The 91,163-nt window shown below is 68.1% G+C and carries 89 protein-coding genes, 4 tRNA genes and 1 other RNA gene; 57 read left to right on the top strand and 37 right to left on the bottom strand.

Annotated elements, in window-relative coordinates; translation table 11 throughout:
* Window positions 1-244 precede the first annotated feature (244 nt).
* The 4 genes from GKO32_RS18875 (at window position 245) to GKO32_RS18860 (ending at window position 907) form a co-directional block, all read left to right on the top strand.
* The gene (locus GKO32_RS18875; protein WP_154758190.1) at window positions 245-490 is read left to right on the top strand and encodes a hypothetical protein; all 246 of its coding nucleotides are present in this window, start codon (window positions 245-247) and stop codon (window positions 488-490) included.
* Between the two features lie 151 nt (window positions 491-641).
* Window positions 642-714: transfer RNA gene (locus GKO32_RS18870), tRNA-Glu, on the top strand.
* A gap of 14 nt (window positions 715-728) precedes the next feature.
* Window positions 729-802: transfer RNA gene (locus GKO32_RS18865), tRNA-Asp, on the top strand.
* Between the two features lie 31 nt (window positions 803-833).
* Window positions 834-907 (top strand) — tRNA-Phe (locus GKO32_RS18860).
* Between the two features lie 223 nt (window positions 908-1,130).
* On the opposite strand, the gene GKO32_RS18855 is transcribed toward GKO32_RS18860, so the two are convergent.
* The 3 genes from GKO32_RS18855 to GKO32_RS18845 all read right to left on the bottom strand — a co-directional run bounded on the left by GKO32_RS18855 (window position 1,131) and on the right by GKO32_RS18845 (window position 3,413).
* The gene (locus tag GKO32_RS18855; protein WP_154758189.1) at window positions 1,131-1,913 is read right to left on the bottom strand and encodes an SDR family NAD(P)-dependent oxidoreductase; all 783 of its coding nucleotides are present in this window, start codon (window positions 1,911-1,913) and stop codon (window positions 1,131-1,133) included.
* Between the two features lie 64 nt (window positions 1,914-1,977).
* Window positions 1,978-2,583, bottom strand: a complete 606-nt coding sequence (locus tag GKO32_RS18850) for a TetR/AcrR family transcriptional regulator (protein ID WP_208024455.1) — start codon at window positions 2,581-2,583, stop codon at window positions 1,978-1,980.
* A 59-nt stretch (window positions 2,584-2,642) separates the two neighbouring features.
* Complete coding sequence (locus GKO32_RS18845) at window positions 2,643-3,413, bottom strand: NAD(P)H-dependent oxidoreductase (protein WP_154758188.1); 771 nt, start codon at window positions 3,411-3,413, stop codon at window positions 2,643-2,645.
* A 70-nt stretch (window positions 3,414-3,483) separates the two neighbouring features.
* Between GKO32_RS18845 and GKO32_RS18840 the strand changes: the two genes are divergently transcribed.
* Entirely contained in the window at window positions 3,484-4,443 is a 960-nt protein-coding gene (locus tag GKO32_RS18840) for a GlxA family transcriptional regulator (RefSeq protein WP_208024454.1), read from the top strand.
* Between the two features lie 45 nt (window positions 4,444-4,488).
* Window positions 4,489-5,106 (top strand): TetR/AcrR family transcriptional regulator, encoded by a 618-nt coding sequence (locus GKO32_RS18835; RefSeq protein WP_154758186.1) that lies wholly within the window; start codon window positions 4,489-4,491, stop codon window positions 5,104-5,106.
* 15 nt (window positions 5,107-5,121) lie between these two features.
* Here GKO32_RS18835 and GKO32_RS18830 read toward each other — a convergent pair whose 3' ends face one another.
* Window positions 5,122-7,854, bottom strand: coding sequence for a sensor domain-containing protein (locus GKO32_RS18830; RefSeq protein ID WP_154758185.1), 2,733 nt, complete (start codon window positions 7,852-7,854; stop codon window positions 5,122-5,124).
* Window positions 7,855-8,045: 191 nt separating this feature from the next.
* Here GKO32_RS18830 and GKO32_RS18825 point away from each other — a divergent pair, with 191 nt between their 5' ends.
* From GKO32_RS18825 to GKO32_RS18810, 4 genes are all read left to right on the top strand, one after another.
* On the top strand, window positions 8,046-9,203 hold the full coding sequence (locus tag GKO32_RS18825) for a beta-ketoacyl synthase N-terminal-like domain-containing protein (RefSeq protein ID WP_154758184.1): 1,158 nt from the start codon (window positions 8,046-8,048) through the stop codon (window positions 9,201-9,203).
* Between the two features lie 105 nt (window positions 9,204-9,308).
* Entirely contained in the window at window positions 9,309-10,430 is a 1,122-nt protein-coding gene (locus GKO32_RS18820) for a 5-methyltetrahydropteroyltriglutamate--homocysteine S-methyltransferase (RefSeq protein WP_154758183.1), read from the top strand.
* Window positions 10,431-10,460: 30 nt separating this feature from the next.
* Window positions 10,461-11,231, top strand: coding sequence for an IclR family transcriptional regulator (locus GKO32_RS18815; RefSeq protein WP_154758182.1), 771 nt, complete (start codon window positions 10,461-10,463; stop codon window positions 11,229-11,231).
* 11 nt (window positions 11,232-11,242) lie between these two features.
* Window positions 11,243-12,415, top strand: coding sequence for a 4-hydroxybenzoate 3-monooxygenase (locus GKO32_RS18810; RefSeq protein WP_312868104.1), 1,173 nt, complete (start codon window positions 11,243-11,245; stop codon window positions 12,413-12,415).
* On the opposite strand, the gene GKO32_RS18805 is transcribed toward GKO32_RS18810, so the two are convergent.
* Window positions 12,391-12,969, bottom strand: a complete 579-nt coding sequence (locus GKO32_RS18805; protein WP_312868103.1) for a TetR/AcrR family transcriptional regulator — start codon at window positions 12,967-12,969, stop codon at window positions 12,391-12,393. The two genes, GKO32_RS18810 and GKO32_RS18805, sit on opposite strands and share 25 nt — an antisense overlap.
* Before the next feature lie 90 nt (window positions 12,970-13,059).
* Here GKO32_RS18805 and GKO32_RS18800 point away from each other — a divergent pair, with 90 nt between their 5' ends.
* Together GKO32_RS18800 and GKO32_RS18795 are read left to right on the top strand one after the other, a co-directional pair.
* Entirely contained in the window at window positions 13,060-13,518 is a 459-nt protein-coding gene (locus GKO32_RS18800) for a nuclear transport factor 2 family protein (RefSeq protein ID WP_154758180.1), read from the top strand.
* A gap of 54 nt (window positions 13,519-13,572) precedes the next feature.
* Window positions 13,573-14,292, top strand: coding sequence for a Clp protease N-terminal domain-containing protein (locus tag GKO32_RS18795; RefSeq protein WP_154758179.1), 720 nt, complete (start codon window positions 13,573-13,575; stop codon window positions 14,290-14,292).
* Here GKO32_RS18795 and gnd read toward each other — a convergent pair whose 3' ends face one another.
* Entirely contained in the window at window positions 14,293-15,732 is a 1,440-nt protein-coding gene (gnd, locus tag GKO32_RS18790; protein ID WP_154758178.1) for an NADP-dependent phosphogluconate dehydrogenase, read from the bottom strand. It abuts the gene before it with no gap.
* Between the two features lie 186 nt (window positions 15,733-15,918).
* Between gnd and GKO32_RS18785 the strand changes: the two genes are divergently transcribed.
* Window positions 15,919-16,782: a helix-turn-helix domain-containing protein gene (locus GKO32_RS18785; protein WP_154758177.1), complete on the top strand. Its 864-nt coding sequence runs from the start codon at window positions 15,919-15,921 to the stop codon at window positions 16,780-16,782.
* Between the two features lie 24 nt (window positions 16,783-16,806).
* Here GKO32_RS18785 and GKO32_RS18780 read toward each other — a convergent pair whose 3' ends face one another.
* On the bottom strand, window positions 16,807-16,971 hold the full coding sequence (locus GKO32_RS18780) for a hypothetical protein (RefSeq protein ID WP_154758176.1): 165 nt from the start codon (window positions 16,969-16,971) through the stop codon (window positions 16,807-16,809).
* A 4-nt stretch (window positions 16,972-16,975) separates the two neighbouring features.
* Window positions 16,976-17,446, bottom strand: coding sequence for a hypothetical protein (locus GKO32_RS18775; RefSeq protein ID WP_312868102.1), 471 nt, complete (start codon window positions 17,444-17,446; stop codon window positions 16,976-16,978).
* A gap of 164 nt (window positions 17,447-17,610) precedes the next feature.
* On the opposite strand from GKO32_RS18775, the gene GKO32_RS18770 reads away from it, so the two are divergent.
* Entirely contained in the window at window positions 17,611-17,862 is a 252-nt protein-coding gene (locus GKO32_RS18770; RefSeq protein ID WP_154758175.1) for a DUF397 domain-containing protein, read from the top strand.
* Window positions 17,863-17,987: 125 nt separating this feature from the next.
* On the opposite strand, the gene GKO32_RS18765 is transcribed toward GKO32_RS18770, so the two are convergent.
* Window positions 17,988-18,539: a hypothetical protein gene (locus GKO32_RS18765; protein ID WP_154758174.1), complete on the bottom strand. Its 552-nt coding sequence runs from the start codon at window positions 18,537-18,539 to the stop codon at window positions 17,988-17,990.
* A 132-nt stretch (window positions 18,540-18,671) separates the two neighbouring features.
* Here GKO32_RS18765 and GKO32_RS18760 point away from each other — a divergent pair, with 132 nt between their 5' ends.
* A complete protein-coding gene (locus GKO32_RS18760; RefSeq protein ID WP_154758173.1) occupies window positions 18,672-19,421 on the top strand; it encodes a response regulator transcription factor in 750 nt (249 codons plus the stop codon).
* Window positions 19,399-20,901 (top strand): sensor histidine kinase, encoded by a 1,503-nt coding sequence (locus GKO32_RS18755; RefSeq protein ID WP_154758172.1) that lies wholly within the window; start codon window positions 19,399-19,401, stop codon window positions 20,899-20,901. The genes GKO32_RS18760 and GKO32_RS18755 overlap by 23 nt, the downstream gene beginning before the upstream one ends.
* Before the next feature lie 15 nt (window positions 20,902-20,916).
* On the opposite strand, the gene GKO32_RS18750 is transcribed toward GKO32_RS18755, so the two are convergent.
* Window positions 20,917-21,471 (bottom strand): TetR/AcrR family transcriptional regulator, encoded by a 555-nt coding sequence (locus tag GKO32_RS18750; RefSeq protein ID WP_376765976.1) that lies wholly within the window; start codon window positions 21,469-21,471, stop codon window positions 20,917-20,919.
* 101 nt (window positions 21,472-21,572) lie between these two features.
* Between GKO32_RS18750 and GKO32_RS18745 the strand changes: the two genes are divergently transcribed.
* The 5 genes from GKO32_RS18745 to GKO32_RS18725 all read left to right on the top strand — a co-directional run bounded on the left by GKO32_RS18745 (window position 21,573) and on the right by GKO32_RS18725 (window position 28,160).
* Window positions 21,573-22,511: an NADP-dependent oxidoreductase gene (locus tag GKO32_RS18745; RefSeq protein ID WP_154758170.1), complete on the top strand. Its 939-nt coding sequence runs from the start codon at window positions 21,573-21,575 to the stop codon at window positions 22,509-22,511.
* A gap of 120 nt (window positions 22,512-22,631) precedes the next feature.
* Window positions 22,632-23,858, top strand: a complete 1,227-nt coding sequence (locus tag GKO32_RS18740; RefSeq protein ID WP_154758169.1) for a bifunctional glycosyltransferase family 2/GtrA family protein — start codon at window positions 22,632-22,634, stop codon at window positions 23,856-23,858.
* A gap of 13 nt (window positions 23,859-23,871) precedes the next feature.
* Entirely contained in the window at window positions 23,872-25,719 is a 1,848-nt protein-coding gene (locus GKO32_RS18735; protein ID WP_154758168.1) for an ArnT family glycosyltransferase, read from the top strand.
* A gap of 10 nt (window positions 25,720-25,729) precedes the next feature.
* Window positions 25,730-25,828, top strand: an RNA gene (ffs, locus tag GKO32_RS18730) — signal recognition particle sRNA small type.
* 235 nt (window positions 25,829-26,063) lie between these two features.
* Window positions 26,064-28,160 carry a DNA polymerase III subunit gamma and tau gene (locus tag GKO32_RS18725; RefSeq protein ID WP_312868101.1) on the top strand — a complete coding sequence of 699 codons (2,097 nt, stop codon included), beginning with the start codon at window positions 26,064-26,066 and terminating at the stop codon, window positions 28,158-28,160.
* A 105-nt stretch (window positions 28,161-28,265) separates the two neighbouring features.
* On the opposite strand, the gene GKO32_RS18720 is transcribed toward GKO32_RS18725, so the two are convergent.
* Complete coding sequence (locus tag GKO32_RS18720) at window positions 28,266-29,105, bottom strand: N-acetylmuramoyl-L-alanine amidase (protein ID WP_312868100.1); 840 nt, start codon at window positions 29,103-29,105, stop codon at window positions 28,266-28,268.
* 111 nt (window positions 29,106-29,216) lie between these two features.
* On the opposite strand from GKO32_RS18720, the gene GKO32_RS18715 reads away from it, so the two are divergent.
* From GKO32_RS18715 to GKO32_RS18675, 9 genes are all read left to right on the top strand, one after another.
* Window positions 29,217-29,570, top strand: a complete 354-nt coding sequence (locus GKO32_RS18715) for a YbaB/EbfC family nucleoid-associated protein (RefSeq protein WP_154758167.1) — start codon at window positions 29,217-29,219, stop codon at window positions 29,568-29,570.
* A 12-nt stretch (window positions 29,571-29,582) separates the two neighbouring features.
* Window positions 29,583-30,179: a recombination mediator RecR gene (recR, locus tag GKO32_RS18710; protein WP_154758166.1), complete on the top strand. Its 597-nt coding sequence runs from the start codon at window positions 29,583-29,585 to the stop codon at window positions 30,177-30,179.
* On the top strand, window positions 30,145-30,792 hold the full coding sequence (locus tag GKO32_RS18705; protein ID WP_246244067.1) for a uridine kinase family protein: 648 nt from the start codon (window positions 30,145-30,147) through the stop codon (window positions 30,790-30,792). Before recR ends, GKO32_RS18705 begins: the two co-directional genes overlap by 35 nt.
* Window positions 30,793-30,868: 76 nt before the next feature.
* Window positions 30,869-32,533 carry an ABC transporter substrate-binding protein gene (locus GKO32_RS18700; RefSeq protein WP_166459639.1) on the top strand — a complete coding sequence of 555 codons (1,665 nt, stop codon included), beginning with the start codon at window positions 30,869-30,871 and terminating at the stop codon, window positions 32,531-32,533.
* A gap of 88 nt (window positions 32,534-32,621) precedes the next feature.
* Window positions 32,622-33,626, top strand: a complete 1,005-nt coding sequence (locus tag GKO32_RS18695; RefSeq protein WP_154758165.1) for an ABC transporter permease — start codon at window positions 32,622-32,624, stop codon at window positions 33,624-33,626.
* Entirely contained in the window at window positions 33,623-34,555 is a 933-nt protein-coding gene (locus GKO32_RS18690; protein ID WP_154758164.1) for an ABC transporter permease, read from the top strand. Before GKO32_RS18695 ends, GKO32_RS18690 begins: the two co-directional genes overlap by 4 nt.
* A gap of 6 nt (window positions 34,556-34,561) precedes the next feature.
* A complete protein-coding gene (locus tag GKO32_RS18685; protein WP_154758163.1) occupies window positions 34,562-35,548 on the top strand; it encodes an ABC transporter ATP-binding protein in 987 nt (328 codons plus the stop codon).
* A complete protein-coding gene (locus GKO32_RS18680) occupies window positions 35,545-36,645 on the top strand; it encodes an ABC transporter ATP-binding protein (RefSeq protein WP_154758162.1) in 1,101 nt (366 codons plus the stop codon). Before GKO32_RS18685 ends, GKO32_RS18680 begins: the two co-directional genes overlap by 4 nt.
* 50 nt (window positions 36,646-36,695) lie before the next feature.
* A complete protein-coding gene (locus tag GKO32_RS18675) occupies window positions 36,696-37,352 on the top strand; it encodes a DedA family protein (protein ID WP_312868099.1) in 657 nt (218 codons plus the stop codon).
* Here GKO32_RS18675 and GKO32_RS18670 read toward each other — a convergent pair.
* Window positions 37,298-38,215, bottom strand: a complete 918-nt coding sequence (locus tag GKO32_RS18670; RefSeq protein ID WP_154758161.1) for an EamA family transporter — start codon at window positions 38,213-38,215, stop codon at window positions 37,298-37,300. The two genes, GKO32_RS18675 and GKO32_RS18670, sit on opposite strands and share 55 nt — an antisense overlap.
* A 77-nt stretch (window positions 38,216-38,292) precedes the next feature.
* Here GKO32_RS18670 and GKO32_RS18665 point away from each other — a divergent pair, with 77 nt between their 5' ends.
* Window positions 38,293-39,231: a LysR family transcriptional regulator gene (locus GKO32_RS18665; RefSeq protein ID WP_154758160.1), complete on the top strand. Its 939-nt coding sequence runs from the start codon at window positions 38,293-38,295 to the stop codon at window positions 39,229-39,231.
* Between the two features lies 1 nt (window position 39,232).
* Here GKO32_RS18665 and leuA read toward each other — a convergent pair whose 3' ends face one another.
* Window positions 39,233-41,011, bottom strand: coding sequence for a 2-isopropylmalate synthase (gene leuA, locus GKO32_RS18660; protein WP_154758159.1), 1,779 nt, complete (start codon window positions 41,009-41,011; stop codon window positions 39,233-39,235).
* Window positions 41,012-41,233: 222 nt separating this feature from the next.
* Between leuA and GKO32_RS18655 the strand changes: the two genes are divergently transcribed.
* Window positions 41,234-41,608, top strand: coding sequence for a hypothetical protein (locus GKO32_RS18655; RefSeq protein ID WP_154758158.1), 375 nt, complete (start codon window positions 41,234-41,236; stop codon window positions 41,606-41,608).
* Window positions 41,609-41,688: 80 nt separating this feature from the next.
* On the opposite strand, the gene GKO32_RS18650 is transcribed toward GKO32_RS18655, so the two are convergent.
* Window positions 41,689-42,285, bottom strand: a complete 597-nt coding sequence (locus GKO32_RS18650; RefSeq protein ID WP_166459638.1) for a DUF4232 domain-containing protein — start codon at window positions 42,283-42,285, stop codon at window positions 41,689-41,691.
* A 177-nt stretch (window positions 42,286-42,462) separates the two neighbouring features.
* Window positions 42,463-43,053 carry a nitroreductase family protein gene (locus GKO32_RS18645; RefSeq protein WP_154758156.1) on the bottom strand — a complete coding sequence of 197 codons (591 nt, stop codon included), beginning with the start codon at window positions 43,051-43,053 and terminating at the stop codon, window positions 42,463-42,465.
* Between the two features lie 160 nt (window positions 43,054-43,213).
* Here GKO32_RS18645 and GKO32_RS18640 point away from each other — a divergent pair, with 160 nt between their 5' ends.
* From GKO32_RS18640 to GKO32_RS18630, 3 genes are all read left to right on the top strand, one after another.
* Window positions 43,214-44,476, top strand: a complete 1,263-nt coding sequence (locus tag GKO32_RS18640) for an aspartate kinase (RefSeq protein WP_312868098.1) — start codon at window positions 43,214-43,216, stop codon at window positions 44,474-44,476.
* On the top strand, window positions 44,476-45,513 hold the full coding sequence (locus GKO32_RS18635; RefSeq protein ID WP_154758154.1) for an aspartate-semialdehyde dehydrogenase: 1,038 nt from the start codon (window positions 44,476-44,478) through the stop codon (window positions 45,511-45,513). The genes GKO32_RS18640 and GKO32_RS18635 overlap by 1 nt, the downstream gene beginning before the upstream one ends.
* Before the next feature lie 116 nt (window positions 45,514-45,629).
* Entirely contained in the window at window positions 45,630-47,966 is a 2,337-nt protein-coding gene (locus tag GKO32_RS18630) for an SdrD B-like domain-containing protein (protein WP_312868096.1), read from the top strand.
* Window positions 47,967-47,970: 4 nt separating this feature from the next.
* On the opposite strand, the gene GKO32_RS18625 is transcribed toward GKO32_RS18630, so the two are convergent.
* Complete coding sequence (locus tag GKO32_RS18625) at window positions 47,971-48,318, bottom strand: DUF8711 family protein (RefSeq protein ID WP_246244065.1); 348 nt, start codon at window positions 48,316-48,318, stop codon at window positions 47,971-47,973.
* Window positions 48,319-48,459: 141 nt separating this feature from the next.
* Between GKO32_RS18625 and GKO32_RS18620 the strand changes: the two genes are divergently transcribed.
* Window positions 48,460-48,918 carry a Fur family transcriptional regulator gene (locus tag GKO32_RS18620; protein WP_154758153.1) on the top strand — a complete coding sequence of 153 codons (459 nt, stop codon included), beginning with the start codon at window positions 48,460-48,462 and terminating at the stop codon, window positions 48,916-48,918.
* A 467-nt stretch (window positions 48,919-49,385) separates the two neighbouring features.
* Window positions 49,386-49,958, top strand: coding sequence for a hypothetical protein (locus tag GKO32_RS18615; protein WP_154758152.1), 573 nt, complete (start codon window positions 49,386-49,388; stop codon window positions 49,956-49,958).
* 57 nt (window positions 49,959-50,015) lie between these two features.
* Here the strand turns inward: GKO32_RS18615 and GKO32_RS18610 are convergent, their stop codons facing one another.
* Window positions 50,016-51,068, bottom strand: a complete 1,053-nt coding sequence (locus GKO32_RS18610; RefSeq protein WP_312868095.1) for an alpha/beta hydrolase — start codon at window positions 51,066-51,068, stop codon at window positions 50,016-50,018.
* Window positions 51,069-51,172: 104 nt separating this feature from the next.
* On the opposite strand from GKO32_RS18610, the gene GKO32_RS18605 reads away from it, so the two are divergent.
* From GKO32_RS18605 to gad, 4 genes are all read left to right on the top strand, one after another.
* A complete protein-coding gene (locus GKO32_RS18605) occupies window positions 51,173-51,745 on the top strand; it encodes an NADPH-dependent FMN reductase (RefSeq protein WP_312868094.1) in 573 nt (190 codons plus the stop codon).
* A 129-nt stretch (window positions 51,746-51,874) separates the two neighbouring features.
* Complete coding sequence (locus GKO32_RS18600; protein WP_312868093.1) at window positions 51,875-52,297, top strand: organic hydroperoxide resistance protein; 423 nt, start codon at window positions 51,875-51,877, stop codon at window positions 52,295-52,297.
* Window positions 52,298-52,314: 17 nt separating this feature from the next.
* Window positions 52,315-52,791, top strand: a complete 477-nt coding sequence (locus tag GKO32_RS18595; RefSeq protein WP_154758149.1) for a Dps family protein — start codon at window positions 52,315-52,317, stop codon at window positions 52,789-52,791.
* Between the two features lie 83 nt (window positions 52,792-52,874).
* Window positions 52,875-54,266 carry a glutamate decarboxylase gene (gene gad, locus GKO32_RS18590; protein ID WP_154758148.1) on the top strand — a complete coding sequence of 464 codons (1,392 nt, stop codon included), beginning with the start codon at window positions 52,875-52,877 and terminating at the stop codon, window positions 54,264-54,266.
* A gap of 4 nt (window positions 54,267-54,270) precedes the next feature.
* Here gad and GKO32_RS18585 read toward each other — a convergent pair whose 3' ends face one another.
* Complete coding sequence (locus GKO32_RS18585; RefSeq protein WP_312868091.1) at window positions 54,271-56,097, bottom strand: S9 family peptidase; 1,827 nt, start codon at window positions 56,095-56,097, stop codon at window positions 54,271-54,273.
* Between the two features lie 38 nt (window positions 56,098-56,135).
* Here GKO32_RS18585 and GKO32_RS18580 point away from each other — a divergent pair, with 38 nt between their 5' ends.
* On the top strand, window positions 56,136-56,882 hold the full coding sequence (locus GKO32_RS18580; RefSeq protein WP_312868090.1) for a class I SAM-dependent methyltransferase: 747 nt from the start codon (window positions 56,136-56,138) through the stop codon (window positions 56,880-56,882).
* 182 nt (window positions 56,883-57,064) lie between these two features.
* Here the strand turns inward: GKO32_RS18580 and GKO32_RS18575 are convergent.
* From GKO32_RS18575 to GKO32_RS18565, 3 genes are all read right to left on the bottom strand, one after another.
* Window positions 57,065-57,138: transfer RNA gene (locus GKO32_RS18575), tRNA-Pro, on the bottom strand.
* 29 nt (window positions 57,139-57,167) lie between these two features.
* Window positions 57,168-58,136 (bottom strand): metallophosphoesterase, encoded by a 969-nt coding sequence (locus GKO32_RS18570; protein WP_376765975.1) that lies wholly within the window; start codon window positions 58,134-58,136, stop codon window positions 57,168-57,170.
* Between the two features lie 17 nt (window positions 58,137-58,153).
* The gene (locus tag GKO32_RS18565; protein WP_312868089.1) at window positions 58,154-60,301 is read right to left on the bottom strand and encodes a transglycosylase domain-containing protein; all 2,148 of its coding nucleotides are present in this window, start codon (window positions 60,299-60,301) and stop codon (window positions 58,154-58,156) included.
* A gap of 214 nt (window positions 60,302-60,515) precedes the next feature.
* Between GKO32_RS18565 and GKO32_RS18560 the strand changes: the two genes are divergently transcribed.
* A complete protein-coding gene (locus GKO32_RS18560; RefSeq protein WP_154758147.1) occupies window positions 60,516-60,800 on the top strand; it encodes a WhiB family transcriptional regulator in 285 nt (94 codons plus the stop codon).
* Window positions 60,801-60,813: 13 nt separating this feature from the next.
* Here GKO32_RS18560 and bagB read toward each other — a convergent pair whose 3' ends face one another.
* Together bagB and bagA are read right to left on the bottom strand one after the other, a co-directional pair.
* Entirely contained in the window at window positions 60,814-61,926 is a 1,113-nt protein-coding gene (bagB, locus tag GKO32_RS18555) for an ATPase BagB (RefSeq protein ID WP_154758146.1), read from the bottom strand.
* The gene (gene bagA / locus GKO32_RS18550; protein ID WP_312868088.1) at window positions 61,926-62,930 is read right to left on the bottom strand and encodes an ATPase BagA; all 1,005 of its coding nucleotides are present in this window, start codon (window positions 62,928-62,930) and stop codon (window positions 61,926-61,928) included. The genes bagB and bagA overlap by 1 nt, the downstream gene beginning before the upstream one ends.
* Before the next feature lie 109 nt (window positions 62,931-63,039).
* Between bagA and sp36 the strand changes: the two genes are divergently transcribed.
* The 6 genes from sp36 to GKO32_RS18520 are packed head-to-tail and all read left to right on the top strand — an operon-like array spanning window position 63,040 to window position 67,010.
* Complete coding sequence (gene sp36, locus GKO32_RS18545) at window positions 63,040-63,201, top strand: Sp36 family protein (protein ID WP_154758145.1); 162 nt, start codon at window positions 63,040-63,042, stop codon at window positions 63,199-63,201.
* Window positions 63,198-63,650 (top strand): RidA family protein, encoded by a 453-nt coding sequence (locus GKO32_RS18540; protein ID WP_154758144.1) that lies wholly within the window; start codon window positions 63,198-63,200, stop codon window positions 63,648-63,650. Before sp36 ends, GKO32_RS18540 begins: the two co-directional genes overlap by 4 nt.
* Before the next feature lies 1 nt (window position 63,651).
* A complete protein-coding gene (locus GKO32_RS18535; RefSeq protein WP_154758143.1) occupies window positions 63,652-64,272 on the top strand; it encodes a hypothetical protein in 621 nt (206 codons plus the stop codon).
* A gap of 37 nt (window positions 64,273-64,309) precedes the next feature.
* Window positions 64,310-65,425 (top strand): hypothetical protein, encoded by a 1,116-nt coding sequence (locus tag GKO32_RS18530; protein ID WP_312868087.1) that lies wholly within the window; start codon window positions 64,310-64,312, stop codon window positions 65,423-65,425.
* A 20-nt stretch (window positions 65,426-65,445) separates the two neighbouring features.
* The gene (locus GKO32_RS18525; protein ID WP_376765974.1) at window positions 65,446-66,249 is read left to right on the top strand and encodes an NUDIX hydrolase; all 804 of its coding nucleotides are present in this window, start codon (window positions 65,446-65,448) and stop codon (window positions 66,247-66,249) included.
* The gene (locus tag GKO32_RS18520) at window positions 66,246-67,010 is read left to right on the top strand and encodes an MBL fold metallo-hydrolase (protein WP_154758141.1); all 765 of its coding nucleotides are present in this window, start codon (window positions 66,246-66,248) and stop codon (window positions 67,008-67,010) included. Before GKO32_RS18525 ends, GKO32_RS18520 begins: the two co-directional genes overlap by 4 nt.
* On the opposite strand, the gene GKO32_RS18515 is transcribed toward GKO32_RS18520, so the two are convergent.
* The 3 genes from GKO32_RS18515 to GKO32_RS18505 all read right to left on the bottom strand — a co-directional run bounded on the left by GKO32_RS18515 (window position 67,005) and on the right by GKO32_RS18505 (window position 69,927).
* Window positions 67,005-68,234: an MFS transporter gene (locus tag GKO32_RS18515; RefSeq protein ID WP_154758140.1), complete on the bottom strand. Its 1,230-nt coding sequence runs from the start codon at window positions 68,232-68,234 to the stop codon at window positions 67,005-67,007. The two genes, GKO32_RS18520 and GKO32_RS18515, sit on opposite strands and share 6 nt — an antisense overlap.
* Before the next feature lie 533 nt (window positions 68,235-68,767).
* Window positions 68,768-69,442: a Crp/Fnr family transcriptional regulator gene (locus GKO32_RS18510; RefSeq protein ID WP_091508361.1), complete on the bottom strand. Its 675-nt coding sequence runs from the start codon at window positions 69,440-69,442 to the stop codon at window positions 68,768-68,770.
* Window positions 69,443-69,663: 221 nt separating this feature from the next.
* Window positions 69,664-69,927 carry a hypothetical protein gene (locus GKO32_RS18505; protein ID WP_154758139.1) on the bottom strand — a complete coding sequence of 88 codons (264 nt, stop codon included), beginning with the start codon at window positions 69,925-69,927 and terminating at the stop codon, window positions 69,664-69,666.
* Window positions 69,928-70,099: 172 nt separating this feature from the next.
* Between GKO32_RS18505 and nth the strand changes: the two genes are divergently transcribed.
* From nth to GKO32_RS18485, 4 genes are read left to right on the top strand one after another with little or no spacing between them, the layout of a single operon-like run.
* On the top strand, window positions 70,100-70,783 hold the full coding sequence (nth, locus tag GKO32_RS18500) for an endonuclease III (RefSeq protein ID WP_154758197.1): 684 nt from the start codon (window positions 70,100-70,102) through the stop codon (window positions 70,781-70,783).
* A complete protein-coding gene (locus tag GKO32_RS18495; protein ID WP_166459636.1) occupies window positions 70,780-71,370 on the top strand; it encodes a TlpA family protein disulfide reductase in 591 nt (196 codons plus the stop codon). Before nth ends, GKO32_RS18495 begins: the two co-directional genes overlap by 4 nt.
* Window positions 71,367-72,029, top strand: a complete 663-nt coding sequence (locus GKO32_RS18490; RefSeq protein ID WP_312868086.1) for an NUDIX hydrolase — start codon at window positions 71,367-71,369, stop codon at window positions 72,027-72,029. Before GKO32_RS18495 ends, GKO32_RS18490 begins: the two co-directional genes overlap by 4 nt.
* Entirely contained in the window at window positions 72,026-73,222 is a 1,197-nt protein-coding gene (locus GKO32_RS18485) for a MarP family serine protease (protein WP_154758137.1), read from the top strand. The genes GKO32_RS18490 and GKO32_RS18485 overlap by 4 nt, the downstream gene beginning before the upstream one ends.
* 28 nt (window positions 73,223-73,250) lie before the next feature.
* Here GKO32_RS18485 and GKO32_RS18480 read toward each other — a convergent pair whose 3' ends face one another.
* Genes GKO32_RS18480 through nhaA form a run of 3 tightly spaced genes read right to left on the bottom strand, consistent with a single transcriptional unit; the run spans window position 73,251 to window position 75,921 of the window.
* Entirely contained in the window at window positions 73,251-74,207 is a 957-nt protein-coding gene (locus GKO32_RS18480) for an alpha/beta fold hydrolase (RefSeq protein ID WP_312868085.1), read from the bottom strand.
* Between the two features lie 5 nt (window positions 74,208-74,212).
* Window positions 74,213-74,695 carry a phage holin family protein gene (locus GKO32_RS18475; RefSeq protein ID WP_376765973.1) on the bottom strand — a complete coding sequence of 161 codons (483 nt, stop codon included), beginning with the start codon at window positions 74,693-74,695 and terminating at the stop codon, window positions 74,213-74,215.
* Window positions 74,696-74,733: 38 nt separating this feature from the next.
* Window positions 74,734-75,921, bottom strand: a complete 1,188-nt coding sequence (gene nhaA / locus GKO32_RS18470) for a Na+/H+ antiporter NhaA (protein ID WP_312868084.1) — start codon at window positions 75,919-75,921, stop codon at window positions 74,734-74,736.
* A 151-nt stretch (window positions 75,922-76,072) separates the two neighbouring features.
* Here nhaA and GKO32_RS18465 point away from each other — a divergent pair, with 151 nt between their 5' ends.
* The gene (locus GKO32_RS18465; protein WP_154758135.1) at window positions 76,073-77,530 is read left to right on the top strand and encodes a peptide MFS transporter; all 1,458 of its coding nucleotides are present in this window, start codon (window positions 76,073-76,075) and stop codon (window positions 77,528-77,530) included.
* Here GKO32_RS18465 and GKO32_RS18460 read toward each other — a convergent pair.
* Together GKO32_RS18460 and GKO32_RS18455 are read right to left on the bottom strand one after the other, a co-directional pair.
* Window positions 77,527-78,273 (bottom strand): VIT1/CCC1 transporter family protein, encoded by a 747-nt coding sequence (locus GKO32_RS18460; RefSeq protein WP_154758134.1) that lies wholly within the window; start codon window positions 78,271-78,273, stop codon window positions 77,527-77,529. The two genes, GKO32_RS18465 and GKO32_RS18460, sit on opposite strands and share 4 nt — an antisense overlap.
* 185 nt (window positions 78,274-78,458) lie before the next feature.
* Complete coding sequence (locus GKO32_RS18455) at window positions 78,459-78,884, bottom strand: DUF6319 family protein (RefSeq protein ID WP_154758133.1); 426 nt, start codon at window positions 78,882-78,884, stop codon at window positions 78,459-78,461.
* Between the two features lie 431 nt (window positions 78,885-79,315).
* Between GKO32_RS18455 and GKO32_RS18450 the strand changes: the two genes are divergently transcribed.
* Window positions 79,316-80,116, top strand: coding sequence for a protein-sorting L,D-transpeptidase LdtCP (locus tag GKO32_RS18450; protein ID WP_154758132.1), 801 nt, complete (start codon window positions 79,316-79,318; stop codon window positions 80,114-80,116).
* Between the two features lie 46 nt (window positions 80,117-80,162).
* Window positions 80,163-80,951, top strand: a complete 789-nt coding sequence (locus tag GKO32_RS18445) for a choice-of-anchor P domain-containing protein (protein ID WP_154758131.1) — start codon at window positions 80,163-80,165, stop codon at window positions 80,949-80,951.
* A gap of 66 nt (window positions 80,952-81,017) precedes the next feature.
* Here the strand turns inward: GKO32_RS18445 and acs are convergent, their stop codons facing one another.
* Window positions 81,018-82,991, bottom strand: coding sequence for an acetate--CoA ligase (gene acs, locus GKO32_RS18440; protein WP_154758130.1), 1,974 nt, complete (start codon window positions 82,989-82,991; stop codon window positions 81,018-81,020).
* A 248-nt stretch (window positions 82,992-83,239) separates the two neighbouring features.
* Here acs and GKO32_RS18435 point away from each other — a divergent pair, with 248 nt between their 5' ends.
* Window positions 83,240-83,965, top strand: coding sequence for a Fic family protein (locus tag GKO32_RS18435; protein WP_312868083.1), 726 nt, complete (start codon window positions 83,240-83,242; stop codon window positions 83,963-83,965).
* A gap of 49 nt (window positions 83,966-84,014) precedes the next feature.
* Here GKO32_RS18435 and murQ read toward each other — a convergent pair whose 3' ends face one another.
* The 5 genes from murQ to GKO32_RS18410 all read right to left on the bottom strand — a co-directional run bounded on the left by murQ (window position 84,015) and on the right by GKO32_RS18410 (window position 90,921).
* On the bottom strand, window positions 84,015-84,962 hold the full coding sequence (gene murQ / locus GKO32_RS18430) for an N-acetylmuramic acid 6-phosphate etherase (protein WP_154758129.1): 948 nt from the start codon (window positions 84,960-84,962) through the stop codon (window positions 84,015-84,017).
* Window positions 84,963-84,973: 11 nt separating this feature from the next.
* A complete protein-coding gene (locus GKO32_RS18425; protein ID WP_166459637.1) occupies window positions 84,974-85,966 on the bottom strand; it encodes a MurR/RpiR family transcriptional regulator in 993 nt (330 codons plus the stop codon).
* 251 nt (window positions 85,967-86,217) lie between these two features.
* Complete coding sequence (locus GKO32_RS18420; RefSeq protein WP_154758128.1) at window positions 86,218-87,957, bottom strand: serine hydrolase domain-containing protein; 1,740 nt, start codon at window positions 87,955-87,957, stop codon at window positions 86,218-86,220.
* 7 nt (window positions 87,958-87,964) lie between these two features.
* Window positions 87,965-89,203 carry an exo-beta-N-acetylmuramidase NamZ family protein gene (locus GKO32_RS18415; protein ID WP_312868082.1) on the bottom strand — a complete coding sequence of 413 codons (1,239 nt, stop codon included), beginning with the start codon at window positions 89,201-89,203 and terminating at the stop codon, window positions 87,965-87,967.
* Window positions 89,200-90,921: a glycoside hydrolase family 3 protein gene (locus tag GKO32_RS18410; RefSeq protein WP_154758191.1), complete on the bottom strand. Its 1,722-nt coding sequence runs from the start codon at window positions 90,919-90,921 to the stop codon at window positions 89,200-89,202. The genes GKO32_RS18415 and GKO32_RS18410 overlap by 4 nt, the downstream gene beginning before the upstream one ends.
* Window positions 90,922-91,163: the final 242 nt, after the last annotated feature.

Below are 91,163 nucleotides of genomic sequence, written 5' to 3'. Positions count from 1 at the left end.
CCACAGGCGCTGACCGGGGGTGTGTCAGCACTGTGATTGTTACATGAGTCCGGCTCCGTTCGCGAGTGGTGAACGTGAAAAAGTCGGCCGGATTGTCATCTTGTCGTCGCTGTGCGTTCACCCGCGTTCGTGGCTCTGAGTGGGCATCGGGGTGGGCCAGGTTCACTCGGCGGGGGGCTGTGGTGCCGTTATTTCTCTGGCTAGCCTCGCGGCAAGTTGCTAGTACGAAGCTTTTGGAGGAGCTATGAGCGGGTCTGTGGAAGTGCGACAGTTCCTCCTTCGGTACGAAGGCGGCGACGCGAGCGCGTTGGGTGGGGTGCCGTCACAGCGCGCGGGTCAGCCGGATTCGCCGCGAGTGTCGGACGATCAGGTGCGGCGGGCCCGGCTCGCGGTCGCGACGGGCGCGACGGATGCCGAGGACTGCGCGTTGCTGTTGGACATGCTGGGCTTGGTTCCGGATGAGGACGGTCAGTTGCCGGCGCAGCGCTAGGAGCGGGGCGCGGCCCGGTTTTCCCAGCTAGACAAGCGTTTGCGGCGTTTAGGGATACCGGGTTGGAGGCCGTTTGGGGCGTGTCCTATGCTTGTAATCGCTCCCGGGGGGACCTGAGAGCGCGGTCGGTCGGTTCGCCGAAACCGGTCGAGCTCCCATCGTCCAGCGGCCTAGGACTCCGCCCTTTCAAGGCGGCAACGCGGGTTCGAATCCCGTTGGGAGTACGCAGTACAAGCAAGGCCCTGTGGCGCAGTTGGTTAGCGCGTCGCCCTGTCACGGCGAAGGTCGCGGGTTCGAGTCCCGTCAGGGTCGCAATAGCGTCTGGCACGCAGCCGGCGTTTCCGGCCAGGTAGCTCAGTTGGTATGAGCGTCCGCCTGAAAAGCGGAAGGTCGCCGGTTCGACCCCGGCCCTGGCCACCCTTCAAGAAGCCGCTCCGACCCAGGTCAGGGCGGTTTTTTCGATGACCAACGGGACACCAGTATTGGCCTGGACAAAGAGGTCCTGTTCGGGGCCGGGGTGGCGACAACGATGACTTTCGTCCGGGCGGCCGACCATCCGGACCGCGACGGGCCCCTGGGCACGGGATCCCGCCTGGGACGTCAGTCTCGTGAGGTCCGGGATGGTCGGCGTGACACACCGCTAGCGCAGCAGGATGCCGCCGTTGATGTCCAGGATTGTGCCGGTTACGTAGGCCGCTTGGGGGGACGTCAGGTAGGCCATCGCGTCCGCGATTTCGCGTGAGGTGGCTTGGCGGCCGAGGGGTATGGCGCCGTCCCGGCGCGCACGCGCTTCTTCGACGGTGATCCCGAATTCAGCCGCCGCGGCACGGAGTGCGTCGTCGTTCATCGGGGCGTCGACGAACATCGGGGCGACCCCGTTGACCGTGATCCGGTCGGGTGCGAGTTCGAGGGCGAGGCTCTTGATCATCGCGCCGAGCGCTCCCTTGGACGCGCTGTACACCGCCCGCCCTGGCGCGCCGGTCTGCGCGGTCGCCGAGTAGACGTACACGATGCTGCCACCCGGTGCGGTCAGCGCCGGCACCGCGCTGCGCGACAACAGGAACGGTCCCTTCGCGTTGACGGCCATCACCCGATCCCACTCGGCTGGATCAAGATCCTTGAGTGGCGACTTCGGCGTCACCACAGCGGTCGCGACCGCCAGCACGTCGAGCCGCCCGTGCCGGTCGACGGCGGCCGCGACCAGCGCGTCACAGGCCGCCGGGTCGGTGACGTCGGTCTGGATCCCGATGGCGCCCGAGCCGGGATGAGCCGCAGCGATCTTCGCCGCCACATCGGCGGCGCCGGGGCCCAGATCGGACAGCACGACTTTTGCGCCGTCCTCGGCGAAACGCCACGCGACGGCAGCACCGATTCCCGCCGCGGCGCCGGTGACGATCACGACGCGTGTTGTTGTATCAGGCATGGCCCAACCCCCCTGAGATTTTCCAACCTTATGGTTGGTGATGTCAGGCTATAGGGTCACCAACTCAATCTGCAACCGTAGGGTTGGTCCGGGGTAGGGCGATGCGTTCCGCGGCACGGACGACGGCGGCCCGGCGTCTGGCGCGCTCCGCGGGATTGTCCGCGCTGGCACCGGTCAACATCCGCGCGAGCTGGGGTACCGCGACCCACCACGCCGCGAGCGCGATGAGCATGAAAAGGGCGTAGTCGGCGTCGATTTCGTCGTCAAGGACGTCGTCGCGCTGGGCGTTGGCGTAGCGCTCGACCTTGTCGCGGTAGTGCGCGGAACGCTCCGGGTTGTCGGCCGGGCGCTGCGCCAGTGCTTCCCACAGCAACAGGCGAACCAGGTTCGGATGGTCCTGGTGGTAGTCGAAGGTACGGCCGGCGAACTCGCCGATGTCCGCGACGTCGCCATCCGGCCGCCCGACCGCGGCGGCGAGTTCTTTGAGCTGGTTGGACAACACCGTGTCGAACAGGGCTTGCTTGTCGCCGAAGTAGTTGTACAGCCGCTCCTTGTTGATGCCGGCGCGCTTGGCGATATCCGCCATGGTCGCTTCGGGTCCACGCTCGCCGAACTCGGCGATCGCGGCTTCCATCAGGCGTCGTCGCGTTTCTTCGGTATCCCAGGCCACGGCCGCAGTCTAGGCCAACCCTGGAGTTGGCCTACCGCACGAATCGCAGAATTCCAACCTTAGCGTTGGAAACGATGGATCCCCAGACCGCTGCCGCCGGGTTCGAGATGGGGCTTGAGCGCCAGGTTCTCGTTGTAGTCCCCGCCGTTCTGGGTCCGGAACGGGATCGGCTCCTCGGTCTCGAGTGTTTCCAGCCGTGCCCGCAACTCCTTGACCGCCCGCTCGAATTCCGGCGCCCCCGCGCGATCGGCGCTGTGCACCACGAATGGCGGCAGCACCGACATCCCCGTGTACCAGAAAGTGCCGTGCAGCAACGGAAACAGCACCTGTTCGAGCTCCCCGTTCACGCCGCGCGGGCCGAGGCTCGACGGTCGGCCGCCGACAGTGATCGCCGCGAGTGCGCGCTTTCCCGCGAGGTGGCCCTCGCCGTACCGCAGCACCCGGCCGTCCTCGCCGGTGAGCCCGTAACCGAAGCCCTTCACGAAGACCCGGTCCACCCAGCCCTTGAGGATCGCCGGCATTCCGTACCACCACAACGGAAACTGGAGCACGAGCACGTCAGCCCACTCGATTTTCTTGTGCTCCGCCTGGATGTCCGGGCTCAGCCGCGCCGACTCGTACGCCGTCGCGGATTCGCCGGCGACCACCAATCGCGTCTCGGGGTCCAGGTCGTAGTCCGCGCGGTCGACGACCGGGTTCCAGCGCATCGCGTACAGGTCCGACTGCCGGTACTCGTGCCCGAGTTCGGTCAGCGCGCGGAGTCCCTCGTCGCGAAGGGAGCCCGTCAGCGAGCGCGGTTCCGGATGGGCATGGATCCACAACACCTTCATGACCCCAGCGTGCGAAATCGTTGAGCTCGCAACCAGTGGCCGTGAGGCCATCTTGTGCAAGGATCGGGCCATGCATCGCGTCGTGGTCCTCGTCCGTGCCGGGGTTCTGCCGATCGAGCTGGGCATCGTGCACCGGCTCTTCGGACAGGCCCGCTCGGGCGAGGGCAAATCGCTCTACGACGTCGTGACCTGCGCTCTTGTGCCCGGTGAAGTGCAGACGGACGCCGACTTCACGATCGCCGTGGCGCACGGGCCGCAGGCGCTGGCCGACGCCGACACGGTGATCGTGCTGTCCGCCGCCGACGACTACGGACCGCAGACGGGCGGCCCGTTGCAGGGTCCGCCGGCCGACGCGTTCGCGCTCATCCGGCCTGGCACGCGCATCGCGTCCATCTGCACCGGCGTCTTCGTGCTCGCGGCGGCCGGCATCCTCGACGGCCGCCGCGCGACGACGCACTGGCGCTCGGCCTGGCAGCTGCGCGAGCTGTATCCGGCGATCGATGTCGAGGAGAACGTGCTCTACACCGACTCCGGTGACGTGCTGACCTCGGCGGGCGTCGCGGCTGGGCTCGACCTGTGCCTGCACATGATCCGGCGCGATCACGGCGCCGCCGTCGCGAACGAGGTTGCGCGCGGCACGGTCGTCGCGCCGCATCGCGAGGGTGGACAGGCCCAGTTCATCTCCCGACCGGTGCCCGAGCCCGGAGTTTCCTCCACGGCCAACGCGCGTGCCTGGGCGTTGCGGCATCTCGACCGCCCGCTGTCGTTGCGGGAGCTCGCCGCGTGTGACTCGATGAGCGTGCGCACCTTCACCCGCCGCTTCCGCGAGGAAATCGGTGTCTCCCCGGTGCAGTGGTTGACCCAGTTGCGCGTCGAGCGGGCTCGTCAGCTGCTGGAGGAGTCCGATCTCCCGGTCGACCGGATCGCGACGCACGCCGGCTTCGGTACAGCCGCGTCGCTACGCCAGCATTTTCAAACCGCGGTCGGCGTCTCGCCGAGCATGTACCGGGCGACTTTCCGCGGTGCCTGAAAGCGCTTTCACAGACGACTTGCCGGAGACCGATAAGGTGATCGGATGGCTGGCGTGAAGCGGCGCACCCAGGCCGAGCGACGAGAGGCGACCCGGACCGCGTTGCTGGAGGCGACCGTCGAGTGTCTCGTCGAGTTCGGCTATTCCAATGTCACCGCGGCGCAGATCGCCGGTCGCGCCGGGGTGACCCGTGGCGCCCAGGCGCATTACTTCGCCACCAAGGCGGAACTCGTGGTCGCCGGTCTCGAACACGCGACGGGCCGGATCATCCAGCAGTTCCGGGCCGACCCACCGCACTGCCCGACCGAGACGGAAAGCGTGCTGGCACTGGTGGATCGGCTGTGGGCGCTGCATGACGGCGCCACGTTCACCGCGCTCGTCGAGCTGTGGCTGGGCAGCCGCACCGATCCGGAGTTGCGCCGGCACGTGCACCGGTTGAACAGGGAGCTCACCGTCGGGATGAGCGAGCTCCTCAACCAGGTCGCCCCCGATTTCCTGCGCAGACCGCGCGGCGCATCGGCCATGGTGACCGCACTCGCGGCGATCCGGGGAGTCGTGCTGACGAGCTTCGTGTCGAGTGGACAAACCACGACGGCGTTGTGGAAAGCCATTCGCGCCGAGATCGTGCAGCTGGCCACCGATGTGATCAAGCAGCAGCCGTGAGGCGTCCGCTGTGGATCAGGACCAGAGTTCCGCCGCCGGGCGGGGTCTCCCGAGCAGATACCCCTGAGCCTGGTCACAACCCAGGTCGCGCAACAGGTTCAGCTGCGTCCTGGTCTCCACGCCTTCCGCGACCACGGTCAGGTGCACCGCATGTGCCATCGCGATGATGCTGGTGACAATGGCTTCCGCGTCGGTGGACTCGCCGAGGCGCATCACGAACGAGCGGTCGATCTTCAACGTGTCCAAAGTGAGCCGTTGCAGCTGGGCGAGTGACGAGTAGCCGGTGCCGAAATCGTCGATCGCCAAGCGGACCCCGAGTTCCCGCAACGCGGCCAGTGCTTCGCTCGCCAGTGCCGAGTCACGCATCAGCGCGCTTTCCGTGATCTCCAGGCACAATGCATTCGCCGGCAACCCGGTCGTGTGCAGCGCGTGCTCCACATCGGAAATCAGCGCGGGGTCATCCAGCTGCCGCGTCGAGAGGTTGATCTTGAGATCGACGTCGATGCCACGCGCCCGCCGTGCCGCCAGTTCCTGTGTGGTGATGCGCAGAACATGTGCGCCCAGCTGGTTGATGAGGTCGCTTTCCTCGGCCAGCGGGATGAACTCCATCGGCGGCACCGCGCCGTGCACCGGGTGCGTCCACCGCAGCAGGCCCTCGACCGCAACCATCTCGTTGGTCCGCAGGTCCACCACCGGCTGGTAGGCGGCCCACAGTTTGCCGAGACGCACCGCGTCGCGCAGGTCCTGTTCGAGCCGCAGCCGCCGTTGCATCCGGCGCCGTAGCTCCACATTGAAGAACTCGTACCGGCTGCGGCCCAGCGTTTTCGCTTGGTACATCGCGACATCCGCGTCTCGCAACAGCTCGTCGGCCGCCCGCCGGTCCCCAGGGCCGGCGAGCACGATCCCGATGCTGGCGTCCACATGCAACTTCCGGCCGTCCACCGAAACCGGCCGGGTCAGCCATTCACGCAGGCGCTCGGTGAGTGCCTTGACCTCCGGCTCACCGTGCACATCGGACACGAGCACGACGAACTCGTCACCGCCGAGCCTGCCGACGACGTCCTCGTCACGCACCGCGCGGCGCAACCGCTCGCCGGCGATCTTGAGCACCCGGTCGCCGATGGAATGCCCGAGGGAGTCGTTGATGACCTTGAACTTGTCGAGATCGATGAACAGCACCGCGATCGACTTCCGTTCCGGCCGGTGCAGCCGCGAGGACAGCTCGTCGAGGACCAGCGTCCGGTTCGCGAGTCCGGTGAGCGGATCGTGCGTGGCGTCGTGTTCGAGACGCTCGCCGATCGCGCGGCGTTCGGTGATGTCGGTGAAGGACAGCACGTACGCGCTCAGATCGCTGTCCTCGGGATTCATCGCGCGGCACGACGCCGACAGCCACACGTTGCGTCCGTCGCGGCGTAGCACGCGCATCACGCGCCCGTGCTGCGCGACTCCGGTGCGGCGGACCTGCGCCGCCGGGTACTCGCTCGGCGGCATCCGCTGCCCGGATTCGTCGTAGATCGGCCAATCACGCGGTGACGAGCCGACCATCGTCGACTCCGGCACCCCGAGGATCCGCTCCGCGGCCGGATTGGCCGAGATGACGAGCCCGTCCGCGCTGAGCACCAGCACGCCTTCGTCGAGGGACGCGACCACCGTGCTGTACTGCCGTTCCATCCGGCGCCGCGCCGTTTCGTCGGCGCACACCAGCACGAAACCGTCGTCCATTTCGGCCGCCGACACCCGCACGCTGAGCGCCGAGCCGTCCGCCGCGCGGTGGGTCTCCTCGCTGACCCCGCCGCCTTTGAACACCGCCGCCGGGTCCAGCGGGGCGCCGACCAGCTCACCCACGCGACGGCCGAGCGCGCCGGCCGCGGTCAGCCCGTATATCGCCTCGGCCGCCGGATTCCAGCTGGTCACCCGCCCCATGGCGTCGGTGGCGATGATGGCGTCGCTGACGTGCTCGACGAGCGCGGCCTGGTAGCGCAGCGCGGTTTCGGCGGCCTTCTTCGCGCTGACGTCACGCATGATCACCTGGAACGCGGGGCGGCCCATCCAGGTGGTGCGGACGGAGACGACATCCATCACGTGTCGCGTGCCGTCCGCGCGCACGAAAATCGCCTCGGCCGGCTCCGAAGTGGCCCCCGGTTCGGTCAGGCGGCTGAGCCGGTCGAACATCTCCGGTTGCGACAGCAGGTCCACGAAATCGGTGATCGGCTTACCCAGCAGCGCCGCCTTCGAGCCGCCGCCGGCGAAATTCACCGCCGCGGGGTTGGCGTAGACGATCGCCCGGTCCTGATGTACGACGATCATGTCCGGGCTCAGCTCGACGAGCAGCCGGTAACGGTCGGCGAGATCGGCGAGCTCGCGGCGGTCCTCGTGCCGGTCGGTCACGTTGTGCGCGATCCCGAACAGCTGCCCGTCGCCACGGCGTGCGGTGAACCGGAGCCAGCGCGTGTCACCGCCGGGAGCGGTATAGGACTTCTCGAGCTCGAGGTCTTCCCAGATGGCCGTGGTGCCGGCGGTGACGACGAGCGGCTTGATCAACTCGGCGAGGCGTGCTCGCAGGTCAGTATCCTCGGCTTGCGGGATACCGAGTAGCTCGGCCAACCCGGAGCTCCAGGACAGCTGGTCGGTGGCGAAGTCCAGTGACCAGACGACCCCGCGACCGGCCGCCAGCGCCAGGTCGATGACCTGATCGTGTTCGAGCGACACCTCGCCGGGCCGGTGCGCGCCGTTGGCGTTTGCGTCCATGGTCCGTCCGATCCGCCGAATTGCCCGAGATCCGCCGCTACTCCATTCGGAGTATCGGCCTCGGACGAAAGCACTCTTCCCGTCGCTTCCAGCCTGCCACGGCAAGTGATGTGAAGTCGCTGGTCGTTGGCCTAACAGATCCGTTTCCGCCTGGAACGGATCGTAGAGGTAATGAACAGGAGGGGCGAGTGATGATCTCGCGAGAAATCGGTATTTGCGGAATCGGAGCGGTCACCGGCTACGGCTGGGGCCGGGAGGTGCTGTGGGACGGCCTGTCCTCGGGCAAGTCGGCCGCCACTTTGGAGGGTGGCTACGGCAAGGACCGGGACGAGACGGCTTGGGTCGCGAAGGTTCCGGACGGCGGTGACCCGATCGACGGGCGCAGCCGTTTCGCGCGGGCCATGCGGGCGTCGGCGAGGGAAGCCATCGCCGACGCGGAGCGGCGTGGCTGGCAGCCAGGGCCAAGAGTGGGCCTGCTGCATGCCGTCGTGCTCGGCGAGGTGGACTTGTGGCGCGAGTTCTACCACGACGAGCAGACCCTCAAGGCGCGTGACTACCTGGCACTCATGCCGTCGACCCCGATGTCGACGTTCATGCAGGAGTACGGCTTCCACGGTCCCGCGATGAACGTGTCGGCGATGTGCGCCTCGGGTAACGCCGGGCTGCTCACCGCCAAGGCCTGGCTCGACGCCGGGATCGTCGACGACGTCGTGTTCGTCGCGACGGATCTGTCGCTGGTGCCGGAGAACGTGCTGCATTTCGTCCGGCTCGGGGTGGCGATCACCGACACCGAGCCGCTCGACGCGTGCCGCCCGTTCCAGGAGGGCAGTCGCGGGTTCAGCATGGGTGAGGCCGCGGTTTCGTTCGTGCTGTCCCGGAACTCGGGCCGGCCGTACGCGCTCGCGCTCGGTGGCGCGATGTCGCACGACGCGCATCATGTGACGTCGATCGACATGGGTCTCGACCAGGTCCGTGGCTGTTTCCGCGATGCGCTGGCGAATGCGGGCGTGCCGACCTCGGCCGTGCGTTACCTCAACGCGCACGGTCCGGGCACGAAGCAGTGTGATCGCGCCGAAGCGACCATGCTGGACGAGTTGTTCGGTGCCGAAACCGCTCTCTACTCGGTGAAGCCGCTTGTCGGGCACTGCCAGGGGGCGGCTTCGGCGGTGGAGACCGCGGTGGCCGCGTTGGGTTACGACCGGGGTTTCCTGCCGGCGCCACCCACCGTCGCGCCGGGACACCCGCAATTGCTCAACGGGCGGACCGAGATCGAGGACGGGCTGACCGTCAAGTCCTCACTCGGCATGGGCGGACATAACTCCGTTGTGGTCCTTGCTCCGCCTGCGTAGAGATCGGGCCGTGAAGGACTTCGCGTGGAGGGGTCCTTCACGGCCCTTTTCCGGGCAGCGGAGCGTGGGTTGCGGGCATGGCGAGACTGCGACGAGGATCGGGGTATGACTCCGCGCACAACACCGCCGTTTCGCGCCGATCATGTCGGAAGCTTGCTGCGTCCCGCGAAACTGCATGAGGCAAGAGAGAAATTCGCCAACGGGGCGATCGACGCCGACGAATTGCGGGCCGTCGAGGACGAGTCCATTCGCGGCGTTGTCGAATTGCAGCGCGCCGCCGGGTTGCGGTCCGCCACCGACGGCGAATTCCGCCGGGCGTCCTGGCACATGGATTTCATCTACCAGCTGCACGGCATCCGCAAGAGCGACCGGAAGCTGCACGTCAAGTTCCACAACGCGGCCGGTGATCTCGACTGGAGCCCGGCCGGGCTCGAGGTGCACGACAAGATCGGCCTTGACGGTGTCATCTTCGGGCGGCATTTCGAGTATTTGAAGTCCATTGTGGACTCTCGGATCACCCCGAAGCAGACCATTCCTTCGCCGAGCATGGTCTACTACCGCGGCGGGCGGTCTGCGGTCAGCGAGTCGGTGTATCCGGAGCTGGAGGAGTTCTACGCCGACTTGGCCGCCGCATATGCGAAAGAGATCGCGGGCATGGCGTCACTCGGGTGCACGTATCTGCAACTGGACGACACGAGCCTGGCCTACCTCAACGACCCGGAGCAGCGGGCGCTCGTGGCGAGCATGGGCGGCGATCCGGGCAACCAGCATGTGCGCAACATCAAAACGCTGAACGCCGCGCTCGCGGACAAACCCGCCGGAATGACCGTGACCACTCATCTGTGCCGCGGAAACTTCCGCTCGTCCTGGGTGGCGCAGGGCGGCTACGACTTCGTCGCGGACGCGTTGTTCAACGAGCTCACTGTGGACGGTTACTTCCTCGAATTCGACGACGAGCGTTCCGGCGGGTTCGAACCGTTGCGTTTCGTGCCGAAGGGCAAGTACGTCGTGCTGGGCCTGGTGACCACGAAACGCGGCGAGCTGGAAAGCGTCGACTCGCTGCGGCAGCGTATCGACGCGGCGTCGAAGTACGTCGACATCGATCAGTTGTGCCTTTCCCCGCAATGCGGCTTCTCCTCCACGGAGGAGGGCAACGATCTCACCGAGGATCAGCAGAAGGCGAAGCTGGAGCGGATCGTGGAGACCGCCGCGCTCGTCTGGGGCTGATGCCGGGGGAATGCGGCTTATGCTGAGGAGATGCGGCACACCTCGGCACAGGCGCCGTCGGTCGTCGACCGGGTGCTCGACGTGTTCGGCGCGTTCACGGCGCAACGGCCCGCGCTGAGCCTGTCGGAGCTGAGCCGCCGGGCCGCCCTGCCGCTGTCCACGACGCACCGGATCGTCGGTGAGCTGGCCCGGCGTGGCGCACTGGAGCGCCAGGATGACGGGCACTATCGCGTCGGACTGTGGCTGTGGGAAATCGCGTCGCTGTCGCGTGGCATGGGGTTGCGGGACGCGGCCATGCCGTTTCTCGAGGACCTCTACGAGGCGACGCACGAGAACGTGCAACTGGCTGTCCTCGACGCGTCCGAAGTGGTCTACGTGGAGCGGATTTCTGGCCGCAACGCCGTCAGCGTCGTGTCACGGGCGGGCAGCCGGCTCGACGCGCACGCGACCGGGGTCGGGCAGGTGCTGCTCGCGCACGCGCCCGCCGAAGTGCAGGAGAAGGTGCTCGCCGGGCCGTTGAAGGCCTACACCCCGAAGACGATCTGCTCGCCGGACGAACTGCGCCGCGTGCTGGCCGGTGTCCGGCGCGACGGTTTCGTGATCAGTGATCGGCAGGTCGAGCTGGTTTCGCTGTCCGTCGCCGCGCCGGTGCACGGGCCCGAGGACACTGTGGTGGCGGCGATCTCGATCGTGGTGCCGGCGCAGGGTGCGGACGCGTGGACGCTCGTGCCGGCGGTCCGCGCCGCCGCGCGGGGGATCTCGCGTAGCCTCGGCGCGCCGAGGGCGCGGCCGGCTCGGTGAAGGAGGTTCAGGTGGCGCGAACCCAGGTGGGCATCATCGGTGCGGGGCCGGCGGGTCTGTTGCTGTCGTACCTGTTGCACGCCGAAGGTATCGACGCCGTCGTGCTCGAAGCACGCAGCCGCGAGTACGTGGAACGGCGAGTGCGCGCGGGTGTGTGCGAACACCCGACCGTCGAGCTGCTGCGGGAGATCGGTGTCGGTGCCCGGATGGACGCGGAAGGCTTGCCACACCACGGGTTTTCGCTACGGTTCGACGGCGCGGACCACCGGATTGCGCTGACCGAGCTGACCGGCAAGTCGATCATGGTGTACGGGCAGCAGGAGATCGTGAAGGACCTCATCGCCGCGCACGAGGCCAAGGGGCATCCGGTCGAGTTCGAAGTGGCCGATGTGGAACTGTCTGATGTGGACGGTGAGCGGCCACGGGTGCGTTACCGCGACGTGGATGGGAAACCGCGGGAACTGCAGTGCGCGGTGATCGCGGGCTGCGACGGGTTCCATGGTGTGAGCCGGCCGTCCGCCCCGGGGTTGAAGCCGATCGATCGCGAGTATCCGTTCGCCTGGCTCGGCGTGCTGGCCCGTACCCCGCCGTCGCACGAGGAGCTGATCTACACCTACCACGAGCGCGGTTTCGCCCTGCACAGCATGCGTTCGCCGGAGGTCACGCGGCTGTATCTGCAGGTTCCCCAGGACGAGAAGATCGAGGAGTGGCCCGACGACCGGATCTGGTCGGAGCTGTCGGCGCGGCTCGCGACGTCGGACGGGTTTTCCTTGCACGAGGGGCCGATCCTGGACAAGAGCGTCACGCCGATGCGCAGTTTCGTGGCCGAGCCGATGCGATACGGCCGGTTGTTCCTGGCCGGCGACGCCGCGCACATCGTCCCGCCCACCGGGGCGAAAGGCATGAACCTGGCCGTCGCCGACGTGCGAGTATTGTCGCGGGCACTGGTGGAACTGCTGCGGCACAACCGAAGCGAGCTGGCCGAGTCCTATTCGGACACTTGCCTCGCGCGGGTGTGGCGGGCCGAGCACTTCTCGTGGTCCATGACGTCGATGTTGCACACCGCCCCTGGTGCCGACGACTTTCAGCGTCGCCTCCAGCTCTCGCAGCTGCGCTATACCGTGTCTTCGACAGCCGCGGCGACGAGCCTCGCGGAGAACTACGTGGGCCTGCCGTTCGAGTAGTGTGCGGCCAGGATCGCCTCGGCCGCGGCGCGCGCGTGGCGGGCGGAGTCCGGGTTCCCGGTGATCGCGGCCGTGACGATCGCTCCTTCGATGAGCAGGAACAGTTGCTCGGTCACCCTGGCGGGATGATCGACCGGCAGCCGCCGCACAAGGCGGGCCACATAGCGTTTGAGTTCTTCTTTGTGCTCACGGGCGATCACGGCGACCGCCGGCGACGTGGTGCCGAGCTCGCCGAACGAGTTGATGAAGGCGCAGCCCCGGAAACCGGGCTCGGAAAACCAGTCGTACAGCCAATCGAAGACCCCCGCGAGGCGATCGGCGGGTTCGGTCCGCTGCTCGACGACCGAAGCCAGGTTGGCCCGCCACCGCTGGTCCCGCCGCCGCAGGTAGGCCGCGACGAGCTCGTCCTTCGACGGAAAGCACTGGTACAAGCGCTTGAGTGAGACCCCGCAGGCGGCGCGGACGGCATCCATGCCCACCGCCTGCACGCCCCGCTCGTAGAACAGCTCCTCGGCGGCGTCGAGCGCCCGCGTGGTGGCCTCGGCGTGGTCCACGGAACCTCCGGTTGACAAGTGAGAACGGTCGTTCTCTACGATAGCGCACAGCGGAGAACGAACGTTCTCCGACGACGAGGAGGTACCGAGATGAGCCCGCGACCACCGTTCCCGCCGTTCGACGAGGAGACCGCCCGGCAGAAGGTGCAGGCCGCCGAGGACGCGTGGAACACCCGGGATCCGGAGCGGGTGGCGCTGGCCTACACCGAGGATTCGGTGTGGCGCAACCGGGACACATTCGTCACCGGCCGCCACGCGATCGTCGAGTTCCTGCGGGACAAGTGGGAGCGCGAGCTGGATTACGCGCTGCGCAAGGAACTCTGGGGTTTCCGCGGCAACCGCATCGCCGTGCGGTTCCAGTACGAGTGCCACGACAAGGATGGGCAGACTTGGCGTAGCTACGGCAACGAACTGTGGGAGTTCACCGACGAAGGGCTCATGCGCCGGCGTGAGGCGAGTATCAACGACGTTCGCATCGGCAAGGAAGACCGGCGCATCTTCGGCCCCCGGCCCGACGGCGAGCGCGGTGTGCTGTTGCCCATCCGGTGAGGTCTCGTCAACCGGTGGTTGACGACGGCGAGGTCGTCAACCTAAGGTTGACGCATGACGAGTCCCGTTCGACTCGACGATCTGATCGAGTCCGTCAAGAACCAGCACCCGGGCGCGGGTGCCCTCCAGCAGTTGTCCGACGCGATGCTGATGGCCGAGCAGGTCGGCGAGATCGCCGACCATCTCATCGGTCATTTTGTCGACCAGGCAAGGCGATCCGGCGCATCCTGGGCCGATATCGGGGCCAGCATGGGGGTTTCGAAGCAGGCCGCGCAGAAACGCTTTGTGCCCAAGGGAGTCAGCGTGGAAGACGTCGACCTCAGCGGCGGCTTCGAACGCTTCACCCCGCGCGCGCAGCAAGTCGTCGTCGAGACACAGGAGTTGGCGCGCCGGCTCGGGCACACCGAGATCACGCCAGGGCACCTCACGCTCGGCGTGCTCGGCGACGGCACAGCACTGGCAGCCAAGATGATCATCGCGCTGGGTGTGTCGCTTGAGGACGTTCGTGGCGCTGCGGCCGATGCCCTGCCACCTGCCACCGGGAAGAAGACCGAGGGCGTGATCCCGTTCTCCGGCGCCGCCCGTAAGGTTCTCGAACTCACCTTGCGGGAAGCGTTGCGGCTGGGGCACAACTACGTCGGCACGGAACATATCTTGTTGGCACTACTGGAAAACGAGGCCGGTGACGGTCCACTCACCGCCACCGGCCTCGACAAGAACGCGGTCGAATCAGCCCTCCGGAGCGCGCTCGAAGCGATCACCGGGAAGTCCTGATCAGGCCGGCGACTCGGCCCGCTCCGAAGTCGCCCACGCGGTGTGGAACGAGCCCTCCCGGTCGACGCGACGGTAGGTGTGCGCACCGAAGAAGTCGCGCTGCCCCTGCACGAGCGCGGCCGGGAGCCGTTCCGCGCGCAGCCCGTCGTAGTACGCGAGCGCGGTGGCGAAACCGGGCGTCGGGATGCCCAGCCGGACCGCGGTCGCGATCACCGAACGCCACGAGTCCTGCGCGTCCTCCACGGCCTTGCGGAAGTCACCGGAGGTCAGCAGCGTCGGCAGGCCCGGCTCGGCGGCGTACGCGGCGGACACGTCGTCGAGGAACTTCGCGCGGATGATGCAGCCGCCGCGCCAGATCTTCGCCACCGCACCGAGATCGATATCCCAGCCGTACTCGGCGCCACCGGCCTGGATCTGGTTGAAGCCCTGCGCGTACGCCACGATCTTCGACGCGTACAGCGCGCGTTCGACGTCATCGGCGAAGGTCTCGGCCGCCGCGCCGGACAGCGGAGTCCGCGACGGGCCGGGGAGCCCACGGCTGGCCGCCCGCAGGTTCGCGCTGCCGGACAGCGAACGCGCGAACACGGCCTCGGCGATCCCGCTGATCGGCACCCCGAGATCGAGTCCGATCTGCACGGTCCAGCGGCCGGTGCCCTTCTGCTCGGCCTGGTCGGTGACGATGTCCACGAACGGCTTGCCGGTCGCGGCGTCGGTGTGCGCGAGCACCTCGGCCGTGATTTCGATCAGGTAGGAGTCGAGGCGCCCGGTGTTCCAGGTGCGGAACACGTCGGCGATCTGCGCCGGCTCGTAGCCGAGTGCGCCACGCAACAGGTCGAAGGATTCGGCGATGAGCTGCATGTCGGCGTACTCGATGCCGTTGTGCACCATCTTCACGAAGTGCCCGGCGCCGTCGGGACCGATGTGCGTGCAGCACGGCGCACCGTCCACTTTGGCGGAAATATCCTCGAAAAGCGGCCCGAGGGACTCGTAGGACTCGGGCGACCCGCCGGGCATGATGCTCGGCCCGTGCAGCGCACCCTCTTCACCGCCGGACACGCCGGTGCCGACGAAGTGCAGTCCCTGCTCGCGCAGCGCCGCTTCGCGTCGGCGCGTGTCGGCGAAGTGCGCGTTGCCCGCGTCGACGATCACGTCGCCCTTTTCCAGCAGCGGCGCGAACTCCTCGATGACGGCGTCCGTGGGGGCACCGGCCTTGACCATGATCACAATCTGCCGCGGCCGTTCCAGCGCGTCGACGAACTCCTGCGCCGAGTACGCCGGGATGAAGTCACCTTCGTCACCGAACTGCTCGACCAGATCGCGCGTGCGCTGCTCGGAACGATTGTGCAGGGCGACAGTATGGCCGTGCCGGGCCAGATTCCGGGCGAGGTTGCGGCCCATGACCGCAAGTCCCGTGACGCCGATGCTCGCCTTCTTACTCATTGTCCGCCTTCCATTTTGGCCTACCGCGAACCCTAGCGCGCTTTCTTGACGCCCTGATGAACGCGCAAGGCTCGGCTACTTTCGGTCATTGGGTAACTGGCGGCCCCCCGGATTTCCTGGAATCCTTGGCGGCTGTCACTATGGCAATCCAGTGTGTGATCAGGTCGAGGGGCCCGGAAGTGAGCGATGGCTAGCACCGTTACTTCGCGGCGCAAGCAACTCGGTAATGAGCTTCGCCACGCCCGCACCGCAGCCGGCATGACCCAGCAGCAGGTCGCCGATGTGCTGCGCTGTACCCAGGGCAAGGTCAACAAGATCGAGTCCGGTGCGGTCGGCGTCAAACTCGGTGACGTGCGGGCGATGCTGGACGCGTTCGGCATCAACGGGGAAGAGTCCGAAGCCCTGATGAACCTCGCCCGCGCCGCGGCAGGGCAACGTGGACACTGGTCGGGCTACCGATCCGTGGTGCCACACTGGTTCCGCACATTCACCGATCTCGAACCGGCCGCCGTCGAGATCATGACGTGGCACGGCGAACGCATCCCGGGGCCGTTGCAGTCCGAGCACTACATGCTCAAGCAGTTCACCGAGTTCGGCGCCACGGACGTCACGTCACTCGTGCGCAACCGGCTGGACCGCAAGGCCGTTTTCGACCAGCCGCAGCCGCCGTACTACCGGTTCATTCTCAGCGAGGCCGCGTTGCGGCGCGCGCCCGGTGGCAAGGCGCCGGCGGTGATGCTCGACCAGCTCGAGCACCTGATGGAACTCGACCGGCGGCAGCGGGTGTACATCCACGTGCTGCCGTTCGACGCCAGGCTCGCGTCCGTGCCCAACGACTTCACGATCATGCGATTCCCGGACCGCACAAGGGATTTCGCCTACATCGAACATTCGGCCGGCGGGATCTACCTCGACGACCAGAAGGACTTCCAGTTGTTCGTGGACGGTTGGGACCGGCTGCGTGGTGCCGCGCTGGAGCGTCAGGAAACCCGGGAATTCCTCAAGGAACTCGCCGAGACCTACCGCGAGGAAATGGCCAAGCGCTTCTGAAAACCGCGCCGTGGCACGGAAAGCTCAGCAGCGGGGTCTGAGCGCGAACTCGATGTGGTACCACCAGACGTGCCGCTGTCGCCGGGGCGCGCCGACGGCCGCGCGACGACGATCGGTCGCGGGGGCTTGGTCCTCGTAACGGTCACGCCGCCGCCCCGGCCGGGTCGCGTCACCGATCCTCACGGTCATTCCGTCATCCCTCCAGTGCATGGCCGCGCGGGGCGCCGCCGACGAGACAGGGCTCGCACGGCATACCGGCGCCGAGGCGCACCCATTCGATCTCGGTCAACGACAGCTCGGTTCCACAGCACGCGGTGACGGTGTCGAACAGCGCGGTGCCGGGTCGCGCCGGGAAGAGATGGACGCAGCGGCGGGTTTCGCCGACGAGCCCCGCGACGGGCCTGCCGATCAGCGTCACCGGGGACGGCCAGTCCGCGCGGAGATACCAGAAGGCCACGGCGTCGCGGTCAAGGCCGAACCACTCGAGCATGTGCGCGAGCGCGTCAGCCGGGTTCGCGACGCCGACCGCCTGCTCGCGGCCGTTGACCTGGCCGACCACCATGAAGGGGGCGGTGACCGTGCGGGCGCGGTCAGCCGCTGCTCCGAGCACGATGCACCTCCCCAGAAGTACGGCCGCCTGCCTGCTGGACAGCAGCTTGATCACCTGGGCGTACCCCGGTGGACCGGATTAATCGTACTCCTGGAATAATCTTGGTGTCGAGTGATCAGTCTTCCGGTCACTCGACTGGACCTGCCCAAGTCCCCAAGCACCAGGCGCTGAGGCCGTTTGCCCGCGGCAGCGCCGCACAAGCACGGAGGTAAGACCCCATGGCGGAACACCCGCGCCCACTGGCTTACGACCCCGAGACGGCCGCCGCGCTGTTCGATGAGGGAGACTGGAAGAAATCTTTCGCCAGTGAGCCGAACGGCGGCAACTGCGTCGAGGTCAACCTCGGCAGCACCGGCCTGATCGGCGTCCGCGATACGAAACTGGCGGACAGCCCGGTGTTCGTTTTCGACGCCGGCGAGTGGGAGGCGTTCCTGACCGGCGTGAAGGCGGGGCAGTTCGACCTCGCGTAACCGGCGCGATTATCGAAGTTCGTGTGTTATTGACCGCGTCGCTCCTGGCGCGGTGAATACGAAAGGCCCGCTTCCGGGTGCCTCCGGAAGCGGGCCTGACCCGCGAGTTGGTCGGAGAAGTCTTGTTACCGCGGCGGTCCCCCTTGCCGGCCCCCGCCCGGGAATCCGCCCCGCTGGGACAGGGTGCCGTCGGTGATACCGGTCGCGGTGGCGGTGTCACCGGAAACCTTCGCCACCACCGTCACGGTCGACCCGGTCGCCGGGTCACCTGCCTTCCGGGTTGACGAGTCGACCGCGTAGGTCTGGGTGTAGGAATCCTTGCTCCGCACCGTGATCGACGTTGCGCTCACCGCGGTGACCTCGCCGGTCTGCATCCGCTCGGTGACATAACTGCCGTTGTCCTCGACGGTGAAGTCGCCGTGTAGCGCGTCGCGCAGGAAGGCCTGCCCGCCGCCGGGTGGGGCGCCGTAGAACCCGCGGCCTCCGCCGGGGCCGCCGAAACCCTGTTGTCCGCTGGCATTCGCGGACGTGCCGGCGTAGATCGCGACCCCGCCGAGCGCGGCGATCACGATGGCCACCGCGATGGCGATCGCGGTGTTGCGGCCGGACCATTTCGACGCGGCCGGTTGTGGATCACCCCAGGCTCGAGGCGGCTGGGGGGTCGTCTCGGTACTCATGGGACCAGCTTCGGTGCCCATACTGTGCGCAGCCTGTGTACGAGGTGGGGACATGCTGTGCGGCCTTTGGCGCACAGCAAACCCACAGGACGCGCACAGGTAAGCCTTACGCGCGCGCCCGAAGATGGGACGATGACCAGCATGAACGCCACCGCGCCCGGTGCGGGCAAGGCCGATCTGCGGCACGCCGACGGCTCGGCTGTGCGCGTGCTCGTCGTGGACGACGAGGAGACGCTCGCCGAGCTGGTGGCGATGGCGCTGCGTATGGAGGGCTGGGAGATCCGCAGCGCGGGCAACGGCACCGATGCCGTGCGCACGGCTCGTGACTTCCGTCCCGACATCGTCGTGCTCGACGTGATGCTGCCCGATCTGAGCGGACTCGAGGTGCTCGCGAAACTGCGTACGGAGGCGCCGCACCTGCCGGTTCTGTTCCTGACCGCGCGGGACGCCGTCGAGGACCGCATCGCCGGGTTGACCGCGGGCGGCGACGACTACGTGACCAAGCCGTTCAGCCTCGAGGAGGTCGTGCTCCGCCTGCGTGCGCTGCTGCGCCGGTCCAGGGTCGTGGCGGCGCGCGAGGGATCCACGCTGGTCGTCGGGGATCTGACCCTGGACGAGGACAGCCGCGAGGTCCACCGCGGCGGCGAACCGGTCTCGCTCACCGCGACCGAGTTCGAGCTGCTGCGCTTCCTGATGCACAACCCCAAACGCGTGCTGTCGAAGGCGCAGATCCTCGACCGGGTGTGGAGCTACGACTTCGGCGGGCAGGCAAACATCGTCGAGCTCTATATTTCCTATCTGCGGAAGAAAATCGACGCGGGCAGGGAGCCGATGATCCACACCATGCGCGGTGCCGGCTATGTCCTCAAACCCACGACCTAGGCGCAGGTTCCTCCCCTCTTCGCTGCGCGGAAAGCTGATCGCGCAGCTCATCGCGTTGCTCGCGGTCGTGTGCCTGGTCGTCGGCGTGGTCACCGAGGTCGCGTTGCGCAGTTTCCTGCTGCACCAGCTTGACGACCGGCTCGTCGCGGCGAGCGACCGCGGCACCCGGGGGCCGCCGCCGGGCACGCCGTCGTTCCCGCCGGGGCAGCGCCCGCCGGACTCGCTGCGGGTGCCGGGGCAGGGGGTCGGCACGCTCAGCGTGCTGATCGAGCCGGGCGGTGGGGTGCGGTCGGGCATCCTGCGCGGCGGGGTGGTGCCGACGCCGTCGGATCCGTTCCCCAGTGACCCGATCCCGCAACAACAGCTGCGGGAGCTGACCCAGCTCCCGCCGACCGGCGCGTTCCACTCGGTCGATCTCGATGGTCTCGGCGAGTACCGGGTCGTCGCCGTCCGCACGTCGTTCGGCGGCACGCTGATCACCGGCCTGCCGCTGGCCGACGTGACCGCGACGCTGTGGCAGCTCGGGCTGATCTTCGGTGCCGTCGCGCTCGGCGGGCTGCTGCTCGCCGGCGGGATCGGCGCCGCCACGGTGCGCCGCACCATGCGGCCACTGGACCGGCTCGCGCGCACCGCGTCGAGTGTGTCGGAATTGCCGCTGGACCGCGGTGAAGTCGCGTTGCCGATGCGCGTGCCCGAAGCCGACACCGACCCGCGGACCGAGGTCGGCAAGGTCGGCGCGGCGTTCAACCGGATGCTCGGGCACGTCGCGGCCGCGCTCGCCGCACGCCAGGAAAGTGAAAGCCGGGTGCGCCAGTTCGTTGCCGACGCCAGCCACGAGCTGCGCACCCCGCTGGCCGCGATCCGCGGCTACGCGGAGCTGACCCGGCGCAGTGCGGACGATGTGCCGGAGGACGTCGCGTTCGCGATGAGCCGGGTCGAGTCGGAATCCGCCCGCATGACGACGCTCGTCGAGGATTTGTTGCTGCTGGCCAGATTGGACGCCGGGCGGCATCGTGTGTACGAACCGGTGGACCTGACCAGGCTGGTGATGGACGCCGTCGCCGACGCGCACGTGGCTGGTCCAGACCATCCATGGTTGCTTGACGTGCCACCGGAACCGCTGCTCGTCGTCGGTGACGCCGACCAGTTGCACCAGGTCGTGCTGAACCTGCTCAACAACGCCCGCACGCACACCCCGCCCGGCACGAAGGTCACCACCCGACTGTCCACTGAGGATGGACGGGTGGTGCTCACGGTCGCCGACGACGGTCCCGGTATCCCGCAAAGCGTATTGCCGGAGGTGTTCGAGCGCTTCGCCAGAGGGGACACGTCCCGCTCACGCGCGGCAGGCAGCACCGGCCTCGGGCTGGCGATCGTGGCCGCCGTCGTCGCCGCACACCAGGGTGAAGTGACTGTCCACAGTGAACCGGGTCGAACGGAGTTCCGGGTACTTTTCCCGTCCGCGGGCCTCGACGCATGAAGGCTTGGCCCGGGTTCAGGCGGGCCGGAGACCGTCCATCAGGAGGTTCAGCAGGCGACTGGCCTTGGCTTCATGCTTGGGCCGGGGGGTCACGGTGAAGATGCCGATGAGGGAGGCGGCGACGTCCTCGGCGGTGACGTCGGAGCGGAGGTCGCCCGCCGCGCGGCCGGCATCGAGAATCATGGTGATGGCCGCCAGTAGGTCGGCCCCGGTCTGTGCATGGGCGATCTCGCCCGACTCGATCATCGCAAGAAGCGTGTCGAGCATGCCGTTCTTGGTCGCGATCCAGTCCCCGAACAAGTCCATCCAGCGCCGCATCGCCGCAGCCGGCGGCAGCCGGCCGAGCAGCTCGCGGGCGCCGGTCGTCAGCCGCACGACCTGGTCCCGGTAGACCGCATCGACCAGCGACTCGCGGGTCGGGAAGTGCCGGTAGAGCGTGGCGATGCCGACCCCGGCCTCGCGGGCGATCGCCCGCATCGACGGCTCGGCGTCAGCCGACATGAACACGCGCGTCGCCACCGCGAGCAACTGGTCGCGGTTACGGGTCGCGTCCGCCCGTGGCGCGCGCATCTCCGCATCAGTCAAAACGGATCACGCTCCGGTTGTGTTAGAGTCGGTCATGTAAACGGAGCATAGTCCGTTTCGATCCGTTCCCCAGGAGACAGGCATACATGCAGGAACAGAGCAGGAGCAGGGCGGTCCGGCTCGATTCATTCGGCGGCCCCGAAGTCCTGGAAATCCAGGAGATTCCCGTTCCGCAAGCCGGCCAGGGACAGGTCCGCATCCGGGTCACCGCGGCAGGTCTTAATCCGATGGACTGGATCATGACCGCCGACGCGGACACCGCCGCCCGGTTCGGCTTGAGCCTCCCGGCCGGGTTCGGGACCGACTACGCGGGAGTGATCGACCAGGTCGGCGCCGGGGTGACCGGCTTCGCACCTGGCGACCGGGTGTTCGGGGGCGCACTGTCCCGCTCTGTCGCCGACTTCGTGGTGGTCGATCCAGCCGGGGGGATCGCGGCGAACGAGGCCCATCACACCCCCGACGGCGTCGACGACCGCACCGCCGCCACCCTCACGATCGCCGGCCGCACGGCGGCCGCCGCCCTCGCCGTGGTCGGCCCCGGCCCGGACGACACAGTGCTGATCGGCGGCGCGGCGGGCGGGGTCGGGGTGTTCGCCGTCCAGCTGGCCCGGCTCGCCGGAGCGCGCGTGATCGGGACGGGATCGGCGACATCGGCCGATTTCCTGCGCGATCTCGGAGCCGAGCCCGTCGCCTACGGGGACGGACTGGCCGACCGGGTCCGAGCTCTCGCACCCGGCGGTGTCACCGCCGCCATCGACCTGCACGGGATGGACACAGTGCACGCCGCACGAGAACTCGGCGTCCCGGACGGCCGCATCTGCACCATCGCCGCGCAAGTCGACGGCGTGTCGTCGGCCAACGGCGCGAACGCCGCTCCCGGCGCACTGGAAGAGATCGCTCGCCTGGTCGCGGCAGGCCAACTCCGGGTGCCCATCGCGGCGAGCTTCCCGGTCGAGGAGATCCGCCGCGCGGCCGAGCTCCAGGCCGGCCGGCACGTGCACGGCAAGATCGTCATCGACCTCTAGAGCCGTATCGACCGGGGTAACGACGGCTAGCCTCCGCAGCCGTGGATACCCAAGACGCTCACAGCATCCGCACAGCGCGGCCACATGGTCACCACAACGGCCACCACCACCGTGGTTCCCATGACCTCCGCAGACGCTTCCCCCGCAGCGGCGCGGGCCATTTCCTCAGCGGCAGGGCCGGTTCTCGACGTGGTCATCCCCGTCTACAACGAGGAGGCCGATCTTGCCCAGTGCGTGCACCGGCTGCACGCCTACCTGCGCGACACCGTGCCCTACGGGTACCGCATCACCATCGCCGACAACGCGAGCACGGATGGCACGCTCGCCGTCGCGGACGGGCTCGCCGACGAGATCCCCGAAGTCGACGTCGTCCACCTGGACCAGAAAGGTCGCGGGCGGGCGCTGAACGCGGTGTGGTCCGCGTCCGACGCGCAAGTGCTGGCCTATCTGGACGTCGATATGTCGACCGATCTCGCGGCGCTGTTGCCGCTGGTCGCGCCGCTCATCTCGGGCCATTCCGATCTCGCGATCGGCTCGCGGCTCGCCCGCGGCGCCCGGGTCGTGCGCGGTCCCAAGCGGGAGATCATCTCCCGTTGCTACAACCTGATCCTGCGTGGCACGCTCGCCGCCAGATTTTCCGACGCACAATGCGGTTTCAAGGCGATCCGCGCCGACGTGGCCAAGCGGCTGCTCCCGCTCGTCGAGGACACCGGCTGGTTCTTCGACACCGAGCTGCTCGTGCTGGCGCAACGGGCCGGACTGCGCACCCACGAAGTGCCGGTCGACTGGATCGACGACCCCCACTCGTCGGTCAACATCATCGCCACCGCCGCCGCGGACCTGCGTGGCGTGGCGCGCATGATCCGGGCGTTCGCGCGCGGGACGCTGCCCGTCGGCGAGCTTCGCGCCCAGCTCGGACGGGAGCCGATCGGAGTGTCCACCCCTGGCGTGCCACCGAAACTGGCGACGCAGCTCGTGCGGTTCGCGGCGATCGGCGTCGGCAGCACCCTTGCCTATCTGCTGCTGTTCGTGGTGCTGCGCGGCGGATTCGGGGCGCAGGCGGCGAATCTCGTCGCACTCCTGCTTACCGCGGTCGCCAACACCGCGGCCAACCGCCGCTTCACCTTCGGCGTCCGCGGCACGCACGGCGCCGGGCGGCACCAGTTCGAGGGCCTGATCGTGTTCGGCCTCGGGCTGGCGCTCACCAGTGGTGCACTCGCGCTGCTGCATTCCGGGAGTGAGCCGGGCCGCGCCGCTGAACTGATCGTGCTGGTACTGGCCAATCTCGCCGCCACCGTGCTGCGTTTCCTGTTGTTCCGCAACTGGGTCTTCCGTAAGAGCCGATAGGAGAATCTCGCCGATGACGACCGCGTCCGCCGCTCCGCGCCAAGCCGTGCTGCCGCGCCTGGCCGCTCGCACCACGGGGCGGTCACGGTGGGTCCGGCCCGCCGTCGCCGTGCTGCTGCTCGCGACCGCCGCGCTGTATTTCTGGAACCTGAGCGCATCCGGCTACGCCAACGATTTCTACGCGATGGCGGTCCAGGCCGGGACCAAGAACTGGGAGGCGCTTTTCTTCGCCTCGCTCGATCCCGGCAACGTGATCACCGTCGACAAACCACCCGCCGCGATGTGGCTGATGGCCTTGTCCGGCCGCGTGTTCGGTTTCTCCAGTTGGAGCATGCTCGCGCCGAATGCGTTGTGCGGCGTGGGTTCCGTCGGCCTGCTGTATCTGACCGTGCGGCGCACGAACGGTCCCGCGGCCGGGCTGCTCGCGGGTTCGGTGCTGGCGCTGACCCCGGTCGCGGCCGTGATGTTCAAGTTCAACAACCCGGATGCGCTGCTGGTGCTGCTGATGACGCTCGGCGCCTGGTGCACCGTTCGCGCGCTGGAGAAGGCGGGCACTTGGTGGCTCGTGCTCGCCGGTGTCGCGATCGGGTTCGGCTTCATCACCAAGATGCTGCAAGCGTTTCTGGTGCTGCCCGCGTTCGTGCTGGTGTACCTCGTCGCCGCGCCGACCGGGCTCGGCAAGCGGGTCCTGCAAGTGCTCGCGGCCGGGCTCGCCGTCGTGGTGTCCGCCGGCTGGTACGTCGCCGTGGTCGCGCTGTGGCCGGCGTCGAGCCGCCCGTACATCGGCGGATCCACCGGCAACAGCGCCCTCGAACTCGCCCTGGGCTACAACGGTCTCGGCCGGATCTTCGGTGGTGACGGGAATCGCGCCGGAGGTGGCGGCGGTGGTGGCATGTTCGGCGGCGCCACCGGGATCACCCGGATGTTCGGCGAGTCCATCGGTTCGGAGATTTCGTGGCTGCTGCCGGCCGCGTTGATCGCACTCGTCGCCGGGCTGTGGTTCACGCGGTTCGCCCCGCGCACCGACCCCCGGCGCGCCGGGCTGCTGCTGTGGGGCGGCTGGACCGTGGTCACCGCGGTGGTGTTCAGTTACATGAGCGGCACCATCCACCCGTACTACACGGTCGGGCTCGCGCCGGGCATCGGCGGACTGGTCGGTATCGGTGCTGTCGAACTGTGGCGCGGACGGCACAACTTCACCGCCCGCATCGCACTGGCGCTCATGCTCGCGGTCACCGGGGTCTGGAATTTCATCCTGCTCGACCGGGTGCCGTCGTGGCAGCCGTGGCTGCGGTACCTGATCCTGTTGCTCACCGCGATCGTCACGCTCGGCCTGCTGTTCGGTGCCGACCGGGTGCGCCGGGCGGGAGTCGTGCTCGGCGTCAGCGCGCTGATCACCGGGATGCTCGGCACGACCGCGTACGCCGTGGTCACCGCCGCGCGGCCGCACATCGGATCGATTCCCGCGTCCGGGCCCGCGCAGGCCGCCGAAGCCGGTGGTTTCGGCGGTGGTTTCGGCGGTGGTCAGGCCGACAGCCAGGTGGTCGCGCTGCTGAAGAACACCACCACGAAATGGGCCGCCGCGACGAGCGGTTCCCAATCGGCCGCGGGCCTCGCGCTCGGCTCCGACAAGGCGGTGATGGCGATCGGTGGCTTCAACGGCGGCGACCCCGCGCCGACCCTCGCGCAGTTCCAGCAGTACGTCGCCGACAGGCAGATCACGTACTACGTCTCCGGCGGCACGGGTGGTTTCGGCGACCGTGGCGGCTCGATCAGCAGCTGGGTCGAGCAGAACTTCACGGCGACGACGGTCGGCACCACGACGATGTACGACCTGACCCAACCCCTGATCGCCCAGTGACCTACACTGGGCGACGGACCCCCGCGGCGTCCACCCTGTGAACCTCCCCAGGGCCGGAAGGCAGCAAGGATAAGCAGGCTCTGGCGGGTGCGGGGGTCCCCTTGTTCGGTGGTCTTCGACCACCTTCCCGCCGGCCGCACCCTTCATTGCATCTGGGGGCTGAGCCCCCAGACCCCCACGGCGCGAGCTCCTCGCCCTGGCGAGCGCCGGTCCTGTGTGGTTTCGACCAGCCCCCGTTGCCCGCGCGAGTTGAGCGTTCGGTGTGCGCGAGTGTGCGTGCGGGGGTGGTGGTGGCTTCTCCTGGTGTTTCGTGGGGTGTCGGGGGTGGGCGGTAGTCTCGCGGCGTGGCTTTGGCTCTTTATCGGAAGTATCGGCCCTCGACCTTTGCGGAGGTCGTGGGGCAGGAGCATGTCACCGAGCCGCTGCGCACCGCGCTCGCGGCTGGGCGGATCAACCATGCCTACTTGTTCTCCGGGCCCCGCGGGTGTGGGAAGACGTCCAGCGCGCGGATCATGGCGCGTTCGCTCAACTGCGTCGAGGGGCCGACGCCCGACCCGTGTGGCAAATGCGATTCGTGCCGGGCGCTGGCGCCGGAGGGTACGGGCAGTATCGACGTCACCGAGCTCGATGCGGCGAGCCACGGTGGTGTCGACGACGCGCGTGAGCTGCGGGACAAGGCTTTCTACGCGCCCGCCGAGTCGCGCTACCGCGTGTTCATCATCGACGAGGCCCACATGGTCACCACGCAGGGTTTCAACGCCCTGCTCAAGATCGTCGAAGAGCCCCCGGAACACTTGATCTTCATTTTCGCCACCACCGAGCCGGACAAGGTGCTGCCGACGATCCGTTCGCGCACACACCATTATCCGTTCCGGCTCATCCCGCCGCGCGCGATGCGCGAACTGCTGGAACGCAACGTCGCCGCCGAAGGCATCCCTGTCGAGCCCGCCGTGTACCCGCTCGTGATCCGCGCCGGCGGTGGTTCGGCGCGTGACACACAGTCGGTTCTCGACCAGCTTCTCGCCGGCGCCGGACCGGAAGGTGTGACGTACCAACGTGCCTTGTCGCTCCTGGGGGTCACCGACGTCGCGCTGATCGACGACATGATCGACGGGCTCGCGACCGAGGATTCGGCTGCGGTGTTCGGCACGGTCGAGCGACTGGCCGAAGCAGGCCACGATCCACGCCGGTTCGCCTCGGATCTGCTGGACCGCTTGCGTGATCTGGTGCTCGTCCGCTCGGTGCCCGACGCGGCGGCGCGGGGTTTGGTGTCCGCGCCTGAGGACGAACTGACCCGGATGACCGCGCAGGCCGAACGCGTAGGGCTCGGCACGCTGACCCGGTACGCCGAGATCGTCCACAATGGACTGCTAGAGATGCGTGGCGCGACGGCGCCGAGGTTGTTGCTGGAACTGCTGTGCGCGCGCATGCTCCTTCCGTCCGCTTCGGACAGTGAGGCGGCGATGCTGCAACGCCTGGAACGCCTCGAGCGAGGTGGCGTCGCGGCCTCGGCGGGCGCTCCCGCGCCGGAGCGGTCCTACCAGCGTCCGTCCCAACGCGCAGCCGAGGGACGGCCGGCAGCTCCCGGCCCCGCCGCGGAGCCTGGTCGTCCCGCTCCGGAAGCCGCTCGCCTGGCCGCGGAATCGGCCCGTTCTGCTGGGGACGCCACCCGCCCGGCGCCGGAGCCTGGTCGCCCAGCGCCGGAGGCCGCGCGCCTTGCGGAATCCGCCCGATCTGGGCCGACCAGCCCCACCCCGGAGTCCGGCCGCCCAGTTGCGGCACCCGCAGGAACGGCCCCGGCCAACGCAGCGTCCGCCGATCCGGGTCCGGCTGCCACGGAAACCGTTGTGGCACAAGGGGAGTCGGGCGGCGTGGATGCGGCGGCGATCCGCAATGTCTGGTCGGCCCTGCTCGCCGCGATCCGCAAGACGAGCCGTAGCACCGAGGCGATGCTCACGCACGCGACGGTGCAGAGTGTCGAGGGCTCGATGGTCGTGCTGTCGCACACCGCGGAACCGTTGGCACGCAGGCTTTCCGAGCCCCGCAACGCGGACTTCATCGCGGCCGCACTACACGAGGTCCTCGGCGGTACCTGGCAAGTGCGCTGCGTCCACGGCGGCAGCGGCGGCGGCTCGGCACGCCCGAATGGCGCCGGCCCACGACCGCAGCCGGGCCCGACGCAGCGCGAGGCACCGCAACAACAACCGCGCACGTTCCAACGGCCGACCGCTCCCGCCGCACCCCCCAAGCCCCAGCCGGTGACGACCGAACCGGACATCCCGCTTCCGCCGGAACCGGACGAGGACGAGGTCGAGCTGCTGGCCGAAGAGTCACCCCTTCCTGGCGGCCTCTCTCCGATCCCAGCGGCCCCCGCAATCGACCACGACGAGGCGGCGCACCGTCTCCTCGCGGAACACCTGGGCGCCCGCCCCCTGGACTGACCGGCTCACACTCCCGGCCATCGCGGCGGCATGCCGGCCGACCACCTCGCGATATGGGATCGGGACCGGAGAGAGCCAAGGCCGCCGGTCACCACGCCACTGGCGTCAAAGGCCCAGGTACCGGAGGATCCCCGCCGTGATGGCGTCCGCGTATTGCTGCCGGCCCGGGGCGGACGACATCGCCGCGGCCTCGGCCGGGTTGCGCATGTTGCCGCATTCGACCAGGGCCGCGGGGCGGTTCGACAGGTTCAACCCCGCCAAGTCCGCGCGCGGATAGATCCCGTTCGCCCCGAGATAGGTCGATGGCGGGAAGCCGCCCGACCGGAGCGCGTCCCGAAGGTCGCCGGCCAAATCAATCGACGGCCCGCCCTGGGCCGCATTCAACGACGGGTTCGAGTACGACACGTGAAAACCGCGTGCGCCCGCCGAGTCCGAGCCGTCCGCGTGGATCGACACCACCGCCGCGGCGTCGGACTCGTTGCCGCGCGCCGCGCGCTTGTCCACACAAGGTCCGACACCCGCGTCACTGTCCCGGGTGTACTGGACCACCACCCCGCGCGCCGCCAGCGCCGCCCCCACCCGCTGCGCGACATCCCAGTTGAAAGCGTGCTCCGTATACCCCGCGCGGGTCGAGGTGCCGGTCGTGTTGCACGGCTTCGTCTCACCCCGCCCCGCCGGGACCTGCTTGTTGATCTCCGCCGGGTGGCTCGCGTTCCCACCGTTGTGCCCGGGGTCCAGCATGACGACCTTCCGCACCTTGGCAGGCAACGGCACAGTCGGCGAGGCAACAGCAGACGACACACTCGACGGGCCCACAAAATCCGACGACGAGGACGGCGCGGTCAGCGACGGCGCCGGCGCCGCGGCGCCACCGCTCGAACACGCCGCAAGCAGCAACGACCCGGCCATCACCGTGGAAAGCACACGCGCACGCACGGCCAACACGGTGCCACAGCACCGCCGATGAGCCCACTCGCCGCGCCATCGGCCGTCCTGTGTCGCGGGCGGCTAGGCTGGTCGGCACGTGCAAGTCCCTCGAGGATGGGAAATCCGATCATGGTGCAACCCGGCGGTGGAATGCCCGATATGCAGGCGATCCTCCAGCAAGCGCAGCAGATGCAGCAGCAGCTCGTCGCCGCGCAGGAGGAGCTCGCGCGCACGGAGGTGACCGGCAGCGCCGGCGGTGGTCTCGTCACCGCGACCGTCACCGGCGACCTCGAACTCAAGAGCCTCAAGATCGACCCGAAGGTCGTCGACCCCGAGGACACCGAAACACTCGCGGACCTCGTCGTCGCCGCGGTCCGGGACGCGAGCACGAATGCCAGGAAGGTCACCGAGGAAAAGCTCGGCCCGGTCGCGGGCGCGCTCGGCGGCGGCATGCCTGATCTCGGCCTGCCGGGTCTCGGTTAGGAAGCGCGCCAGTTGTACGAGGGTGTAGTTCAGGACCTGATCGACGAGCTGGGCCAGCTGCCCGGCATCGGCCCGAAAAGCGCGCAGCGTATTGCTTTTCACCTGCTCGCCGCGGACCCGGCCGACATCGCGCGCCTGCAGGACGTGCTCGGCAAGGTCCGCGAGGGCGTCCAGTTCTGCGAGATCTGCGGCAACGTCTCCGAACAGCAGCAGTGCCGCATCTGCCGCGATACCCGCCGCGACACGTCACAGATCTGCGTGGTGGAGGAACCCAAGGACGTACTGGCCGTCGAGCGCACCCGCGAGTTCAAGGGCCGCTACCACGTACTCGGCGGCGCGCTCGACCCTCTTTCGGGCATCGGCCCAGACCAGCTGCGCATCCGCGAGCTGCTCACCCGCATCGGCGGCGAAGAGGTCACCGAGGTGATCATCGCGACCGACCCCAACACCGAGGGCGAGGCCACCGCGACCTACCTCGTGCGCATGCTGCGGGACTTCCCCGGTCTCGCCGTCACCCGCCTCGCGTCGGGCCTGCCGATGGGCGGGGACCTGGAGTTCGCCGACGAGCTGACCCTTGGCCGTGCCCTCTCCGGACGCCGCGCTCTCTGAGCTCGCGGCCGCCGTGCTCGCCTGGCCGCCCCGGCTCGGTGACGTCCGGCTGGTCGCCGTCGACGGTCCCTCCGGCGCCGGGAAGTCCACTTTCGCCGCGAAGCTCGCCGGGGCGTTGGCCCCTGCTCGCGTCACGATCATCAGCACAGATTCCTTCGCGACCTGGGACGATCCGGTCGCGTGGTGGCCGCGGCTGGCCGAGGGCGTGCTCGAACCGCTCGAGCACGCCCAGACTGGGCACTACACCAAACTGGACTGGACCAGTGGGCGGCCCGTGCCTGGCGAGCGCATCACCGTCGCGCCGCCCGACATCCTGATCCTGGAAGGTGTTTCGGCGGGCCGGAAATCCGTGCGCCCGCGACTCTCGGCCCTGTTCCTCGTGATTGGTCCAGACCCTGTAGAGCGTCTCGAGCGCGCCGTCCGGCGCGACGGCGAAGCCTCCCGTGCACACCTGCGACGGTGGCAGGCGTTCGAACGCGGATGGTTCCCAGTAGATGGGACATTCACCCATATGGAGGATGGCGGTGGGGGCGATATGGGAAAAGGCTCTACGCAGAGCAACTGGATATCCCCAGCGTGCGAGAGTTTCATGTTTTACGTAGCGCGATCGTAACCTGTCGTGGTTAGTAATCTGCCCGGATCCGGCTAGGGTCGGCGGTCACAAACTGCAACTTGTACAAGGAGTTCACATGCTCCCTCAGCGGGTGGCTCGTCTGCGCCGACTCGCCCTGATCGGGCTTGCTGGTGCGCTCGCCGTGGCCATGTCGGCGTGCGCCTCCGAACGTGGTTCGGGCGGTGGCGCCAATGACACCTTCGTCTTCGGCGCCGCGGGTGCGCCGAAGAACTTCGACCCCATCTTCAACGACGACGGCGAGAGCTTCCGCCCGGCGCGCCAGATGTTCGACACACTGGTGACCTACAAGCCCGGCACCACCCAGCTCGAGGGTGCCCTTGCCACCGCGTGGAGCCCGAGCACCGACGGCAAGACGTGGACGTTCACCCTGCGCCAGGGCGTCAAATTCCACGACGGCACCCCCTTCAACGCCGCGGCGGTCTGCTTCAACTTCGACCGCTGGTACAACATGAAGGGCGCCGCCGCGCAGAGCCAGATGATCTACTACGGCGACGTCTTCGAGGGGTTCGCGAAGAACGAGGGCGACGCCACCGGCACGCCCGTCTACAAGTCCTGCGAGGCCAAGGACGACTACACCGCCGTTCTGAACCTGAACAAGGCGAAGGGTGCCTTCCCGGACGCCTTCGGCCTGACGTCGCTGTCGATCTCCAGCCCCGACGCGCTCAAGAAGTACAACGCCGACAACGTGACCCAAAGCGGCGACTCGTTCACTTATCCCGAGTACGCGAACCAGCACCCGACCGGCACCGGCCCGTACAAGTTCGATAGCTACGACAAGACGAACAAGACGGTCACCCTCGTCCGCAACGACGACTACTGGGGTGAGAAGGCCAAGACGGCCAAGCTCATCTTCAAGATCATCGAAGACGAGAACGCGCGCAAGCAGGAGCTGGCCGCCGGCACCATCGACGGTTACGACTTCCCGAGCCCGGCGGACTACGCCTCGCTCAAGGACGCGGGCAACCAGGTGCTGATCCGTCCCGCGTTCAACATCCTGTACCTGGGTATCAACCAGAAGAACAACCCGAAGCTGGCCGACGTCCGGGTCCGCAAGGCGATCGAGTACGCGATCAACAAGGACCAGCTGGCCAAGAACAAGCTGCCCACCGGCGCCTACGCGCAGACGCAGTTCCTGCCGAACAACGTGCCCGGCTACACCGACGCGGTGGAGAAGCACAGCTACGACCCGAACCAGGCCAAGGCGCTGCTGGCGCAGGCCGGGGCGACCGGGCTGACGCTGAACTTCTACGTTCCGACCGAGGTCACCCGCCCGTATATGCCGAACCCGGTGGACATCGGCGGCGCGGTCGCGGACGATCTCAAGGCTGTCGGCATCAACGTCAACATCGTCCAGGAGCCGTGGAACGGTGGCTACAAGGACGACGTGCAGAAGGCGGGCAAGCAGGATCTCCACCTGCTGGGCTGGACCGGTGACTACGCCGACGCCGGCAACTTCGTCGGGACGTTCTTCGGCAGGCAGAAGGCGGAGTTCGGGTTCAACAACCCGGCGATCTTCTCCGCACTGTCCACTGCGGACGCCCAGGTGACGCCGGAGGCGAAGAAGGCGGCCTACGAACAGGCCGGCGTGGTGATCTCGCAGTATGTCCCCGCGGTGCCGTTGACCTCGTCGCCGCCGGCGATCGTGGTCAAGAACAACATCCACAACCTGATCCCCACACCGCTGACCGACGAGCGTTTCTACACGGTCACCAAGGGCTGACGGAGCTTCGCGCCGGAAAGTGCCCCCGCCGCGGTGATCCCGGGGCGTGGGTACTTTCCGGTGACGGAACTCGTAAGGCACGAACCATATGCTGCGATTCATCATTCGCCGGTTGCTGCAGGCGGTGCCTACGCTCCTCGTGCTGTCCATCCTCGTGTTCGCCTGGCTGCGGTTGCTGCCGGGCGGACCCGCGGGGGCGCTGCTCGGGGACAAGGCCACGCCGCAGAAACTGGCCGACCTCAACCACTTGCTTGGTCTGGACCAGCCGATCTACACCCAGTACGGGAAGTTCCTCGGCCGGATCCTCACCGGGGACTTCGGCAGCTCGCTGATCAGCGGTGACACGGTGCTCGCCGAGATCGGCCGCGCCTTCCCGGCGACGATCGAGCTGGCGTTCTTCGCGCTGGTGCTGGCGATCGCGTTCGGCATCCCGCTCGGCTATGTGGCCGCGCGTTTCCATGGGCGGCTGCTCGACAACGCGACCGTGCTCACGACGCTCGTCGGCGTCGCGGTCCCGGTGTTCTTCTTCGGCGTGCTGTTGAAGTACATCTTCGCGCAGAAGCTGGGCATCCTGCCGCCGTCCGGCCGCCAGGACGTCACCATCGACGCCACCCACATCACCGGGTTCTTCACCCTCGACGGGTTGCTGACCGGTGAGTTCGACGCGTTCTGGGACGCGGTCAGGCACCTGATCCTGCCGGCGATCGCGCTGGCGAGCATCCCGTTCGCGGTGATCGTGCGGATCACCAGGGCGTCCGTTTTGGACGTTCAGCAGGAGGATTTCGTGCGCACCGCCGAATCCAAGGGCCTGACCATCTCCGTGATCCGGCGCCGGCACATTCTGCGCAACGCGCTGCTGCCGGTGTCCACGACGATCGGTCTGCAGACCGGGCTGCTGCTCGCGGGCGCGGTGGTGACGGAGAAGGTGTTCAACATCCCGGGCCTCGGTTACCTGCTGGCACAGGGCATCGAGCGGCGGGACTACCCGCGGCTGCAGGCGTTGTTGCTGCTGGCCGCGTTCGTGTACGTGCTCGTCAATCTCCTGGTGGACGTCTCGTACGCGATCATCGATCCGAGGGTGCGGGTGCGATGACGACGAATCTGTTGCGGCGCAAGAAGGACCGCATCGACGACCTGGCCGCCGCCGGCGGGGGCACGAGCCTCGCGGCCGACGCGTTCAAGCGGATGTCGCGCAGCCCGATCGCGATCATCGGCGCGGTGATCACGGCGCTGTTCGTGCTGCTGGCGATCCTGTCCCCGTTCATCGCGCCGAAAGACCCGCACATCCCCTACGATGCGCTAAAGAACAACCTGCGGCCGGACTCGATCCCCGGCCCGATGCCGGGTTTCATCCTCGGCAGCGACCAGAACGGCTACGACTTCTTCTCGCGGTTGCTCGTTGGTTCGCAGCAGACCCTCATCGTGGGCGTGGTCGCGACACTGATCGGCGTGGTCATCGGCATGATCATCGGCGGGCTGGCCGGCGCGCTCGGCGGCTGGGTGGACACGCTGCTGATGCGGTTGACCGACATCCTGCTCGCGATTCCCTCGCTGCTGCTGGCCATCTCGATCGCCGCGCTGTTCTCGCACGGTACACAGTGGACGGTCATCATCGCGGTCGCCGTGGTCAGCGTGCCGATCTTCGCGCGGCTGCTGCGCGGCGCGATGCTGGCTCAGCGGTCGAGCGATCACGTGCTGGCGGCGACGGCGCTCGGCGTGCGGCGCGGCACCATCGTGTTCCGGCACATGCTGCCGAACTCGGTGGGCCCGGTCATCGTGCAGGCCACGCTGACACTGGCGACTTCGATCATCGACGCCGCCGCGCTGTCCTTCCTCGGGCTCGGCGATTCGGACTGGACCCGCGCCGAATGGGGCCTGATGCTGGGCAAATCGCAGGGGCTACTGGACGTCAAACCGGAGCTCGCGTTCTACCCGGCCATCGCAATCATCGTGGTGGCACTGGGTTTCACGCTGCTCGGCGAGTCGTTGCGCGAGGCGCTCGACCCGAAGAACAGGCGGTAAGGCTTCATGGCACTACTGGAGATCCGGGACCTTTCGGTCACTTTCAAGCGCAAGGGCGTCCGCCCGTTCACCGCGGTCGACGGGGTGAGTTTCGACGTCGAACCCGGTCGTACGGTCGGCCTCGTCGGCGAGTCGGGCAGCGGCAAGTCGGTGACCGCGCTCGCGATCATGGGGCTGCTGCCCAAACGTGGCGCCGAGGTGAAAGGTTCAGTCCACTTCGAGGACACCGATCTGCTGACGCTGTCCGACAAGCAGCTGCGTGACAAGCGCGGGCGTGATCTCGGCATGGTGTTCCAGGACCCGCTGTCCTCGCTCAACCCGGTCATCCCGATCGGGCTGCAGATCACCGAGGTGCTGGAACGGCACCGTGGGATGCGGCGCAAGGAGGCGAGCGCGGAGGCGAAGGAGCTGCTCGGCCGGGTCGGGATCCCGGACCCGTCGCGACGACTTTCCGAGTACCCGCACCAGCTTTCCGGCGGGATGCGGCAGCGGGCGCTGATCGCGATCGCGCTCGCGTGCCGGCCACGGCTGCTCATCGCGGACGAGCCGACGACGGCGCTCGACGTGACGATCCAGGCGCAGATCCTCGCGCTGCTGTCGGAACTGGTGCGTGACACCGCCACCGCGCTGATCATGATCACGCACGATCTCGGTGTGGTGGCCGGGTTGTGCGACGAAGTCAACGTCATGTACGGCGGACGTGTGGTCGAACGGGCCGAGCGGTATGCGCTGTTTTCCTCGGCTCGGCACCCGTACACCCACGGTCTGCTCGAATCGATTCCGCGGCTGGACGCGCCGAGAGGCGAGAAACTGGTGCCCATCTCCGGTTCCGTGGCCGACAACCTCCCGTGGGAGCACGCGTGTGCGTTCGCGCCGCGGTGCCGGAACGCACTGGACCGGTGCCGTGAGGTGACGCCGGAACTGGTGCCGGACCACGGAGGGACGTTGCGCTGCCACAACCCGGTTGGCGCGTTGCAGGGGGTTCGGTCATGAGTGATGCGTTGGTGAAGGTCGAAGGCATCCAGGTGCACTTCCCCATCAAGCGCGGTGTCGTGCTGGACCGGACGGTGGGCCATGTCTACGCGGTCGACGGCGTGGACCTGGAGATCCAGCGCGGCGAGACGTACGGCCTCGTCGGCGAATCCGGCTGCGGCAAGACGACGCTGGGCCGGGGACTGCTGCGACTCGTCGAGCCGACCGGCGGCCGCGTGGTGTTCGACGGAACCGATCTGTCGCAGCTCAAGGGCGAGTCGCTGCGCAAGATGCGGCGGCGGATGCAGATGGTCTTCCAGGATCCACTGTCCAGTTTGGACCCCCGCCAGTCGGTCGAGTCGATCCTCGTCGAAGGCATGCGCGCACATGGTCTGGACAAGAGTCGCGAGGGCACGCGCAAGCGGCTGCGCGAACTGCTGACCGCGGTCGGGCTGCCGGAAAGCTCGCTGCGCAAGTACCCGCACGAGTTCTCCGGCGGGCAGCGCCAGCGCATCGGCATCGCGCGGGCACTGGCGGTGGAGCCGGACCTGATCGTCGCCGACGAACCGGTGTCCGCTTTGGACGTGTCGGTGCAGGCGCAGGTGATCAACCTGCTCGAAGAGTTGCAGGAGACGCTGGGCCTGACGTACCTGGTGATCGCGCACGATCTCGCCGTGGTGCGGCACATCTCCGACCGGATCGGCGTGATGTACCTGGGTTCACTGGTCGAGGAGACCGATTCCGAGACCCTGTACGCCGAGCCGCTGCACCCCTACACGAAGGCACTGCTGTCGGCGATCCCGGTGCCGGACCCGCGGGTCGAGGACAGTCGCGAGCAGATCCTGCTCGCCGGGGACCTGCCGTCACCGGCCGCGCCGCCGTCCGGTTGCCGGTTCCACACGCGGTGCCCGTGGCGGCAGGAGACCTTGTGTGACACCGATCGTCCGCAGTTGCGTGAGATCGGCGCCGGGCACCGGGTCGCGTGTCACTGGGCGGAGGACATCCAGGCCGGGCGGATCACCCCGCACGAGGTCAAGGCCGAACTCGTCGAGGTGGACGCCGGTGCCGGTCCTTCGGTTTCGCACGCCGCGTCCGTCGCGGAGATGCTGGAGCCGTGAGCCGAGTACCCTGGCGGACCAGGGGAGCCGGTGTCGAAAGGACCTGAGTAGTGCACATCGACCAGTGGCTGGAGACGATTCCGCCGCTTCTGGTGTACATCACGGTCGGTGCCGTGATCGGGTTCGAGAGCCTCGGCATCCCATTGCCCGGGGAGATCGTGCTGGTCAGCGCGGCGCTGCTGGCGTCGACCCATGCCGGGCTGAACCCATGGGTGGTCGGGATCGTCGGCAGCGCCGGCGCGATCATCGGGGACAGCATCGGCTACCTGATCGGCCGCAAGGGCGGGCGCAGGCTGTTCGACTGGGCGGGCCGGAAGTTCCCGAAGCATTTCGGGCCCGAGCATGTGCGCAATGCCGAGCGGATCTTCGCGCGGCGTGGCGTGTGGGCGGTGTTCTTCGGCCGGTTCGTCGCGCTGCTGCGGATCTTGTGTGGCCCGCTCGCGGGTTCGCTGCACATGAACTACGGGAAGTTCCTCGCGGCCAACGCGCTGGGCGGGATCGCCTGGGCGGGCGGCACGACGGCACTGGTCTACTCCCTCGGCGTCGTGGCAGAAAAGTGGCTGTCGCGGTTCTCCTGGGTCGCGCTGGCCGTCGCCGTGGTCGCGGGCGTGATCATCAGTCTGGTGCTCAAGAAACGCATGGGCCGCAAGCATCACGACGAGGAGACGGCCAGTTCCTCGTCGGAGGCCGCGCCCGTTGAGCGCTGACGTCGCGGCAGCGAGCCGAGCAGCACACCCGCGACGATGACCAGCCCGGCCAGTATCTCGGTCAGTTGCGGGCGTTCGTTCAGCAGCAGGAACGACATCGTCATCCCGGCCACCGGCACCAGCAGCGAGAACGGGGCGACCACACCGGCGGGGTTGCGCCGCATCAGCACCGTCCAGATGCCGGAGCCGGCCAGCGTGCCCAGCAGCACGACGTAGACGAGGCCGCCGAGCCCGATCAGGCCCGTCGAGGTGCCGAGCGTGGTCAGTGACCGCCACTGCGCGCCGGGCCCTTCGAGCAGTAGCGACAGCACCAACATCGGGATCGGCGGCACGACCGACATCCACAGCATGAAGCGCACCGCGTTGTCCGGCTCCGCCTTGCGGGCGCAGATGTTGCCGATCGCCCAGCTCAGCGCGGCCAGCAGGACGAGCACGACCGGCAACAGCGCGGCGTGCTCCGCTTGGTGCCAGGTGATCAGCGCCAGCCCGCCGACGGCGAGCACGATGCCGGACAGTTGCCGTGGCGAGAGCCGTTCCCGCAGGAAGAAAGTGCCGAGCAGGACGGTGAACGGCGCCGAGGCCTGCACCACGAGTGATGCAAGACCGGTCCCGACGCCGATGTTCATCGCGATGAACAGCAGCGCGTACTGGCCGGTGCCGAACCCGAGGCCGTACCCGATCAGCCAGCGCAGCCGCACCTTGGGGCGCGGGATGAACAGGATGGTCGGGATGGCGACCAGGAGATACCGCAGAGCACCCGCGAACACGGGCGGGAACTGCCCGAGCATGTAGTGGATCCCGAGGAAGTTACAGCCCCAGATTACGGCGACGAACACGGCGAGAAGACGGTCACGAGCAACCATGAGTCCAGCCTGTCGATGCCCACTTTGTAGGACAAGCGAGATTATGTGCACTCAACGTTCAGCTATCCTTCACAGTTATGGATATCAGCAGGTTGCGGGTGTTGCGAGAGTTCGCCGACCGGGGCAGCGTGACGTCCGCCGCACAGGCGCTGCACTGCACCCCGTCGGCGGTTTCGCAGCAGTTGCGGGCGTTGCAGGCCGAGGTCGGACTCCAGCTCACCGAGCCGGCCGGGCGTGGCCTCCGGCTCACCGACGCCGGTCGTGCGCTGGTCGCTCGCGCCGATGACGTACTCGCTGCGCTCGACCGGGCGGAAGCGGAGTTGGACGCGTACCGCAGTCAGCCACGCGGCCGGGTGCGGCTCGCGCTCTTCCCGTCGGCCGCGCTGATGTTGCTCCCGGGCCTGCTGCACCGGTTCGCCGAATTTCCCGGCCTGGAGGTGGATGTCAGCGACGCAGACATCCAGACGCAGCAGGTGCCGGCGCTGATCGCCGACTTCGACATCGTGGTGAGCCATCGTGACGAGCAGGCAGAGCCTTTTCCGGCCGACCGGCTGGAAGTCGTGTACCTGCTGCGAGAACCGCTCGACGTGGCGTTGCCGCCAGGTCACCGGCTCGTGGGTCAGAAGCGGGTCGAACTCACCGAACTGGCGGAAGAACCCTGGATCGGTGTGAACGAAGGTTTCCCGGTGGACGACGCGCTGCGGTCACTGGCCGTGCGCACCGGGGTGTGGCCGCGGCCGGTGCACCGCACCAACGACCTGCGGGTCATCGAAGCGCTGGTCGCCGCCGGGCACGGGATCGCGTTGCTGCCGCGGTACACGATGTCCCCGGCGGTGGTGGGCCGCCCGCTCGCAGGCCTGCGCGCGGCCCGGCACATCGAGGCGGTGCTGCGCAAGGGAGCGTCCGCCCGCCCAGCGGTGGCCACCGTGCTGGCGGCCCTGCATGCGGAGTCGGCCGCAGTGACGGCTTCGCCTCACCGAGGCGCCGGCCCCCCGCGTGAGAGGCCGGCGCCGTAAGTCAGCGGTGTGAGCGGTTGACCGCGGAGACGACTGCCCGCAGGGACGCCGTGACGATGGACGAGTCGATGCCCACGCCCCAGTAGACCTTGTCGCCGACCGCGCACTCGATGTATGACGCCGCTTTCGAGTCGTCGCCCGGGGAGAGGGTGTGCTCGCTGTAGTCCAGCAGCCGCAGGTCATAGCCGACGGTCGAAAGCGCGTCGAAGAACGCGGCGATCGGGCCGTTGCCGGTGCCGGTGATCTGCTGCTCCTCGCCGTCCACCTGCACCTTCGCGGTCAGGTTGTAGTCGCCGTTCGCGGTGACGTGCTGGCTGAGCAGTTTCAGCGGTGACTCGGCCTCGAGGTACTCGGCCGAGAACGCGCGCCACATCGTCCCCGGGTCCACCTCGCCGCCCTCGGTGTCGGTGTGCCGCTGGATGACTTGGGAGAACTCGATCTGCAGCCGGCGCGGCAGGTCGAGCTGGTGCTCGGTGCGCATGATGTACGCGACGCCGCCCTTGCCGGACTGCGAGTTGACCCGGATGACCGCCTCGTACGTGCGGCCGACGTCCTTCGGGTCGATCGGCAGGTACGGCACTTCCCACGGGAACTCGTCGACGGGCACGCCCGCCTTCTCCGCGGCCCGGTTCAACGCGTCGAAGCCCTTGTTGATGGCGTCCTGGTGGCTGCCGGAGAACGCGGTGAACACCAGGTCGCCGCCCCACGGCGAACGTTCGTGCACCGGCAGCTGGTTGCAGTACTCGACGGTGCGCTTGATCTGGTCGATGTCGGAGAAGTCGATCTGCGGGTCGATGCCCTGGCTGAACAGGTTCATGCCCAGCGCGACGAGATCGACGTTGCCGGTGCGCTCCCCGTTGCCGAACAGGCAGCCCTCGATCCGGTCCGCGCCGGCCTGGTAGCCCAGCTCGGCGGCGGCCACCGCGGTTCCGCGGTCGTTGTGCGGGTGCAGCGAGAGGATCACCGAGTCACGGCGGTCGAGACTGCGGCTCATCCATTCGATCGAGTCGGCGTACACGTTGGGCGTGGCCATCTCGACCGTCGAGGGCAGGTTGAGGATCACCGGCCGGGACGGCGTCGGCTGCCAGATGTCGGTGACCGCGTTGCACACCTCGGCCGCGTACGACAGCTCGGTGCCGGTGTAGGACTCGGGCGAGTACTGGAAACGGAAGTCGGTGTCGGAATACTTCGCGGCGTACTCGGCGACGAGGTCCGCCGCCTGCAACGCGATCTTCTTGATTCCTTCGCGCTCCTCGCGGAACACCACGCGCCGCTGCAGGATCGAGGTCGAGTTGTAGATGTGCACGACCGCGCGCGGCGCGCCTTCGAGCGCGGCGAACGTGCGCTCGATCAGCTCGGGGCGGCACTGGGTCAGCACCTGGATGCGGACGTCGTCAGGGATCGCGTTCTCGTCGATGATCTCGCGGACGAAGTCGAAGTCGGTCTGGCTCGCGGCCGGGAAGCCGACCTCGATTTCCTTGTAGCCCATGCGTACGAGCAGGTCGAAGAACTTGCGCTTGCGGGCAGGCGACATCGGATCGATCAGCGCCTGGTTGCCGTCACGCAGGTCCACCGCACACCACAGCGGCGCACGGTCGATGCGCTTGGCCGGCCAGGTGCGGTCGGGCAGGTCGATGTCCTCGACGAGCTGGTACCAGGGCTTGTACCGGTGGAACGGCATCGAACTGCCGCGTTGCGGGTTCCACACCGGCTGGTCGGCGGGCGCGGGTCGCGACGGCTTACGGATGTGGCTGGTGCTGGTGGAATCGGAGGTGGTCATGCCGGGGTTGTCTCCTGCCGGATTCGGGTCGGGCGACCGGCGGCGTCGTCAAGCCCCGCGACGGGGGGCCGGTCCGATCAGGCCCCGTCGCGGCAGCGAAGCAGGAGAGCACGCAGCACACTCACACTGTAACCGTGCGGTGTTGATGATGAAAACAGGGTGCGCTACCGAACCGTTACCGGTGAGTAGCAATCACCGCCGGGACGTGCCACACTTCCCGGCATGGCCGAGCACGCCGAGAGTAGTGAGACCGACGAGCAGCCACGGACGAAGCATGGTGTCGACGTGGACTGGCGGCGGGTCAAGGACCAGACTGTCGGGTTCGTCGCGGGCCTCGTCCGCTGGGCGGGCGTGGTCTTCGCGGTCGTTCTCGTGTTGCACGTGATCTTCACGGTGGGCTCGGCGAACCCGGACAACGGCATCGTGGCATGGATCCGCGGCTGGGCGGACACCCTGTCGATCGGGTTCAAGGACCTGTTCGAGCCGAACGACGAGAAGCTGCGAGTGCTGGTCAACTACGGCATCGCCGCGCTGTTCTGGCTGATCGCCTCCGCGATCGCGGCGCGAATCATCCGTCGCCTCGGCGGCGCCGCCTGACGCGACGGCGAGGTCCTTCGCGCCGTTGCGCGCAAAGGACCTCGCCCGTGTCGAGTCGATCGTGATCGACCGGACTGCCATCACCTGCCGGCGCGCACCGGGCTGATGTAGGTACCGGGGTGAGTGGCGCCGTCCTGCTTCAGGATCGCGCCTTCCTTCCACGGGAACGTCCGGGTGTCGTAGGTGTGCGGCGGGGTGACCGCGATCGACTTGACGTGCCAGCCCGTGCCTTCGTCAGAGGCCAGGTAGGTCAAGTTCGCGGTGGTCCGGTCGCCCGGCTCCAGCACGACGTCCAGTTTGGGCTCGTTGGTCCGGACCACATCCCAGCTGGTGCCGTCTTCCCCGTCGAACCGGAAACCGGGGAAGCCGCGCACCACGCACTTCTGCCCGGGGTTGGTGAAGGCGAGCTTCACCCGGAACTGACCGTCGGCGGGGGGATCCGCCGGGGACCCCGTGTCGGGGACGATCTCCGTGTCCAGGTGCTTGCACTCGGGCACACCGACCCGCTTGGCGGCGGACTTGATGTCGTTTTCGTCGTTGGCGGCGTCCGCGGCGGAGTCGGCCCCGCTCAGGGCGACGACGCTCGGCGTGGCGTTGGCCGGCGCGGCGGGTGCGGGCGCGGCCGAGGTGCCGGTGGAGGAGCAGCCGGCCATCACAGCCGCGGCCGCGACAGCCATGCCGGCGATTCCCGCTCGCTGAACCCATGTGACATTCATTGTGGACCCCCAGGTTGGGTGTTTGCCTGCCTTACGGATCCATAGATGTCTGGCACCCCGGTCCGGATCCTCGGTTGAGGGGTACGTCTCACCCACGCAACCTGACCGCGTCTGAAGCGTCAAAACCTAAGCGTGGCCTCAAAATGCGGGCCGGCCCCAGCCACCGGTGTAGCCGAACTCGCCGAGCGGGACACGGCGTCGAGGCGCGCGTTCGCGTTCGACGGCGCGCTCCTCGCCGAGAACATCGGGGTGCGCCTGCACCCCGATGGCGATCGCGACGCGCGGCACCGCCTCATCGGGAATGCCGAACTCGTGCCGCGCCGCGTCCGCATCGAACCCCGCCATCTGGTGCGCGACGAGCCCCTCGGCGACGGCTTGCAGCACCAGGTTCTGCCCGGCCAGGCCCAGCCCGTATTCGGCGTACGGGATTTCGCCCTTTTCGTTACGCGTGACCATGACCGCGATCAGCAACGCGCCTGCCCGGTGCGCCCACGCCTGGTTGCGTGGCGTGAGCGTGCCGAGGATCCGGCGGAACGTGTCGTCACCGCGGCGGCCGACGAGGTAACGCGCCGGCTGGGTATTGCCGAACGACGCTGCCCACCGAGCCGCTTCGAGCACCGCGCGCAGCTGATCCCAAGTGACTTCGGCGGTCTCGTCGAGCGCACGCGGGCTCCACCGCTGCGCGATCAGATCGGCGAGTGGTGCGCTGCTGTCCGCTGGCTTCCGCATGGCCAACCATGTTTTCACACACCGCATACGCAACGGAAATTTTCCGACTCCGCCTGATTACAGGCAGTGATACGAGTGGTCGGGGCCACATAAGGACATGGACGAACCCGGCCATCCCGGTAGGCTTCGACGAAAAGCGCACCAAGGAGGTCCGATACCAGTGGCGCTCGTGGTCCAGAAGTACGGCGGTTCGTCGTTGGAGAGCGCTGATCGGATCAAGCGCGTGGCCGAGCGGATCGTCGCCACCAAGAAGGCCGGCAACGACGTGGTCGTCGTGTGCTCCGCGATGGGCGACACCACCGACGAGTTGCTCGATCTCGCCCAGCAGGTCAACCCGGTGCCGCCGGAGCGCGAGATGGACATGCTGCTCACCGCGGGCGAGCGCATCTCCAACGCGTTGGTGGCCATGGCGATCTCCGCGCACGGCGCGGAAGCATGGTCGTTCACCGGTTCGCAGGCCGGTGTGGTGACGACGGCGGTGCACGGCAACGCGCGGATCATCGACGTGACGCCGAGTCGCGTCACCGAGGCGCTGGAACAGGGTTATATCGCGCTGGTCGCGGGTTTCCAGGGCGTCGCGCAGTCCACGAAGGACATCACGACGCTGGGCCGCGGCGGCTCCGACACCACCGCGGTGGCGCTGGCCGCCGCGCTGAACGCCGACGCGTGCGAGATCTATTCCGATGTGGACGGTGTGTACACCGCCGATCCGCGGATCGTGCCGGACGCGAAAAAACTCGACACCGTGCCGTACGAAGAAATGCTCGAACTCGCCGCGAGTGGTTCGAAGATTTTGCACCTGCGCTCGGTCGAGTACGCGCGACGGTACGGCGTCCCGATCCGCGTCCGCTCTTCCTACAGTGACAAGCCGGGTACGACGGTGACCGGTTCGATTGAGGAGATCCCCGTGGAACAAGCTCTGATCACCGGTGTGGCGCATGACCGCTCGGAGGCCAAGATCACGGTGACCGGGGTGCCCGACCACGCGGGCGCCGCGGCGCGGATCTTCCGGGTCATCGCGACGGCTGAGATCGACATCGACATGGTGCTGCAGAACGTGTCCAACACCGCGGGCCGCACCGACATCACGTTCACGCTGTCCAAGGCCAACGGCCCCAAGGCGGTGGAGGAACTGGAGAAGCTCAAGCTCGAGCTCGAGTTCGACTCCGTGCTCTACGACGATCAGGTCGGCAAGGTTTCCTTGGTGGGCGCGGGAATGCGCTCGCACCCCGGCGTCACGGCGACGTTCTGCGAGGCGCTGGCCAAGGTCGGCGTGAACATCGAGATCATCAACACCTCGGAGATCCGGATCTCCGTGCTCATTCGCGACGCACAGCTGGACGAGGCGGTGTGCGCGATCCACGACGCGTTCGAACTCGGCGGTGACGAAGAAGCAGTGGTCTACGCAGGGAGTGGTCGGTGATGGCGGACGGTGTGCGGGTAGGCGTGGTCGGTGCCACTGGACAGGTCGGTGGCGTGATGCGCAGACTGCTGGCGGAGCGGAACTTCCCGGTCGCTCAGCTCAGGTTCTTCGCCTCGTCGCGTTCCGCGGGTACGAAACTTCCCTGGCAGGGCACGGAAATCGAGGTCGAGGACGCGGCGACGGCCGATCCGTCCGGTTTGGACATTGCGCTGTTCTCCGCCGGCGGCTCGACTTCGAAGGTGCAGGCGCCGCGTTTCGCCGCGGCCGGCGTGACGGTCATCGACAACTCGTCCGCCTGGCGCCGGGATCCCGACGTGCCGCTGGTGGTCAGTGAGGTGAACCCCCAGGCGATCAAGGATGTCCGCAAGGGCATCATCGCCAATCCCAACTGCACCACGATGGCCGCGATGCCGGTGTTGAAGCCGTTGCACGACGAAGCGGGTCTGGTGCGCCTGATCGTGAGCACTTACCAAGCTGTTTCGGGCAGTGGGCTCGCCGGGGTGGAAGAGCTTGCGGCGCAAGCGAATGCGGTTGCCTCGCGGGCCGCGGAGCTGACGCACGACGGGGCGGCGCTGACCTTCCCGGCGCCGGCGAAGTACGTCGCGCCCATCGCGTTCAATGTGCTCCCGATGGCGGGGTCCATTGTGGACGATGGCACGTTCGAGACGGACGAGGAACAGAAGCTGCGCAACGAAAGCCGCAAGATCCTCGACATTCCGGGTCTGCGGGTTTCGGGCACGTGCGTGCGGGTGCCGGTGTTCACGGGGCATTCGCTGTCGATCAACGCGGAGTTCAGCGAGCCGATTTCCCCGCAGCGCGCTACGGAACTGCTTGCCTCCGCGCCGGGTGTCCAGCTGTCGGACGTGCCGACTCCGTTGCAGGCGGCGGGTCAGGACCCCAGCTATGTGGGTCGCATTAGGACGGATCCGGGTGCGCCGGACGGGCGTGGCCTCGCGTTGTTCGTGGCGTCCGACAATTTGCGCAAGGGTGCGGCGTTGAACGCTGTGCAGATCGCGGAGCTGATCGCACACGGCTGACCTGTGCGCCGAACGAACGGTTTTCACTCGTTCGTGAGGTGTCATGGCCCCGAAGATCGGCTGGTCCGCCTTTACTGTGGGCGCAGTCTTTCAGCGGGGTAAGTCGGGGAGCTGTCGTGAGGCACGTGATCGTCGCCGTCGTGGCGCTGCTCATGGTGAGCGGGCTGCCCACGCAGGCGACCGCCGACGACGCCGATGGTCCGCTGACGGTGCGTGTCGTGCGCCCGGACCAGAACAACGCCGGCGTCGCCGGGATTCTCGTCGTCGCCACGGATCCCTCAGGTGCCAGCGCGAGCGGCACCACCGGCCCCGAAGGATCCGTGGTGATCCCGACGAAGGCGCTCTCCGGCGGCCGGTACCGCGTCGATGCGTCGATCCCGCCGACCATGAACGGCGTGAAACCCGCGCCGCAAGGGCCAGGACTGGCCGGGATGACCGAGTTCGTCGACGTGTCCGGGGGCAAGGCGGCGAACGTGACGATCGCGGTCGGCGGTGGCACAGGCGATGTGCAGCTCGGTGACCGGGTCTGGTTCGACACCGACGGCGACGGCGTGCAGGACGGTGACGAGCCCGCGCTTCCGGGCGTGCGCGTGCAGTTGCTGCCGTGCGACGGCACGGGCGGCCCACTGGCGGAGAAGACGACTGACGCCGACGGGCGTTACCTGTTCGGTCCGGCGGACGGCCTGGTGCCGAACACCTGTTTCACTGTCAAGTTCGACTTTTCCCATGTGGACACGTCAGGTCTGCCGGGCACGCCCGCCGTCGACGGTCTGCGGTGGACCACTCCGCTGGCGAGTGTCCTGCCGGATATCGATTCCAATGTGGACCCCGGGACCGGCTCGGTCAGGGTGACCACCGGCCCGCCGGGCTCGGTCGACGACACGGTGGACGCCGGTGTGGTTGGCGGACTGAACGAGGCAGGCGACCTGGTGTGGGCGGACGTCAACCGGAACGGGGTGCAGGATCCGGGAGAGCCGGGCGTCGCCGGGGTCGGCGTTTCCCTGCAGAACGCCGATGGCGCGGTCATTGTCGCCACCACCACCGGCCCGCACGGGCAGTACGCCTTCTCGCATCTGCCGGACGGCACCTACAAAGTCTGTTTCGACGTGACGAAGTTGCCCGTGCAGTACGCCGACTACCAGCTGACCAAACCGCGGGCCGGAAATCCGGGCCAGGACTCGGCGCCCGATCCGGCCACCGGCTGCACCGCACCGGTCGAACTGAAAGCCGCGCACATCCAGGACCGCACGCTCGACGCGGGGCTGGCGCCACCGGTCAACCGCATCGCCGCCAAGGTCTGGTCGGACCTCAACACCGATGGCGTGCCGGATCCCGACGAGCCGGGGATCGCCGGTGTCCCGGTGAAACTGCGTGGCGACGACGGCAGTCAGCTGGCGTTGACCACCACCGGGCCGGACGGCGCCTACTCTTTCGACGACGTGCCGGACGGTGCGTACCAGGTGTGTTTCGACCTCGGCAATCTCCCCGAGCCCGTTGCCGACTTCACTCCTGCCAAGTACGTCAACTCCTCCGCTGCGAACCCGGCGACCGGCTGCACCCGCACGGTGACGGTCGGTCTGGGCAAGCGGGAAGGCACCTCGCTCAGCACGGGGCTCGCCGCGCCGCCGAACCGGATCGGGGACCGGGTGTGGTTCGACAGCAACCGAAACGGCGCGCAGGACCCGACGGAGGCCGGTATCGCCGGTGTGCCGGTCCGGCTGGTCAAGGACGGCGGGGATGTGGCGACCACGACGACGGGTGCGGACGGTGCCTACTCGTTCAAGGGAATTCCCGACGGGGCCTACCAGGTCTGCTTTGATCCCAAGGGTTTGCCGCCCGCGTACGCAGGCGGACAATGGTCCAAACCACGTGCCGGCGACGAGGTCAGGGATTCCGACGTCAGCCTCAGTACTTCCTGCACCCAGGCGGTGACAGTCGGCGTCGGCCACCGCGATGAGTCCACTTTGGACGCAGGGGTGGTCGCCGCGCGCAACCGGGTCGGCGAGCTCGTGTGGTTCGACCGCAACGCCAACGGTGAACGGGATCCCGACGAGCCCGGCGCGGCCGGCCTGACGGTCACCATGAAGGACGCAGCCGGGCGCGTCGTCGCCACCACCCGCACCGGCGCCGACGGCGGCTATCTGCTCGACGATCTGCCGGACGGTTCCGACCAGGTGTGCGTCGATCTCGCGCAGCTGCCGCCGCAGTTCGCGACCTTCCGGGTGCCGGGCGTGGACAACGGCTGCATGCCGCCGATCACTGTCGGCCCGAAGCCGCGCGAGGACCTGACGGTCAAGATCGGCCTGGTCGCCGCCGCACCGGCGGTCGCGCCGGCCGCGGAGAAGGCCGGCACGGGCGGGAGTTTCCCGATCGGCTGGGTCGCGTTCACGGCCGTCATCGTGCTGGCGGGTGCCGCCTTCACCATGCGCTGGTGGAAAACCGTCGAACAGTGAGCCGCTAGAAGCACGCCTTCCGGAGTGCGTCGATGTTCTGCGCGTTCCGCTGCACCCACTCGTTGACGTCGGCGAGCCGTGAGGCCTGCTGCTTTTCCAACGCCACATAGGAATCCGCGATACTGCTCAGATTCTGCTTGAGATCCTGATCAGCGGCCCGATTTGCCAGCTCCCGCAACCGGTTCGCCTTGTCCTGCGCCTGTCGCGCGAGTTCGTCGGGGCTCAGGTTCGGGTTCAGGTTGGACAGTCCGAGCGCTTCGGAGCACAGGCTGGCTTTGTCCGTCGCCGAATCGACCTGAGCGCAGCCGGTGAGCAAGAGCGCCGCGGCGGCCATGCCGTACACGAGTTTCATGCGCTCAAGCTACCGGTGCGGCCGTGAACGATCAGGCCGCCCGGAAAACCACCCGAGGCGCAACAGCCAGACGGTCGCAGACGGTGATCTCCGCGCGCCATTCTTGACCGGTTCCAGAAAGTGGCGCAAGCTGGCTGAGTCATGTCAGACCAGGGAATCTCCGCACGGGCCCGGCTCAAGGCCGCCGGCCTGCGGATCACCGCGCCACGAGTCGCCGTCCTCGAGTGGCTTGCCGAGCATCCGCACACCACGGCCGACCAGGTCGCCGACGGTGTGCGGCAGGTGCTCGGCTCGGTGTCCACTCAAGCCGTCTACGACGTGCTGCACGCGTGCGCGAGGGCCGCACTGGTGCGGCGCATCGAGCCTGCCGGGCACCCGGCACGCTTCGAGACCCGGGCCGCCGACAATCATCACCACGTGGTGTGCCGCAGCTGCGGCCGCACCGATGACGTCGATTCCGTGCATGGCGTGGCGGACTGTCTCGAACCCGGTCAGGCGGCGGGCTTCGTGGTGGACAGGGCAGAAGTCGTCTTCTGGGGTTTGTGCGCGGACTGCGTCGCACTCGGCCGTAAGGAACCGGCCGGCGCGACCGAGTACTGAGCCGTTCGTTACCAATCCGACCACAGTCACGGCTATCCGGCTTGCGCGGCAACGGTTACGTGTCGCTCGGGGCCTGCCTACTTTTGGTCGGATTGATAACAGGACTCCCACCACGGAGCCGTATGGCCGCTGCGACAAATGGGGCGCCCGCGACTCCACAAGTGGGAAATTTTTTCATGATCACTGCGGTGTGATCAGGGCGAGGCCTCACCGAATGCACTGCATCGGGTGGTCGCCACGTGTCCGCGGGGTTGGTCGGCCACGCAGCGCGACGCCCCTTCCTCGCGTTTTTGATCATCGGGCTAATCGTGCTGCGAACCTGTTCATCAATTGGTGCAAAATTTCGGCGATTCGATTCCGGCACGTAAGGGTGACTCATTGTCCCGGTCGGGTGATCGAGTGGTGACCATCTGACCGCGCCGGTACCCATAACCCCGTTAGGTCCACAGAGGCCAGGAGGTTAGGGAATGAAAGGCAAGTTCGCCCGGATCACCGCCATTGCGGTGGCGGGAAGCGTGCTCGCGATGGCCGGAGCCGGGATCGCGTCAGCGGAGGGCAAGGGCACCTCGAGCACGGAGGCGGTCGGCCAGCAGGTCCTGCAGCTTCGCGACCAGTTGACCAGGGCCGCCTACGGCGCCGACGTGGCAGGCACCCAGCGCTCGCTCGACCGGCTCGACCCGGTCCTTGGGGACCTCGCCGCGGGACAGAAGTACTCGATCCAGGCGGATCGGCAACAGCAGGCGGCGGACGCGCGGAGCCTCGCGAGCGACAGCAGCCGCGTCCTGGCTGACCCGTCGCAGGCGCCCACCGCGCGCCAGTTGCCGGTGCCGGTACCCGATCTGCCGGACCTGCCGCCGCCGCTGAACATCGTCACCAACCTGCTCAAGAGCCTGCTGACGCTGGTCACCACCTTGCTCGGGGGCCTGCTCGGCGGTGGGGTGCCGTCGCTGCCGGTGCCGGGACTGCCGGTGGGGGGCGCGCCGAGCCTGCCCACGCCGGGCGCGCCGTCGCTGCCGGTGCCGGGGCTGCCGGGCGTGTAAGTCAGCACTGGTGAGGGGGCCCGGGGCCTGGCGTGTCACGACGCCAGGCCCCGGTCGTCATTTGAGGCCGGACAATCCCAGCCGCAAGGCACCCGCCGCCTCGGCGGTCGCTTCGCGGAACCGGCGGCCGATCCCAAGGAAATTGACGTACCCGTGGATGAGATCCGCCTGGCGGCTCACCGCGACCGGCACCCCCGCCGCCCGCAGCTTTTCGCCGTAGGCCTCGCCTTCGTCGCGCAGCGGATCGAAACCGGCGGTCGCGATGTAGGCCGGTGGCAGACCGGAGAAATCCTCGGTCAGCAACGGGGAAAGACGCGGATCGGTGCGGTCGGTCCCGGTCGGGGCGTAGTGGTCGATGAACCACGTCATATCCGCGTCGGTCAGGAAGAACCCGCTGCCGAACAACTCCCTCGACCGGCGGCGCGTCGAGGCGTCGACGCCCGGGTAGAGAAGCAACTGGAAGGCCGGTGCCGGACCACCTCTGCCGGTCATGACCTGCGCGGCGACGGCAGCGAGGTTCCCGCCCGCGCTGTCCCCGCCCACGGCGATGCGATCGGGGGCGGCGCCGAGGTCCTGCGCCTTGGCGTAGGCGAATTCGAACGCGGTCACTGCGTCGTCCGCAGCCGCCGGGAACGGGTGTTCGGGCGCGAGCCGGTACTCGATCGACAGCACCCGCACCCCCGCGTACTTGGCGAAGAAGCGCGCCGCGTTGTCGTGACTTTCGCGAGTACCGATCACCCAGCCGCCGCCGTGGTAGAAGACCAGCAGCCCGGAGTTCCCCGGCAGACCTTGCGGTGTGTACAGGGTCGCCGGGATGCCGCCGTTGTCGTCGGGGATCGTCAGCTCCCGCTTGCCGACCGGCTCGATCGGGGCGCCGCTGACCAGATGGTGGGAACGGGCGAGTACCTGCCGTGCCAGCTCGGGAGTCCGCTTCGACATCGCCACGCCCGAGAACTGCTGGAGCCGCAACAGGAGCTGGGCATCGAGCGAAAGCACCTGGCCGTCGACCTGGATGGGCCGGCCGGCGATGAGCCGGCGCACCGGACGCGGCAGCCCGAAGGCCAGCTGGGCCCCGGCTGCTTCGACGCGGGACCGGAGAGTGTTGACCACGAGCCCCCACGTTACCGACGAGTAGCCCGGATGGCCACCCTGTGACCACGGTCTCCGTCCCAAAACCTGGACCTCCAGTTAAGTCGAGCAGCTAGCCTCAGAAAGTGACTTCCTCCTCGGCGCCCCACATCCTCGGTATCGGTGGTTCCCTACGTGCCGGCTCGCAGTCGGAGCGCGCGCTGCGCATCGCGCTTGCCGGCGCGGAAGAAGCCGGCGCGCGAACGCAAGCGATCACGGGCAACGATCTTGCCTTCCCCTTCTACGATTCCGCGCTCGTCGAGCGCACGCCCGAGGCCGAGCGGTTCATCGAAGCCGTTCGTGCCGCCGACGGGCTGATCATCGTTTCGCCGGGTTATCACGGTGCTCTGTCCGGCCTGATCAAGAACGCGCTCGACTACATCGAGGACCTGCGCCCCGACACCCGCCCGTACCTCGAGGGCCGCGGGGTCGGCCTGGTCGCGGTCGCGTACGGCTGGCAGGCGGCCGTGACCACGCTCGACCAGTTGCGCACGATCGCGCATGCCCTGCGTGGCTGGCCGACCCCGCTGGGCGGTTCGGTCAACTCCGCCGAGGTCAAGTTCGACGAAGCGGGCGGCGCATCGGACGAGAAGGTGGTCGGCACGCTGCGCCTCATCGGGCAGCACGTGACGGAGTTCGCCCGCGCCCGCCAGGCTTGATCGATTAGCACGGCCTCCTGCTGGGTACTCACGTGACGGTGACGTGTGCGCCGGGGAACGTGCGCGCCCTGCGGACGGTTGTCACCAGTGGGAGGCTTTGCTCCCCACGAATCAGGAGGTACGGACACAGTGGAAGCCCTGTACACAGCGGTCGCGACGTCGCGCGGTGATGGTCGCAACGGCGAGGTCACCTCGTCGGACGGAGTGATCGACGAGCAGCTGGCGATCCCCAAGGAGATGGGTGGGCCGGGTGGGGAGCGCACCAACCCCGAACAGCTGTTTGCGGCCGGCTACTCGGCCTGCTTTCACAGCGCGTTGCAGGCGGTCGCACGTCAGACGAACGTCAAGCTCAACGGCACCACTGTCACCGCCGAGGTGACCATCGGCAAAGACGGTGACGCCTTCGAGCTGGCCGTGAAACTGGAGGCCGTGCTGCCCGGGCTGGAGCAGGGGCAGGCCAGTTCGCTGGTCGCGCAGGCGCATCAGGTGTGCCCGTACTCCCGTGCTACCCGAGGCAACATCGAGGTCGAGGTGACCGCCAAGACCTCTTGAGCGAGAGGAATTCCGTAATGGCGAACTCTCCCATCAAGAGCCCGCTGCCCGCGAGCGACAAGGAGCTCACCGGAAACGCCCTGCAGGCCACGCTGGTCGACCTCGTCGACCTGTCGCTGATCGGCAAGCAGGCCCACTGGAACGTGGTGGGTGCGAACTTCCGCAGCGTGCACCTGCAGCTCGACGAGCTGGTGGCCACGGCGCGCAAGTATGTCGACGAGGTCGCCGAGCGTGCCAATGCCATCGGTGTTTCGCCCAACGGCAAGGCGAAGACGGTGGTGGAAAGTTCCGGGCTCCCGGAGTATCCGGACAACTGGCAGAGCGTCGAGTCGACCGTCGCCGCGATCGTGCAGATCCTTGCCGAGGAGATCGCCCGGCTGCGCAAGCGCATCGACGAGACCGACAAGAGTGATCTGGTCACCCAGGACCTGTTGATCGAGATCACCCGGGAGCTGGAAGAAGCCCACTGGATGTGGCAGGCCCAGCAGGCATGAACCCGGATGCCGTGAGGGGAATTTCCCCTCACGGCATTTTTGTGCGCTCAGCGATCTTGTTGCCGGGGAGCTATGTTCCGTACATGGTCCTGCACTCGGGAAACACGAACCAGGCGAACCGGCGCGGCGGCAGCAACCCGTTGGTGGGCGGAAGGAATCCGGCATTCGCCGCGACGCTGACGTTGCCGCATCACCGCCTCGCCGAGGAGCCGTTGCCCGCGGACACCGCGTTGCAGCTCGTCCGCGACGAGCTCCTCCTTGACGGCAACGCGCGGCTCAACCTCGCCACGTTCGTCACGACATGGATGGAGCCGCAGGCGCGCGACCTGATGGCCGAGTGCGTGGACAAGAACATGATCGACAAGGATGAATACCCGCAGACCGCCGATCTCGAGCGGCGCTGCGTGTCGATCCTTGCCGACCTGTGGCACGCGCCGGACCAGGCCGACGTGATCGGCTGCTCGACCACCGGCTCGTCGGAGGCGTGCATGCTCGCCGGGATGGCGCTCAAGCGGCGCTGGTCGAAGCTCGGGCGCACCGGCAGGCCGAACCTGGTGATGGGCGCGAACGTCCAGGTGTGCTGGGAAAAGTTCTGCGAGTACTGGGAAGTCGAGCCGCGGCTGGTGCCGATGGACGGCGACCGGTTCCACCTGTCCGCGGAAGAAGCCGTGGCGCACTGCGACGAGAACACCATAGGTGTCGTGGCGATTCTTGGGTCCACTTTCGACGGTAGCTACGAGCCGGTCGCACAGATCGCCGGTGCGCTCGACGAGCTCGCGGGACGCACCGGCTGGGACATCCCGGTACACGTGGACGGCGCGTCCGGTGCGATGATCGCGCCGTTCCTCGACCCCGATCTCGTCTGGGATTTCCAGCTGCCGCGGGTGGCGTCGATCAACACCTCCGGACACAAGTACGGGCTGGTGTACCCGGGCGTCGGCTGGGTGCTGTGGCGCAATCATGACGCGCTGCCGCAGGAGCTGGTGTTCAACGTGAACTATCTCGGCGGTGAAATGCCGACTTTCGCGCTGAACTTCTCGCGACCCGGCGCCGAGGTCGCCGCGCAGTACTACACGTTCGTGCGCCTCGGCCGCGAGGGTTTCCGTGCGGTGCAACAGGCTTCGCGTGATGTCGCGATGGGCCTGTCGGCCCGGATCGCGGAGCTGGGCCCGTTCCGGCTGCTGACCCGCGGCGACGAGCTGCCCGTGTTCGCCTTCACGACCACGCCGGACGTCACGTCATTCGACGTCTTCGACGTGTCCCGCCGGCTGCGGGAACGTGGCTGGCTGGTGCCCGCGTACACGTTCCCGGCGAACCGGACGGATCTTGCCGTGCTGCGGGTGGTGTGCCGCAACGGTTTCACGAACGACCTGGCGGACCTGCTGATCGATGACCTTTCGCGGGACCTGCCTGAGCTGCAGGCACAGTCGGGGCCCACGCACGATCCGAAGGCCAGCACAGCCTTCCACCACTGACCGGTCAGTTCCCCAGTGCCCGCAAGGCAAAGTGGATTTCGGCCGCGGTCTGTTTGATGGTCTCCGCGATCACGAGTGAGCCGTGCCCCGCGTCGTAACGGTAGAACTCGTAAGGGATTTCCCGGGTGGCCAGCCGGTCCAGGTAGTTCTCGATCTGGCGGATCGGGCAGCGCGGGTCGTTGTCCCCGGCGAGAACCAGCACCGGTGATCGCACGGCATCGACGTACGTGATGGGCGAGCATTTCTTGTACACGTCGGGAACGGACTCCGGGGACCCGCCGAAAAGCGCACGGTCAAAGGAACGCAGCTGCTCCATCTCGTCTTCGTAGGCCGCGACGTAGTCCGCGACCGGCACGCTCGCCACCCCCGCCGCCCACCGGTCCGGCTGGGTGCCGATCGCCAGCAGTGTGAGGTACCCGCCCCAGGAAGCACCGGACACCACGCATTTCGCCGGATCGGCGAGTCCACTGTGGACCAGCCAGTCATGGACCGCGGCGACGTCTTCCAGCTCGGTGAGGCCGGGCCGGCCCTCGATCGCGTCGCGCCACGCGGTGCCGTAGCCGGTCGAACCGCGATAGTTGACCTCGACGACCGCGAACCCGGCGTCGAGCCACGCCGCGCGGTAGGCCGAAAACCGGTCCTCGTCGGCGGCATGCGGGCCACCGTGCAAGGTGAACACGGTGGGGACCGGGCCTTCCGGCGCGTCGAGCGGCCGCGCGACGAGCGCGTGCACCCGGCCACCGGGCCCTTCGACGAACGCATCGACCACCGGCGCCGAGCCGGGCGCCGGCTCACCGGGAGGGGTCAGCAGGACCGAATCCGTGCCGTCCGCGGCACGGGCGCGGATCACGGTCGGCCGTGCGGCACTGGACCACGAGTACTCGACCGTGCCGTCCGGACGGACGCCGGCACCGCCGATCCGGCCCTTCGGTGTGTCCAAAGAGGACAGTTCTCGGGCGCTCAGGTCGTAGCGGTACAGGGAACTGCGGCCCTCGTGAAAGTGCACGACCAGCAGGGCGTCGGCCAGCGGGTACCAGCCGGCGGTGACCTCACCGGGCAGGTCGAGGCTCAGCTCCGTCTCGGTGTCGTGCTCGATGTCCCAGACCAGCAACTCTTCCCGGCCGCGGCGTTCGTGCAGCACGAGCAGCCGCGAGTCACCCGCGACGGGTGAGAACTCCAGCGGCGTCAGGCCTTTGCCTTCGCCGTCCCATTTTTCGGCCACCGTGGCGAAACCATTGGCGGCGAGCACCCGGACCGCGGGATGGCGGGAGTCGCCGTGCTCGGAATGGGAGATCGCGATGAGGCTTTCGTCGCGGGACAGCGCCGCGATGCCCGCGTCGTCTTTGCTCGCGTAGAAGCGTTCGGTCTTGCCGTTGGTGTGCACGAACAGCTCGCTGCCGTCGTCGGTCGAGACACCGATCGCGGTCAGCAGCCTGCCGATCTCGAGGCCCGCTGGGTAGCCGTCGTGCACGTCGGGAACCGCCCGTTCCGCGTGGCCGCCGGTGAAGGATTCCCGTACCCACGAGCCGAACTCGTCGCCGTCGGTGTCGTTGAACCACCAGATCGACTCACCGTCCGGTGCGGTCGTGGCGGCCAGCGTGCCGTTGGGGCGGTCGGTGACCTGCCGGTGCTCGCCGGTCGCCCGGTCCCACGCGTACACCTCCCAGACGCCGCTGGCGTTGGAGACGTAGATGTTCTTGTCCGGCGCGTCGATGGCCCAGTGCGGCACCGAGAGGCGAGGCGCGTGGAAGCGGGCTCGCCAGCGGGTTTCGGCCGCGGGGTCGTCGAAGAGGCGGTCGGGGATCACGGCGGGCGGGTGCTCAGTGGTCACCCCTCGATCCTGCCAGGTGCTGCCCGTACGGTGGGCGTGTGCTGGAGGGATACGCGCCCGGGTTCGCCGATGACGCGCTGTCGATGATGTCGGCACGGAGCGCGAGCGATCGGGCGGAATTCGTGCTGCGGACGTTGAAACCGGGGATGCGGGTGCTCGACGTCGGGTGCGGGCCGGGCAGCATCACGCGGGGTTTCGTGGCCGTCGTCGGGGCGGGGCATGTGCTCGGGGTGGATGCGGAGCCGCGGCAGTTCTCCGCACAGTCCACTGTGGAGCTCGTCGCCGGCTCGGTGTACGCGTTGCCGGTGCGGGCGGAAAGTGTGGACCTGGTGTTCGCGCACGCGTTGTTCGAGCACCTGAGCCGTCCTGCCGACGCGCTGCGCGAGCTGCGGCGGGTATTGAGACCGGGTGGCACACTCGCACTGTCCACTTCGGACTGGAGTCGGGCGAAACTGCAGCCGAAGACGGTGAACGTGGTGGCGGCCCTGCGTGGCCACTACCTGCTGCGCCGCCGCGCGGGCGGTGACCCGTTCGCCGGCAAGCACATCGCGGGCATGGTCGAACAGGCCGGCTTCCGGGAAGTCCGAAGTCACGCGAGGTTTCGTCCCGACATGGCCTACCGGGACCTGGCCCGGTACGTGGAGTCCCGCCTGGACGCCGCACTGTCGGCCTCGCCCATGGACCAAAGCCAACTGGCCTCCGCGGCCCGCTCGGCCTGGGCCTGGGCCAACGGCGGCGACGGCTCCTTCCACCAATGCTGGGTAGAAGTCCTAGCAACAAAATAAAACGAACAAAAAAACGAAGAGGGAGGCGCACTGAAGAGGGATGCGCCCTGATCTGGCACCGAGAGGGGGGTGCAGGGGGGCGAAGCCCTCCCTGCCGGGGGTTTGGGGGTTCGACCCCCAATGCAATAACGAAAGATCCCTGTCTGCACGTAGTGGCAGACAGGGATCTCCCAGATCTTTCGTCGGGGTGGCGGGATTTGAACCCACGACCTCCTCGACCCGAACGAGGCACGCTACCAAGCTGCGCCACACCCCGAGGTACTGCTTAACGGGCCGAGGAGAAGTCTAGCGGACGGTGGTGCGGGCGTTGCGGCGGGTCTCCTCTGCGGTTTCCTGGTCCGTTTTGCCGCGTGGGACGAGGGTCAGCAGGCTGGCTTCGGGTGGGCAGGCGAAGCGCGCGGGGGCGTACGGCGAGGTGCCGAGGCCTGCGGAAACGTGCAGCCACATGTGCGCGCCCCAGCGGGATGCGCCGCGGGCGCGGGAGCGGTCGAGTTCGCAGTTGGTGACGAGGGCGCCGATCCCGGGGATGCGTAGCTGGCCCCCGTGGGTGTGGCCGGCCAGTACGAGGTCGTAGCCATCGGCGGCGAAGGGGTCGAGGACGCGTGGCTCGGGTGAGTGGGTGATGCCGATGCGCAGGGCGGCGTCGGGGTCGGCCGCGCCGGCAATCTCGCGGTAGCGGTCGCGGCGAAGGTGCGGATCGTCCACCCCGGCGGCGAACACGGTCTGTCCGTCGACGGGGATGCTGCGGCGGGCGTGGGTGAGGTCGAGCCAGCCGTACTCGATGAACGCGGCGCGCAGGTCACGCCACGGCAGGTGCTTGCCGTGGATGCGCTTCTTCTTGCCGCGCGGCATCAGGTAGCGCGCGGGGTTCTTGCGTTTGGGCGCGTAGTAGTCGTTGCTGCCGAAGACGAACACGCCGGGCCGGTCGAGCAGACTGCCGAGAGCCCGCAACACGGACGGCACGGCTTGCGGGTGGGCGAGGTTGTCCCCGGTGTTGACGACGAGGTCGGGCTGGAGCTCCCCGAGCGCGGCGACCCAGCGCTGCTTGGACTTCTGCCCGGGCATCATGTGCAGGTCGGAGATGTGGAGCACACGCAGTGGCCGCGCCCCGGGGGCGAGCACCGGCAGTTCGGCCGTGCGCAACGTCCAGCGCCGCCGCTCGATGCCGACGGCATACCCGAGCGTCGCCGCGCCGACCGTCAATGTCCCCGCAGCCAGCCGGGCTGCGGTCTTCCTGTCACCCTCGGTACCCACACGTCCGAGGATACGGGTCAGTGTTCGTACGCCGGGTCCGATGGGGGTAGCGGGATGACCGGTTGCCCGGCCAGGATCTGGTTCATCGCGCCGAACCAGGTTCGGGCGGGGGCCTTGCCACCGAACATGTTGCCGTTCGCGCAGGGTGTGACGTTTCCGGCGCCGTCACACAGGCCGCCGAACGGGTTGTCCGGGCGGAACACCATCGCGGCGCCCGCCATTTGCGGGACCGCAGCGACGAACGCGGCCGAACCACTTTCCTGTGTGGTCCCGGTTTTGCCGATCATCGGCCGGTTCCAGCCGGCGGCCTGCGCCGCCGCCCGTGAGGTGCCGTCGGTGTCGTCCTTGCTCATCCCGACGGCCAGGCTGTTCGCCAGCCCCTCCGGCACGGCCTGCTCGCACGCCGGTTCCTTCACCTTGATCGGTTTGCCGTCCCGGTTCGACACGGCGGCGATCGGTGTGGGCGGGCACCAGACTCCGCCGCTCATGATCGTCGCCGCCACATTCGCCAGTTCCAGACCATTGGTCGGACTGAAGCCGAGGGTGAAGGCGCCGAACCCGTCCTTCGACGCACCACCGGGCCCGTAGTACTTCTGCTGGGTCATGTTGTGGATGGCTTCTTTGCTCTTCGGATCCACCGGCCCGCCGGTGGCGGGGTTCGATGCCATGGTGTTGCGCATTCCCAGCCGCCGCGCCATATCGAGCACAGGGCCAAGTCCGGCCTGCTCTTCCAGGATCACGAATCCGGTGTTGGGTGAAGTGGCGAGCGCCTGCTGCAACGGCATCGAGGGACCGTAGTTGCCCTCGCCGTAGTTGCTGAGGCAGTACGCGCGGGTTCCGCGTGCGACCAGCGGGCAACTCTGGCCGCCACCGACGTAGATCCGCGACACATAGGACTGTGGCGTTTGGATGGTCGCGTAGATCCCCGTCTTGTGCTGTTCCAATGCGGCTGCCGTGGTGAAGATCTTGTAGCTCGATCCCGCACCGGTCACATTGGACACATCGGAGGGCAGCGCGTACGTGGTCTGGCCCTTGCTCGCATCGGGGCCGTAGTCACGGTTTGCTGCCAGCGCAACGACTTCGTGTTTGTCCTTGCCCGGCCGCACCAAGGACAACGTGTTCGCCACGTTCTTCTGCGTCTTGTTGACCTGCTGCTCCGCGGAGACCTTCGCCGCGTGCTGCGCGTTCTGGTCCATTGTGGTGCGAATGGTGTATCCGCCGGAGTACAGGTCGTCCTTCGACATTCCGTTGGTCAGCAGGTAATCCTGCACGTACTGGCAGAAGAAACCGTTCTCCGGCCCGGCGCCGGTGCAGTTCGCGGCCGGTTTGACCGGCCCGTCAGGGAGCACACCCAGCGGCTCGGTCTTGAACTTCGCCGCGTCCTCCGGCGCGAGTTTCCTGTTCTCCACCATACGATCCAGTACCAGGTTGCGGCGTTCGGTCGCGCGCTCGGGGTGACTCCACGGGTCGTAGAACGGCGGGTTGTTCACCATTCCCGCCAGCAATGCCGCCTGTGGCACGGAAAGCTTGTCCGGCGTGGTGTTGAAGTACGTCTGCGCGGCCGCGCCGACCCCGTAGATCTTGCGGGAGAACTCGACGACATTCAGGTAACTGGTAAGGATCTGGTCCTTGTCCATTTTGGTCTCGAGCTGGATCGCGATCCGCGCTTCCTTGAGCTTGCGGGCGACCGACTGCTCCTGCGCCTTTTTCTGACCGATCTCGTCGTCCCGGTAGATGACGTTGATCAGATAGTTCTTGACGTACTGCTGCGTCAGCGTGGAGGCACCCTGCGTGTCGCCACCGGTGCTGTTGCTCAGCGCGGCCCGGATCGTGCCCTTCCAGTCCACGCCGTGGTGCTCGTAGAACCGCTTGTCCTCAACCGACACCAGCGCCCACTTCATCGCCTCGTTGATCTGCGACGAGGCGGTCGGGATGCGGTACTGGTCATACAGCGTCGCGATGGGGTGGCCCCCGGAGTCGGTGATCGTGGTGACCAGCGGCGGCGGCACGTTGGCCAGCTCGGCGGACATGCTGTCGACGGTCTCGCTGGCCTTGTTCGACGCCACCCCGGCGGCGCCGACGATCGGGAACAACACCCCGGCCGTCAGGATCCCCGCGAGCAGGCACAGACCGAGCAGCTTGAACAGACCATCCGTTTTCCGCACGGGCTCAGCGTAGTGGGACCCGTTGTGTGCTCGCCGCGAACCGGACCGTGTACCACGTCGGCTCGTCCGATGCGAGGTGTTCCGGTAACGAATTATCCGAAAGATCTTGGCGCGGGAACCGATTCGCTCTACAGTCCGTCAACGTCTCACGTAAGGCGCAGGGGAAGCGCCTGGTGATCCACCAACGTGAGCCGAGGGTGAGGAGCTGGGGGTAATGGAAACCACTGAGCGGAGCTGGCGGATCGACGCGCTGTGCCGCGACACGGACCCGGACGAGCTGTTCGTCCGTGGCGCGGAGCAGAACCGGGCCAAGAACGTGTGCATGGGTTGTCCCGTGCGCACCGAATGCCTGGCCGAGGCGCTGGACAGCCGGATCAGCTTCGGTATCTGGGGCGGCATGACGGAACGTGAGCGGCGTGCGCTGCTGCGCCGCCGCCCCGGCGTCACGTCGTGGGCGGAACTACTGGAATCGGCGAAACGGGAGTCCGCGAGGGTGTAGTCCACTCGCGCGGCTAATCAGAGGTGGCGAGCCGGTCTCCGATGTCGCGGAGGCCGGCCACGTCGTGCACGTCGCTGGGCAGCGCCGGCACGCGCACGATCGGCACCTCGGGATGTGCCCGGGTGAACCGTGCGAGCAGCCGTTCCTCGCGTTCGGCGGCCGCGACCCGGTCTGCATGCAGTCGCAGCACGGCGGTGGCCAATGGCGCGTTCGGCTCAGCGCGCTCGGCCGCCGTCAGCGCCGCGGTCGCCGAGAGCTCGGCCAGCACGGGGTGAGTCCGGTTCGCGACCAGCCCGGACAGCGGCATGGACTCGGCTGAGAGCCGGTCCACGAAGTAGCTGGCTTCCCGTAGCGCGTCCGGTTCCGGTGACGCGACGACGAGGAACGCCGTGCCCTTGGACCGCAACAGCTCGGAGGTCTTGCGCGCCCGCTCGCGGAAGCCGCCGAACATCGTGTCGAAGGCCTGCATGAACGCGGACGCGTCGGCGAGCAGCTGCCCGCCGATGATCGTCGAAACCGCTTTCGCGAACATCGTGAATCCCGCGGACACGACCTTCCGCAGACCCCAGCCGCCGGCCTTCGCCGGCGCGGTCAGCAACCGGATCATGCGCCCGTCGAGTGCGCTGGAGAGCCGGGTCGGCGCGTCGAGGAAGTCGAGCGCCGAGCGGCTCGGCGGGGTGTCCACGACGATGAGCTCCCAGTCGCCGGTCGCCGCGAGCTGGCCGAGCTTCTCCATCGCCATGTACTCCTGAGTACCGGAGAACGACGTGGAAATGGTCTGGTAGAAGGGATTCGCGAGCAGTTGCTCGGCTCGGTCGGGCCCGGCGTGCGCGCGCACCATGTCGTCGAAGGTGCGGCGCATGTCGAGCATCATCGCCCACAGTTCGCCTTTCGGGTCGAAGCCCTCGACCTTCACCTGACGGGGATGGTTGCCCAGTTCGCGCAGGCCGAGTGCTTGTGCGAGGCGCCGCGCCGGGTCGATGGTGAGCACGACGGTCTGCCGCCCGCGCTCCGCCGCCCGCAGCGCGATCGCGGCGGCGGTGGTGGTCTTGCCGACCCCGCCCGAACCGCAGCACACGATCACCCGCGTCTCCGGATCGTCGATCAGCTTGTCCATGTCGAGCATCAGCGGACCCCCTGCTCGATGAGGACCTCGGCGATGTCGTACAGCGCCGCTACATCGACCCCGTGGGTGAGATCGGGAATTTCCAGCGTGGGCAGGTCGGCTTCGGCGAGCTGTTCGCGGGCGCGCTGCTCGGCGGCGATCCCGATGGCGTGCTCGACGGTCTCGGCGACCAGTGCCTCCACGGTGTCCTCGGGCAGGTCCAACCCTGCCGTGGCGAGCCCGCTGCGCACCCGCGACGCGTCCACCCGGCCGTCCGCGGCCGCGCTCAGTGACCGCGCCGGCAGCCGCGGCGGGCGCACCCGGTTGACGAACACCGCGCCCGGCCGCAGGTCTGCACCATCGAGCTCGGCGACGGCGTCGACCGTTTCGCGCACCGGCATCTCCTCCAGCAGCGTCACCAGGTGCACCGCGGTCTCCCCGGAGTGCAGCAGCCGCACGACGCCGTCGGCCTGGCCACGGATCGGGCCGGTGCGGGCGAGATCGGTCAGCGCCTTGGTCACGTCGAGGAACTTCACGATGCGGCCGGTCGGCGGCGCATCCACGACGACGGCGTCGTAGGTGTGGCGGCCATCGGATTCGGTGCGCCCGACGCATTCCTTGATCTTGCCGGTGAGTAGCACGTCTCGTAGTCCCGGCGCGAGTGTCGTGGCGAACTCGATCGCACCCATCCGGCGCAGGGTCCGCCCGGCGAAGCCCAGGTTGTAGAACATGTCGAAGTACTCGAGCAGCGCCGCCTCGACATCGATGTGCAGAGCACGCAGTTCACCGCCGCCGGGGGCCGACGCGACGCGCTGCTCCGCGTACGGCAACGGCTCGGTGTCGAAGAGCTGGGCGAAGCCTTGCCGGCCTTCGACCTCGATCAACAGCACGCGGCGGCCGCCACGGGCGAGCGCGAGCCCCAGCGAAGCCGCGAGTGTCGTCTTGCCGGTGCCGCCCTTGCCGGACACGAAATGAAGCCGGGCACGCGCGAGCTCGCCGGTCCAGCCGGCCAGGGGTGTGCTCACTCCCGCAGCGTAATTCACCCGGGCGGTACGGGTCGGTTGTCGGTGACGGAACGTGAGACTTCTCGGGTGGCTCCGTCACGTGTTGCCCGGGTGGCTAGTCTCGGGCCTCATGAGCACCACGAAATGGGAGTACGCCACGGTTCCGCTGCTGATCCACGCGACCAAGCAGATCCTGGACCAGTGGGGCGAAGACGGCTGGGAGCTGGTGACGGTGCTGCCGAATCCCAGTGGCGAACAGCACGTCGCGTACCTCAAGCGGGTGAAGGCATGAGTTGGACCGATCGGCTGGCCCAGCTGGGCATCGAGCTGCCCGGGGTCGCGGCGCCGGTCGCCGCGTACGTGCCGGCCGTCCGCAGCGGTTCGCAGGTCTACACCTCGGGGCAGCTGCCGTTCGTCGACGGCAAGCTCGCCGTGACCGGCAAGGTCGGCGGTGAGGTGAGTCCTGAGGAGGCCAAGACGCTCGCGCGCACATGTGTGCTGAACGCGCTGGCCGCGGTGGACGCGCTCGTCGGGATCGACGCGGTGGCACGGGTGGTGAAGGTGGTCGGGTTCGTCGCCTCGGCCGAAGGCTTCACCGGGCAGCCCGCGGTGATCAACGGCGCGTCGGAGGTGCTGGGCGAGATCTTCGGCGAAGCCGGTGCGCACGCGCGGTCGGCGGTGGGGGTGGCGGAGTTGCCGCTGGGCTCGCCGGTCGAGGTCGAACTGATCGTGGAGGTCTGACATGGATCCGGACATCGAAGCCGCTTGTCACGAGCTGCTGCTGCGTCTGGCCGGCCGGATGCCGGACCAGTTGCTGTGGCGCTACCGCGACTGGCTGGGCGAGAGCGCGATGACGACGCTCGCGCGTACGCTGCCCAGGACTTTGCTAAAGCACAATATTGACCTCGACCAGCCGGAGTATCGCCTGCTGGTCGCCGGACTGGTGCCGCACGGCGCCGACTGGCATCAGGTGAGTTCCACGCTCGGGGTGGACGACGCTCCCGAGAACCGGTACACATTCTCGGGGGGCGCACCCGATCGGGTGAACTCCGTAGACTCAGTGTCCGCGTTGGTGCACGCAACGTTGCGGGGCCGGCCGGACGTGGGCGAGGTACGGGAGAGCTGGCGGCACCGTGAAGGGGAGGACCCGAAGCGGGTGCTGTTGATCACCGCGACGGCCGGCCTGCCGAGGCTGACCGGTGAGCTGCAGCGGGTGCTGCGAGTGCTGGGCGACGAGGAGCCCAGTGTCGAAGTCATGCCGCCGAAGTTCGATCTCCCCGCGTACCACCGCGCCGCGCTCGCGAGCTCTGAACTGATCTGCACCGGAGCAGTGGACACCGGGCACCGCCTCGCCGCTGCATAACGGCTCGCCGCCACGGCGGGCCGCTGGGAGGAGAAACGTGGAGGTCCACAGTGACGCCGCTGGGCTGGGAGCCGACGGGTTCGCGGTTCCGCTGCGGCTGCACAACCTGCTGCTCGCGCTGGCCGGAAGGCTGGACGACAGCGCCCTTTCCGAAGCGCGGGAGCTGACGGCACGGGCTCGTCTCGACGAGGCCGCCGAGCTGACCACGGGTGCGCTGATCGCGGGCAAGCTGCCGGTGCGTGAGTCCGAGCAACACGAGCTCGGCCTCGTGCTCGAGCTGAGCCGTTCCGACGCGACGCTCGCCGACCAGCTCACGGTCAACGACGCCGAAGCGGACAACGGCGTGCAGCACCACTTCACCGGTGACAACCAGCCCGAGCGCGGGATCGCCGAAGCGCTCGACCGCACCTTGCAGGTGCTGCCGGACGTGCGTGCTGTGCACGCGGTGTGGCGCAACACACCGGCGGGCAGCGTCCCCGGGCCGCTGCCGCAGCGGGTGGTGCTGGTCGAAATCGGTCCCGAGGGCAACCCGCCCGCCGCGGCCTACCGGATCGACGCGGCGTTGCGCCGTGCCGGGATCCGCACGGTCGTCGAGGTGTCCGGCCCCGGCGCCGAGCGCAACCGGTACCACGGGCAGGCCCACGACTCGGCCGTCGCGGTGTGGCTGGCCAGCGGATCGACGGTGGCGTCCGCGCCGAGCAGGCCCGCTCCGGCGAAGGCCTCGGCCGTCGCGCGGGAGAAGCCGGGCCGGCATGTCGCGGCCGACGCGAAACCCGAGGAACCCGAACCGGCGCCGCGTAAGTCGAAGGGCCCTGGGCACAAGTTCGCCCCGCGTGAGGAGCTGCCGGAGGCGCGCGTCGAGGCCACCACGGACCTGTCGTCCGCCGAGGTCGCCCAGCTGCGGGCGGCGCTGGCCGAGGACCCGGAAAAGGGCAAGGCCATCGCGTCCGCGACGCTGGGGCCTGGCGAGATCGTCGAGATCCCGGAGCTGGACCTCAACGACCCGCAGCTGTCCGAGCGTGACCGCCAGCTGCTGCGCGAGCTGCACGCCGAGCTCGCGGAGCGGGAGCGGTCGGAGGCGTCGAAGGTCCGGACCAACGGTTCGGGTGGCGAGGACAACCCGCGCTGGGTCGACGGGTTCTCCGGAGCTTGACCGGCGCGTAAGTTCTTGGCGTGCCTGAACTGAGTTTCGACGTGCCAGGCGGGTTGCCGTTCTCCGACACCCCGCCGGCACAGCCCACGGTGCCTCGTGACGCCGCGACCGTGATCCTGCTCCGCGACACCGACGCCGGGATCGAAGTCTTCCTGCAACGGCGGGTCGCCGCGATGGCGTTCGCCGCGGGGATGACGGTTTTCCCGGGCGGCGGGGTCGACGAGCGGGACGCGGACACCTCGGTGCGCTGGGCCGGTCCGGCCGCGAGCGACTGGGCGAAGTGGTTCGGCGGCACGGAATCGGTTGCCAGGGCGCTGGTGTGTGCGGCCGTACGGGAGATGTTCGAGGAGTCGGGCGTCTTGCTGGCCGGACCGGACGGCGGTGTGGTCGCCGACGCGGCGCGGTACGCGGACGCACGCCGGGCGCTGGAATCCCGTGACCTCTCACTCGCCGGGTTTCTTGCCGGCTCCGGGCTGACCCTGCGCGCGGACCTGTTGCGGCCCTGGGCGCACTGGGTCACGCCGGTCCAGGAGAAGCGTCGCTACGACACCCGCTTTTTCCTTGCCGTGCTGCCGGAAGGCCAGCACGCCGATGGCGCGACCACCGAAGCCGAGTCCTCGGGATGGCAGCGGCCGCAGGACGCGCTCGCCGACGCGGAGGCCGGGCGCAGCACCCTGATGCCGCCGACCTGGTACACGTTGAAGGAGCTCGCCGGATTTCGCACCAGCGGCGAGGCGTTCGCGGCCGAACGGACGATCGAGACGATCATTCCCACACTCATCCGCGAAGGAGACCGGATCCGCGTGCTGATGGGGGACCAATGACACATCCGGCGTATGGCCAGTTCCGGCAGGTTTCCCCCGGTGTTTCGGTGCTGCTGGAGAACAATCCCTCCTCGATGACGCTGGAGGGCACGAACACCTGGGTGCTGCGCGCGCCCGACGCGGACCGATCCGTGATCGTCGATCCCGGTTACCACGATCTCGACCACCTGACCAAGGCCGCGGACGCCGGGCCGGTCGCGTTGATCGTGCTGACCCACCACCATGCCGACCACAGCGAGGGCGCGCCGTGGCTCGCGGAACAGGTCGGCGCGCCGGTGCGCGCGTTCGACCCGGCGCTGTGCCAGGGCGATGAGTCCTTTGTGGACGGTGAGGTGATCTCCGCGGCGGGGCTGGAGATCGAGGTGCTGCACACGCCGGGGCACACCGACGACTCGGTGTGCCTGCGGTTCGGCGATCACGTGCTCACCGGGGACACGATCCTCGGCCGGGGCACCACGGTGCTGGCCGACCTCGGGTCGTACCTGCGGTCGTTGCGGCGGTTGCTCGAGCTGCCGTCCGGACTACGTGGGTTGCCGGGGCACGGGCCCGAGCTGGCCGATCTCAAGACGACCGCGCGGCAGTACCTCGACCACCGTGAGGAACGGCTGAACCAGGTGCGCGCCGCGCTCGAGTTGCTCGGCCAGGACGCCACGCCACGCCAGATCGTCGAGCACGTCTACGCCGACGTGGACCAGGCGCTGTGGGCCCCGGCCGAGCACAGCGTGCGCGCCCAGCTCGGGTATCTGCGCTCGGAGTCATGAGCTGACGGTCAGGCTCCGCTCGCGGGCCGGCCGGCGCACGGTGGTGCGCAACGACCAGACGAGTGCCGCGACGACGAGCGCCGCGGCACTGGCGGCGAGGAACGAGGCCGGCGGACCCGAGTGCTCCACGAGGTAACCGCTCACCGACTGGCCGAACGCCAGGCCGAGCGTGACCGCCGTGAGCACCCAGCCGAATGCCTCCGCGGCGGTGCCTTCGGGAGCGACGATTTCGATCGCGGCCGAATGCGTCGCCGACTGCGGCGTGATCATCGCCCCGGCCGCGAGCATCGCCAATGCCAGCCCCCACAACGTCGACGGCCACGCGAGCAACGCCACGAGCAGGCCGAACGCGGCCAGTAACGCCGGCAGTCGCAACGACATCCGGCGTGGCCACGGGCGCAGGCTGAACGCGATACCGAACGCGACCGAGCTGACCGACCAGGCCGACAAAAGCACGCCACCGAGCGTGGGCTGTCCGGCCTCGGTCGCCGCTGCCGGCACGGCGACCTCGACGAAGCCGATCACCATGCCGAACCCGAGTGCGGCCAGCGCGACCGTGCGCATCCCCGGCCCCGCGAGCGCGCCGAGCAACGGCCGGTGCGTCACCGGTGCCGCGCCCCACGCCCGCACGGCCGGGCTGAGCGCGAACATCGTCGCACCGGTGATCATGCACAGCCCGCCGGTGACCATGCCGGTGCCCGGCCACGGCGCGGCGACCAGCAACCCGGCGAGTCCGGGGCCGAGGATGAAGAAGACCTCCATGCTGATCGCCTCGTAGGAGAAGGCGGCGTTCTTCGCGGCTTCGTCCGTGACGAGCCGCCCCCACAAAGCCCGCGAGGCCGAGCCGACCATCGGCTCGGTGATCCCGATCCCGCCGCCAAGCAGCACGAGGACCGGTGTCGCCGCGTGCGCCTCGATCGCGAACGCGAGCGCGGCCAGCGCGACGGCGAACAACACGACCACGACCAACAGTGGGCGCGTCGGCCCCAGCCTGTCGATCAGCCGGCCCTGGATGATCGCGCCCACCGAAACCCCGACCAGCGACCCGGCGGAAACCAGTCCGGCGATGGCGAAGGAGCCGGTCTCCCGTTGTACATAGAGCATGGCCGACAGACCGATCATCGCGATCGGCAGCCGCGCGAGCAGCGAAGCCACCACCGGGCGGCTGGAACCCGGCGTGGTCAGCGCGGCGCGATAGTCGGCGAGAGACACGGATTGGGACATGAGTACCAGTATGCCAACTCTGGTACGTGTGTCCCATTTATTTGGCTAGAGGTATCGGTTGCGTAACGAGCTCAAGTTTTTCCCAGGAATAGCGCAACGAACTTGCCTGTACAGCGTCCTTCGGGGTGAACGGCCTTGAATTACGGGGTAGGGGCCGTGGCATGGTTGACATAACAGAAGAACTCCCTCCGGAGTCGGGTCGGGGCCTAAATTCCGGAGGGCGGGGAGCGCGGTCCGTCGGGGGATGGCCCGCGCAAAGCGAAGGACCGGTGCGCCACGTCGGGGGTGGCGCCCGGTCCTTCGTTCAGCGTGAACTGTGCTCGCTGGCTCGCCCAGTTCACTTCGTCGATCACATGGGGGGTCGAAGCCCCAAACCCCCGCCAGGGAGGGCTCCGCCCCCCTGGACCCCCCGGCTCGGTGCCGGTGGGTCCGTCGTCTCACCTTCGCGACGCGCGAGTTGAGCGTTCGCGGTGCGCGAGTTGAACGTTCCGGGTGCGCGAGTTGTTCGTTCCGGGTGGGTGAGTTGCGCGAAGTTACCGTGCGCGGCGGGCCAGGCGTTCTGGGTCCAGGATCAGGACGGACTTGCCTTCCAGGCGGAGCCAGCCACGGTGGGCGAAATCGGCCAAAGCCTTGTTGACGGTTTCGCGGCTCGCGCCGACGTACTGCGCGATTTCCTCTTGGGTCAGGTCGTGGGTGACCCGCAGGATGCCCGCTTCCTGGCTACCGAAGCGCTGGGCCAGTTGGAGCAAGGCCCTTGCCACGCGGCCCGGGACATCCGTGAAGATCAGTTCCGCCACCATGTTGTTGGTGCGACGGAGGCGGCGAGCGATCACGCGCAGCAGCTGCTCGGCGATCTCCGGACGCGTGGAGATCCACTTCCGCAGCGACGGGCGATCCATCGTCACCGCCCGGACCTCGGTCACGGTGGTGGCGCTGCTCGTGCGCGGGCCCGGATCGAAGATCGAGAGCTCACCGAACATGTCCGAAGGACCTGCGATCCACAGCAGGTTTTCCCGGCCGTCCGGGGACTTCCTGCCGATCTTGACCTTGCCGGACAGGATGATGTACAGCTTGTCGCCCGGCTCGCCCTCGGTGAAGATCACGTGACCCCGGGGAAACTCCACGGTCTCCAAGGTCTGCGCGAGCGCCTCGGCCGCGGCCGGTTCCACCCCCTGGAAGATGCCCGCCCGGGCCAGGGTCTCGTCCACCTCGTGCCTCCTCGTCGGTGGCGACGCCCGCCCCCGGCGTGGGGACCGTGTCGCCGATCACTTTGCTGCAGTCTAGGCCGTTCGGGCGAGATCGTTGCACAGTGCGCCACCGGGCGCGCCTTTCGTTCCCTAAAGACGCGTCTGTAGCGCCCGTACGGGTAGTGACGATCTCGTCAATCGCCCAGCTTAACTGCTGCCAGAAGGGTCTCCGACGTGGGTGGTTAACTTGCGTTCACACCGCGGGGCCTGCGGGTCTTCGACTTCGCCGCCCTGCCGCCGAGCCGGCGCAGCCGGAACAGCTCCAACGCCCGCCCGATTCCGTGCCCGTAGAGCGCCCGCACCTCGTTCGGCCGGGCCTGCTCCAGGAACTCCTCGACCTCTTCCTCCTGCACGGCGACATGCTTCAAGCGGTCCTCGACACGCTCCATGGCCAGTGCGAAGAACATCATCACGAGAGGCACGGCTACTACGAACCAGACGGTCATCGACTTCAGATCCTCGTTTGCACTCGGTTCGGTCCTGCGCCAGGCCGCGTTGGCCACCGGGTGACGCTCGTGGTGCCTTCCGTAGGCTATCGGGGTGCCACCCGCTGTTCGTTACGCCCCCCGGCAGGGCGACGGGGAAACCCCGCTGGCGCTCGTGAGACGCGCGCGGCGGATGTTGCGTTGCCTCGGCGAGGAATTTCCGGACGCGCGAGCCGAGCTCGATTTCACGAATCCGCTTGAACTGCTGGTAGCCGTTGTGCTGTCCGCGCAAACCACCGACGTGCGAGTGAACGAAGTCACGCCGAGGCTGTTCGCGCGCTACAAGTCCGCCGCGGACTACGCCGGTGCGGACCGGACCGAGCTCGAAGAACTGTTGCGCCCCACCGGTTTCTTCCGGGCGAAGGCGAACTCCGTCCTCGGTATCGGCGCCGCGCTGACCGAGCGGTTCGGCGGCGAGGTGCCGGGCAAGCTCGAAGACCTGGTCACACTCCCGGGCGTTGGCCGCAAGACGGCGAACGTCGTTCTCGGCAACGCGTTCGGCCTCCCCGGCATCACGGTGGACACCCACTTCGGACGTCTCGTGCGCCGTTGGGGCTGGACGTCCGAAGAGGACCCGGTGAAGGTCGAGCACGCGGTCGGTGAGCTGATCCCGCGCAAGAACTGGACACCGCTGTCGAACCGGGTGATCTTCCACGGCCGTCGTGTCTGCCATGCCCGCAAACCGGCCTGCGGCGCATGCCCGCTCGCGAAGGACTGCCCGTCGTACGGCGCCGGCCCCACCGGGTTCGACGAGGCCGCGAAGCTCGTGAAGGGCCCGGAACGCGAGCACATCCTGGCGATGGTGCGGGACCGGTGACCAGGGCGACGAAATGGGCGCTGGCCGTGGGTGTGCTGATCCTCGGCGTGATCATCGCGGTCCTGCCGCGGGACAACACGCCGTCGCGCAACACCGCGGGGCCGGACCTGTCGGCCGCCCGTGCTTCGGCCGCGCTCGCGCCGTGCCCGCGAGGCACAGGCGAAGTCGCGCAGTTGAAGGACGTTTCCACGCAGTGCCTGGGTGACGGGGCGACGGTGGACCTCGGCACCGCCCTCGCCGGCCACACCACGCTGGTGAACATCTGGGCGACCTGGTGCGAGCCGTGCAAGACCGAGCTACCCGTACTCGCCCAGTACGCAGCCGAACCGGGCGCCGCGCAGGTCCTCGAGGTGCAGGTCGCCAGTTCCGAATCCGACGGGCTGGCCCTGCTGACCAAACTCGGGGTGCACCTGCCGAGCGTCTTCGATGGTGACGGGCAGAGCGGACCGGTCCGCTCTGCGCTCAAGCCGCCGCCGTCGTTGCCGGCGTCGTACCTGGTCACCGCGGACGGGCAGGTGCATTTCATCGAGAACCCACGCGTGTTCCACAACTCTGATGAGGTGCGAAAAGTCGTGGAGGGTTCGTGACAGGTCCGCTGGTCGACCCGGGCTCCGTGCCCGCCTGGCTGAGCCCGCTGGTCAAGGCCAGTGACGGGCTCGACTGGCGCGTGTTCAGCCGCCTCACTCCGCCGGACGGTGACTCGGCCCGGTCCGCCGCGGTGCTCGTCCTGTTCGGCGAGGGCGCGCGCGGCCCGGACGTGCTGTTGCTGCGCCGCGCCGACACGCTGGGTTCGCACGCCGGTCAGGTCGCCTTCCCCGGGGGCGGCGCCGACGACGGTGACGACGGGGTGATCGGCACGGCGTTGCGCGAAGCCGAGGAGGAGACCGGCGTCGACCCGGCCGGAGTACGTCCGATCGCGATACTGCCGGAACTTTTCGTCCCTGTTTCGCGCTTCGCCGTGACACCGGTGCTGGCGCACTGGCAGACTCCGTCGCCGGTGCGTGCCGTCGACCCGGCCGAAACCGCGGCGGTGGCCAGAGTGGCGATCAGTGATCTGGCCGATCCCGGAAACCGCTTTCAGGTGCACCGGCCGGGCACCAGCTACCGGGGGCCTGCGTTCGAGGTCGACGGCCTGTTCGTCTGGGGGTTCACCGCCGGGCTGTTGTCCGTGCTGCTCTCCCTCGGCGGGTGGGAGCGCGACTGGGACCACGACGACGTCCGCGATCTCGAATGGGAGACACGATGAACTGGGTGGACGTCCTCGTGATCGTCCTGGCTTTGCTGGCGGCGATTTCCGGTGCGCGGCAAGGCATCGTGATCGCGTTGCCCGCGCTGGTCGGCGTCATCGGCGGGGCCATCCTCGGTATCCGCCTCGCGCCGCTGATCGTGGACCTGTTTCAGAACCCGGCCGCCAAGGTGGCTTTCGCGGTGGCCGTGGTGGTGTTCCTGGTGGCGCTGGGCGAGACGCTCGGCGTGTGGGTCGGGCGGCGGATCAAGCACGCGATCAAGAGCCGGGTCAACACCGACAAGCTCAGCGGTATCGACCAGACGCTCGGTGCGATCGTGCAGGCCGTCGTGGTGTTCGTGGTCGCATGGCTGATCGCGGTGCCGCTGACCGGGGTCGCGGCGTTGCCGGGCCTGGCCAAGGCGATCAACAACTCGGCGGTGCTCGGCGCAGTCGACAAGGCGATGCCGGCGGCGGCCGAGGGGTTGCCCGCAGATCTGCGCAAACTCCTCGACGCGTCCGGCTTTCCGTCCATTGTGGACCCCTTCCAGAAGACGCAGATCAACGAGATCGCGCCGCCGGACGCGACCCTGCAGAACAGCGGGATCGTCCAGCAACTGCGCGGAAGCGTGCTGAAGATCCGCGGGACCGCGTCGTCGTGTTCCCGCGCGCTCGAGGGCAGCGGTTTCGTCGTAGCCCCGCAGCGCGTGATGACCAATGCACACGTCGTGGCGGGGACCGACGAGACCGCGGTCGAGACGTCGCAGGGCCGGCTCCCGGCGCGGGTCGTGTACTTCGACCCGGAGGTCGACGTCGCGGTGCTCGCCGTGCCGCGGCTGCAGGCCGCCCCGTTGACCATCGCCCCCAGCCCGGCGAAGGCGGGTGACAGCGCGATCGTGCTCGGCTACCCGCTCGACGGCCCGTACACGGCGACCGCGGGCCGTATCCGCAACGAAATCACCTTGCAGGGCCCGGACATCTACGACTCGCGCACGGTGCGGCGAGACGTGTTCACCGTTCGCGCGCAGGTGCGCAGCGGCAACTCCGGCGGCCCGCTGGTGAGTCCGGACGGCGACGTCATCGGGGTTGTGTTCGGTGCCTCGGTCGAGGACGCGGACACGGGATTCACCCTCACCACCAAGCAGGTCAACCCGGTGATCGAAGCGGCGCCGACGCTGAGCGCGCGCGTCAGCACCGGTTCCTGCGCCGCCTAGCGCCAGCCCCTCACCCGACCACCACCCCTCACGGAGCCGCTTCGCGCCGCTGTGTTTCCAGGAAGTCCAGAATCGCTTTGTCCGTCCGCTCCGGATCTTCCAGATGCGGGAAGTGGCCGATGCCGGGGAGTGCTTCGAACCGCGAATGCGGACCCTGCCATGGCGCGGACGCACGCGCGGTTTCGGGCAGTACACACGAATCCGCCTCGCCGTGCAGTTGCAGCACCGGCACGGCGACCCGCATCCCGACGTCCTCGGTGAAGCGGCGGCCTTCGCCGCGGAACTGGGCGCGAAACGCCCACCGGTAGTACTCCAGCGCGCTGTGCGCCACCCCGGGCACGAGTATCGCCTGCCGGAATTTGCCGACGGTGTCGGTGAAATCCTCGGTGTATGTCCATTGTGGACCGGACCAGGCGCGCACGAGCCTGCCCACGAGTGCGGCGTCGTCCGCGACGAGCCGGCGTTCCGGGAGCATCGGCACCTGGAAGCGGAACAGGTGCGCGAACGAACGCGTCTGGTTGCGCCCCTTGGGTCGCAGCACGGTACCGGCGACACTCGCCCGGAACGCCAGCGGATGCGCGCCCCCGAGCACGCTCACGGATGTGACGAACCGTGGATGCAGCGCGGCCGCGGTCCAGGCCAGCATGCCGCCCCACGCGTGCCCGACGAGATGGGCGCGGCGTTCGCCGAGCGCGCGGATCAGCCCGGTGACGTCACCGGCGAGCGTCCACGCGTCGTAGCCGCGCGGTGGTTTGTCGGAATCGCCGTAGCCACGCAGGTCCGCGGCGACCACCCGGAACCCGGCGTCGGCGAGCGAGACCAGCTGATGCCGCCACGCCCACCAGAATTCGGCGAACCCGTGCAGCAACAACACCATCGGCCCGCTGCCGGCCTCGGCGACATGCAGCCGGATGCCGTTGGCGGACACGTCGTGATGGGTCCACGGTCCGTCAAGCCGGACGGTCGACGGATCGGGCGGCTCCACGGGGGTCAGCTGTGGTCGGCGACGGCCTCCCGCCGGGGCTTGAGCGCCGCGGCGGTGTCCTTGACGCTGGTGATCGTGCGTTCCGGCGCACGCAACTTCTTCAACTTGCGGAACCCGAGGAAGCCGAAGAACGCGGCCACCAGCAGCATCACGCCGAACACGATCAGGAACGCGGCCCAGCGCTTGAGCCACTCGGACAGCAGTTCGCCCGCGAAGAAAAAGAAGAAGAACGAGCTGTAGAGCGCGACCACGCCGGCGATGACGAAGAAGACGCTGCCCTTGATGCCCTTCTTGACCTCGCCACTGACCTCCGACTTGGCCAGCTCGATCTCCGCGCGCACCAGCGTCGACAGGTGCTGTGTGGCCTGGCTGACCAGGCTGCCGATGGACTGCCCGTCCGTGCCGGCGCCGTCATCGGGCGACAAGGGGATGTAGGGCACGGCCCCGAGGCCGTCTGGGCCGCTGCGTTCGTGCTCCTGGCTGCTCACGGGGGCCATCGTGCCATGTGCCGCCGGGCTCGGCTCGGTCAGTCCTCCCGCGCGCCGTGCACTTTGCTGCGCCGGAGCAGGAGACAGGCCGCACTGAGCGAGGCGATCGAAGACGCCAGCAGCACCGCCGCCTTGGCCCGTTCACTGGCTTCCCCGGTCAGCGCGAGTTCGGAGATCAGCAGGCTCACCGTGAACCCGACGCCGCCAAGCAGCGACAACGCGGCCAAGTCACGCCAGCCGGTGTCGCGCGGGCGTTCCGCGACGTGCAGCGCCACGGCGAGCGCGGACGCGCCGAAGATGCCGATGGTCTTGCCCGCGACCAGTCCGATCATCACGGCGAGCGGCAGTGCCGTGGTGAACACTTCGCCGAGCGACCTGGCGTTGATTTCGACCCCGGCGGCGAACAGCGCGAACACCGGCACCGCCAGTGCGGCCGACCATGGTTGCAGCATGTGCTCGAGCCGGACCGCCGGTGCCTGCTCCTCGCCAGGGTCCGGCCGGACCCTCGTCAGCAGGCCGAGCGCGACCCCGGCGATCGTCGCGTGCACACCGGCCTTGTGCACGGCGATCCAGGTGATCACGGCGAGCGGAACGTAGACCCACGGCGTGCGCACCCGGCGATGCTGCAGCCAGGCGTACAACAGCAGCGCGAGCACCGCGACGGCGGCGGCGATCAGGTCGAAATCGCTGGTGAACAGCACGGCGATGAGGAGAATGGCGCCCAGATCGTCGACCACCGCCAGCGACAGCAGGAAAATCCGGGTGCTGCTCGGCAGGTTCGACCCGGCGAGTGCCAGTACGCCGAGGGCGAACGCGATATCGGTCGCCACCGGGATCGCCCAGCCCCGCTCGATCCCCGGCTGGCCCCAGGCGATGGCCAGCACCAGCAGCGCGGGCACGATCATCCCGCCGATCGCGGCCACCACCGGCAGCACCGCCTGCTTGAACCGGGACAGCTCGCCGACTACGACCTCGCGCTTGAGTTCCAGCCCGGCGACGAAGAAGAACAGCGCGAGCAGCCCGTCTTTCGCCCATTCACCGATCGACAGGTCCAGATGCAGGAAGTGCGGCCCCAGCTGGAAATCACGGATCGCGCGGTACGAGGTGCCCAGCGGCGAATTCGCCCACAACAGGGCAACCGCGGTGGCCGCCAGAAGAATCATCCCGCCGGTTGTCTCGGTGCGCAGGTAGCGAACGAATTCTCCGACAGCGCGGGGTTTCTGCACGGGCAGCTCCTTGGGGTCGGTCGATCCACCTTTGCCGACCAGACTTCCCGGCGCACCTTTTTGCAGACTACCCGCTAAGCACGATCCAACAGTACCGTCGACATAGGACGTGAATTACCAACAGAGTTCAGACCGTAAGGGATGTCGGCGAATGGCTACCTCAACCGGGACGAGGGCGGACACCAGGTTCTTCGGACACCCACGGGCGCTCGCGAACCTTTTCGGCGTCGAGATGTGGGAGCGCTTCTCCTACTACGGGATGCTCGGCATTCTCCCGATCTACCTGTACTACTCGGCCGCCGAGGGCGGACTTTCGATGCCGGAGGCCACCGCCACCAGCATCGTCGGCGCGTACGGCGGCCTGGTGTACCTGTCCACGATCGCGGGGGCCTGGCTCGCCGACCGACTGCTCGGCGCCGAGCGGACCCTGTTCTCCAGCGCCGTGTTGATCATGATCGGGCATATCGCGCTCGCGGTGCTGCCCGGTTACGTCGGCGTCGGCGTCGGTCTGGTGTGTGTCGCACTCGGCAGCGGCGGGCTCAAGGGCAACGCGACATCGGTGGTCGGCACGCTTTACGGCGAACACGACCCACGCCGCGACGGCGGGTTCAGTCTCTTCTACATGGGCATCAACCTCGGCGCGTTCGTCGGCCCGCTGCTCACCGGTCTCGCACAGAGCGGGGTCGGGTTCCACCTCGGCTTCGGCCTCGCCGCCATCGGGATGGCGCTCGGTCTGGTGCAGTACACGCTCGGCCGGCGCAACCTGCCGGACTCGGCGCGCACGGTGCCGAACCCGCTGCCGGCCTCGAACCGGCCACACGCGGCAGGCGTGCTGGTCGTGGTCGTCGGCGCCATCCTGGTCGCGGTGCTCACCGGTGCCGTCACGGCGGCCAACCTGTCCGACGTCGTCGTGTGGATCGTGGCGATCGCGGCGGTGATCTACTTCGCGGTGATACTGACCAGCCGCAAGATCAGCGCGGTGGAGCGCAGGCGCGTGCTGTCGTTCATCCCGATGTTCATCGCCAGCGCCGCGTTCTGGGCGCTGTACCAGCAACAGTTCACCGTCGTCGAGGTGTATTCGGACAAGCGGCTCGACCGGAACCTGTTCGGCTGGGAGATGCCGGTGTCGTGGGTGCAGTCGATCAACCCGGTGTTCATCATCGTGCTCGCCCCCGTGTTCGCCGCGTTGTGGACGAAGCTGTCCGAGCGTCAGCCGTCGACACCGATCAAGTTCGCGCTCGGGACCGGCATCATGGGCGTCGCGTTCCTGCTGTTCCTGCCGATGGCGGGAGGCGGGCCGAACAGCGCGCCGCTGCTGGGACTGATCGGCATCCTGCTGGTGTTCACCGTCGCGGAGCTGATGATCTCGCCGGTGGGCCTGTCACTGTCCACGAAGCTCGCGCCCGAGGTGTTCCGCACGCAGATGGTCGCATTGTTTTTCCTGTCGGTCTCGCTGGGCACCGCGCTGTCCGGCTCGCTGGCGAAGTCCTACAGCCCCGGCAACGAGACGCCGTACTTCGGGATCCTCGGCGCGATCGCCGTCGCGATCGGTGTGCTGCTCGCGGTGATCAGTCCGCTCGTGCGGAGGCTGATGTCCGGCGTCCGCTAGTGCACGGCGACGCCGAACAGGGCGCCGACGTAGTACGTGACCAGCATCGTCAGCAGGCCGACCCCCACATTGCGCAGCACCGCGCGGCGGGCACGTGCGTCGCCGAGGCGGGCGCTGACGTAGCCGGTCAGGAACAGGCCGGCGGCCACGGCAAGCACGCAGGTCCACACTCGCCAGGACAGCGGCGGCAAGGTGATCGCCAGCAACGGGAGCAGGCCGCCGATCGAGAACGACAACAATGACGCCCAGGCCGCCTGCCAGGGGCTGGTGAGGTCGTCGGGGTCGAGGCCGAGTTCGGCCTCGGCGTGCGCCTGCAGGGCGTCCTTCGCGGTCAGCTCCCTCGCGACCTGTGCCGCCAGTTCGGCGGAGAGCCCCTTGTCCTCGTAGATCCCGGCGAGCTCGCGCTCCTCGGCCTCCGGCATTGTTTTGAGCTCTTCTTTTTCCTTGTGGAGCAGCGCGCGTTCGGTGTCGCGTTGAGTACTCACCGAAACGTATTCGCCACCCGCCATGGAAAGCGCACCCGCAACGAGTCCGGCAATTCCGGCCATCAGCACCGCGAGGTGGTCGGTGGTGGCGCCCGCCACGCCGACGACGATGCCGGCCACCGACACGATCCCGTCGTTGGCGCCGAGAACCCCGGCACGCAGCCAGTTCAGCCTGCTGCCGAGACTGCCGCGATGCGGCTCCGCAGTATGCGCCGAGGTGGGGTTCTGGGTATCGGTCACGACATTATTGAAACACATGACCGGTGATATCGTTTATTGCGCCAAAAACAGGTTCGCCTCAGTTAGTTTCGGCTATCCTAAGTCAATTCCCAGATGAATCTTGTGGGGAAAAGAAACGCCGGGGGTCGATGCCTGATCGAGTGGACATCGGCCCCCGGCGAGCCTGAGGCAGGGACGACTGTAGGCCCTGCGGCGGCGCTTGGCTAGGCGTCCAGGTCGGCGAGCGCCTGCTTCGCCTCCTGCAGCTCGGCCTCGAGCGCCGCGACCTTGGCCCGCTGCTGCTCGCGGGCTTCGTTGATGACCTCGTCGATCGGGGTGGACAGGTCGCCGTGCAGCTCCTTCGCCGCGCGGGACACGGCGGAGGCCGAGATGACCAGGCCGCGTGCCACCCATGTGCTGCCGTGCTTGAGTTCCGCCTGCCAGTCACCGTCGGCCGAGCCGGTGACGGTGAGGGTGAGCTCGACGGTGCGGGTCTTGCGGGCGGCGCCGGCCTTGGGACGGCCCCGCTTCGGCTTCGCTTCCTCGGCGGCCGGCTCGTTCGCCTTCTCCGCGGCGGGGGCGGCACCGTTCTCCGGGGCCTCCTCGTCGGTCGCCTGCTCCTGCGGGGCGGTGCTGGTGTCCAAGCTCATGCGGGTGCGGTCTCCCTCTTCGTAGGGTACGACGGCCAAGATTGTAGAACACGTGTTCGACTTTGCGAACAGCGGGTCCGCGCGTCGATTGTGTCGTGCCCTGGCTGAATGGCCTACCCCGCGTAGAGCCGTTCGCGCGGAGTCGCTACGGTGCGGGTTATCACCCTTCGGGGTGAGCATGCGATGGAGTGGAGGTGGCCCGATCTGTCACAGCCATACACCCGATCGGGTGTATCTCCGCGGATGGGCCGAACTCGGAAAATGCGACATCCCCGCAGGTCCCGAGCTTCGGCGCAGCTGACCCGATAGTTGATCACCGGAACGAGTGCTGATAGCAATTAAGCGCTAGGCGGGGGCCTGAGAGGTGCCACGTGTCTTCGGGGAGACGCGGCCCGAGCATTCGTGTTCGCAGTTGTCCTGAGGATTGGTAGATGCAGAAGAGTGCGGTTTCGCGCGCCCGAAAAACGTTCGTGGTCGCGACTGTTTCGGTATTCGCCCTGGCGGTGGCCGGGTGTTCCGGAAATTCATCGGATTCGGATATCGCGCCCGCCGCGGTGAGTCAGGAAGATCTCACGCAATTGCCGGAGGCCAATACCTTCGGCACCGTCACCGGCGCGCCCGCCGACCCGCAGCCGAATTCCGGTGCGGCGGCGGGAAAGGTGCTGCATCCGAACAGCGATCTCGTTGTGTACGCAGCGGTCGGTGGCAAGCCGATCGCGAAATTGCCCAGCATCCAGATGGGTTCACCGACCTGGGTTCCCGTGGTCGGCGAGCAGGGTGAGTGGGCGCAAATCCTTTTGCCCACAAGGCCGAACGCATCCGCAGGCTGGGTGCATGTGCCTGCCGGTGCGGCCGAGACGGCGCAGGACGACTACGCCGTGGCGGTCGACAGGGCGAGCTTCAAACTGCAGATTCTGGAGAATGGCAAGTCCATCGGTTCGTGGACGATCGGCACCGGAAAGCCGGAGCACCCCACTCCGGCCGGACGGGCCTACATCATCGCCTCGATCGAAGAAACGAAGAACACTTACAGCCCCATCGTGCTGCCGTTGAGCTATCACTCCGATTCGCTCGAAACATTCGGCGGCGGCCCGGGCACCGTCGGTCTGCACACGTGGCCCAACGACAGTTTCGTCGGCCAGCCGAACAGTGATGGCTGCATTCGTGTGCCGCGGGAAGCCTTGGACCAGCTCGTGAAATTGCCGCTCGGCACCATTGTGAACATCACATAGAAGTCGCCGGGCAACCCCGAAAACAATTCCGTAGAAAGGTGAACACTTGTCCAGGAAGAAGGCCGTCGCCGGCGGTATCGGCGCGTTGTCGGCCCTGCTCGTCGCAGGGACCGTGCTTGCTCCGGCCGCGAGCGCGACGACCCAGGCTGGTGACTCGGGCGTGAACTCGGCGTTCGCGATCTCCGCAACCGGTCTGCTCACCATCAAGCCGACCCCGTCGGTTGACGACTCGGACGGATTCTCGCAGGAGTCCGTCGCCAGGCTGCAGCTGCCGGCAAACTTGCTCGACCTCCACGTCCTCAACGGGCGGGCCGGCGGCGGCGGGGCGCGTGCCAGCGTCGCGGACCTCAAGGTGGGCCTCGGCGTGGGCAAGCCGCTGCTGACCGCGTCCGCGATCGAGGCGAGCTGCGGTAACGGCAAGTCTTCGTCCTCGCTGGCGAAGGCGGACATCGGCGGGACGAAACTCGACGTCGCGGCCGGTCCCAACACCGCGGTCAAGGTGCCGGGCGTTGCCTCGGTCGAGCTGAACAAGCAGGTCACGCACAAGGATGGGTCGGTCACCGTGACCGCCGTGTCGATCAACGTCGACGGCATCCAGAAGATCGACCTGGCTTCGGTCACGTGCCAGCCCGGTGACGACAACGACGGCGGCGGCGACAACACGCCGACCACCACGGCGCCGTCGAGCAGCAAGGCGACCGACCCGTCGTCGACCACGAAGCCGACGGCCTCCTCGTCGCGCAACGCCGTCGTCCCGGTCGGCAACAAGCCGCTGCCCAACGGCAAGGCCCCGACGCCGACCCCCGTCAAGGCTCACCTCGACGTGACCGGCTGAGTTTTCCCGCACAGATAACGAATGTGGCCCCCTTCCGCGGAAGGGGGCCACATTTCGTGTTAAGGGTCAGTCCTCGCCTTTACCGGTTTGCAGGCCCTGGGTGATGAGGTCCATGACGCTGGAGTCGGCGAGGGTGGTGACGTCGCCGATCTGGCGGTTTTCGGCGATGTCGCGCAGGAGCCGGCGCATGATCTTGCCGCTGCGGGTCTTGGGAAGTTCGGGGACGATCATGATCTGGCGGGGTTTGGCGATGGGCCCGATTTCCTTCGCCACGTGGTTGCGCAGGTCCTGCACGGCTTGTTCCCCACCGTCCGCGGCGTTGCCACGGAGGATGACGAACGCGACGATGCCCTGGCCGGTCGTGGGATCGGTCGCACCAACGACCGCGGCCTCGGCGACCGTGGGATGCGACACGAGCGCCGACTCGACCTCGGTGGTGGAGATGCGGTGCCCGGACACGTTCATCACGTCATCGACCCGGCCCAGCAGCCAGATGTCGCCGTCGTCGTCGTACTTGGCGCCGTCACCGGCGAAGTAGTAGCCCAGGTCGGCGAACCGAGACCAGTAGGTCTCGCGGAACCGTTCGTCATCGCCCCAGATGCCGCGCAGCATCGACGGCCACGGCTTGTCCAGCACGAGGTAGCCCCCGCCACCGGGCGGGACCTCCTTCCCGGTGTCGTCCACCACGATCGCCGAGATACCGGGGAGGGGTTTCTGCGCCGACCCGGGTTTGGTCGCGGTGACGCCAGGCAACGGGGAGATCATGATGGCGCCGGTCTCGGTTTGCCACCAGGTGTCCACCACCGGGATCTCACCGCGGCCGATGTGCTCGCGGTACCAGATCCAGGCTTCGGGGTTGATCGGCTCGCCCACCGATCCGAGGACCCGCAGCGACGACAGGTCATAGCGGGCGGGAATGTCGTCGCCCCACTTCATGAACGTGCGGATCAACGTCGGGGCGGTGTAGTAGATGGAGACCTTGTACTTCTGGATGATCTCCCAGTGCCGCCCCTCGTGCGGGGTGTTCGGCGTGCCCTCGTACACCACTTGCGTGACCCGGTTCGCCAACGGCCCGTACACGATGTACGAGTGCCCGGTCACCCAGCCGATGTCGGCGGTGCACCAGTACACGTCCTCGCCGGGTTTGTGGTCGAACACCACGTTGTGGGTGTAGGCCACCTGAGTGAGATACCCGCCGGAGGTGTGCAGAATCCCCTTCGGTTTCCCCGTCGTGCCCGAGGTGTAGAGGATGAACAGCGGGTGCTCGGCGTCGAAGGCTTCCGGTGTGTGCTCGACAGACTGCTCGTCGACGAGGTCGTGCCACCACACGTCCCGGCCCTCGGTCATCGGGGTCTCCGGGTCGCCGGTACGGCGCACCACGATCACCTTTTCCACCGATTCGGCGCCGGCCAGCGCTTCGTCCACATTGGCCTTCATGGGAGCGGCTTTCCCGCGCCGGTACTGCCCGTCGGAGGTGATCACGACTTTCGCCGCCGCGTCGTCGACGCGCTGCCGCAGGGCGGTGGGGGAGAACCCGCCGAACACCACACTGTGGAGGGCGCCGATGCGGGCGCAGGCGAGCATCGCGACGATCGCTTCGGGGATCATCTGCAACTGGATCGCGACCCGGTCCCCCGCCGTGACCCCGAGCGAGGTCAGGGCGTTCGCGGCCTTGGACACCTCGTTCTTGAGGTCCGCGTACGTGAGGTCGCGGGTGTCGCCGGGCTCCCCGACCCAGTGGATGGCGACCTGGTCCCCGTGCCCGGACTCGACATGCCGGTCCACACAGTTGTAGGCCACATTCAGCTTCCCGCCCACGAACCACTTCGCGACCGGGGCACCCGACCAATCCAGCACCTGGGACCACTTCGTGTCCCAATGCAACCGTTCCGCCTGCTCCGCCCAGAAGGCCTCACGGTCGGACTCGGCCCGCTCATACCAGCTCGTGTCCGCGTTCGCCTGCTCAGCGAACTCCGGCGACGGCGGGAACGTCCGATTCTCCGTGAGCAGATTGGACAAGCCGGGGGACTGCTCAGTCATGGTGCACGGCCTCCTGAGATTTCGGTTGTGGCTACGGGCAGGAGCACGGTAGCGACATCAGTCTCACCGTTGTTGTGAGGTAGCTCATCAGCGATTCCAAGCCATCCTTACACGATCACAGTCTCTCGTGGACTCCCTACTGTGGACGCTTTTGAAAACGGGGCGACCTATGCTCGCCCGTACCGGTGAGCCGGAGGAGGGCGCATGGCGGGACGGGAAGCCATTGTCGACAGTCGCGAGGTGAGTTCGTGAGCGATCCACTCGCGCCATTGCTGGACCTCGAAGGGGTCGCCGCGGCCGCGAAATCGGCGCAGGACGCGGTGTTCGCGGTCCATCGCCACCCGGCCAATCTCCGCGGCGGCTCCGCCACGGCCGCGGAGGCGTCGGTCCGCGCGGCACGCGCTTCGGCGGCGATCGACGGGGCTGACCCGGGGATTCCCGAGGACGCCGCGGTGAAGGACCCGGTGCTGGCCGGCGCGTTGCGGGTGGCGGAGTCGCTGGAGTCGCTGCTGCCGACGTGGCGTCGCGCGCCGGCGCAGGCACTCGCGCGCATCCACGTGCTGGCGGCGGCTGATCTGGTCGCGGACGCCGATGCGCTGGGACGCCCCCGCGCCGGGGCGGGTGCGCGGTTGGAGCTGCTGACGCAGTTGATCACCGGCGCGACTTCGGTCCCGGGCCCGCTGCAGACGGCCGTCGTGCATGGGGAGTTGCTGGCGTTACGCCCCTTCGGCACAGCGGACGGTGTGGTGGCACGCGCCGCCGCACGGTTGACGATGGTCGCCACGGGAACGGACCCGAAGTCATTGACGGTGCCGGAAGTCCCGTGCCTCCGGCGGGTTTCGCACTATCGCGAAGCGGCGGCGGCCTTCGCGACGGGAGAGCCCGACGGTGTGCGGAGCTGGCTGCTGTTCAGCTGCGAGGCGATCGAGAAAGGCGCCCAAGAAGCGCGCGGCATAGCCGAAGCAGCAAGCTGACCGCGTGCTGGCGCCGCCGCCCTCCCCCGGGGCAGCGGCCACCGACCGGTTACGCCGAGCGCGCCGACCAGGCCGCGCAGGCGGTCACGGCGTCTCGCACGTGCCCGCCACTGGCCGCGAGCAGCGCCGTGGCGGTGTTGACGTCGACGCCACACAGCAACCGCATGAGCGCCACCTTCAAATCACCGTCGGCCTCGGCGAGCGCGTCCGCGCAGTCCTGCTCACTCGCGCCGGTCGCCTCGCGCAGGATGCGCAGCGTCCGCCCGCGCAGCTTCGCGTTCGTTGCCCGCATGCTGACCATCAGGTTCGAGTAGGTCCGCCCGAGCTTGACCATCGTCGCGGTGGAGAACGCGGTGAGGATCGTCTTCTGCGCCGTGCCCGCCTTCATCCGGGTGGACCCCGCGATCACCTCCGGACCCGTGTCGACCGCGATCAGCACATCGACCCCGGCCGGCCGCATCGCCTGCGGGTTACCCGAGACGAGCCCCGTGCGGGCGCCCTTCTGGCTCGCCGCGAGCAACGCGCCGAGCACGTATGGGGTGCGCCCCGACGCGGTCAGGCCGAGCACGAAGTCCCCGCGCTTGACCGCGGCCGAGAGCTCCGCCGCGCCGCCCGCCGCGTCGTCCTCCGCGTTCTCGACCGCCTTTTGCAAGGCCCGTGCGCCACCGGCGTGGTGCGCGACGAACCAGCCGTCGGGCACGTTGTAGGTGGGCACGAGTTCGGCGGCATCGAGGACGGCGAGCCGGCCGGACGTGCCGGCGCCGACGTAGTGCACGCGATGGCCGTTGCGCAACGCCTCCGCCGCGTAGTCGACGGCGACGGCGAGATCGGGCAGCACCTCGTTGACCGCTTGGGGTACCCGCCGGTCCTCAGAGTTGATCATGGAGAGAATGCCGAGCGAGGACATCCGGTCGATATCGGTCGTCCGGGGATTCCGTTGCTCTGTCGGAGAATCGACGTGTACGACCTGGCTGGCCAGCGTCGTCGTGCGCCCCATTTCAGTTCCCCTCACTTACCGGTTTCACGAGGACGTCTCCGGCCGTCGGGCCGCACGCCGAGCCGGTGCGTGCCGACCGCTTCCCTGGTGGCGTCCAATGCCCGCGATGCCTCGTCCATGTGCCGCTGCGCGACCCCGATGAACAGGCAGTCGATCACGGTCAGCTGCGCGATCCGGCTGGCCGTCGCACCCGAGCGGAACGTGGTCTCGCGGGCAGCGGTGGTCAGCACGTAGTCGGCGACCTCGGTGATCGGGGAGCGCGGGAAGTTCGTCAGCGCGACCGTGGTGGCGCCGTGCTCACGAGCCACCCGTAGCGCCTCGACGGTGTCGGTGGTGGCGCCGGTGTGTGACACGCCGATGGCGACGTCGCCGGCGCCGAGCACGGCGGCCGAGGTGAGCATGATGTGTGTGTCGGACCAGGCGAAACAGACCCGGCCGATACGGTGCAGTTTCTGTTGCAGGTCGGCGGCGACGAACGCGCTCGCGCCGACGCCGTAGACGTCGATCCGGCCGGCTTCGGCGAATACATCGATCACGCGTTCCAGCGTCGCGACGTCGAGCTGGTCCGCGGTCTCCTCGACCGCGCGGGCATCGGCGAAGCTCACCTTGCCGACCACCGCGGCCAGGTCGTCGTTCACACCGATCTCGCCGCCGAGGTTGCGGCTCGACCGCGCCTCGGTGCGCGCCGTGTCCGCGGCGAGCGCGATCCGCAACTGCGGGTAACCGCCGACGCCAACGGCCTTGCAGAACCGGGTGACCGTCGTTTCGCTTGTGTTCGCGGCCAGCGCGACCTCGGTGATGCTGCGCCGAGCGACCGAGGACGGGTCGTCCAGCACGACTTTGGCTACACGCTGTTCAGCACGCGCCAAGCCCGGCAGCAACGACCGGATCCGCACAAGGGGGCTGGCCTCGGATTCACGGGCGGCCGGAACAGTGTCTGTCGGTGCCGGCTCCGTTACGGAATCGAGCTCTGCCTCCGTGGGGAAATTGCTAACCGTCGGCATTTGAGACAAGGCTAACCACATCCTTCGGGATGATCGCAACTCGTCCGCCCCTGCACGTCCGAGCTGCGCTGACTCAGTTGCCCAGAAAGTCGCCAACTAGGTCAAAGTTGTTAACGTCTACTTGTTAACGACTTGGCAACTTGTTGTGGTTCCCGAAACAGCCAACGATCGTCGGTAGCCCGCGCGCTCGATCGGTGCTAGGGAATCCTGGGTGCATGCTAAGCCTCTAACCTGAGAAATCGGCATTTCATTCAGCGCGATTTTTGCACCCAGTTGACAGCGGACAGTGACGACGGTGCCCGTTCACCATCCAACAGCATGCCGTTAGTGCTGGTTACTCGTACACCGTCCACAGATACACCCCGGCCGGTGTACGAGGCATCGGTTGAGTAGCGCCAGCGGATAATCACCTGACCAGACGCCGGTACTTCTGCCGCCACTCGCCACCACGCGCGGTGCCCGTGACCACTCAACGTCAGCACTGAGCCCTCGGGGGCTCCCGGACCAGCAGCCCGCACCGGGACGGCCTGCCACGTAACACCATCCGCGCTCGACTCGAGAACGAGCGGATCCGCGGTTTCGGTATCCACGAAAGCGTCAAAGTCGACATGTGCCGAGCCGGCCGGATGCAACGCCGGAGTGGTCAGCGTGGCCGTGCCGAGATTGCCCAGGCCGCTGAACCAGGCATCCGGCCCACGCGCGGGTCGCACCGCCATGGCCCGTGCCAGCGAGGTCGCCCAGGTCTCCCTCGCGAGGTTGATCGAGCCCCAGTTTCGCGTCGGGTGCACCCGGTTCGTCAGCAGGATCGCGATGGACCGCGACTGAAGGTCGATCACCAGCGTGGTTCCGGTGAATCCGGTATGCCCCGCCGTCACCGGCGACGACAGCGCGCCCATGTAGAACATCTGGTCCAGCTCGAACCCGAGGCCGTGATCGTCGCCAGGAAAACCGGTGTTGTGGTTCGTCAGCATCAGCCGGACCGTCTCGGGCCGGAGGATCCGGGCGCCGCGATACACGCCGCCGTTGAGGATCGTCTGTGCGAGCACCGCCAGGTCACCGGCGGTCGAAAAGATGCCCGCGTGACCGGAAACGCCGCCGAGCGCCCACGCGTTCTCGTCGTGTACTTGCCCGCGGACCAGGCCTCGCGGCGGATCCGCCTCGTACTCCGTCGCCGCGATCCGGTCCAGCTCGCTTGCCGGCGGGCGATAACCTGTGTCGCGCATGCCGAGCGGTTCCGTGATGCGATCGCGCACGACGTCGTCGAGCGGCGAACCGGTGAGTTGCTCGACGAGAAATCCGAGGGTCATCAGGTTGATGTCGGAGTACAAGTACGTCGAGCCAGGAACGTGGACGAGCGGGCTGTCGAGCACGGCCCGGCGGCGTGAGGGAATGTCCGGATAGCCCTGCCACAGCGACGGCTTCGGATCGGCGTCCAGGCCGGAGGTGTGCGTCAGCAGCTGCTCGACCGTCACCTGCTCCTTGCCGTTCGTGGCGAACTCCGGCAGGTACTTCGCCACGGGCTCGGACAGTTCGACCTGCCCGGCCTCGACGAGTTGCATGACCGCGATCGACGTGAACAGCTTGGTGATCGAGGCGAGGTCGAAGATCGTGTCCGGCCGCATCGGCACCTGCTCGTCGGCGGGCAGTTCGTTGCCCGTGGCGTCGGCATAGCGCAGGGCCTGCCCGGTCGCGTACCGATCGACGACCACGCCGTCGTGCGCGAGCAGGCCGACAGCGCCGGAGAAGTGCGGATGACCGACGGCCAGGTCATTACGCGCCCAGCTTGCGAGGAACTGCTCCGCCGAGCTGATCGGCGCCGCGTCGAGCCTCACCGTGGCAGGTGTGCCGTCCCGCAGCACCGTGCTCGCAGGCGCGAAACCTTGCTGCGGCCGGTCGAATCGGCCTGCCCAGGACTGTTCGGCGATGGCGCTGGCTCCCGGCACGATCAGGGTCACGATGAGGAACGCGACCAGAAGTTTCCCGATACGCATGCTGACCTCACCAGTAGAGCAAGTACGGCTGGCAGCGGGCGACGAAACCCGCGAGTTCGGCCTGCCACGATTCGACGATTTCCTCCACACCGGCCCCCGCGTCGACCATTGTGCGGAGCCGGTCCGAGCCCGACAGCTTGTCGATCATCAGATCCGGCCGCCACGCGAACAGGTCCGGATGCGTGCGCTTCGCCGTCACGAGCATGGCGACCGCGGTGCGGATCGGGTCGAAGCCACGCGGATCGGTGACGGTGAGCTGGACGCCGCCACATGTCTGGTTGACGAACTTGGCGAACGTCGGCACGAAATACGTCTCGCGGAACTCGACGCCCGGCAGCTCCAATGCGGAAAGCGCTTCCCGCCATCGCCAGTCCACCCCGGGAGCGCCGATGATCTCGAACGGCCGTGTCGTGCCACGGCCTTCGCTGAACACGGTGCCCTCGAACAGACCCAGCCCCGGATAGACGAGCGCGGTGTCCGGGGTCGGCATGTTCGGACTCGGCGGCGTCCACGCCAGTCCGGTCTGCGCGAAGAACATGTCACGCCGCCAGCCCCGGATCGCGACCACGTCCAGCTCGGGTTTCGCGGGCAGGAACTCCGCAGCGAAGAACCGGGCGAGCTCGCCGACCGTCATCCCGTGTTGCTGGACGATCGGTTTCACCCCGACCCCGGAGGCGAACGCCGGGTCCAGCATCGGGCCGAACGCCTTGCCACCGACGGGATTCGGCCGGTCCAGCACGACGAACGAAGCACCGACTTTCGCTGCGGCAGCCAGTGCCGTGTACATCGACCAGATGTAGGTGTAGAAACGTGCGCCGACGTCGGCGATGTCGAAGACGACCGTGTCCACGCCGGCCTTGGTGAACATGCCCGCAAGGCTTTCGGCCGTCGCACCGTAGGCGTCATATACGGGGATTCCGGTCCGCGGATCCGCGTAGTCGCCTTCCGACCCGCCGGCCTGCGCACTGCCACGGAAACCGTGCTCGGGGCCGAAGGCCGCGACAGGCCGCACCCCGGCGGCGACCATGGAGTCGACAATGTGGTCGAGGTTCGCGAGCACACCTGTCGGGTTGGACAGCACACCGACCTTGCGTCCGGCGAGCTTGCGCCAGCTCTGTGCGGCAACCTGGTCCGCTCCCGTCACCACGCTACTTTCCCTTGTGGCGTGGGCGATTCCGGATCCATGGGCGAGAAGTGGCGTCGCGAGCGCGCCCACCGCGAGGAAGCCCCGCCGGTTTATGCTCACCAGCTCAGTCCCGCACCGAACGGGTAGACGATCTTGCCCGGGTCGTCCCCTGCCGGGATCGACACCGGTAGCTTGCCCTCCGGGGATCTCTGTCCAAGCAGGACTTTCGCCAGCGATTTCATCGTGACATCTCGCCAGTCGTAGGTCGCCAGCCAGGTCGGCGCGTCGGCGTGACCCACGTCGTACGGTTCCTGCACGGCGACAGCGACGAGGGGCTTACCTGTCGCGAGCAGGCTGTTCAGCAGATTCTGCTGGCCCGTCGAAGTGCGCAGGCCGTTCGTCAGCACGACCACGGTGCCGGCCTTGCCAGCGGCGCTGACCACGCTGTCGATCTGTTGCGCTGTAGGGTTCGCGCCGGTTGGGAACGGCATGCCGCCGAGCTGGTTCGCCAGCGTGGCAACGGGATCGGCAGGGGAGCCGGGGTAGTCCGGATTGCGCCAACCTGTCACGAGGATCGTGCCGGGCGCACGCAACGGCAGCAAACCCACGTCATTGCGCAGGACAGTCGTTGTGCGGTCGGTCAGCCGCTGGATGCGGTCGAGGTGTTCGGGCGTCCCGACGGTCCAGGCCACGGCTTGCGGGTCGACGAGCGGATTCGCCACGATGCCGCGCTTGGCCTTCAGCTGGAGAATGCGCAGGACACTCTGGTCGATGCGCTGCTCGGTGAGCCTTCCGCTGTTCACCGCGTCGAGAACACCGGTGACCGCGGCCGCCGGGTCGGGTGGCATGAGCATCTGGTCCACGCCCGCTTCCAGCGCAAGTACCGGGATCTCCGAGTCCGGGTGCAGCTGCCTTACCCCGGCCATCCCGAGCGAATCTGTGACCACGACGCCGTCGTAACCGAGTTCATCGCGAAGAATGCCGGTGATGATCGGTCTCGACAGCGTGGCCGGTTCGCCGGAGGAGTCGAGGCTGGGAACGGTGATGTGCGCGGTCATGATCACGTCGGTGCCGGCCTTGATCGCGGCCTGGAATGGCGGCAAGTCAGTTTCACGCCATTGCTCTTGCGTCCTGGCGATCACCGGGAGTCCGGTGTGGCTGTCGGTCGCGGCGTCCCCGTGACCGGGAAAGTGTTTGGCTGCCGAGGAAATCGATTGCTGGTAACCGTCCACTTCGGCCGCGACCAGCCGGCCGGCCAGTGCCGGGTCCGCGGAGAACGACCGCGACCCGATGATCGGGTTGAGCGGGTTGGAATTGACGTCGGCGTCCGGTGCGAAGTCCTGATTGATGCCCATGGCCCGCAGTTCGCGCCCGTTGATCGTGGCCAGCTGGCGGGCGTCCTCGGCGCTTCGTCCCGCGCCGATGGCCATACTCGCCGGGTATTCCGTCGCCGGCGACGGGATCCGGGTGACCCGCCCGCCCTCCTGGTCGGTCGCGATGATCAGCGGAACTCGCGCGCCCGAGGCCAGCGCGGCCCGCTGCAATCCGTTGGAGAGATTCGCGATCTGCACCGGGTCATCGACGTTGTCGGTGCCTGAATTGTTGAAATAGATAATTCCGCCGGGGTGATAGCGCTCGACCACCTCGGCCGCCGTTTCGACCCCGTACTTCGCCTGGTTACCCGGCTCGTCCGCGGCCTTGCCCTGCACGTCCATCACGAACAGCTGGCCGACCTTTTCCACCAGGCTCATTCCCCGCAGAGCCCGCACGGCCCACGAATCCGGCGCCGCGTTCGCCGCACTCAGCCCGCTCACGATGAGCAGTCCGGCCAAGCACATCGCGAACGCATGCGTCCTCCGGATCACGAAAGCCTCCCCTCAGTAACCGGCCGCCGTGGAAAGACCACGAGAGCGGCCGGTATCGGGAAAGCTACTCACTCGCCGGGAGGTGGGTCAACGCAAATTCTGTCCGCCCGCTGAACGGGCTACCCGAGGCGACATTCCTGCGATGCGGCGGCGTCCGGAACGCCGCCCCGGGGAACCACCCCCCGAACGTGTGCGGGGCGCCGCCGGCTGAGACC

The sequence above is a fragment of the Amycolatopsis pithecellobii genome (assembly GCF_009707865.1).
Classification (GTDB): Bacteria; Actinomycetota; Actinomycetes; order Mycobacteriales; family Pseudonocardiaceae; genus Amycolatopsis_E; species Amycolatopsis_E pithecellobii.
This window is presented reverse-complemented; position numbering and strand designations above follow the sequence as displayed.

Coding starts and splice junctions, on each gene's coding strand:
- leuA (WP_154758159.1), bottom strand. CDS start 41,011: ATGACCACCTCCGATTCCACCAGCACCAGCCACATCCGTAAGCCGTCG.
- GKO32_RS18655 (WP_154758158.1), top strand. CDS start 41,234: ATGGCCGAGCACGCCGAGAGTAGTGAGACCGACGAGCAGCCACGGACG.
- GKO32_RS18520 (WP_154758141.1), top strand. CDS start 66,246: ATGACACATCCGGCGTATGGCCAGTTCCGGCAGGTTTCCCCCGGTGTT.
- GKO32_RS18700 (WP_166459639.1), top strand. CDS start 30,869: ATGCTCCCTCAGCGGGTGGCTCGTCTGCGCCGACTCGCCCTGATCGGG.
- gnd (WP_154758178.1), bottom strand. CDS start 15,732: ATGAGTAAGAAGGCGAGCATCGGCGTCACGGGACTTGCGGTCATGGGC.
- GKO32_RS18780 (WP_154758176.1), bottom strand. CDS start 16,971: ATGACCGTGAGGATCGGTGACGCGACCCGGCCGGGGCGGCGGCGTGAC.
- GKO32_RS18650 (WP_166459638.1), bottom strand. CDS start 42,285: ATGGCTGTCGCGGCCGCGGCTGTGATGGCCGGCTGCTCCTCCACCGGC.
- GKO32_RS18515 (WP_154758140.1), bottom strand. CDS start 68,234: ATGTCCCAATCCGTGTCTCTCGCCGACTATCGCGCCGCGCTGACCACG.
- GKO32_RS18410 (WP_154758191.1), bottom strand. CDS start 90,921: ATGTGCTTGGCCGGACTGCTCATCGTGAGCGGGCTGAGTGCGGCGAAC.
- acs (WP_154758130.1), bottom strand. CDS start 82,991: ATGACTGAGCAGTCCCCCGGCTTGTCCAATCTGCTCACGGAGAATCGG.
- GKO32_RS18485 (WP_154758137.1), top strand. CDS start 72,026: ATGAACTGGGTGGACGTCCTCGTGATCGTCCTGGCTTTGCTGGCGGCG.
- GKO32_RS18820 (WP_154758183.1), top strand. CDS start 9,309: ATGACTCCGCGCACAACACCGCCGTTTCGCGCCGATCATGTCGGAAGC.
- GKO32_RS18755 (WP_154758172.1), top strand. CDS start 19,399: ATGTCCTCAAACCCACGACCTAGGCGCAGGTTCCTCCCCTCTTCGCTG.
- GKO32_RS18715 (WP_154758167.1), top strand. CDS start 29,217: ATGGTGCAACCCGGCGGTGGAATGCCCGATATGCAGGCGATCCTCCAG.
- gad (WP_154758148.1), top strand. CDS start 52,875: ATGGTCCTGCACTCGGGAAACACGAACCAGGCGAACCGGCGCGGCGGC.
- GKO32_RS18830 (WP_154758185.1), bottom strand. CDS start 7,854: ATGGACGCAAACGCCAACGGCGCGCACCGGCCCGGCGAGGTGTCGCTC.
- GKO32_RS18845 (WP_154758188.1), bottom strand. CDS start 3,413: ATGAAGGTGTTGTGGATCCATGCCCATCCGGAACCGCGCTCGCTGACG.
- GKO32_RS18465 (WP_154758135.1), top strand. CDS start 76,073: ATGGCTACCTCAACCGGGACGAGGGCGGACACCAGGTTCTTCGGACAC.
- GKO32_RS18620 (WP_154758153.1), top strand. CDS start 48,460: ATGTCAGACCAGGGAATCTCCGCACGGGCCCGGCTCAAGGCCGCCGGC.
- GKO32_RS18765 (WP_154758174.1), bottom strand. CDS start 18,539: ATGAGTACCGAGACGACCCCCCAGCCGCCTCGAGCCTGGGGTGATCCA.
- GKO32_RS18735 (WP_154758168.1), top strand. CDS start 23,872: ATGACGACCGCGTCCGCCGCTCCGCGCCAAGCCGTGCTGCCGCGCCTG.
- bagB (WP_154758146.1), bottom strand. CDS start 61,926: ATGCTCGACATGGACAAGCTGATCGACGATCCGGAGACGCGGGTGATC.
- GKO32_RS18680 (WP_154758162.1), top strand. CDS start 35,545: ATGAGTGATGCGTTGGTGAAGGTCGAAGGCATCCAGGTGCACTTCCCC.
- GKO32_RS18615 (WP_154758152.1), top strand. CDS start 49,386: ATGAAAGGCAAGTTCGCCCGGATCACCGCCATTGCGGTGGCGGGAAGC.
- GKO32_RS18595 (WP_154758149.1), top strand. CDS start 52,315: ATGGCGAACTCTCCCATCAAGAGCCCGCTGCCCGCGAGCGACAAGGAG.
- GKO32_RS18745 (WP_154758170.1), top strand. CDS start 21,573: ATGCAGGAACAGAGCAGGAGCAGGGCGGTCCGGCTCGATTCATTCGGC.
- GKO32_RS18685 (WP_154758163.1), top strand. CDS start 34,562: ATGGCACTACTGGAGATCCGGGACCTTTCGGTCACTTTCAAGCGCAAG.
- GKO32_RS18835 (WP_154758186.1), top strand. CDS start 4,489: ATGGCTGGCGTGAAGCGGCGCACCCAGGCCGAGCGACGAGAGGCGACC.
- nth (WP_154758197.1), top strand. CDS start 70,100: ATGTTGCGTTGCCTCGGCGAGGAATTTCCGGACGCGCGAGCCGAGCTC.
- GKO32_RS18450 (WP_154758132.1), top strand. CDS start 79,316: ATGCAGAAGAGTGCGGTTTCGCGCGCCCGAAAAACGTTCGTGGTCGCG.
- GKO32_RS18770 (WP_154758175.1), top strand. CDS start 17,611: ATGGCGGAACACCCGCGCCCACTGGCTTACGACCCCGAGACGGCCGCC.
- GKO32_RS18460 (WP_154758134.1), bottom strand. CDS start 78,273: ATGTGTTTCAATAATGTCGTGACCGATACCCAGAACCCCACCTCGGCG.
- GKO32_RS18645 (WP_154758156.1), bottom strand. CDS start 43,053: ATGCGGAAGCCAGCGGACAGCAGCGCACCACTCGCCGATCTGATCGCG.
- GKO32_RS18505 (WP_154758139.1), bottom strand. CDS start 69,927: ATGACCGTCTGGTTCGTAGTAGCCGTGCCTCTCGTGATGATGTTCTTC.
- GKO32_RS18855 (WP_154758189.1), bottom strand. CDS start 1,913: ATGCCTGATACAACAACACGCGTCGTGATCGTCACCGGCGCCGCGGCG.
- sp36 (WP_154758145.1), top strand. CDS start 63,040: ATGAGCACCACGAAATGGGAGTACGCCACGGTTCCGCTGCTGATCCAC.
- GKO32_RS18840 (WP_208024454.1), top strand. CDS start 3,484: ATGCATCGCGTCGTGGTCCTCGTCCGTGCCGGGGTTCTGCCGATCGAG.
- GKO32_RS18535 (WP_154758143.1), top strand. CDS start 63,652: ATGGATCCGGACATCGAAGCCGCTTGTCACGAGCTGCTGCTGCGTCTG.
- GKO32_RS18560 (WP_154758147.1), top strand. CDS start 60,516: ATGGAAACCACTGAGCGGAGCTGGCGGATCGACGCGCTGTGCCGCGAC.
- GKO32_RS18695 (WP_154758165.1), top strand. CDS start 32,622: ATGCTGCGATTCATCATTCGCCGGTTGCTGCAGGCGGTGCCTACGCTC.
- GKO32_RS18795 (WP_154758179.1), top strand. CDS start 13,573: ATGACGAGTCCCGTTCGACTCGACGATCTGATCGAGTCCGTCAAGAAC.
- GKO32_RS18540 (WP_154758144.1), top strand. CDS start 63,198: ATGAGTTGGACCGATCGGCTGGCCCAGCTGGGCATCGAGCTGCCCGGG.
- GKO32_RS18825 (WP_154758184.1), top strand. CDS start 8,046: ATGATCTCGCGAGAAATCGGTATTTGCGGAATCGGAGCGGTCACCGGC.
- GKO32_RS18760 (WP_154758173.1), top strand. CDS start 18,672: ATGACCAGCATGAACGCCACCGCGCCCGGTGCGGGCAAGGCCGATCTG.
- GKO32_RS18800 (WP_154758180.1), top strand. CDS start 13,060: ATGAGCCCGCGACCACCGTTCCCGCCGTTCGACGAGGAGACCGCCCGG.
- GKO32_RS18455 (WP_154758133.1), bottom strand. CDS start 78,884: ATGAGCTTGGACACCAGCACCGCCCCGCAGGAGCAGGCGACCGACGAG.
- GKO32_RS18635 (WP_154758154.1), top strand. CDS start 44,476: ATGGCGGACGGTGTGCGGGTAGGCGTGGTCGGTGCCACTGGACAGGTC.
- GKO32_RS18740 (WP_154758169.1), top strand. CDS start 22,632: ATGACCTCCGCAGACGCTTCCCCCGCAGCGGCGCGGGCCATTTCCTCA.
- GKO32_RS18815 (WP_154758182.1), top strand. CDS start 10,461: ATGCGGCACACCTCGGCACAGGCGCCGTCGGTCGTCGACCGGGTGCTC.
- GKO32_RS18665 (WP_154758160.1), top strand. CDS start 38,293: ATGGATATCAGCAGGTTGCGGGTGTTGCGAGAGTTCGCCGACCGGGGC.
- GKO32_RS18625 (WP_246244065.1), bottom strand. CDS start 48,318: ATGAAACTCGTGTACGGCATGGCCGCCGCGGCGCTCTTGCTCACCGGC.
- GKO32_RS18875 (WP_154758190.1), top strand. CDS start 245: ATGAGCGGGTCTGTGGAAGTGCGACAGTTCCTCCTTCGGTACGAAGGC.
- GKO32_RS18690 (WP_154758164.1), top strand. CDS start 33,623: ATGACGACGAATCTGTTGCGGCGCAAGAAGGACCGCATCGACGACCTG.
- GKO32_RS18425 (WP_166459637.1), bottom strand. CDS start 85,966: ATGCCGACGGTTAGCAATTTCCCCACGGAGGCAGAGCTCGATTCCGTA.
- murQ (WP_154758129.1), bottom strand. CDS start 84,962: ATGGGGCGCACGACGACGCTGGCCAGCCAGGTCGTACACGTCGATTCT.
- GKO32_RS18420 (WP_154758128.1), bottom strand. CDS start 87,957: ATGCGTATCGGGAAACTTCTGGTCGCGTTCCTCATCGTGACCCTGATC.
- GKO32_RS18750 (WP_376765976.1), bottom strand. CDS start 21,471: ATGCGCGCGCCACGGGCGGACGCGACCCGTAACCGCGACCAGTTGCTC.
- GKO32_RS18785 (WP_154758177.1), top strand. CDS start 15,919: ATGGCTAGCACCGTTACTTCGCGGCGCAAGCAACTCGGTAATGAGCTT.
- GKO32_RS18670 (WP_154758161.1), bottom strand. CDS start 38,215: ATGGTTGCTCGTGACCGTCTTCTCGCCGTGTTCGTCGCCGTAATCTGG.